Origin of the sequence: Pseudomonas sp. Irchel 3H3, from assembly GCF_900187635.1 — a bacterium.
In the GTDB taxonomy this organism is placed as follows: domain Bacteria; phylum Pseudomonadota; class Gammaproteobacteria; order Pseudomonadales; family Pseudomonadaceae; genus Aquipseudomonas.
Map to the genome: position 1 here is coordinate 14,639 of NZ_FYEC01000009.1, position 115,343 is coordinate 129,981.

A 115,343-nucleotide genomic window follows, 5' to 3' on the forward strand; every position below is an offset into this window, starting at 1 on the left:
GCCGCGCGACTACCGCCGCTTCGCGCACCCCCGGCTCGGCCAGCAGGCAGGCTTCGATTTCGCCCAGCTCGATGCGGAACCCACGGATCTTCACCTGCTGGTCGATCCGGCCCAGGTATTCCAGCGCACCATCGGCGCGGCGGCGCACCAGGTCGCCAGTGCGGTACAGCCGCGCGCCGTCGCCAAATGGGTCGGCGACAAAACGCTCGGCCGTGAGTGCCGGCCGGGCGTGGTAACCCCGTGCCAGGCCTTCGCCGCCGATGTACAGCTCACCGGCCACGCCTGGCGGCAACGGCTCAAGGTCATCATCGAGGACGTGCAGCGCGGTGTTGGCCAGGGCTTCGCCGAGCAACACTTGCGGGTGTTCGGCGTCCAGCCGGTAACGCGCCGACCACACCGTGGTCTCGGTCGGGCCATACAGGTTCCACAAACCACCGGCGACCGCGCTCAGGCTGCGCGCCAGATCGGCCGGCAAGGCTTCGCCACCGCACAGCACCTGGCGGCCGGCCAGGGCGGGCAGGCTCGGATGCTCGGCGAGCATGCGCCAGGTCGAAGGCGTGGCCTGGATCGCGGTCACTTGCTGTTGTTCGATCTGCGCCCACAGGCGCTCCGGATCACGGGCGGTGTCGCGGTCCACCAGCACCACGCCGGCGCCACTGACCAGCGGCAAATACAGCTCCAGGACCGCGATGTCGAACGACAACGAGGTCAGGGCCAGCAATCGACCGCTCTGCTCCAAGCCCGGCGCCTGGGCCATGCTCGCCAGGAAGTTGCCCAGCCCGGCACGGCGCACGGCCACGCCCTTGGGTTTGCCGGTAGAGCCGGAGGTGTAGATCACGTAGGCCAAATGCTCGCCGCCGGCCAACGGTGTTGGGTTGCTGTCGCGGCCTGGCTCCTCCAGTTGATCCAGCCACCAGCACTCGGCGACCGTGCCCAGCGCCTGCAGCGCGGGCTGCAACGAGGTCTCGCTGAGCAGCAACGCAGCGCCGCTGTCATCGAGCATGTGCCGCAGCCGTTCGGCCGGGAACTCAGGGTCCAGCGGCACATAGGCGCCGCCGGCCTTGAGCACGGCCAGCAAGGCCACCAGGAGCTGTGGCCCGCGCTCCAGGCACACGCCCACCAACACATCCAGACCCACGCCCGCGGCTTGCAGGCGATGGGCTAAGCGGTTGGCCTGGCGATTCAGTTCGGCGTAGCTCAGGCACAGATCTGCCTGGCGCAGCGCAATCGCCTGCGGCACACGGGCGGCCTGGCGCTGGAATTGTTGCACCAGGTCAAAATCGGTTACCCCGTGGTCGTGGGCAGCACCGGCGGCGAGTACCGCCGACCGTTCGCTGGCAGCCAGCAGTGGCGCCCGCCCCAGTGCCCGGGCAGGCTCGGCCAGCAGGGCTTCAAGCAGTTGCAGGAAATGCCCGGCCAGGCGCTCGATGCTGGCGCGCTCGAACAGATCGCTGGCGTAATTGAAGGTGCAATCAAACTGCTGTTCGCCACGCTGATCGACAAACAGCCCCAGATCAACCTGCGCAGTGCGTCGTTCGCCCGGCAGGCTCGACAACTGCAGCCCGGGCAACTGATCGCGCAGCGCCACGTCGTGCCGCTGCAGGCTGAACAGCACCTGGAACAGCGGGTTGTGGCTGAGGCTGCGTTGCGGTTGCAGCGCTTCCACCAGTTGCTCGAATGGCAAGTCCTGATGCGCCTGGGCCGCCAGCACGCTGTCGCGTACCTGCAGCACCAGGGCGCTGAACGGCTGCGCGCTATCGATGCGGGTGCGCAGCACCTGGATGTTGACGAACAGGCCGATCAGGCCTTCGCACTCGCCGCGCAAGCGGTTGGCCACCGGCACCCCGACACACAGGTCATCCTGGCGGCTCAAGCGTTGCAGCAACACATTGAAGGCTGCCAGCAACAGCATGAATGGCGTCACGTGATGGGCCTGCGCCTGACGCAGCAGATTGGCCGCCAGCGTCTCCGGCAGGCTGACGCTGACACTCGCGCCACGATTGCTCTGCTGCGCCGGACGCGGGTGATCGGCCGGCAATTCGAGGATGCGCGGCGCGTCCTGCAACTGCGCCTGCCAGTAGTCGAGCTGACGCTTGCCCTCCCCGCCGGCCAGCCAGTCGCGCTGCCACAGGGCATAGTCGATGTACTGGATCGGCAAGACTGCCAATGCCGCGTCAGTCCCCGCACACTCGGCGGCATACAGCTGGCCCAGCTCGCGGACCAGGATCTCCATCGACCAGCCATCACCCACCATATGGTGCAAGGTCAACAGCACGTGGTGCTGCTGCTCGCCCAAACGCAGCAACTGGCCGCGCAGCAAGGGGCCTTTGACCAGGTCGAACCCGGCGTGGGCCTGCTGCGCGCGCAAGGCTGCCGCCTCAGCCTGGGGATCGGCGGCGGCACGCAGGTCGCTGAACGACAGACTGAAGCCGCTTGCCGGCAGCACCTGCTGGTAGACCTCGCCGCCCTCGCTCGGGAAGCAGGTGCGCAGCGCTTCGTGGCGCTCGAGCAAGCCACTGAAGGCGCGTTCCAGGGCCAACCGGTCCAGCGCGCCCACCAGTTCCAGGGCCACCGGCATGTTGTAGGCGTCGCTGGCGGGGTCCAGTTGCCAGAGGAACCACATGCGTTGCTGGGCAAACGACAACGGCGCACGGGCCGGGCGTTGCCGACGCTGCGGGCCATCGGCCGAGGTGCTGCGGCTCCGCTCAAGGGCCAAGGCCAGCCCTGCGACGTTCGGCGTATCGAACAGCGAACGCAGCGGCAACTCGATGGCGAACACTTCACGGATTTTCGAAATGATCCGCACCGCCAGCAGCGAATGACCGCCGATCTCGAAGAAATCGTCGTCGCGGCCAACCTGCTGCACCCCCAGCACCGCTTGCCAGATCGCCGCCAGCAGCGTTTCGCGCTCACCTTGCGGGGCCTGGTAGCTGCGCGCTTGCCATTGCGGCGCAGGCAGCGCCTTGCGGTCAAGCTTGCCATTGGGGCTCAGCGGCATGGCCTCCAGGTACAGCAACTGGGCCGGCACCATGTAGTCCGGCAGGTGCTCACGCAGATGCTCGCGCAACGCGTCCAGCAACCCTTGGGGGTCGGCTTGCGGGCTGTCAGGCGTGACATAACCGACCAACTGCGCCCCCGCGTCGCCCGGCCAGGCCACCACGACCGCCTCGCGCACCACGCCATGCTCGAGCAGCCGCGCCTCGATCTCGCCCAGCTCGATACGCAGGCCGCGCAGCTTGACCTGATGGTCGATCCGGCCGACATAGTCGATCACCCCGTCCGGGCGCCAACGCGCCAGGTCGCCGGTGCGGTACATGCGCTCGCCCCCAGAGCCAAACGGATCGGCGACAAACCGCTCAGCCGTCAGCCCCGCTCGGCCCAGATAACCCCGCGCCAGGTTGGCGCCGGCGATGTACAGCTCGCCCGCGACACCCACCGGCACCGGCTGCAACTGGCTGTCGAGAATCATCAAGCGGGTGTTGGCGATCGGCCGGCCGATGGGCACGCTGTGCCGGCCCGGCTCGTCGACGCAATGCCAGTAACTGACATCGATGGCCGCTTCGGTCGGCCCATAAAGGTTGTGCAGCGCCGCCTGATGCTGCGCCTGGAATTGCTGCTGCAACTCATGGGGCAGTGCCTCGCCACTGCACATCACCTGGCGTAACCCGCGACAGGCCGCCAGCTCGCCGGCGGCAACGAACGCCTGGAGCATCGACGGCACGAAGTGCAGCGTGCTGATGCGCTGTTCGACAATCACCTCGCGCAGGCGCGCCGGATCGCGGTGTGCGCCAGGCTCGGCGAGCACCAGTGTGGCGCCGGCCAGCCACGGCCAGAAGAACTCCCACACCGACACGTCGAAACTGAAAGGGGTTTTTTGCAGGACCCGATCATCGCCATCCAGGCGATACTCGTCCTGCATCCATTGCAGGCGATTGAGCAGGCCCGCGTGATGGTTGCCCACGCCTTTGGGCCGGCCCGTGGAGCCGGAGGTGTAGATGCAGTAGGCCAGGCTCTGCGGCGGATACTCGATGGCGGGCGCGTGCTCGGGCTGGTCGTCGGTCTGCGCCCAGTCGCGGTCCAGGCACCACACCGGCGCGTTGCACGCCGGCAAGCGCTCGAGCAGCGCCTGCTGGGTGAGCAACAACGGCACGTGGCTGTCCTCGAGCATGAAGGCCAGGCGATCGGCCGGGTAGTCCGGATCGAGCGGCAGATAGGCGCCGCCCGCCTTGACGATCGCCAGCAAAGCGATGGCCAGTTCTGCCGAGCGCTCGGCGAACACCCCGACCCGCACATCACAACCCACCCCTTGGCTGCGCAGCCAGTGGGCCAGGCGGTTGGCCCGTGCCTCAAGCTCGGCATAAGTGAACTGGCGCTCGCCGTAGACCAGCGCACAGGCGTGGGGAGTTTTTTCGGCCTGGTGACTAATCAGTTGCGGCAGCATCGGCACCTGGCGGTAGTCGCGCTCGGTGGCGTTCCAGCCTTGCAGCAGTTGCTCGCGCTCCTCGAAGGCGAGCAACGGCAGGCGCTCCACCGCCTCTTCTGGCGCCTGGGCGATCGCCTGCAGCAAGCGCAGGAAGTGCCCGCCAAGGCGTGTCACCGTGGCACGCTCGAACAAGTCGCTGGCATAGCCGAAGCTACCGAGCAATTGACCGTCGGCGCACTCGCGGGTGTCCAGCACCAGGTCGAACTGGGTGCTGCGTCGGGCGCCGGCCAGCGCCTCGACCGTCAGCCCCGGCAGTGCCAGGCTGGCCAGGCTGTCGACCCGATCGTGATTGAACAGCACTTGGAACAACGGGTTGTGACTGAGGCTGCGTTGCGGCTGCAAGGCCTCGACCAGTTGTTCGAACGGCAGGTCCTGGTGGGCCTGGGCGTCCAGCACGTCGTCGCGGGTCTGGCTCAGCAGCCGGCTGAACGAGGCTTGGCCGTCGATCTGCAGGCGCAATACCTGGGTGTTGACGAAGAAGCCCACCAGGCCCTCGGTTTCCTCTTGCTGACGGCCGCCAATCGGCACGCCGATCCGCAGGTCGCGCTGACCGCTGTAGCGCATCAGCAACACACCGAAAGCTGCCAGCAACAGCATGAACAGCGAACTGCCCTGCTCCAGCGCCAGGCGCTGCAGTTGCTGCGCCAGTGCCGCCGGCACGGCGAATTCGCAGCTGTCGCCGCGAAAGCTCTGCTGCGCCGGACGTGGGTGGTCCAGGGGCAGTTCAAGCAGCGGATGCTCGCGGCCCAGGTGCCGCGACCAGTGCGCCAACTGTCGCGCGCACTCGCCGCTGTCCAGCCATTGCCGCTGCCACACGGCGAAGTCGGCGTACTGGATGGTCAACCCTGGCAACTGTGGGACCGCGCCGGCGCACTGGGCGCGGTAACAGCTGGCAAATTCTTCCAGCAGCAGTTTCACCGAGGCACCGTCGGCAATGATGTGGTGCAGGGTCAGCAGCAACACGTGTTCCTCTGCCGCCAGGCGCACCAGGCACACCCGCATCAACGGGCCAGCGGCCAGGTCGAAGGCGTAGCTCGCCTCCTCGGCCATGCGCTGGGCCAACTGGCTTTCGCGCTCATCGGCCGCCAGGTGTTGCAGGCTGACTTCGCTGAACGCCAATGGCAGGTCATCAATGACCCGCTGGCACACCCGCTCGCCATCGTCCTCGAACACCGTGCGCAGCGCCGAATGGCGCGCCTGCAGTTGCTCGAATGCCACCTGCAGCGCGGTCACCCGCAGCGTGCCGCGTAAACGCAGGCCACCCGCAATGTTGTAGGCCGCACTCTCGGGGGCCAGTTTCCACAGGAACCACAGGCGCTGCTGATTGAACGACAGCGGTGCGCCGTCGGTATGCGTCAACGCGTGCAACGACGGCGCGGCGCTGGCGTTGGCGGGCTGGGCCAAGGTCACCGCCAGGTCGCGCAAGCGCGGCGTATCGAATAGCTGGCGCACCGGCACTTCCAGGCCCAGGCGTTTCTTCAGGCGCGCCACCACTTGCACCGCCAGCAGCGAATGGCCGCCTAGCTCGAAGAAATGATCGAGCGCGCCGACTTGCGGCAGGCCGAGCACTTCGCTCCAGATCTGCGCCAGCAGTTGCTCGTGTTCGCCCTCCGGGGCCTGGTAGCCTTCGCTGTCTGCCTGCCACACCGGCTCGGGCAGTTGATTGCGGTCCAGCTTGCCGTTGGCGTTGCGCGGCAACTGCGGCATCACCATGATCCGCGCCGGCACCATGTAGTCCGGCAGTTGTTCACGCAGCGACGCTCGCAGTTCAGCGCCCAACTGCTCATCGTCAGCCGCTACATAAGCCACCAGTTGCTTGCCGGTGAGGGTTTCGCGCGCCACCACCAGCGCCTCGCGCACCCGGGCGTCGGCACGCAGGCGCGCTTCAATCTCCCCCGGCTCAATGCGAAAGCCACGGACCTTGATCTGATGGTCGACCCGGCCCAGGTAATCGAGGATCCCGTCGGCACGCTGGCGCACCAGGTCGCCGGTGCGATACAGGCGTGCGCCCGGCGCGCCGAACGGGTCGGCGACGAAGCGTTCGGCAGTCAGCCCCGGACGCTGGAAATAGCCCCGGGCCAGGCCTTCGCCACCCAGGTAAAGCTCGCCACACACGCCTGTCGACACTGGGTTCAGGTCAGCGTCCAGGACCCAGGCACTGCGTGCGCCGACGCGGTCGCCGATCGGCGCGTAACCGGCCTGGCAGTGATCGGCCGGGCCGGCCTTCCAGATCAGAGGCGTGACCACGGTCTCGGTCGGCCCGTAGCCGTTGATGATCCACGCCGGGCGCAAGGCCTGGCGCACTTGCTCGAAACTGGCGTGGGGGACCGCGTCCCCGCCAAAGCAGTAGACCCGTACCGCAGGCACGTCATCGCGGCCCTCGGCGTGTTCGGCAATCTGCTGCAGGTAGGCTGGCGGGAAGGCCGCGATGGTCACCCCGTAACGGCCCATGGCCTGGTAGGTCTGCTCCGGCGTCCACAGGCTATCGTCGCGCAGCACCAGGCTGGCACCGTGGGTCAGGGCCGTCAGCCAGCGCTCGTGGGCACCGTCGAAGGCGAACGACATGAAGTGCAATTCACGGTCGGCCGGGGTCATTTCGTAGCGCGCGCCGATGGTCCGGCAATGCATGGCCAGCGGACCATGGGCCACCGCTACCCCCTTGGGCAAACCGGTGGAACCGGAGGTGTAGATCAGATACGCCAGGTTGTGCGCATGGGGGGTGACCGGCGGCGCCAGGTCAGGCTCGCGCGTCAGGTCCAGCAGGTCCAGGTCCAGGCGCTCGACCCCTTCGGGCAGCGGCGCCCGGCGTGGGTCACGGCTGTCGCCCAGCAACCAGGCCAGGCCGGCGTCGCGGATCTGGTACACCAGGCGCTCCTGCGGGTAGTCCAGGTCGAGCGGCACATAGGCCGCACCGGTCTTGAGCACCGCCAGCAGCGCCACCAGCAACCGTGGCGAACGTGGCAGGCCGACACCGACCCGGCACTCGGGACCGACACCACGGGCGTGCAGGTAGCAGGCCAGTTGATTGGCCTCGCGCTCAAGCTCGGCAAAGCTCAGGACCTGCTCGCCGCAACGCACGGCCGGGGCGTCTGGGGTACGCACCGCCCATTCGGCGATCCGCAGGTCTACCCGTTGCTCGTCCTGGATGCTGGCAGGCAGCGCGTTCCAGGCTAACAACTGCTGCCAGGCCGCCGGCTCGTGCAAATCGAAATCGCACAGGCGCGCTTGCGGGTGGTCGGCAATCTGCTCCAGCAGCGCCTCGAAGTGCCGGCGCCAGCGCTCGATACGCGGCGCGCTGAACAGATCGGTGGCGTAACTCAGTTCACACAACAGGCGGCCGGTGGAATCCTCGGCAGTGTCCAGCGCCAGATCGCAATCCACCGCGCGCATGACCGGCGGCAACGATTGCATGACCACCCCGTCCAGGGTCTGCAGGGCCGCACTGTCGTACCACTGGTGGTTATAGATCACCTGGAACAGCGGGTTGTGACTGAGGCTGCGCTGCGGCGCCAGCGCCTCGACCAATTGCTCGAATGGCAGGTCCTGATTGGCCTGATCGGCCAGCGCGCCCTGGCGCACACGCGCCAACAGGGTTTCAAAGGACTCACGCCCATCCAGCGCGGTGCGCATCACCAGGGTGTTGACGAAGAAGCCGATCAGGCGCTCGCTTTCACTGTTGCCCCGGCCCGCAATCGGCACGCCGACGCGCAGGTCGCCCTGCCCGCTGTAGCGATACAACTGCACCTTGAACGCCGCCAGCAGCAACATGAACAGCGTCGCCCCACGGGCCTGGGCCACCTTGCGCAGGCGCCCGGCCAGTGCCGGCTCGATCTCGAAGCACAGCACTGCGCCCTGGCCGCTGGGCCGCGCCGGACGCTGGTGGTCGAACGGCAGCTCCAGGGACGGCGCCTCACCGGCCAGGCGTTGCAGCCAATATTCCAGCTGGCGCTCGCCCTCGCCCGCTGCCAGCAACTTGCGTTGCCATGCGGCGCAGTCGGCGTACTGTGCCGTCAGCACCGGCAACTCAGCGGCCACGCCCCGGCAATGGGCGTTGTAGCCACGGGTGAACTCGTCCACCAGCAGGTTCATCGACCAGCCATCGGCGACGATGTGGTGCACCCCCAGCAACAGCAGATGCTCATCGGCCGCCAGGTGCAGCAAGGTCACGCGCAGCAACGGTCCGTTGGCCAGGTCATAAGGGGTAATGGCGCACGCCATGTGCAGCTCGTCGACCCGCGCCTGACGCGCTGGCGCTGCAAGCTCGGCGAGGTCCTGGTAAACCACGTCCAGTTCGACCTTGGGTTCGATCAACAGGTGCGGCTGGCCGTCCACCTCATGGAAACGGCTGCGCAGGTTTTCATGCCGCGCGAGGATCTCGCGCAATGCATTGCCGATAGCTTCCTGGTTGACCTTGCCGGTCAGGCGCACGGCGCGGTGCAGGTTGTAGGTCGGCGCCTGGGGATCGAGTTTCCAGATGAACCATTGCCGGCTCTGCGCGGCAGACAGGGCCAGGGCCCCGTCACGCGCCAGGCCCGGTACCGGCAGACGCCGCAGGTTGACGCCCGCGGCGGCCAGTTTGGCGAGAAACAGTTGCTGCTTGTCCTGCGGCAGTTGTGCCAGGCGCGCACTGATGGCCTGAAACTCACGGTCCTGCGCCGCTACCTTGGGGTCTAGGACACTACTCATTCGGCCTGCTCCAGTTCTTCCAGCAAATCATTCATGAAATCCAGCTGCAACCCGTCGTCAGCGACGGCAGGTGCATGTTCCAGCTGTGCGGCAAGGGCGCCGACGCTGGGGTAGTCGAACAGCGTATGAATCGGCAGATCGAGGCCAAAGGTCTCGCGGATCCGCGACACCAGGCGGGTCAAGAGCAACGAATGTCCGCCGAGTTCGAAGAAATCGTCGTCGATGCCCACGCGCTCCAGGCCCAGCAGCTCACACCAGATCGCCGCCAACTGACGCTCCTGCGCCGTGCGCGGCTCGACATGCTGGCGTGCCTGCCAGTCAGGCGCCGGCAACGCTTTGCGATCGAGCTTGCCATTGGGCGTATGCGGCATCCGCGCCAGCACCACGATCTGCGCCGGCACCATGTAATCCGGCAGTGCCGCTTGCAGTTGCTGCTTGAGCAGTGCCGCCAGCTCAGGCGCCGCATCCGCTTCGACGTAGCCCACCAGCACGCTCCCGGCAGGTCCGGGACGCGCCACCACAGCGGCTTCGCGCACGCCCTGGAAGCGGCGCAGGCAGGCTTCGATCTCACCGAGTTCGATGCGGTAGCCGCGGATCTTCACCTGCTGGTCGATCCGCCCCAGGTACTCCAGCGCCGCGCCGCGCCAGCGCACCAGGTCGCCCGTGCGGTACAAACGCTCGCCAGCAGCGCCGAAGGGCGCCGCGATGAAACGCTCGGCCGTCAGGCCCGGACGGCGGTGATACCCGCGGGCCAGGCCGACGCCACCGATGTACAGCTCACCGGCCACGCCTTCGGCCGCTGGCTCCAGGCTTTCGTCGAGAACATGCAAGGCGGTGCCGGCGATGGCTTCACCGAGCAGCACCTGGGGTGCATCACGGTCCAGGCGCATGCGCGCCGACCAGATGGTGGTCTCGGTCGGGCCATAGAGGTTCCACAACTCACCGACCACAGTCTGCAGGCGTGCCGCCAGATCGCTGGCCAAGGCCTCGCCGCCGCACAACGCGCGCACCCCATTGAGGGCGCTGAACTGCGGATGCTCACTGAGCATCCGCCAAGTCGACGGCGTGGCTTGCACGCAGCCGACGCCCTGGTCGGCGATGTACTGCAGCAAGCGGCCGGCGTCGCGGGCCAGCAGCCGATCGGCCATCACCACGCTAGCGCCCGACACCAGTGGCAGGTAAAGCTCCAGCGCCGCGATATCAAAGGACAGCGAAGTCAGCGCCAGGACCTTTTCGCCGATTGCCAGGCCAGGAGCCTGGGCCATGCTCGACAGGAAGTTGGCCAGTGCCCCGTGGTGCACGGCGACACCCTTGGGCAGCCCGGTGGAGCCCGAGGTATAGATGATGTAGGCCAGTTGCTGCGGGTCGATGCTCGGCAGACCTTGTGAGGTCGGCTCGGCAGCCGGCAAGTCCAGTTGGTCGAGGCACCAGCGCTGCTGGCCGGGGGTGGCTGGCGGCAGTTGCTCGAGCAACGCACTGTCGGTCAACACCCAGCGCGCCTGACTGTCATCGAGCATGTGGCGCAGGCGCTCAGCCGGGAATTCCGGGTCCAGCGGCACGTAGGCAGCACCGGCCTTGAGCACGGCGAGCAAGGTCACCAGCAACTGGGCCCGACGCTCCAGGCACACCCCGACCAACGTCGCCGGCCCCACACCATGGGCCAGCAGGTGCTGGGCCAGGCGCGTGGAGGCCTGATCGAGGCTGGCATAGTCGAGCGTTTCCGCGGCGTCGCTGACCGCCGGCAAAGACGGCGTGCGCCGCGCTTGCTCGGCGAACAGCGTCGGCAGGCTCAGCCCCTCCGCCAGCGCCGGGGTTTGCCGAGCGCGGTCGATGGCTCGCTCACGGGCTTGTGCCGTAAGCATCGCCAGCTCGCCGAGGCAGCGCTGTGGATCCCCCGGCAGCGCGCGCAGTAACTGACCCAGGTGCCCCGCCAGTTGTGCCAGGAATTCCTCGCTGAATGCCTCGCTACGGGCCGCGAAGGCCACTTGCAGTTGCTCACCCGGGTTGACCGTGAGGGTCAGCGGATAGTGGCTGGACTCGCGCTGGTGCACCCCAGCGATGCCCAGCCGCTGGATCGCACGGCTGCGCAGGGCTGCGTCCACCGGGTAGTTCTCGAACACCAGCAAGCTGTCGAACAGTGACTGGCCGGCACTGCCCGCCCAGCGCTGCACCTCGTACAACGGCGCCTGCGCCTGCTCTTGCAACTGCAAGGTCTCGCCCTGCAACTGCAAGAGCCAGTCAGCCAACGGCTGCTGGACCAGCGGCTCGGCGATCAGCGGCAAGGTATTGATGAACAGCCCAAGCATCTCGGCACTGCCGGCCAGATCGGCCGGACGCCCCGACAGCGTGACGCCGCAGCACACCACGCGCTGGCCGCTGTGGCGTTGCAGGAGCAGCAGCCAGGCCGCTTGCACCAGGGTATTGAGGGTGACCCGTTGGCGGCGGGCAAAATCCTTCAGGCGGTCGGTCGCCTGGACCTCCAGATTGAACTCCAGCAGGTGCTGCGACGCCGGCGCGGTCCCGGTCGCGGTCCCGGCGAGCAAGGTCGGCGCATCGAGTGTCGCGGTGCGGGCCTTCCAGAATGCTTCGCCACGCAGCGGATCCTGGCGCTGCAGCCAGTCGATGTAGTCGCCATAACGGCCGGCCTGGGCGCCAGTGTCTTCACCGACATACAGACCCAGCCATTGCTCGATCATCCGCGCACTGCTCCAGCCATCGAGCAGCAGATGGTGGTACGTCCACACCAAGCGGGAGCGATTGGCGTCCAGGCGCAATACCTGGACCCGCTGCAACACGGGCACGTCAAAGCTGAATGCCACGCCACGCTGTTGCTCGGCGAACTCCGCCAGGGCCTCTGGGCTAACATCGCGGCCACGCCAGTCGTGCTCTTCCCAGGCCTCTGGGACCTGCTGGTAAACCAGTTGCAGGGGCTGATCCAGGCCATCCCAGGCAAAGGCGGTGCGCAGGATCGGATGGCGCGCGATCAGTTGTTGCCAGGCCTGGCGCAAGCGCTGGGGATCGAGGTCATCGACGTCGAATGCCAGTTGGTTGACGTAGACGCCGGCGGTGGTGTCGCTCAGGCCATGGAACAGCAAGCCTTGCTGCATCGGCGACAGGGAGTAGGCATCTGCCAGTGCCGCGCGGCTGACCGGCAACCGCGCCCAGGCGGCGTCATCCAGCCAACCCAGACCAGTGCCACCGGCGAACGGTGGTGCCGCCTGCGGTAGCAGATGCCCGGCGACCAAGGCCAGGCGGCGTACCGTCTGTTGCTCGAACAGGTCACGCGGGGTCAGAGCCAACCCGGCTTCACGGGCCCGCGCCACCACTTGCACCGAGACGATCGAGTCGCCGCCCAGCTCGAAGAAGTTGTCCTCGGCACTGACCTGAGGCACGTTCAGCACGCTTTGCCAGATCGCGGCCAGCAGGTTTTCTACCGCGCCTTGCGGCGGCACATGCACGCGGGTTTCCAGCTCCGGCTCCGGCAAGGCCTTGCGATCGAGCTTGCGGTTTGGCGTCTGCGGCATGCGCTCCAGGCGCATCAACCGCGCTGGCACCATGTAGTCCGGCAGTTGCGCTTGCAGGCGCTCACGCAACCGGCCCAACAGGGCGTCGTCGGGCTCGGCCACCACGTAACCAATCAACTGGTTGTACCGCGCGACTACCGCCGCTTCGCGCACCCCCGGCTCGGCCAGCAGGCAGGCTTCGATTTCGCCCAGCTCGATGCGGAACCCACGGATCTTCACCTGCTGGTCGATCCGGCCCAGGTATTCCAGCGCACCATCGGCGCGGCGGCGCACCAGGTCGCCAGTGCGATACAGCCGCGCGCCGTCGCCAAATGGGTCGGCGACAAAACGCTCGGCCGTGAGTGCCGGCCGGGCGTGGTAACCCCGCGCCAGGCCTTCACCGCCGATGTACAGCTCGCCGGCCACTCCCAGCGGCAACGGCTCAAGGTCATCATCGAGGACGTGCAGCGCGGTGTTGGCCAGGGCTTCGCCGAGCAACACTTGCGGGTGTTCGGCGTCCAGCCGGTAACGCGCGGACCACACCGTGGTCTCGGTCGGGCCATACAGGTTCCACAAACCACCGGCGACCGCGCTCAGGCTGCGCGCCAGATCGGCCGGCAAGGCTTCGCCACCGCACAGCACCTGGCGGCCGGCCAGGGCGGGCAGGCTCGGATGCTCGGCGAGCATGCGCCAGGTCGAAGGCGTGGCCTGGATCGCGGTCACTTGCTGTTGTTCGATCTGCGCCCACAGGCGCTCCGGATCACGGGCGGTGTCGCGGTCCACCAGCACCACGCCGGCGCCACTGACCAGCGGCAAATACAGCTCCAGTACCGCGATGTCGAACGACAGCGAGGTCAGGGCCAGCAATCGACCGTTCTGCTCCAGCCCCGGCGCCTGGGCCATGCTCGCCAGGAAGTTGCCCAGCCCGGCACGGCGCACGGCCACGCCCTTGGGTTTGCCGGTGGAACCGGAGGTGTAGATCACATAGGCCAAGTGCTCGCCGCCGGCCAATGGTGCTGGGTTGCTGTCGCGGCCTTGCTCGTCCAGTTGGTCCAGCCACCAACACTCGGCGACCGTGCCCAGCGCCTGCAGCGCGGATTGCAACGCGGTCTCGCTGAGCAACAACGCAGCGCCGCTGTCATCGAGCATGTGCCGCAAGCGTTCGGCCGGGAACTCAGGGTCCAGCGGCACGTAGGCGCCGCCGGCCTTGAGCACGGCCAGCAACGCCACCAGGAGCTGCGGCCCGCGCTCCAGGCACACGCCCACCAACACATCCGGACCCACGCCCGCGGCTTGCAGGCGATGGGCCAAGCGGTTGGCCTGGCGATTCAGTTCGGCGTAGCTCAGGCACAGTTGCGCCTGGCGCAGCGCAATCGCCTGCGGCACACGGGCGGCCTGGCGCTGGAATTGTTGCACCAGATCGAAATCGGCCACCCCGTGCTTGTGAGCAGCGCCTGCAGCCAATACTGCTGCCCGTTCGCTGACGCCCAACAACGGCAGTTGCCCCAAACGCAGGCTGGCGTCCTCGCTGATCGCCAGCAACAGCTGCTGCAGGTGGCCGTCGAGGCGCTCGATCGCCGCGCTATCGAAGCGGGCACGGTCATAGCTGTAGCAGAACGCCAACGAGTCGCCCTGGTTGACCAGCAGCATCAGTGGGTAATTGCCCTGCTCGCGGCTGAGCAGATTGGAGAACCGTGGGCCGTCGCCCTGGCCACTCAACAACGCGCTGTCGAGCGGGTAGTTCTCGAACACCAGGATCTGCTCGAACAGGCTCTGCCCGCCCTGCCCGGCCCAGCGTTGAATGTCATACAGCGCCGAGTGTTCATGCTCGCGCACCGCCAGGCCCAAAGCCTGGACGTGGTCCAGCCATTGGCCGACGGTGAGCTGTGGGTGCGGGCTGGCAACCACCGGCAAGGTATTGATGAACAGCCCCAGTTGCTGCTCGATCCCCGGCAACTCGGCCGGACGCCCGGCGACAGTGGCGCCGAAGGCCACGCACGCCTGGCCGGTGTAGCGCTGCAGCAGCAACAGCCAGGCAGCCTGCAGCAGACTGCTGAGGGTGACCTTGCGCTGGCGGGCGAATTGGCGCAGCCGCTCGCTGGTCGCGCTGGACAGCTGCGAGCGATGCTCGGCGGTGCCTTGCCCGGGATTTTCCAGGGCAATAGCCGCCGCCAGCGAGGTGGGCGACTGCAGCGGCGCCAACTGCTCGCGCCAGAAGCGCTCGCTGGCGGCCGCAGGGTTGCCGGCCAACCAGGCGATATAGTCACGATAGCGCCCCACGGGGGTCGGCAGCGCTTGCCCGGCATAGCACTGCATCACCTCGGCGAACAACTGGGCCTGGCTCCAGCCGTCGAGCAGCAAGTGATGGCAGGTCCAGATCAAGTGATGCCGGTCGGTGCCGGTCTGCACCAGCAGCAGCCGCATCAAGGGTGGACGCAGCAGGTCGAAGGGACGGCGCTCGGCCTCGGCGAGGGCTTCGATATCGCCCGCCTCGGCCTCACTCCAGTCCAGCGCGACAGCACCCATGATGACCTGCAACGGCACCCCGCCCGCCGGACTGACAAATCCACTGCGCAGCACGCCATGGCTGTCCAGGGACGCTTGCCAGGCGGCACGCAGACGCTGCGGATCGAGGCCTTCGGCATCCATGCGCACCTGGTTGATGTAGCTGCCATCGCCCGGTTGATACAGGCTGTGGAACAGCATGCCGTGCTGCATCGGCGACAGCGGGTAGAGGTCTTCAACCTGGCTCAGCGGCAGCTCCAGGGCATCCAGTTGCGCTTGGTCAAGGGTCGCCAAGGGGAAGTCCGACGGCGTCGCACCGCCGACGCCTGGCGTCAGGCAATGGGCGACCAGCGCCAACAGTTCGGCCTCATACAGTGCCACCAGTTCGGCCAACCGCTGGGCGTCGAGTTGCTGTGGGCTGAAGGTCCAGGCCAACTGCAGGCGACCGTCGTTCACCCCGCCGTCGATCGACAGCCAATTGGACAACGGCGCCGCCGGGTCCAGGCTGTCTGCGCAAGGCTCCGTCGCACGGCGCAGCAGGCCAGCGTCAAAGCTGGTATCGAACTGGCCCAGATAGTTGAAGGTGATACGCGGCACCGGCCGCGCCGCCAACTGCGCCCGCACCTGCGCGGGTGCCAACTGTTGCAGCAGGCCGAAGCCCAGGCCGCCGTCCGGCACCCGACGCAGTTGTTCCTTGGTGGCCTTGAGCGATTGGCCCAGGTCAGCGCCGGCCTGGAGCCGCACAGGATAGGTAGAAGTGAACCAGCCGACGGTCCGACTCAGGTCCAGGTTAGCCAGATGTTCCTCGCGGCCATGGCTTTCCAGCTCCACCAACAGTTCGCCCTGTTCGCTCCAGCGCCACCAGGCCCGGGCCAGGGCACACAGCAGCAGGTCGTTGACCTGGGTGCGATAGGCCGCCGGGGCATCGCGCAGCAGTTGGCGGGTCTGGGTCTGGTCCAACTCCAAGGCCAGCGTCACGGCCTCACTGACCGCGGCCGGGCCAGCGTGGCGCGCCCCCGGGAAGCTGGCCGCAGCTTCGCCCAGCTGTGCCAGCCACCAGGGCAACTGCGCCAGCACCTCGCTGTGCTGCGCGCGCTGCGCCAGAAAACCCGTCCACTCACCGAAGGCATGGCTGCGCCGCGGCAACGCCGCAGTGCTATCGGCCAGCAATTGCTGCAGGTCTTCGAGCAGGATGCGCCAGGAAACGCCGTCCACGACCAGGTGATGAATCGCCAGGAACAGGCGTTGGCCAGCGCCTTGCAGGTCGATCAACACGGCCCGCAACAGTGGGCCGTGCGCCAGGTCCAGGCTGCGTTGCGCCTGGTTGACGAGCAGCGCCAGGGCGTCGGCATCCGCCGCCTCGCGGCTCCAGACCTCGACCCCGGTGGGCGCCGCGTAGGCGCCATGCCAGGTGCCCGCGGGCTCCTGATGCCAACGCAGGTTCAAGGCATCGTGATGAGCAACCAGGGTAGTGAGCGCCTTTTCCAGTTGCGCCACCGCCAGCGGCGTTGCCACGGTCAGCAACAACGACTGGTTCCAATGCTGACGCTGGACCATGGGCGTGGCGAAGAACCTTTGCTGTACTGGCGTCAGGGCGATAACGCCCGGCTCCGGGCGTGCAGCCCCTTCGCGTTGCTGGCCCAGGGCCGTGGCCACCTGTGCCAGTTGGCGCAGGGTCTGGTGGCGAAACAGATCCCGCGGACCGACCTGCCAGCCGGCCAACCGGGCGCGGCTGGCGACCTGGATGGCGATGATGGAGTCGCCACCGAGTTCGAAAAAATTATCCTGGGCGTCGATCTCATCGACACCCAGCAACTGGCTCCAGATCGTCGCCAGCGCCTGCTCCACCGGCCCTTGTGGCGCGTCCAGGGTGCGGACCTTGCGCACCGGCTCCGGCAAGGCCTTGCGGTCGAGCTTGCCGTTGGCGCTCAAGGGCATCTGCGCCAACACGATGATCTGCGCCGGCACCATGTACTCCGGCAGTGCTTCACCCAAGCGCAGACGCAGGGCGTCTGCCAGGCCGTCGTCGGCAGCCGCGACCACATAGCCGAGCAATTGCTTGCTGCCGGCTGTCGCTTGCGCCACTACCACCACCGCTTCGCTGACCGCTGGGTGTTCCAGCAGACGCGCCTGGATCTCCCCCAGCTCGATGCGCAAGCCACGGATTTTTACCTGGTGGTCGATACGTCCCAGGTATTCGATCGCACCATCGTCACGCCAGCGCGCCAGGTCACCGGTACGGTACAGCCGGCTGCCCTGGCCGAACGGATCGGCGATAAAGCGCTCGGCAGTCAGCCCGGGACGTCCCAGGTAACCCCGAGCCAGGCCAACACCGCCGATGTACAGCTCGCCCGGCACGCCTTGGGCGACCGGCAACAATTGCCCATCGAGCACGTACAGGCGCAGGTTGGCGATCGGCCGGCCAATCGGCACGCTGTGCAGGTCCGGGGTGTCATGGCAAGCCCAGTGGCTGACGTCGATGGCCGCCTCGGTGGGGCCATAAAGGTTGTGCAGGCCGGCGCTGCTTTGAGCCAGGAAGCGCTGTTGCAGGTCCACGGGCAAGGCTTCGCCGCTGCACATCACCAGGCGCAAGCGCGGACAGTCAGCCAGGGACTCGGTGGCCAGGTAGGCTTGCAGCATGGACGGCACGAAGTGCAGGACGCTGATGCCGTGCCCGGCGATGATCGCCTTGAGCTCGGCCGGATCGCGATGGGCGCCGGGAGCGGCCATGACCAGGGTCGCGCCGGTCATCAGCGGCCAGAAGAACTCCCACACCGATACGTCGAAACCAAACGGCGTCTTTTGCAGCACCCGGTCGTGCTGATCGAGGGCAAAAGTGGCCTGCATCCATTGCAGGCGGTTGCACAGCGCGGCGTGACTGTTGCCCGCCCCTTTTGGCCGGCCGGTGGTGCCGGAGGTGTAGATGCTATAGGCGAGCTGGTCGGGGTGATTGAGCAGGTCCGGGTCATCCACCGGGTACTCGGAAAATAGCGCAGCATCGCGGTCCAGACACAGCACCTGGCGATCGCTGGCTGGCAGGCGCGCCAGCAGATGCTCCTGGGTCAGCAGCAGTGTGGCGCCGCTGTCCTCAAGCATGTAGGCGAGGCGCTGGTCAGGCTGGTCCGGCTCCAGCGGCAAGTAGGCAGCGCCGGCCTTGAGCACGGCGAGCAGGCCGACCACCATCTCCAGCGAACGCTCGGCGAACACCCCGACCAGTTGCTCCGGACCGACGCCGCGCGAGCGCAGGTAATGCGCCAGGCGGTTGGCGGCAGCGTTGAGTTCGCCGTAGCTAAGTTGCCGATCGCCGACGATCAGCGCCGTAGCCTCGGGTGTAGCGAGCGCCTGCGCCTGCAGCAACACCTGCAGGCATTGCGGCTGAGCGTAATCGACCGCGGTGGCGTTCCAGCCATCCAGCACCTGCTGGCGCTCATCGGCGTCAAGCAGCGTCAGGTCGCCGATCGCCGCGTCAGGACGCTCGGCGCAGTCGTGCAACAGACGCAGGAAATGCCCGCGCATGCGCTCGATCCGCGCGGCATCGAACAAGTCGGTGGCATAGGTGAAGGCGCCGCTGAGCACGCCATTGGCGTCTTCCTCGGTATCGAGGCTGAGGTCGAACTTGGCCATCTGCGGCGTAGCCACCTGCAGCCGGGCCTGCACGCCGGGCATGCCGGAGAGTTCGGCAGTGCTGCGCTGCTCGTGATTGAACATCACCTGGAACAGCGGGTTGCGGCTCAGGCTGCGCTCCACACCGAGGGCGTCCACCAGTTCCTCGAACGGCAGGTCCTGGCAGTCCTGGGCGGCGATGACCGTCTGCCGGACCGCGTCGAGCACGGAGCGGAACGCCAGGCGCGGCTGCAGCTCGCTGCGCAACACCTGGGTATTGACGAAAAAGCCGATCAGCCCCTGGACTTCCTGGCGCTGACGGTTGGCCACCGGTACCCCCACCAGCAGTTCCTGTTGCGCCGTATAACGGTGCAGCAGGACCTTGAAGGCGGCCAGCAACAGCATGAACACGCTGCAACCACTGGCAGCGGCCAGCGCCTTGAGGCGCGCGCTCAGTGCCGGTTCCAGTTCAAAGCCAAGGCTCGCGCCGCGAAAACTCATTTGCGCCGGTCGCGCATGATCGGCCGGCAGTTCGAGGATCGGCGGACGCTCGCCCAGGGTCTGGCGCCAATAGGCCAGTTGGCGCTCGCCCTCGCCGGCTTCCAGCCAATTGCGTTGCCACAGCGCGTAGTCGGCATATTGCACTGGCAAATCCGCCAACTGCGGGGCCTGCCCCTGCAGGTAGGCGGCATAGCCCTGCGCGAGTTCGCCGAGCAGGATCTGCATCGACCAGCCATCGGAAATGATGTGGTGCAACGCCAGCAACAAGGCGTGACGCTGCTCGCCCAAACGTACCAGGGTGAACTGCAGCAACGGCCCTTGATAGAGGTCAAACGCTTGCCCGGCAGCGTCTTGCAAGGCCGTGGCCAGGGCCGCATCAGGATCGGCCATGGCGCGCAGATCGAGGACTGGCCAGGCCTGCGCTACGGGGGCCTGGATCACTTGCGACAGCTCGCCGTCGACCTCGGCAAAGCGGGTACGCAGGATTTCATGGCGGGCGACCAGGCTGTGGAGCGCCGCCTGCAATGCCACCTCGTCCAGCTCACCTTGCAGGTGCAGCACGCCTGCCTGGTTATAGGCGGCAGACTCCCGGTCCAGTTGCCAAAGAGTCCACAAGCGACGCTGCGCATAGGACGCCGCCAGTGCTGAAGCATTGTCCGGGCGCGGTGGAATCGGCAGGCTTTCAATGCTCATGCCCTGGGACTTGAGCTTCTCACCCAGCTGGCGACGCGCGGCCGGGTCGAGTTCGGCGAAGCGCCGGGCCAGGGCGAGCAAACGATCGGCGACAGTCATGGTGCCTCCACTTCGGCAAACAGATTTTCCAGCGCATCCAGGTCATTGCCGGGGGCTTGTTGCAATTGGGCGACCTTGGCGCTGAAACGCTCGAGGGTTTCGCCCTCGAAGAACAGCCGTAACGGCAGTTCGATGCCCAGTTGTTCCGCCAGGCGCGCGCGCAAGCGGGTGGCCAGCAGCGAGTGACCGCCGAGGGCGAAGAAGTTGTCTTGCAGGCCGACCCGCTCAACCCCCAGCGCGTCCTGCCAGACACCGGCGAGGATGCGTTGCAGTTCAGTCTGCGGTGCCTGGTAGGCCTGCTCGACGACCGCTTCGGCCGACAGCGCGCGGCGGTCTACCTTGCCGTTGGGCATCAACGGCAGGCGTTCCAGTTGGTGCACAGCGCTTGGAATCAGGTGCGCCGGCAGCCGCTGTGCCAGTTGGGCCAACAGGCGCTCGGCAAGCGGTTCCTCGGCGCCCTGTACGCGGGCCACCACAAACGCCAGCAATTGCGCGCCACTGGCCGTTTCACGAACCACCACCGCCGCCTCGCTGACCCCTGCACAACCCGCCAACACGGCTTCCACTTCGCCGGGCTCGATGCGGAACCCGCGAATCTTCACCTGGGCGTCGATTCGCCCGAGGAACTCCAACTGGCCGTCGGTGCGCCAGCGCGCCAGGTCGCCGGTGCAGTAGCCGCGACTGCCATCGGCGAGCGTCGGGTAGCGTTCAGCGGTCAGTGCCGGGCGATCCAGGTAGCCACGGGTGACCCCCGGCCCTGCGACATACAGCTGGCCAATCTGGCCGATCGGCACCGGCTCCAGCTGGGCGTCCAGCAGCAGCATGCGCATTCCCGGTGCCGGGCGGCCGATGGTCACCGGCCCCAGGTCGGCGTTCCAGGCGCTGCACCAGACGCTGCCTTCGGTCGGCCCGTACTCGTTGCTCAACAAGGTGTCGGGCAGTCGCTGGGAATGCCGCGCGACCAAGGCCGGCGTGCACGCCTCGCCGGCGACCACCACCACGCGCAGGCGCTGCTCGCCCAAGTGTTCCAGCACTTCGCCGTGCAGGCCGGGCAATGCCAGGTAGTGGGAAATCCGCTGTTCACCCAGCAGTTGCGCTATGGCGCGCGGGTCCTTGGCTTGCCCAGGTGTCGGCAGGTGCAGGCAGCCACCCTGGCCCAGGGTCCAGAAAAGCCCGGCGACAGAGCTGTCGAACGACAACGACGAGAGCAAGAGGAACGACTCCACCGCAGCCTGGTAGTGGACGAACCGTGCCAGGGTCGAGGCCAGTGCGTTGGCATGGCTGACGGCAACGCCCTTGGGCGTGCCGGTGGAGCCAGAGGTATAGATGACATAAGCCAGGTCATCGCCGCTCACCGTCACTGGCACAGGTGCGTTCGGCCCCTGCCAGATGACCGAGTCCGATGCCAGGGACAGCACCGCCAGCCCGGCTGGCAGGCGCAGTTCGCTGTCGAGGGGGTCCAGGCTCAGCAGGCACGACGCGCCGGCATCGGCGAGCATGAAACCCAGGCGCTCGGCCGGGTAGTCCGGGTCCAGCGGCAGATAGGTGCCACCGGCCTTGAGGATCCCCAGCATCGCCACCAGGGCGGACAGTGAACGCCGTGCATACACCCCGACGATCCGCTCACGCCCCACGCCCACGGCCTGCAAGGCATGGGCGAGTTGGTTGGCACGCTGCTCCAGCGTGGCGTAATCGAGGGTCTCGTCGCCTTGGCGCGCCGCCAGTTGGTTGTGCTTGCGCGCAACTTGCGCCTCGAACAGACGGTGCAACAGCCCCGGCGATGCCAGGGGCATGTCCGGGCCCAGTTCGAAGGCGGCGATGCGCGTCCGCTCCGCGGCGCCCAGCAGGTCGACCTGGGCCAGGCGCTGCTCGAGATCGGTCAGCGCATAACCAGCAAAGACTCCAAACTGCTCCAGCCACAGCGCCGCCACTGCGGGTTCGAAGCGCTCGGCGGCATGTTCCAGGCGCAGCATCCGGCCTTCCCGGCCCAGGCTCAGCAATGGCAATTCATAGGCATCGAGCTCCACCTCGACGCCCGCCACCTGCCGGCACTCAGCGCTGAAGCCAAAGCCGCCGTCGCTGTCGAGCCCGGCCACGGCACCTTCATCCAGGCATTCCAGCCACGAGCGGGCCTCGTCCAGGCGCCCACGCAGATCCTCCAGCGTACGCGCCAGGCTGGCATCGGCGGCATACACCAGGTTGATTGGCAGACGACGCTCGAAGCGGCCGAGGATTCCTTGCACCTGCTCGTTGCGCCCCTCCAGGGTCACCGTCAGGTTTACCTGTGGCTGCTCGGTCAAGCGACACAGGAAACCACCCCAGAGGCACAGCAGCAGGTCGTCGGCCGGCATCCCCAGCGCTGCGGCGCGCTGGTCCAAGTCCTGCAGCAATTCGTCTGCAGGCACCCGCAACTGCTCGACCCGGCTGGCCTGCACGTCTCGTTCGAACGGCAACGGCCCGCGTGGCAACGCTGTCTGTTGCACCCCGCGCCAATAGCTCGCGCCTTGCGCACCGAGGTCGGCAGCCACCAGTTCACCTTGCCAGGTGGCGTAGTCAATGTACTGCAGGGCCTCCTCATCGGCGGCCGGCAAGTGGCTGCTGTAGCCTTGTCGCAGCTCCTCGGCCAATTGCTGCAAGGCCTGGGCATCGACGCTGGCCAGGGACGCGCCAAGCACCACCACGAAGCCATTGGCATCACTGGCCTCTTGCACCACGGCGGCGGCGAACGCCACCTGCTCCAGCGCTCGGCGCACCACCTCGCCGGCTTCCCCCGCCAGCGCCGGATACAACGGCGACCGAACCTCCTGCGCCACCGCCTGCACCGGGCGGCGCAAGCCGTCGATCCGCAGGTAGCGAGTACGCAGGACTTCATGGCGCTGTTGCAGCTCATCGAGCACGGCCTGCAGCCGTGACGGCTGGCAAACGCCAGCGATAGACACACGGACCAAGGCGTTCAACGGCCGACCGAGACGGTCCTGGCGGCTGAGCACGGCGCCTTGCTGTGCGCAAAGAGGGAAAGCTTCTGGGTGAGCAGGCAGTTGCATGTAGGGGAACCTCAATCGAGTGCCAGGTCGGCGCTTTTCTGCGCAATTGCCATCGCGGTGAGAATCTTGCGCGGGCCAGTGAATGCATTACGGGCGTGCAGCGACAGCATGTTGTCCAGCAGGACCACGTCGCCTTGGTGCCAGGGGAATTCGACCATCACGTCGCGGTAAGCCTGTTGCAGGTGGCGGATGGTTGCGTCGGGGATCACTGCGCCGTCGCCAAAGAAGGTGTTCTGCGGCAGATCGTCGGGGGCGAACTCGGTGATCAATGCCGCGCGCAGGGTTTCAGGCAGGGTCAGGGCGTTGAAGAACGTGCCATGGTTGAACCACAGCTCTTCGCCGCTACGCGGGTGACGGACGATGGCCGGCCCCACCTGGCGGGTGCGCAGGCGGTTGCCGCTCTTCCACTGCGGTTCGATACCGATGCGCGCGCAATACGCCTCGACTTCCGCCCGGTCCTCGCTCTGGAACACGGTCTGCCAGGGCAGGCCCATACCGTCGCCGTAGTTGCGCACGTACATGATCCGGCGCTGGCGGAATTCCTCGCGCACGGCCGGGTCGATGCGTTGTAACAATGCGCGGGTATCGCCCAAGGGGGTTTCGCCACCGGTCAGCGACGGCAGGTCGCAATAGAAGTACAGGTGCAGCGGAAACACCGGCGAATAGGAATGCTCGTTGTGGGGGAAAATCCGTTCATTGCTCGGATAATCGGTGGAGCTGTAGATGTTGAACTGGCGGGTCACCTGGGTCCGTGGCGAGGCCCGGAACAGGTACTCGAGCGCCCCGCCGGAGATCGCCTGGACGCAGCGGTCGAAGCCATCGATGCCATCCACATCAAATCCGCGCAGGAGGATCGCGCCGTGTTCCAGCAGTCGCGCCTCGATCAGCTCGCGGTGCTGCCCCAGCCATTCCACCAGGTCGGTGCCGGCGAACCGTGGCCGACACAGCAGTGGCAGCGTGTGCCCTTCGAGCAGGGGCGTGAACACCACCCGCTCCTCCTGGCTGGCGGTGATGCTTCTGCGTGCCCGACCCATGGTCGGCAGTGCGGTGACTTTAACCTCGCTCATCATTGCTCCTGGACACTGTGCGGTTGAGTGGACGGCTGCGCTGCGCGCCGGCGCATCGGGCGCTGGCTGGCGAGCAGGGTCTGGCGCTGCTGGCTATCCACCGCCCGTGCTTCGCGCCGCACCTGGGCGGCCGCTTCCAGCAGGTCGGCCTGGGTCAACGCAGCCTTGCCCAGCCAGCAGTGCAGTACGGCTTGGATCTGCGCGAACAGCTGGGAAATTTCACCAGGCTGGAACAGCCCTTCGGGCATTTCGAAACGCGCTTCGAGGCGGCTGGCACTGCTGTAAAAACCGAGGATCAGGTCCAGCTCGGCAGCCTGTTGGCCGGCGTCGAACCCTTGCACGCGCACATCGCGCAGACGCGGCAGCGGTGGCTCGCCTTCCTGGTAATTGAGCTTGATGCTGAAGAACGGCGAGCGACCGGCCCGACGCGGCGGGCGCAGCGCTTCCACCAGTTGCTCGAAGGGCAAATCCTGGTGCCCTGCGGCGCCCAGCACTACGCCCCGGCACTGCTCCAGCAGGGCATCGGTGCTGGCGGCCAGGTCCAGATCAACCTGCAGCACCAACTGATTGATGAAAAACCCTACCAACGGCTCTGTGGCCGGATGACTGCGGTTGGCGATGTCGCTACCCAGGCGGATACGCGACTGACCGCTCTGCTCGCGCAGGCTGACCGCGAACGCTCCCAGCAGCAGCATGAACGGCGTGACTGCGCGTGCCCTGGCAAAGTCACGCAAGGCGCTGGTCTGCACGGCACTGAAGGTGAAGTGTTCGCCGACGGCCATCGCCTGCTTGTTGCGGGGCCGCTGCCCGTGCAGCTCCAGCCAGCTATGCTCGCCGGCCAGCGCTTGATGCCAGTAAGCCAACTGCCGGGCATGCTCGGGACCGGCCAACAGCTGGCGCTGCCAGCGGGCAAAGTCGCCATAGCCCACGGTCAACGCTGGCAGTTGCGCGTCGATGCCGGCCAACCGGGCGGTGTAGAGCACTTCCAGTTCATCCACCAGGTTGCGCATTGACCAGCCATCCACCGCGATGTGATGGGTGGTCAGCAACAGCACGTGCTCGCGCTGATCCAGACGCAGCACGCACACCCGCTGCAGGGGCCCGGTACTCAGGTCGAACGGTTGCCGGGCGTGCGCGGCGGCGCGCTGGCGAGCTTGGGCCAGACGCTGCTCGGGCGACAGCTCGGACAGATCCTCAATGGCAAATTCCAGCGCCAGGGTCTCCTGCAGCAGCAGGCGCACACCCTCGCCCTGCGCAGCAAAGGTGGTGCGCAACACCCCATGGCGCTGCTGCAGCGCGCCGAACGCAGCACGTAGCGCATCGACGTCCAGCGGGCCACGCAGGTGCAGCGCCAGCGGCACGTTGTACACCGAGCTGCGGGGGTCCAACTGCCAGGCGAACCACAAGCGCTCCTGGGCAAAGGACGGCAGCAGTTCGTCAGTCACGCTGGGGCTCAGGACAGGCTGGGTGTGGCCGGCAACGGCCTCGGCCAGAGATGCTGCAAAGCCAGCCAGCTCGGGGTGGTCGAACACGTTCGCCAGCGCCAGGTTCACCCCCAGGCGCTCACGCAGGCGTCCGACAATCTGCGCGGCAGCAATGGAGTTGCCGCCCAGGGCGAAGAAGTTGTCGTCGCAAAAAATCTCATCTTGTCCCAGCACCTCGGCCCAGACCGCCGCGACCAGTCGCTGCTGATCGTCAACCAAGGCCTGGCCCTCGCGCACCAGCGGCTGGTCGTTGCGCCGCAGGTGGAAGCAGTCCAGCTCCGCGCGTTCGAGCATCTGCCGGCAGGCGGAGCGTTGCAGTTTGCCGCTTGAGGTCTTGGGCAGTTCGCCGGGGTTGAGCAAGGCAATCCATACCGGCGTCTGCTGACAAACATCCGCCACGACTCGGTCGATCTGCGCACACAGTTGTGCAGCGCTGATCTTGCGTTGGGTGGTGCGACCGATCTCGACCGCGATCCCGATACCCTCGCCGTCAGCCTGCTCGACCACGAATGCCGTGACCCGGCCCTTGCGCGCGCCTTCGACGTTGTATTCGACGGCGCGCTCAAGGTCCTGCGGGTAAATATTCTGGCCACGGACAATGATCATGTCCTTGAGGCGCCCGGTGATGAACAAGCGGTTGCCGCGCAGGAAACCCAGGTCGCCGGTCCGCAGCCACGTGCGCCCTTCGCGGCTGACAAATGTCCGCGCGCTCGCCTGCGGGTTGCGCCAGTAGCCACGAGCGACGCTGTCGCCACTGGTCCAGATCTCGCCGATATGGCTGTCCGGCTGGATGTCGCCGGTGTGCGGATCCACCAGCATCACCTGCAGCCCTTCGTGCAGGATGCCGCTGCTGACCAGCAAGCTGCCCTGCCCCGGCTCGGCGCGGTGTTCGCCCAGCGCATGGCTGTCGAAACTGGCACTGACGAAGTGCTCCGCAGCGGTGGTACCGGCGACGAACAGGGTGGCCTCGGCCAGCCCATAGCACGGCAAGAACGCCGCCGGCTTGAACCCGCAAGGCGCGAAGTGCTGGGCGAAGGCTTGCAGGCTGTCCTGGCGCACCGGCTCGGAACCGGAAAACAGCACGCGCAGGCAGCTCAGGTCGAGCTTGGCCAGCACGCTTTGATTGACCCGCTCGGCGGCCAGGCGGAAGGCAAAGTCCGGGGCACCGCTGTGGCTCGCGCGATAGTGACTGATCGCTTCGAGCCAACGCGCAGGCCGCTCGACGAAGTGCCGCGGCGACATCAGGACCAGGCTCGCGCCCCGATAGACCGAGAGCAACAGACAGCCGATCAGCCCCATGTCGTGGTACAGCGGCAGCCAGCTGACGAAGGTGTCGTCTTCACGCAGGTCGAAGCAACCGAGCATCATCTGTTCATTGGCGACCAGGTTGCCGTGGCTGACTTCCACGCCCTTGGGGGTCGCGGTGGAGCCGGAGGTGTATTGCAGGAAGGCAATGTCCTCGTTGGCCGGTTGCCGCACCGGCCAGTTGGTGCTGCCCTGCAGTGTCGATGCATCCAGCGCGTCGACCGACAGGGTGGTCGGCAACGCCTGGGCGAAGGCCTGTACCAGCGACTCGCGCAAATGCTCCTCGGTCAGTACCAGGCTTGGCTGGGCATCGTCGAGGATCGAGCGCACCCGGCTCAGTTCGTACTGGCGCAACGACTCGGGCGGCAGTGCCGGCACGGCGATGATGCCTGCGTACAGGCAGGCGTAGAACGACACCACATAGCTCGGACCGCTCTGCATCAGCAACAACGCCCGCTCACCGACGCCGGCATGGCGTGCCAGCACTGCCGCCAGCTCACGGGCCCGGCGGTCGAGCTCGGCATAGGTCAGCGTCAGGCGCTGCGCTTCGCCGTCGAGGAGAAAATGCACCGCCGGCTTGTCACCGCGCCGCACCGCGTGCGCGCTCAACGCATCAACCAGAGACGTATGGAGGACTGTCATGTCGCACCTTTGCAAAGAAAGTGAGAGTCAGGGCGCACAGCGGCAGCGCCAGGCAACGTGGCCGCCAGGCAGGCAATCAGGTGGTCGAGCACCGCCCGCTCCTGCTCCTGGATGAAGAAGTGACCACCGGCGAACAGTTCGAGACTGAAACCTGCGCCGGCATGCTCGCGCCAGGCCAGCAGTTGCGCCTGGCTGGCACGATCCTCAGTGCCGGCCAGCACATGCACCGGACACTGCAGGGGCGCCGTCGGCTGATAGCGATAGCGGCCGCACAGCAGGAAGTCGGCGCGCAGCACAGGCAGCGCCAGACGCATCAGTTCGGGGTCTTGCAGAGCCTCAATAGGCGTGCCTTGCAGGGAGGCCAACTCGGCCATCAGTTGCTCATCGCCCAGGGGTTGGCGAAAGCGCAGGTAGTCGCGGTGCGCGGGGGCCGAGCCGCCAGACACCAGCAATGCACGAGGCGCCGGCAAGCCCTGCGCACGCAGGGCACAGGCCAGTTCGAACGCCAGCAGCGAGCCCATGCTGTGGCCGAACAGCGCGTAATGCCGATAGGTTTCACCGCGCAGTTCGCGGGCCAGTTGCGCGGCCAGGTCGACCAGGTCGCTTGCCAGCGGCTCGCCGGCACGGCTGCCCCGCCCCGGCAGCTCGAGCGGACGAATGTCCAGCCAGGCCGGTGCGCTACGACGCCAGCGTGCATAGCTCAGGGCACTGGCGCCCGCATAGGGCAGGCAGAACAGGGTCAGCAAAACGCTCACCGGCCGGCCTGCCCGTCCATGTGCTGACGCAGGCTGAGGGGGCGCATGTCGGTCCAGACCGACTCGATGTAGTCCAGGCAGTCTTGCTTCAGACCGCTTTTCCCCGCCTCACGCCAGCCCGCAGGCACTGCCTTGTAGTCGGGCCACAGCGAATACTGCTCCTCTGCGTTGACCAGTACTTTGAACGTTGCATCTTCGCGGTCGAAAGCCATTTGCAATTCCTCGATCTGTGGAGTCAATGCGAGGGGCATGACGCCCTGTCTCGCGGTTTCCTAGATCGACGAATGACAGAGAAATAACTTCAGACGGTGCTTTTGCGGCCTTGGATCATGACCAGGTGGAGATTGATTTAGGGAGTTGTTGCAAATAGTTCTTAATAGTATTAGATTTTTCACCCTCGCTGGCGTACTACCAAGAATTCATCAGGTGCCTCATGCAAAAAATCGATGCAGCCAGAAATGGTTCCCCCTTGCTTGAGGTGTTTTATGACCAGCGTTCACGCCTGATCGGTCTCGCAGCCCGGATCACCGGGTGCCGCAGTCACGCCGAAGACATCGTTCATGAAGCCTTCATGAAGGTCGACGATGCGGGTGACAACGAGCAGATCCGGTCCCAGGCGTCCTACCTCACCCGCGTCGTGCGCAACCTGTCGATCGACCATTACCGTCGACGCCAGTTCGAGGAACGTCTGATATGCCAGGACAGCGATAGCAACGAGGCGCCTGCGCACCACGCCGAAACCCCGGAAGCCCTGGTTTCCGACCAGCAACTGCTGGAACGGGTATGCGGCGCACTGGCCGACCTTCCCGAGCGCACCCGCTACGTATTCGAGATGTGCCGCATCCATGGCATGAAGCAGAAGGACATCGCCAGGGACCTCGGCGTGTCCGCGCCCCTGGTCAGCGCAATGATCCGCGAAGCCCTGCTGCATTGCCGGGAAAAAGCCCTCTAGCAGTATTGCCATCCTGCTGCCGCCGACGCAGCCTCGCGCTGCTCGACAGCGGCTACTGATGTGTCTCGCGCAAAAACAACAACGCCCCGACAGGTCGGGTAATGCTGTTCAGTTAAGCGACGCCGACCATTGTAGGAGCGAGCCTGCTCGCGAAAAACTCAAAGACGCCGCGTTTATACTGAATACACGCGTTATCGTTGACGTTTTTCGCGAGCAAGCTCGCTCCTACAAGGTACTGCACTCACTTAACTGAACAGCATTGCCCGACCTATCGGGGCGTTTTTTATCTCAACTGGCGTAGCCGCAAAACCCTACCAGCTGGCAGGCAACCAACCCAGTGCCGCGCAGATGGCGTAGGCCATGCTGATCAGGTACAGCACCACCACCGTGACCTGGATCAGCGGATGGGCAATCCAGCCGCATTGCCAGGCCGGGACGATGTCGCCGTTCTTGCGTGCCGAGCGTAGCATCAGGATCGGCATGATCGACAGGATCACCCCGCTGAAAACCCCGGCAAAGTACAAGGCGCTGACGAAGCCGACCATGCCGCTGTAGGCCAGGATAAACGGCGGCACGCAGACAATGGCCAAGACCATCAGGCGGGTCTTGGGGTTGCTCTCCGAACCCAGGCTCTGGAACTTGTCGAAGATGTTGGTCAGGAAGCTGCCACCCAGGCCCCAGTAGGACGTCATCATCGCGCACAGGGCAAAGGTGTTGGCGGTGTAGAACGCCCACTGCCCCAGCGCCTGGCCCCAGGCCAGGGTCGCGACTTCACTCTGGTTTTCCAGACCGGTCAGGGCGATCACCGACATCGGCACCATCGCCAGCAAAATAAAGGTAATCAGCATCCCGGTGATCACCGCCAGCGGCAGGCGCTTGGGTGCGTGGCTGAAACCACGCGCCATTTCCGGGACCACGTACTGGGCCGAGAAACAGAACACGGCAATGTTGAACACAGGGATCATGTAGACCCAATCGCCTTCCAGCAGATTGGCAAACCGGGTGTTGTCGTGGACCAGCGTGGCAATGACCAGCACCAGGGTCATGCTGAGCATGCCGATGCTGATGAACTTCTCACCCTTGCCGATGGCCTTCAGGCCCAGGTACAGCACCAGCGCTGCAGGCAGGAAGAACAGCAGGCTGCCGAGTGCCGGGCTGATCCCGAAAAACTCGCTGAGCACCTTGCCGCTGCCGCTCATGTAGGCCACGAGCGCGCCGATGCTGTTGACCGCTACCGAGAGGAAAATCGCCCAGGCCCCGAAGGAGCCGACGTAGCGCTGGGCCAGGCCACTCAATTGGTGGTGACGGCGGGTGCGCAAGGCGGTTTCCGAGACATACAGCATGGAGATGGTGGTGAAGATGCCGGCGACCGCCAGCCAGAACAGCAGCGGCATGTAGCCGGCCTTGCGGCTGGCGTAGGCCATCGACAGCACGCCGGCGCCGATGTTGGTGCCGACAATCATTGCCACCGCCTCGACGAAGGTCAGGCGTTTGACTTCCAGCCCGGAAGACTCGGCATGGCTCGCCTCGTGTGGCTCGTCGGCCACGGCGTAAGGGGTCTTGCTCATGAACAATTCTCGCTATTTATAGTTATTGCAGAATCCACGCAGCGTTCGTCATCAAAGCACTGCATGCAGTAAAACCTTGAACGGCGGGCAAAATATCACACATGGTGTTCGGAATAACACTCATGAGCGCTTATTCATTGGTCTAAGATGCCCGGATTAGAGCGTTTACTGCTTTCTGGGGACTGGCCAGGGGCGGGATTTGAGGGCTGCGGCGCCATCAATGATATTGATAGCAACCTAACAAAAGCCTTAGGCTAGAGGGCTGCCCCAGGGCTTATATCATTCCGAATGATAGTTACCTTTGCTTCATTCGATTCGTGAGATAGAGACTCGCCGAGCATCATCCGCCCATCTCAATACATTGGCGGATCTATCCATGGAACAGTCTCTTAAACATTTGCGCTTGCCCCTGGCCGCCCTCGCCGTGCTGGTGATGAGCGCCTGCGGCAAGACCCCGGACTCGGCCGCCACCATGCCCGCCGCCAAAGTCAGCGTGGCCAAGGTGCTGGAACAACCGGTCAACGAGTGGGACGAATTCACCGGGCGCCTGGAAGCGCCGGAAACCGTGGAAATCCGCCCGCGCGTATCTGGCCAGATCGATGAAGTGGCTTTCACCGAAGGCGCCCTGGTGAAAAAAGGCGACCTGCTGTTCCAGATCGATCCGCGTCCGTTCCAGGCTGAGGTCCGCCGCCTCGAAGCCCTGGTTGCCCAAGGCCGTGCCAATGCCACCCGCAGCGAAAACGAAGCCCAGCGCGGCGAGCGCCTGCGCACCAGCAACGCGATCTCGGCGGAACTCGCCGACTCGCGCACCAGCGCTGCCCAGGAAGCCCGCGCGGCAGTGGGCGCGATCCAGGCGCAACTGGACCTGGCCCGACTGAACCTGAGCTTCACCCGTGTTACCGCGCCCATCAGTGGCCGCGTCAGCCGTGCCGAAATCACCGCCGGCAACCTGGTGACCGCCGATGTCACGCCGCTGACCAGCGTGGTTTCCACCGACAAGGTCTACGCCTACTTCGACGCCGACGAGCGAGTGTTCCTCAAGTACAGCCAGCTGGCTCGCCAGGGTCAGCGTGGCCAGACCACTCCGGTGTACCTGGGCCTGTCCAACGAAGACGGCAACCCGCACCAGGGCCAGATGAACTTCATGGACAACCAGGTCAACCCCAAGACCGGCACCATTCGTGGTCGTGCGGTGTTCGACAACAGCAAGGGCGAATACACCCCCGGCCTCTACGCACGCCTGAAGCTGGTGGGCAGTGGCACCTACTCGGCGGTGCTGATCACCGACGAAGCGGTGGGAACCGACCTGGGCAAGAAGTTCGTACTGGTGATGGACGGCGACAAGTCGGTGTACCGCGCCGTCGAACTGGGGCCGAAGATCGAAGGCCTGCGCATCGTGCGCAGTGGCCTGAACAAGGACGACACGATCATCGTCAAGGGTTTGCAACGGGTGCGCCCAGGCTCGCCGGTCACCCCTGAAGTGGTGCAGATGGCCAGCCAGGCAACCCTCGCCGCCCTCGCCCAACAACGCCAGGCGCTTGAAGCCAGCAACCTGCCCCAAGTCGCGCCTGCCAAGGGTGCGCCGGGTACGGCTGTGAAGCTCGCCGCTGCGACTCCACGCGGTTAAGGGATACAGACTCCAATGAATTTTTCCCAGTTCTTCATTTCACGGCCGATCTTCGCCGCCGTGCTGTCGCTGCTGATCCTGATCGCCGGCAGCATCTCGCTGTTCCAGTTGCCGATCAGCGAATACCCGGAAGTGGTACCGCCGACCGTGGTGGTGCGCGCCAACTTCCCCGGCGCCAACCCCAAGGTCATCGGCGAAACCGTCGCAGCCCCGCTGGAACAAGCCATCACTGGCGTCGAGAACATGCTGTACATGTCCTCGCAGTCCACCGCCGACGGCAAGATCACCCTGACCATCACCTTTGCCCTGGGCACCGACCTGGACAACGCCCAGGTGCAGGTGCAGAACCGCGTCACCCGTACCGAGCCCAAGCTGCCGGAAGAAGTGACCCGGATCGGCATCACGGTGGACAAGGCCTCGCCCGACCTGACCATGGTCGTGCACCTGACCTCGCCGGACAAACGCTACGACATGCTCTACCTGTCCAACTACGCCCTGCTCAACATCAAGGATGAGCTGGCGCGCCTGGGCGGTGTCGGTGACGTGCAGCTGTTCGGCATGGGCGACTACTCGCTGCGGGTCTGGCTTGATCCGAACAAGACCGCTTCGCGCAACCTGACCGCGACCGACGTGGTCACCGCGATTCGCGAACAGAACCGCCAGGTCGCCGCCGGTGCCCTGGGTGCGCCGCCCGCACCGAATGCCACCGCGTTCCAGCTCTCGGTCAATACCCAAGGCCGCCTGGTCAGCGAGGAAGAGTTCGAGAACATCATCATTCGCGCTGGCGACGACGGTGAAATCACCCGTCTGAAGGACATCGCCCGAATCGAGCTGGGGTCCAGCCAATACGCCTTGCGCTCGCTGCTGAACAACGACCCGGCGGTGGCGATCCCGATCTTCCAGCGTCCGGGCTCCAACGCCATCGAAATCTCCAACCAGGTTCGCGAGAAAATGGCGGAGCTGAAGAAGAACTTCCCTGAAGGCATGGACTTCAGCATCGTCTATGACCCGACGATCTTCGTCCGTGGCTCCATCGAAGCGGTGGTGCACACCCTGTTCGAAGCACTGATCCTGGTAGTGCTGGTGGTGATCCTGTTCCTGCAGACCTGGCGCGCCTCGATCATTCCGCTGGTGGCAGTACCGGTCTCGCTGATCGGCACATTTGCCGTGATGCACCTGTTCGGCTTCTCCCTCAACGCGCTGTCGCTGTTCGGCCTGGTGCTGGCCATCGGTATCGTGGTCGACGACGCCATCGTGGTGGTGGAAAACGTCGAACGTAACATTGGCCTGGGGCTGACACCGGTGGAAGCCACCAAGCGCGCCATGCGCGAAGTGACCGGACCGATCATTGCCACGGCGCTGGTGCTGTGTGCGGTGTTTATCCCGGCCGCGTTCATTTCCGGCTTGACTGGGCAGTTCTATAAACAGTTCGCCTTGACCATCGCCATCTCGACCGTGATCTCGGCGTTCAACTCGCTGACCCTGTCGCCAGCGCTGGCTGCCGTGCTGCTCAAGAGTCATGACGCGCCGAAGGACCGCTTCTCACGGGTCCTGGACAGGTTGTTTGGCGGCTGGTTGTTCCGTCCGTTCAACCGCTTCTTCGACCGCGCCAGTCATGGTTATGTCGGCACCGTGACCCGGGTTATCCGCAGCAGCGGGATTGCCCTGGTCCTGTACGCCGGGCTGATGGTGCTGACCTTCTTCGGCTTCTCCAACACCCCTACCGGTTTTGTCCCGGCCCAGGACAAGCAGTACCTGGTGGCCTTCGCCCAGTTGCCGGATGCGGCGAGCCTGGACCGCACCGAAGAAGTGATCAAGCGCATGTCCGACATGGCGCTCAAGCAGCCGGGCGTGGAAGCCGCGGTGGCCTTCCCGGGCCTGTCGATCAACGGTTTCACCAACAGCCCCAACGCCGGGATCGTGTTCGTCACCCTCAAGCCCTTCGATGAACGCAAGGACCCGAGCCAGTCGGCCGGGGCGATTGCTGGCGCGTTGAATGGCCAATACGCCGACATCCAGGAAGCCTACATGGCGATCTTCCCACCGCCGCCGGTACAGGGCCTGGGCACCATCGGCGGGTTCCGCCTGCAGATCGAGGACCGCGGCAACCTGGGTTACGACGAGCTGTACAAAGAAACCATGAACATCATCAACAAGAGCCATAACGTGCCGGAACTGGCTGGCCTGTTCACCAGCTACACAGTGAACGTGCCCCAGGTCGATGCCGCCATCGACCGGGAAAAAGCCAAGACCCATGGCGTGGCCGTCAGTGACATCTTCGACACCCTGCAGATCTACCTGGGTTCGCTGTATGCCAACGACTTCAACCGCTTCGGTCGCACCTATCAAGTCAACGTCCAGGCCGAGCAACAGTTCCGCCTCGAACCGGACCAGATCGGCCAGCTGAAAGTGCGCAACAACAAAGGCGAGATGATCCCGCTGGCGACCTTCATCAAGGTCAGCGACACCTCGGGGCCGGACCGTGTGATGCACTACAACGGCTTCATCACCGCTGAAATCAACGGTGCCGCAGCCCCCGGCTACAGCTCCGGCCAGGCCGAACAAGCGATCGAAAAACTGCTCAAGGAAGAACTGCCCAACGGCATGACCTACGAGTGGACCGACCTGACCTACCAGCAGATTCTTTCTGGCAACACCGCGTTGTTCGTGTTCCCGCTGTGTGTGCTGCTGGCGTTCCTGGTGCTGGCGGCGCAATACGAGAGCTGGAGCCTGCCCCTGGCGGTGATCCTGATCGTGCCAATGACCCTGCTGTCGGCCATTACCGGGGTGATCCTGTCCGGTGGCGACAACAACATCTTCACCCAGATCGGTTTGATCGTACTGGTGGGCCTGGCATGTAAGAACGCGATCCTGATCGTCGAGTTCGCCAAGGACAAGCAAGAGGAAGGCATGGACGCACTCAGCGCGGTGCTCGAAGCCTGCCGCCTGCGTCTGCGGCCGATCCTCATGACTTCCTTCGCCTTCATCATGGGCGTGGTGCCCCTGGTCTTCTCCAGCGGTGCCGGTGCCGAAATGCGTCACGCCATGGGCGTCGCGGTGTTCTCCGGGATGCTCGGGGTGACCTTCTTCGGCCTGTTGCTGACGCCGGTGTTCTACGTATTGATCCGCCGCTATGTCGAGCGCGGCGAAGCTCGCAAAGCGGCCAAGGCCCTGCCACTGGAGGCACAACCATGAGCCTGAAAGTCTTCCTGCCGAGCTTGTTGGTGCTGGCCCTGAGTGCCTGCGCCGTCGGCCCGGACTATAAGACCCCGGCGACGGAGGCGGCCAACATCACGGCCGCCACCGATGGCGCAAAGGGTCAGAAGAACTTCGACCGGGCCCGCTTCGAAGGCATCTGGTGGCAGCAGTTCGAGGACCCGATCCTCAACCAGTTGGTCAACACCTCGCTGCAGGGCAACCGCGATCTGCGGGTGGCGTTCGACCGCCTGCGGGCCGCCCGGGCGTTTCGCGATGACGTCAGCAATGACGCCATGCCAGTCGTGACCAGCCGCGTCAGCAGTGACCTGGCCAAGGGGCAGATCCCCGGCCAGACCACCGACCGGGTCAGCAGCGAGCGTTATGACCTGGGCCTGGACATGGCCTGGGAAATCGACCTGTTCGGACGTATCCAGCGCAATCTGGAAGCGGCCGACGCCGACACCCAGGTAGCCGCGGCCGACCTGTACCAACTGCAAGTCACCCTGATTGCCGAGTTGGTGGATGCCTACGGCCAGCTACGGGGTGCGCAACTGCGCGAGAAAATTGCCCTGGCCAACCTGGCGAACCAGCAGGAGTCGAGCAAGATCACCGTGACCCTGCGTGATGCCGGTGTCGGTGATCAATTGGACGTGGTGCGCGCCGATGCCCGCCTCGCGTCCGTGGAAGCCAGCGTGCCGCAATTGCAGGAAGTGCAGATCCGTCAGCGCAACCGCATCGCGACCTTGCTCGGCGAGCGCCCGGATAAACTCAGCGTCGACCTCAGCCCGGCCAGCCTGCCGGCCATTGCCAAGGCCTTGCCGATTGGCGATCCGGGCGAACTGTTGCAACGCCGGCCGGACATCCAGAGCGCCGAACGCAAGCTGGCGGCCGCCACCGCGCGCATCGGCGTGGCCAAGGCCGACCTGTTCCCGCGGGTCAGCCTCAGTGGCTTCCTGGGCTTTACCGCCGGACGCGGCTCGCAGATCGGCTCATCGGCCGCCAATGCCTGGGCGTTGGGCCCCAGCATCACCTGGGCGGCCTTTGACCTGGGCAGCGTGCGCGCGCGTTTGCGTGCCGCCGATGCCAATGCCGACGGCGCCCTGGCCAGCTACGAGCAGCAAGTGTTGCTGGCCCTGGAAGAGTCGGAAAACGCCTTCTCTGACTATGGCAAACGCCAGCAGCGGCTGATTTCGCTGATTCGCCAGAGCGAATCGAGCCGGGCCGCCGCTGACCTTGCAGAGATTCGCTACCGCGAAGGCACCGTCGATTTCCTGGTGCTGCTGGACGCCCAACGCGAACGCCTGGCTGCCGAAGACACCCAGGCCCAGGCCGAAGTCGACCTGTACCGTGGCATCGTGGCGATTTACAAAGCCCTGGGCGGCGGTTGGCAACCACAAACCGTCGCCAGCAACTAAGCTTAAACGTGCTCCTTTGGTTGGCCGCAACCAACCAATTTTTAGCCTCGCGTCTCATTCGGTCGCGGGGCTTTTTTTGGCCTGGGGATTGGTTGAATCAAACACTGCGCGAGGCTTTGGGCCGTTTTCGTGAGCGGGCTATCTCCCACAGTGAATCTGGCTGCCGGCAAATTTTGCGTATGGCCACCACACCTGTGGGACTGGGCCGGCCTCATCGCGGCATAGGTATCTACACAACGTTGTAGCGGCCTCTGGCGTGTTGGATTAGGCGGAGTACATATCCATTTCTTCGGTAACGGCCTCCTATGGTTCCGCCTGACGGCGGCTCACTTTTGAACAGCGCAAAAGTAAGCAAAACGCTCTTACCCCACCACTCGGTGCCTCGCTTAGGCTCGGCATGCCCGTACTCCGACATTGATTTGGGGGGCCGCCGCAATGGGCCCTCCCTGGCCCAGTGCGGCTAAACCGGCGTCCTGCCGGTTTACCCCCCAAATCAATATCGAAGTACGGCCAGCGTGGTTAACGGGGCGCCCAGGATCAAAAGCCAGAGCCAGAGCCAGAGCCAGAGCCAGAGCCAGAGCCAGATCAAAAGATGGCTGACTTCGTCAGCCTCTTGGGAAGTAGAAGCTACACCGCGCATGCCCTAGCGATCAGGTCGGCTTTTAGGCCGCCTCGCTTTGCTTTTGATCCTGGGCGCCCCGTTAACCACGCTGGCCGAACGCAGGCTTGAAGCCGTGGGTAACCCGGCAGGACGCCGGGTTAGCCGCCCCGCGCCATGGATGGCGCGTGGCGGCGACCCACGGATTCAAGCCGGAGTGAGGGAACACCGAGCCTAAGCGAGGTGCCAAGTGGTGGGGCAAGAGCCTTTTGCTTACTTTTGGGCTCCTCCAAAAGTGAGCCGCTGTAAAAGCGGAACCATAGGAGGCCGTTACCGAAGAAATGGATATGTACTCGGTCTAATCCAAAACCCTGGTGCAACGTCGCACCACAGCTGTGTAGAAACCTATGCCCATCGCGGACAAGCCGCAAGCGGGCGCCCGCTCCCACAGGCCGAACGCCGTCCTGTGGAAGCGAGCCTACGCGCGAAAAACCTGAGAGCGCCGCGTTTATTCAGGAGCCGCGCGTCATCGTTGGCGTCCATCGCGGGCAAGCCCGCTCCCACAAAAGGTCTGGACGTGCCACATGGCGTAGATCGATCAGCCAAGTCAAAGCCATAGACAGCATCGATCACCCCGTCAGCCAGAGCAATTGGACAGGCTGCCTCCAGGCCTCTAGCCTTCAACCGCTGCCACAGCACGAAAACGGCTGAAGACCCCACTGATGATTGTCCGTCCCAAACCCAACCTGATCGGCATCCTGTTCTCCCTCAAGGGTTCGATTGCCAAGCGCATCGCCTTGCGCAGCCTGCTGGTGACGCTGCTGGCATCGGTCATTGTGCTGGTGGAAACCTGGCACCCCGCGTACTTCTCCAAGGTCAATGCCACGCCTTTCACCCTGCTAGGGCTGTCGCTGTCGATTTTCATGAGCTTTCGCAACAACGCCTGTTATGACCGCTGGTGGGAAGGCCGCAAGCAATTGGGCCAGTTGATCATCGAGCTGCGTTCGCTGATCCGCGAAACCCAGGTGCTCAAGGACCCAGGTGAACGTGAACCGCTGCTGCGCGAACTCTGCGGTTTCGCCCATGGCCTGATTGCCCGGCTGCGGGTCGAAGACGAGGCTGCGGCAATCAGACCATGGGCCGATGTCGAGGCCGACCTGCGCCATCCGAATCTAAGCGATCGCCTGCTGCAACACGTCGGCGCCCGTTGCTCACGCCTGGCCGAGCTGGGCCGGATCAGCGAATGGCGCTATACCCAACTGGAAACCCGGCTGGTCAGCCTGAGCCAGGTACAGGCCGCTTGCGAGCGGATCAAAAGCACGCCCCTGCCCTTCCCCTATACCCTGCTGCTGCATCGGACCATCTACCTGTTCTGCATCCTCCTGCCCTTCGCCATGGCCGAACCGCTGGGCTGGCTGACGCCGGTGTTCACGGCCATCGTCAGCTACACCTTTTTTGGCCTGGACGAAATCGGCGACGACCTCGAAGATCCGTTCGGCTTCGATGAGAACGATCTGCCGTGCAATGCCCTGCTGCGCCTGATCGAGCGCGAAGTCCTGGCTGCCCTCGGCCACGACGAACTGCCCCCGGCCCTGTTGCCGGTCGACTACGTTTTAAACTAGGCGCGGGTTTGACTCAGGGCCTGCGCTGACCGAAGCTGGCACCCCTGCACTCGTTGTCAGCTTCCGGATCCGCGCATGTCCAAGCCTCGTCGCTACCTGATCATCAGCCTACTGGTTGTCGTTGCCATCACCATCACCTGGCTGTCCCTGCGCAGTGTCACGCCGCAGGTGCCGGAGGCGATCAAGCGCGGCTACAGCGAAGCCCTGGACCAGGCGCGCAATGGCAAGCCCGGTGCGGCGCGTGTGCTGTACCAGCAATTGGCCCGCCCGGATATCTCCGACAAGCGCCGCCTGTGGCTGCATGCCGAACTGCCCAACTACCCCAGCCCCCAGGCCCTGAAGCTGGCCGATGCCGACCTGCACCACCCTTCGGTGGCGGTGCGCGAGGCGGCGATCGACAGCATCGTCGGGCTGGTGCCCAGCGGCCAGCGCAGCTTGTTGCTCGGGCCACTGCTGGAGGACAGCGAGCAAGCGGTGCGATTTGCCGCCGCCGAGGCGTTGCTCGGTTTGTCGCCCGATGACCTGGGGCTGTACTTCGGTCCGCTGCAGCAAGTCATCGATGAGTACGAGCAGGCACTGCAAAGCCAGCCAGTTACCGCCCACACCCAGTACCAACTGGCGCGCCTGCACCTGCACAACGCCGAACTCAAGCAGGCGCAGCAAGCCTTGGAGCAGACCCTGGCCCTGGACCCGGGCAACCTGCCTGCGCTGGTGATGCAGATCGAGGTCCTGGACAAACAAGGCCAGAGCGAAGCGGCCCAGCAACTGCTGGCCCGCCAGCTCAAGGCGCAACCTGACTCGGCGTACCTGCAACACGCCCTGGGTTTGTGGCTGTTGCACCACGGGCAAAGCGAGTTCGCCCTGCTGGGGTTGTCCAGGGCGGTGGAGCTGGAGCCGAACAACAAGCACTACCGCTATGACCTGGCGACCACCCTGCACAGCGAGCACGAGCTGGAAGCGGCGCAGAAGCAGTTGCAGGAAATCGTCCAGCGCCACCCGGCCGATCGCAAGGCGCGGGTACTGCTGATCAACTACTGGAAGGAAAGCGGCCAGTTGCAGAATGTCCAGGTGCTGCTGGCGCAGTTGGAGCAGATGAATCCGGACGATCCGGCGCTGCAGCAGGGTCTATGATCAGATTGCGTTGAACCGTTTGGCTCGTCCCGGGGTCCAGTGAACAGGCAGCCATTTCGCCAGTATCGGCCGCTGCCTCGCTTCCCCTAGTCATGAGAGGGCATTTTTTGTCTACATCCAACGAGTTGAACAGTGAAAAAGCCGCCACCGGCATTGAAGGCCTGGATGACATCCTCGCCGGTGGACTGTCCCGCGGCCATGTGTTTCTGCTGGAAGGAGAACCCGGCACGGGCAAGACCACGGTGGCCCTGCATTTTTTGATGGCCGGCGCCCGCGCCGGTGAACGCTCGCTGTACATCACCCTGTCGGAAACCGAACGCGAATTGCGCCAAGGCGCCAAGTCCCACGGCTGGGAACTGGATGAGAACATCCACATCTTCGAGCTGACGCCGCCAGAGAGCCTGCTCAATGGCGAGCACCAGCAGAGCCTGCTGTATTCCTCGGACCTGGAGTTGGGCGAAGCCACCAAGCAGATTTTCGAGGTGGTAGAACGGGTCAAGCCGACCCGGGTGGTGCTCGACAGTCTTTCGGAAATCCGCCTGCTGGCCCAGAGCTCGCTGCGCTATCGGCGGCAGATCCTGGCGATCAAGCACTACTTCGTACGCTACGACGCCACCGTGCTGCTGCTCGACGACCTGACCACCGAATCCCTCGACAAAACCGTGCACAGCGTGGCCCACGGGGTGATTCGCCTGGAAGAACTGACCCCCAACTATGGCGCCGAACGCCGGCGCATCCGGGTGGTCAAGTACCGGGGCCAGAAGTATCGCGGCGGCTTTCATGACTTCACCATCATGGCCGATGGCGTGCACGTGTTCCCCCGGCTGGTGGCTGCCGAACATCGCGGGCGGTATATCCGCCAGCAGTTGACCAGCGGCATCAAGGAAATGGACGCCCTGCTCGGCGGTGGCATCGAGACCGGGTCCAGCACCCTGATCCTCGGTCCGGCCGGTACCGGCAAATCGCTGATCTCGATGATCTTCGCCGCCGCAGCCGTGGCACGGGGCGAAAAGGCCGCGCTGTTCATCTTCGATGAAGAGCTGGGCCTGCTGTTCGAACGCATGAAGAACATGGGCATCGACCTGCAAGCCCTGCAAGACTCCGGCAACCTGCTGATCGAACAGGTGGACGCGGCCGAACTGTCCCCAGGCGAGTTCTCGCACCGGGTGCGCCGTTGCGTCGACGAACGCGGGATCAAGACCGTGGTGATCGACAGCATCAACGGCTACCAGGCCGCCATGCCCGAGGAAAACGCCCTGGTGCTGCACATGCACGAGTTGCTGCTGTACCTCAATCGCCAGGGCGCCGCGACCTTCATGACCGTGGCCCAACACGGGCTGGTGGGTGACATGCAGGCGCCGGTGGATATTACTTACCTGGCCGACACGGTGATTCTGCTGCGTTACTTCGAGGCCCTGGGCAAAGTGCGCCGGGCCATTTCGATCATCAAGAAACGCACGGGCAGCCATGAATCGACCATTCGCGAATACCGTATCGGCAGCACCGGCATGACTATTGGTGAGCCCCTGGACGCCTTTCAAGGCGTGTTGCGTGGTGTGCCCACCTACCTGGGCGCCAACACACCGCTACTTGTGGACGAGAACCATTGATCGCGCTCAAGGCAGTGTCCGAGCGCGCGTTGATTCTTGCGCCGTTGGGACGCGATAGCCAGATCGCCCTGACCCTGCTTAACGAGGCCGGTTACGCTGGCGTAATCACCCAGGGGCTGGGCGTGCTGTGCGAGCAGTTGGAACACGGTGCGGGCCTGCTGCTGATTTCCTCCGAGGCCCTGCTGGGCGCGGACCTGGAGCCGTTGCTGCGGTTTATCGAGCAACAACCGGCCTGGTCGGACTTGCCCATCGTGCTCCTCACCCACCATGGCGGCGCCGAGCAGAACCCAGCGTCGCGTTTTGGCGCCCAGTTGGGCAACGTGACCTTCCTCGAGCGCCCGTTTCACCCGGTGACCCTGATCAGCCTGGTGTCCACGGCGCTGCGCGGGCGCCGCCGGCAGTATGAAGCCCGCGACCGCCTGGTGGATTTGTACCAGAGCGAACTGCGGCTGAAGAACACCCTGGAAACCCTCGAGCAACAGGTCGAGGAACGCACCACCCAACTGCGGCACAATGAAGAGGCCCTGCGTCAATCGCAGAAAATGGAAGCGGTCGGCCAGCTCACGGGCGGTATCGCCCATGACTTCAACAACATGCTGACCGGCATCATTGGCAGCCTGGAATTGCTGCGCCGGCGCCTGGCGCGCGGTTGCACCGATGACCTGGACGGGCTGATCGACCTGGGCGTGACCTCCGCCAACCGCGCCGCTGGCCTGACCCATCGCCTGCTGGCGTTTTCCCGACGCCAGTCGCTGGATTCCAAGCCGGTGGAAATGAACACCCTGGTGCGCTCGATGGGAGAACTGCTGCAGCGCAGCATCAATGAAAGCATTCAGTTGAACATGCAACTGCAGGATCCGCTGTGGGTGGCCGAGGCCGACCCCAATCAGCTGGAAAGCGCCCTGCTCAACCTGGTCCTGAATGCGCGCGACGCCATGCCCGACGGCGGCACCCTGGCGGTCAAGACCTTCAATCAGCACCTGGACACCGAGTTCACCCAAGCCCATGGCAACCTGCAAGCCGGCGATTATGTGGTGTTGAGTGTGATCGACAGTGGCTGTGGCATGCCCCAGGCCACCATCAGCCGGGCTTTCGACCCGTTCTTCACCACCAAGCCGATCGGCCAGGGCACTGGCCTGGGGCTGTCGATGATCTATGGCTTCAGCAAGCAGTCCCGTGGCCACGTGACCATCCAGAGTGCAGTGGGCAGCGGGACCACGGTGAACCTCTACCTGCCGCGCTTTCGTGGCGACCTCACGCAAAGTCAACCGCCCCAGGTGCCCCACGCACCGGGAGCAAAGGCCGGGGAAACCGTGCTGATTGTCGAGGACGATCCGGCGGTGCGGGTGCTGGTCAGTGCGGTATTGAGCGAGCTGGGGTATGCCTTCGTCGAAGCCGGGGACGCCGACAGCGCGGTGCCGATCCTCGATTCCGAACAGCGCATCGACCTGCTGATCAGCGACGTCGGGCTACCTGGCATGAACGGCCGGCAACTGGCGGAAATCGGCCGGCAATACCGGCCCGACCTCAAGGTGCTGTTCATTACCGGCTACGCCGAGCATGCCGCGGTGCGCGGCGGCTTTCTCGACCCGGGCATGCAAATGATCACCAAGCCATTCACCTTCGACCTGCTGACCGCCAAAGTCCGCGAAATGATCCGCACCTGAGGCAACTGCCAGCACGGCCCCGGGACGCTCATCAGATTGGGTAATGCGGGGGTTGCGGCTGGATCAGGAAAGCATTTCCTGCATCAGTTCCTGCAGCACGTCGAGGTCGAACGGCTTGGCCAGGATCGGTGCCTTTTGCGCGATGGGGCTGCCGGACTCGCGGATTTCCTGCGGGTAGCCGCTGATGAAAATCACCTTGAGCTCAGGGCGCAACTTGACTGCCGGCTCGGCAATCTGCACTCCGGAGATGCCTCCGGGCAGGCGAAAGTCGGTGATCATCATGTCCAGGTGGGGTTTGCTGGCCAGGATCGCGAACGCTTCCTCGCCGTCCACCGCCTGCAACACCCGATAGCCCTCGCCTGACAGGTAGGCGGCAAGCACCATCAGGATCGAAGGATCATCTTCGACGATCAATACGACGTCTTGTGCATCTTCACTCATGGGAAGCCTTTGTTCGGTCAATAGCTGCTATTACGACCCTGCATCGCTGCAGAGGTTGCGTTTATTTTGCCTGTTTTACTAGAGCGGCAGGCAAACCCGGAACATTGCGCCCTCGTTGATCCGGCTCTCGACGCTGATCGAACCTCCATGGGCGGCGATTATCTGCTCGGAAATGAACAGCCCAAGGCCCAGGCCCGCCACTACGGTCTTGGCCGAAACCCGTTCGAACTGCTGGAATATCCGCTGCTGGTTCTCTTCACTGATGCCGATTCCTCGGTCGCGTACTTCAACCCGGGCCTGGCCATCCTGGCTGTACACACGGACTTCGATCAGGCCTTTGCCGCCATACCGCAAGGCGTTGGTCAGCAGGTTGGAAATCACCTGCTCAATGCGGAATTCGTCCCAGTGCCCCTCTACCGGATGCTCGGCAATGAAGCTGATGGAACACTCGGCGGCCTCCACCTGCGGCGCAAAGTTCTGCAGCAGGTTAGCCACCCGTTGTGACAGGTCGAAGTGGCTGGGCCGGATGGAGAGCTTGCCCGTGCGAATCCGCGACACATCGAGCATGTCTTCGATCAGCCGAATCAGGCTTTTGATCTGCCGCTCATCGCGGTCGACCATCGCGTGCATCTTGTCCAGGGTAAAGGCTGCGGCGTTGTCGCGGGCCAGGTGCATCTTGCGCAACTGGGTTTCCAGGATCAGCCCGTTCAACGGCGTGCGCACCTCATGCGCGACGATCGACATGAAGTCGTCGCGCATGCGTACTGCCTGCTCCAGTTCGCCCTGGGTGGTCTGCAACTGCTTGAGCAAGGCTTCCTGCTCGCGACGGCTTTGCTCCAGGGCTTCGACCTGCAGTTTCATTGCCTTGCGTTGCCGGAACAGGTCGACGAACACGTTGACCTTGCTCTTCACCGCGTGGATATCCAGGGGTTTATGCAGGAAGTCCACCGCGCCGCTTTCGTAGCCCTTGAAGGCATAGTTCATTTCGCGTCCGGCGGCGCTGACAAACACGATCGGAATGTTCTTGGTCTTTTCCGTACCGCGCATCAGTTCTGCCAGCTCGAAGCCATTCATGCCCGGCATCTGCACGTCGAGAATGGCCAGGGCGAACTCGTGCTGCAGCAGCAGCGACAGCGCTTCATCGGCCGACAGCGCCTTGTACACCGCGCGATCTTCGCGCTTGATCAGCGCTTCAAGGGCCAGCAGGTTCTCCGGCAGATCGTCGACGATCAGCAATTTGGCCTGGATAGTACTTAGCATGAGGTTCCTTCCAGCTCGACAAGCAGACGGCCGATGCCGTGCAAGGTGAGAATGTGATCGGGTTGCTGCAGGGCCAGCGCCGCGTCGGGCATGGTCGCCACCTGGGCTTCGGCCGGGTCCTGGACCACGGTCAACCCGCCCAGGCGCTTGACGTGCGCCAGGCCCCGCGCGCCATCCTGGTTGGCGCCGGTCAACAGCACCGCCAGCAAGGCCGGGCCATAGGCGTCGGCAGCGGATTCGAACAGGTAGTCGATCGCTGGCCGCGAATAGTGCAGGCGCTCCTCCAGGCTCAGGGACAAGCTGCGATCCTGCTCCACCGACAGGTGATAACCGGGTGCAGCCAGGTACAGGGTGCCGGCCTCGATCACGGCCTTGTCGAGCGCCTCGACCACCGGCATCGCCACCCGCCGCGCAATGACCTCAACCAACTGGCTGCGCCGTTGCTCCGGCAGGTGCAGGACGACAATGATCGGCAAGGCAAAACCCGACCCCAGCTTGCCGAAAATACTCAACAACGCCTCCACGCCACCGGCGGAAGCGCCAATGACGATGGCCTCGACCCGCGAGGCTGGAGCGTTGCTCAACAAGCCGGTTTTCATGTTTTACGGTAGATCCGTTCTTGTTTGACCAGGGGTTCGAACTGTTTGCTGTAGCTCGAAAAGTCGAGGGTTTCCTTACTGCCCAGCACCAGGAAACCGCGGTGACAGAGCGACTCATGAAACAATCCGAAGGCGCGATCCTGCAGCTTTTTATTAAAGTAAATCAATACGTTACGACACGAAATTAATTGAGTTTCTGAGAACACGCTATCGGTTGCCAGGCTGTGATCGGCAAAGGTCACGTTGTCACGCAGGCTCTTGTCGAAAATCGCGTAATCGTAGGCAGCAGTGTAGTAGTCAGCGAATGAACTCTGCCCGCCGGCCTGCTGGTAGTTGCGGGTATAGGCGCGGATGTTCTCCAGGGAAAAGATCCCCTGCTTGGCCTTTTCCAGGGAGCGCGGATTGATGTCGGTGGCGTAGATGATCGTGCGCTCCAGCAGGCCTTCTTCGCGCAGCAGGATCGCCATCGAGTAGACCTCCTCGCCCGTGCTGCAGCCGGCAATCCAGATCTTGATCGAGGGATAGGTGCGCAGCAGGGGCACCACTTCCTGACGAATCGCCAGGAAGTGCGCCGGGTCGCGAAACATCTCGCTGACCGGAATGGTCAGCAACTGCAGCAATTGCATGAACGCCGCCGGATCGTGCAGGACTCGCTCCTGCAACGCCGAAATGGTCTTGCATTCGAACTGGTGCAGGGCGTGATTGACCCGGCGCTTGATCGAGGCGCCCGAGTAGTCACGAAAATCGTAGCTGTACTTGAGGTAGATCGCTTCGATCAGCAGCCGCAGTTCGATTTCAGTATTGCGCTCCACTAAATTCTTTCCATCTTCGGTAACCACACGCGAATCAACGAGAACAGGCGATCCAGGTCGATGGGCTTGGCCAGGTAATCGTTGGCGCCCGCCTGCAGGCAGCGCTCCTGATCGTCCTTCATGGCCTTGGCCGTGACGGCGATGATCGGCAGCTTGCGCCAGCGCGGATCCTTGCGAATTTCCACGGTGGCCTGGAAGCCGTCCATTTCCGGCATCATCACGTCCATCAGTACCAGGTCGATGTCCTCGACTTCATTGAGTTTGTCGATCGCTTCACGACCATTACGGCCAATGACCACGATTGCGCCTTTGTGCTCCAGGGCGCTGGTGAGGGCGAAGATGTTGCGCACGTCGTCGTCCACCAACAGCACCTTGCGCCCTTCGAAGACCTTGTCGCGACTGCGCGCGGTCTTGAGCATCGTTTGCCGCTCATGGGACAACCGCGATTCGACTTTGTGCAGAAATAATGTCACTTCATCCAGCAGCCGCTCCGGCGAGCGCGCGCCCTTGATGATGATCGACCGCGAATACTTGCGCAGGTCTGCCTCTTCATCGCGGGTCAGGTTGCGCCCGGTATAAACGATCACCGGCGGGAACGAGCAGATGTCTTCGGTGGACATGCGCTTGAGCAGGTCATTGCCGAGCATGTCGGGCAGCTTGAGGTCGATGATCATGCAGTCATAGATGTTGTTGCGCAGCAGGTCCAGCGCTTCCTGGGCCAGGCCCACGGCGGTAATTTCGATGTCATCGTCGCCGATCAGCCGGGCGATACTGTCGCGCTGCAGGTCATCGTCCTCCACCAGCAGCACGCGCTTGACCTTCTGCGTCAGCTTGGCCTCCAGGCGGGCGAACACGTCCTTGAGTTCCTCGCGCGTGGTCGGCTTGACCGCATAGCCCACGGCGCCCATGTGCATCGCAGCCTCGACCCGGTCTTCGACCGAAATCACATGCACCGGTATGTGGCGGGTTTCGGCGTGTTCCTTGAGGCGCTGCAGCACGGTCAGCCCGGAATGGTCCGGCAGGCGCATGTCCAGCAGGATCGCGTCGGGCAGGAACTCGCTGGCCAGGTCGTAACCTTCATCGGCACCATGGGCCACCAGGCACTGATAACCCAGTTCATGCGCCAGGTCGTAGAGGATATGCGCAAAGTTGACCTCATCCTCCACCACCAGGATGCAGCGGGTGCTGAACGGCGCATTGGCGCGGTCATCGGCAAAGCGCGGGATCTGCGCCTCGATGATCGCGGCCGGACGTGCCACCGGCACCGCCGGGACAAAGGCGACCGACGCCGGTGGCGGCAGTTCGACGCTGTTCTCGTCACGCTCCACGTACTGCTCGGGCAACAGCAAGGTAAACAGGCTGCCCTGCCCCGGTTCGCTGCTGACGGTGATCGAGCCGCCGAGCAACGCTGCCAGGTCGCGGGAGATCGACAGCCCCAGCCCGGTGCCACCGTAGCGCCGGTTGGTGGTGCCATCGGCCTGGCGGAACGCTTCGAAAATACTGCTGTGCTGATCGCTGGCGATGCCGATCCCCGAGTCGCGCACGGCAAAGGCTATTGCGCCCCCTGGCTGCAGACTGACATTGAGGCTGACTTCGCCCTGCTCGGTGAATTTGATCGCGTTCGACAACAGGTTCTTCAGCACCTGCTCCACACGCTGGCGGTCGGTGAACAGCAGCGTCGGAGCGTCCGAGTCCAGGTGGACGTTGAACGCCAGGTGTTTGTCCACCGCCAGCGGCTCGAACATGCCGCGCAGGCCGTCCACCAGGCGCGCGACACTGGTGTTCTCCGGGCGTATCTCGAGCTTGCCGGCCTCGACCTTGGAGATGTCGAGGATGTCGTTGATCAGGTTCAACAGGTCATTGCCGGCGGAGTAGATCGACTCGGCGAACTTGACCTGTTCGGCGCTGAGGTTGTCCTGGGGGTTTTCCGCCAGCAACTTGGCGAGGATCAACGAACTGTTGAGCGGCGTGCGCAATTCGTGGGACATGTTGGCGAGGAATTCGGACTTGTACTTGCTGGAGCGCTGCAGCTCCTGGGCACGGTCCTCGAGCTGGACCTGCGCCTGGTTCAGTTCGGTGTTTTTCAGGTCCATGGCGTCGCGCTGTTCGGCCAGGGTTTGGGCCTGCTCGGCGAGCTGCTCGTTGGTCTGCTCCAGTTCCACCTGCTGGGTTTCCAGGTGGGCCTGGGACTCCTTGAGAATCCGCGACTGTTCTTCCAGCTCTTCGTTGGCGGTCTTGAGTTCTTCCTGCTGGACCTGCAGCTCTTCGTTGAGTTGCTGGGTCTCGGCCAGCACTTCCTGCAAGCGCTGGCGATAACGGGCCGCTTCGATCGAGGTGCCGATGTTGCCGGCAATCAACTCGAGCAACTCGATGTCACGCTCGTCCAGGGCCCGCAGGAAACCCAGCTCGATCACCCCGTTGACCCGGCCGTCGTCGCTGGTAGGCACCACCAGCACACTGCGCGGCACCCCGTCGCCAAGCCCGGAGCTGACTTTGAAATAGTCGGCCGGCACCTCGTCCAGGCGAATCAGGCGGCCCTGCAGTACGGCCTGGCCGGCGATGCCCTCGCCGTTATAGATCTGCTGGTCAACGGCTTCCTGCTCGCGGGAAAAACCATAGGTTGCCACGCGATTGAGGCCGCCATGATCCTCCTTGACGTAGACCGCCGCGACTGCGCTGCCCAGGTATTGCGCACAAAACTGCAGGATATTGCGCCCCAGCAGGTTCAATGACAGCTGGCCCAGCACTTGTTCGGCCAGTTCAGTCTGGCCGTTGCGCAACCAGGCCTGTTGTTCCAGGCGCCGGGCGCTGCTTTGTTGGGCCGCCAGGTTGGTGCTGTAGCTACGCGAGAGGCTGAGCAAGTCGCGGCGCCCAATGTAGGCCAGCAAAGCGCTGATGCCGACCACGAACAGGACGTACAGCGTAATGCTCCAGAGCGTGGTGCGACGCACCTCTTCATTGCGCGTGGTGCGCAACTGCTGCTCCATCTCGATGACGTCTTCGTACTGTTTGCGGATCTCGTCGGTCAGGCGCTTGCCGCGACCGGCGCGCACGGCAGAACGGTAGTCGCCGCTGCTGCGCTGTAGCTCGATCATGGTCTGGGCGTAGGTGTTCCACTCCTCCTGCATGGCTTGCAGGCGGTGCAACCGGTCGACCTGGACCGGGTTGTCCGCGGTCAGTTCCTGCAGGGTTTGCAGGGCCACTACAATTCGTGGCCGAGCGGTCTCGTAAGGGTCGAGAAAATGCTCGTCACCGGTCAGCAGGTAGCCGCGCATGCCGGTTTCCAGGTCGACCGTGAGCTTGACCGCTTCGTTGGCGTTGTTGATCACCCGATCGGTATGCTCCACCCACTGGATGGTCGACATCAGGTAGGTGATCAGGGAGACGAAAAACACCACGCTGAGCACGCCCACCCCCAACGGCAAGCCGATGTTGCGGCTCAGGAGTTTGCGGAAACTTTGCTCATCAACGGACGACGAAGTGATCATTTGCGGGCCTTGGTGGACGGGCATAAATGAAGGAGTTTGCCCCAAAATCGCGTCTGGGATCCATTTTTCTGACAGCTTAGCCAGCATTTTCCTGCATTGCGCTGCAATCTCCCCAGCACCGGGGTTATCCTGTCGAGGCCCGTACCCTGAGGGTTTTTTCAGCCCGCCGGGAACTTGTCGGGGCCGGCTGATTACTGATGAAAAAGCCGGTCGATTTGCGACACCGGTCACCCCACGCCCTTTTCGAGAACAGTCACTATGTCCAGCACCACTGCCACCATCCTCGTAGTCGAAGACGACGCCATCGTGCGCATGCTGATCGTTGATGTGCTCGAAGAACTGCAATTCAAGGTGCTGGAGGCGGACAGCGGCACCGCGGCCCTGGTCCTGCTGGAAAACCGCGATACGCTCATTGACCTGCTGATGACCGATGTGGGCCTGCCGCAAATGGATGGCCGGGAGCTGGCTGCACGCGCGCGCGCGCTGCGCCCGAGCCTGCCGATCTTGTTTGCCAGCGGTTATGCCGAAAGCCTGGAAGTGCCTGTCGGGATGCACGTGATCGGCAAGCCCTTCTCCATCGATCAGTTGCGCGACAAGGTCAAGGGCCTGCTGGCTGACCGCCCTGTGGTTTAATAACGCCGCTCGCGCCCTCCCCCCTGCCGCTTCAAGGAAATACCGCTCATGAGTCAGTCCCGCGCAACCAAAGTCCTGGTTATTGGTTACGTCTGGCCCGAACCCCGCTCATCCGCCGCCAGTGGGCACGTGATGCAGATTCTCGAGACATTCCTGGAACAGGGCTGGGACATTACCTTCAGCAGCCCGGCAGGCCCCGGCGAGCACAAGGCCGACCTGACGGCCATGGGTATCGCAGAGTGCAGCATCGAGCTCAACAGCAGCAGCTTTGATGCTTTCGTCAGTGAGCTGGCCCCGGATATCGTGCTGTTCGACCAGTTCATGATGGAAGAACAGTTTGGCTGGCGCGTGGAAAAACACTGCCCTAACGCTTTGCGGGTCCTGGAGACTTCAGATTTGCAAAGCCTGCGCCATGCTCGCCACCAGCGGCTCAAGGACCATCTCAAGGCCAGCGACGACCACGATGACGGCACCGCGCTGTTCGGCCAGACGCTGGCCCAGGAGTTCACCGCGATGGCCGACACCGATCTGGCTCGGCGGGAAATTGCCGCACTGTTTCGCTGCGACCTCAACCTGATGATCTCCGAGGTGGAGATCCGCTTGCTGGTCGAGCACTTCAGCCTGCCACCCAGTGCCCTGCATTGGTGTCCACTGATGCTCGAACCCACGGCACAGGCGCTGGCTCCGTACGCCGACCGTGCGCATTTTCTTAGCATCGGCAATTTCCGCCACGCGCCGAACTGGGACGCCGTGCTCTGGATGAAAAATGCCGTCTGGCCGCTGATCCGCCAACAACTGCCTGGCGCGCAACTGCACATCTATGGTGCCTACACGCCGCCCAAGGCGAGCGCCTTGCACAACCCGGCGCAGGGGTTTCACATCATGAACTGGGCAGAGGATGCGTTGCAGGTGATGACGGCCGCGCGTATTTGCCTGGCACCCCTGCGTTTCGGAGCCGGGATCAAGGGCAAGATTGTCGACGCGATGCTCTGCGGCACGCCCAACGTCACCACTCCCATCGGCGCCGAAGGCATGGCCGGGGACATGCCCTGGGCCGGGGCGATTGGCCAAAGTGCCACGGCCATTGCCGCAGCCGCGGTGCGCCTGTACCAGGATGAACACCTCTGGAACCAGGCCCAGGATGCCGGTGTGAAGCTGCTGCAGGCCCGTTACCGGCAAAGCGTGCATGGCCCGGCGCTGATCGCACGCCTGGAACATTGCCGCGAACATCTGCTTGAGTTACGCCAGGCCAACTTTATTGGCGGCATGTTGCGTCATCACCAACACAAGAGCACCCAGTACATGTCGCAGTGGATTGAAGAAAAGAACCGCAACAACGCGTAAGCGGTAATCTGGCCAGGGGCAGTGCCGGGCTGCAGGTTGTTTCGGCACGCTGCCTTGTTCCTGCACGACCTCCTCCAATTCCCACGGCCCTTAGCGAAATCTGCAACTACCGAGCACTGCAACTTGAGCCTAGTTTAGGAACTTCCCTCTTCTCATTTCGCTCATTGGCAAGTTACACATGACAGACTGCACCCACCAAGCGGCCCGGCGTGCATATATGAAGAGTGGAAACGTTGTTGACCCACAGTGCAACTTCATCAGCCGTCCTTAAATAGCCTGGTGCGACAGGACGGAATCATGACTACTCAAGGAAGTGTAGATATGAATATCACCCACACAGCAAAAATCTCATTCCGGCATGAATGGATGAGCAAGACCCCGAGCATGGACGGCTTGACCCTTAACCAACTGGTTTGGCCAGGAGCTCACAACTCGGGAATGGATTTGTATAGCGCCGACAACAACATAATCAATAGCGTGCTAGCCTCCCACACCATGTGCCAGAACGGCCCTTATATCCAACAGCTCAATAGCGGTGCACGGGCACTGGACCTGAGGGTTTTCTCCAACTCCAGAAGAACAGATATTTATCAGTTCGAGGCCTTTCACGGCCCCGCAACCGGCAGCCCGCTCAGCGATCTGGTGAAGGCCCTGGATTTTTTCCTCGATAAAAACCCCGACGAATTCATCCTGCTCGACGTGCATCAAACCGAGGGCAGCCAAGGTAACGGTTTTGCTTTCAAGGAGTTCAACGATGCGATCAACAGTCGCCTGGGCGAGCGCCTGATCCCTTATGCGAACCGCAACCTGACATTGGCTGAACTGAAAGCCATTAGCCGCACACAGCGGGTGGTGATTGCCGCTTCGGGGCACCCCGAATTCGACGCACGGGTATTCTGGCCGAAGATCCAGCACCGCTGGAGCGGCCAGGACCTGACTTCTCCCAGTGAGCTGAAACAACACATCGCCCGCACACTCGACAATCCGCCAGACGGTTCGCTGCCGTGGTCGCTGTCAGCAACCAGTTATATCTGGTTCGATGCGTCGGGCATTTCCCTTATTGACCCGTTATTCGGGGCTAACAACGCTTTCGTAAGGGTCAATAAGATCACCGATGAACTGAATGAATGGTTCAGCCCCACCCCCAACGGTGAATGGCTGCTCAAGTGCAGCATTATCAATGTCGACTTTATCGACGAAACCTTGCTGGTCGAGTACTGCCGGGAAGCCAACATGTACAAGGCACGTAAAAAGTAGTCGTTGACCTTGGTCGGATCTTGCGGCTTGCCCGCGATGGTCTCAAGAACGCTGCGTTCATCCTGGATCTGCGCGTTATCGTTGACGTCCATCGCGAGCAAGCCGCAAGCGGGTACCCGCTCCAACAGGGGCGGTGTTGCCCATGGTCCTATAACACTGAAAAGTTGTAGCTGAGGATCAACCGCGTTTCATCTACATCCCTGGCGACCGCCTCGTAGTTGGTACGGTAGGTCGCGCTGCGCAGGCGCAGGCTCAGGTCCTTGAACGTGCCGCCCTGGATCACGTACTTGAGCTCGCTGTCGCGCTCCCATTCCTTGCCCTCTTGCTCGCTGCCCGCCACCTTGATCTGGTCACCGCTGACGTAACGGGTCAGAAAGCTCAAGCCATTGATGCCCAACGCCTTGAAGTCATAGTCGTAGCGTACCTGCCAGGAGCGCTCCTGGGCCGCGGCGAAGTCGTTGACCTGGACGTAGTTGACCAGATAAGGATTGCTGCCATCCAGGTAGGGCATCGAGGTGTCGCCGATCATCCGCTGCCAGCCGGCACTGAAGGTGTGGCCGCTGATGGCATAGCCGAGCATCCCGCTCAAGGCGCGGTTATCGATGTTGCCGGCGCGCGCGGCGCCGGTGTCGGCGCTGCTGAGCAAACGCAGGTCAGCCTTGAGCAGCCCTGGGCCCATGGGTTGGTTACCGAGCAAGCCAACGAAGTGCTGACGGTAGATCTCATCGAGCTCCGCGTACTGGTACTGCGCACTCAAGCGCTCGTTGAATTTATAGTCCAGGCCATACAGGTCGAAGTGATCGGCGCTGATATTGCACGCGTAGCGCTTGTTCTTGCAGTGCACGCGGATGTCTTGCTGGTCGGTGGAATCCCGGGCGGTGTACTGGTCCAGGCGGGCGGCGGTGAAGGTCAGGTCCTTGAGTTCCCTGGACGTCAGCAAGGCGCCATTGAACTGGGTCGGCAGCAGGCGCCCGTCGTTGTATTTGAGTAGCGGTAGATCCGGCAACAAGGAGCCGTACTTCAACACACTGCGCGAGATACGCATCTTGGCCGTCAGGCCGAGCTTGGCGTATTGGTCTTCCGAGCCACGCGGGTTGCTGCCGGAGGACGGCAGTAGGCCGCTGTTGCTGCTGTCGGCACTGGAGTCGAGCTTGAGCCCGAGCATGCCCAGCGCATCCAGGCCAAAACCCACGGTGCCTTCGGTGTAACCCGACTGCAGGTTGAGGATAAAACCCTGGGCGGACTCTTCGCGCTTGGAAGCACCTTGCGGGTTGCTGCTGTGGCCATCGCGAAAATCGCGGTTGAAATACACCGTACGCGACTCGACGCTGGCGCGACTGTCGTCGATGAAACCACTGGCCTGAGCGCCAGTGCTAAAACCTGCGCACAGGGCCAGGACGCCGAGGCCCAGAGCCGGGCGCGGTGTGATGAGGGAATACGGGGGACGCATGAAAAAAGCTCCAGCAGTGCATCTGTGCGACGGGTCAATCAAGCAACACAAATAACGCGCACCCCATGCCGGACAAGGCTCGGGAATGCAGGGGGAAGTAATAACGGGTGATCGCCAATGATGGCATAAGGCTTGTTTGCTCGGCAGGCGACTTTAGTCGGAAATCCGCCGGCGAAAAATCAGCGCAAATCGACTTAACCTCCGGTTAATCCTGTGGTCCAACAGTGACTGGACCGCGTTCGCGCAGAGCTCTCTGACGCCCCACGCGGCAGGGCCGGCATCCGAAATGCCGCGCCGACTTCAAGCCCGCTGTGGAGACTATCCATGAACCTGCGAATCCTCCTGCTTGCCACTTCCCTCGCCTGCACCGGGGCCTCCGGCCTGGCGCTGGCCGACAACACCAACACCGCGCTACCCGTGCCCTATCACTACGGCATGGAGCTGCACGTCAAACACGTGATCTCGATGACCGAACCCAGCACCGAGGAATGCAAAGTGGTCACTGCGCAGATGACGTTCATCGACAACCAGGACAAACAGGAGAACATCAGCTATCAGAAGCTCTCGGACGCCTGTAGCTATCAGAACTGAACCAAGGGCTGAAATGCCCCGGGCCTGGCTGCAAGACCAGGCCCGGGGCATCTGGGGTCGAACTTTTCGAGCGTGGGCTTAGAATGCCCGCAGTTTCGGCTCGATCGCATGAGTGCCAGGTTTGTATGCCAGGTCATGGCGCAACTCGGCAATCAGCTCGTTGATTTCGCGGCAACCATTGAGGGTGCTGGCGTCGATCCCGGTGACCACGAGGTCGACCTGATCAGTTTGGTGATCACCGAAGATCTTGATGGTCATCGACAAGTCCGGTGACAGCGTGCATTGGCAGCGTTTTGGCAAAAAACTGCTTTCAATGATATTGCGCAGTTCCAGGGCAGACAGAAACATAAGCAGGCTCTCCTTTTTATCGACCGAGTGATGTTTGTTTGGTCAACCACTGCCGGCCGGGCCGGTTCTTTCCTTTGCGATGGTTCCCGGTTTCTGCCAGGACGCAGCCCGAGATTTATTTTTACATGATGCTCTTCATATTCCTTCACAAGAATGGAGCATTAAACATGCCTAAAACCGCTCGCAGCAGTTCGTAGGCCAATCAGCAGCTTAGGTCAAGCATCAACATTTGGGCTCATGCAAAACGCAAGATTGGCGGTAAATCGTCCTGCAATTTGCCAGCTCCACCATTGCGGTTTGCATTAGGCGAGCGGCACGGTAAGAATGCTCCCGTTCACCGAATCCACCCTATGCAAGGAGGCATCATGCGCTCTTCTCACTTAAGCGTCATGGCCGTGCTGCTGGCCGGTCTGTCGACCCAGGCCTTGGCCACAAAACTCGAAGACGTCGCGCCCTTTCCGAAGGCGGACAAGGGTTTTACCCGGCAGGTCATTAACCTCGCCCCGCTGACCGCTGAAAACAATTATCAGGTCGAGATCCTCGCCGGCAAGACCCTGACCGTGGATTGCAACAACCCACGCCTGGGTGGCATTCTCGAAGAAAAGAACCTCGAAGGCTGGGGCTATCCGTTCTACCGGATGGACAAAGTCATCGGCCCCATGAGCACCCTGATGGCGTGCCCTGATGGCAAGCGCACGGAAGCCTTCGTGCCCGTGGTCGGAGATGGCTTCATGCTGCGTTACAACAGCAAGCTGCCCATCGTGCTCTACGTACCCAAGGACATCGAAGTGCGCTACCGCATCTGGTCGGCGTCCGACAAGGTCGAGAAAGCCGTCCAGCAATAACCCTGCCGACCCAAGCTCAAGCCGACGCGCTCCACAAGGCGGCGCGCTCGGCGACATGGCGCAAGCTGTCGAAGTTGATGTTGGCGCCTGAGTCGATGGCCACCAAGGTTTGTCCCTGGATCGCGTTGCGTGCCACATACTGCTTGATTCCCGCCACGGCCAAGGCTCCAGAAGGCTCGGTGATCGAGCGGCTATCGTCGTAGATATCCTTGATCGCGGCGCACAACTCATCGTTACTGACGGTGAGCACCTGATCCACGTAGTCGCGGCATATGGCAAAACCGTGGGCGCCGATCTGTGCCACGGCGACCCCATCGGCGAAACTCCCCACGCTCGGCAACATCACCGGTTCCCCCGCCGCCATCGCCGCCTGCAGACAGGCCGAATGCTCGGACTCGACGCCGATGATACGGATAGTCGGCCGCAGGTATTTGACGTAGGCGGCGATGCCCGCGATCAGCCCGCCGCCACCGACCGGAACGAAGATCGCATCCAGGCGCCCCGGATGCTGGCGCAGGATTTCCATGGCCACGGTGCCCTGCCCGGCAATCACATCCGGGTCGTCGAACGGCGAGACGAAGGTGCGAGCGCTGTCGCGCGCCAGTTGCAAGGCATGCTCCAGGGCAAACGGGAAACTGGCACCGTGCAGCAGGGCCTGCGCGCCACGGCTACGCACGCCGACCACCTTCAACTCCGGCGTCGACTCGGGCATGACGATACAGGCGTCGATCCCCAACTCCCGTGCGGCCAACGCCACACCCTGGGCGTGGTTGCCGGCGGACGCGGTGATCACGCCGCGGGCTTTCTGTGCCTCACTCAGGTGGGCCAGCTTGTTGTAGGCGCCGCGAATCTTGAAGGAGAAGGTTGGCTGCAGGTCTTCGCGCTTGAGCAGGATCTGGTTGTCCAGCCGCTGGGACAACGCGGGCGCTGCCTGCAGCGGCGTACGCACCGCCAGTTGATAGACCGGTGCGGCGAGGATCTTCTTCACATAGTGCGCCAGTAGCGGCTGGCCGGCGGTGGGAGTGTCCATTGATGTCTCCTGGAGTACGTCAGGCCCTGGAGACAGAAAAACAAAACCCGCCTCAAGGGCGGGTTGGGTGCAGCCGTCAGCTAGCCCGCCAAATTCGCAATGGCGGTAATAATAATGCTTGGCTGGCGGCGCGATACGGTGAAAGTCATGCCCGGAAATTAGCCTCGGGGCGCCAGCAAGTCAATCCCCGGTTTGCAGGCCGATCTTGTAGAGCGCACCGTTCCGGTCGTCCGTCAGCACATAGAGGTAGCCATCCGGCCCCTGGCGTACATCGCGGATCCGCGCCTTGAGCTCACCCAATAAACGCTCCTCATGCACCACCTTGTCACCATCGAGCTGCAGGCGAATCAGTTCCTGGGTCGCCAGCGCGCCGATGAATACACTGTGCTGCCAAGCCTTGAACCGGTCGCTGTCGTAGAACGCCATGCCGCTGATGCCCGGTGACTGCTGCCAGACGTGATGCGGACCGACTGTCCCTTCGGCGGTCTGGCCGCGAGCTTCGGGGATTGGCAGACCGGAGTAGTTGATACCGTGGGTCGCATAGGGCCAACCGTAGTTTTTACCGCGCGAGATGATGTTCAGCTCATCGCCGCCCTTGGGTCCGTGCTCGTTCTCCCATAGCTCACCGCTCCAGGGGTTGAGGGCTGCACCTTGCGGATTGCGCTGGCCGTAGGACCAGATTTGCGGGCGTACCCCGGCTTGGCCGACAAAGGGATTGTCCTTGGGGACCTGGCCGTCCGGATAGATCCTCACCACTTTGCCTTGCAGCTTATCGAGGTCCTGCGCCGTTTCGCGCACGTTGTTCTCGCCCAGGGTGATGAATAGATAGCCGTCACGGTCAAACACCAGGCGCGAGCCGAAATGGTTGCTGGTGGACAGCTTGGGCTCCTGGCGGAAGATCACCTGGAAATCCTCCAGTGCCCTGAGGTCCCTGGACAAGCGGCCACGACCGACCGCCGTGCCGGCCTTATCCCCGGCACCACCGCCTTCAGCGTAGGACAGGTACACCAGGCGGTCACTCTTGAACTGCGGTGACAGCGCCACGTCAAGCAGGCCGCCCTGGCCCTTGGACCAGACACTGGGCACCCCGCTCAATGGCGCCGAGCGCTTGCCCTCGAGGTCGACGATACGCAGGTTGCCCGGCCGTTCGGTCACCAGCATACCTTGCTGGTCGGGAAGAAACGCCAGGGCCCAGGGGTGTTCCAGGCCTTCGGTGAGCTGGGTCACCGTCAGGCTGCCCAGCTCGCTCGGCAACTGTTGGCTGGACGCCGCCGACACCGGCAGCGCGATCATCAGGGCGCTGCCCAACAGGGTCGCCAAAAGAGTTTTACCTGACATGCACACTTCCTTTATTGCTGATCGTTACCCCCTGGGCCCTCAGCGGTTGCTGGTGTCCGGGTCTCTGGGAGGGGGGGCGGGTGAGACATAGGGCCTGACTGTTCCGGGGGTGGCATTAGGGCGCGGATAACCGTTGCCAATGCCGCCGTTATCCAGGGTCGGTGGGCGTGGCACTGGCACGGTGTTGGGCGCGCGAATTACCGGCGCTGCCGGTCGGGTGCCCTGCATGCTGTTGGGGTTGGCCCGGCGAATCGGGTTGTTGTAGGGATTGTTGTTGCTGGCGCCCGGCAGATTCTGCGCAACCACCAGGCCTGGCCCTGCGAGTGCGGCAATCCGGTCCGGATCGTCCTGCGCCTGCGCCATCGATCCCAGCAAGGTCGACGCCAGCAGCGTTACAGCCAACACGTACCTGCTCATGATGGAGCTCCTCCACTGTCATGCCGATAAGGTCTTCGATACCACGCTACGCCCAGGGTTCGCCGCTGTGAAGGAAATACTCCCAGACAAGATGTTGCAAGGCTGCCTGCTACCGCGCTCCACCGGGCGCCCGCCGGAAACTTTCGCCAACCAGCGCAGGTCACCTGATCATCACAGCGCGAGGCAACGGCGATGGCACGGGCAATCTGGAAAGGCGCAATCAGTTTCGGGCTGGTCCACATCCCGGTGTCCCTGGTCTCGGCCACGGCCTCCCATGGGGTGGATTTCGACTGGCTGGACAACCGCAGCATGGACCCGGTCGGCTACAAGCGGGTCAACAAGGTCACTGGCAAGGAGGTGACCAAGGAGCACATCGTCAAAGGCGTGCTCTACGAAAAAGGTCGTTATGTGGTGCTCAGCGAGGAAGAAATCCGTTCCGCTCACCCCACCTCGACCCAGACCATCGACATCTTTTCCTTCGTCGATGCCGAGCAGATTCCTCTGCAGAACATTGACACGCCGTACTTCCTGGCCCCCGACAAACGCGGAGGCAAGGTCTACGCCCTGCTGCGCGAGACCCTGGCCAACACCCGCAAGGTCGCCCTGACCCACGTGGTGCTGCATACCCGCCAGCACTTGGCCGCCTTGATGCCGCTGGATTCGGCTCTGGTGCTGGTGATGCTGCGCTGGCCTGCCGAGGTCCGCAGCCTGGACGAACTGGCCCTGGGCAGCGACGTCACCGCCCCGACCCTGGCCAAGGGCGAACGGGACATGGCCAAGCGCCTGGTCGAAGACATGAGCGGCGATTGGCAACCGGCCGACTACCGCGACAGCTTTGAGGACAAGATCATGGCCCTGGTGGAGAAAAAGGCCCGGGCCGGCAAGATCGAGGACGTCGAAAGCGTGCCTGGTGCCGAACCGCGCAAATCCGCCGACGTCATCGACTTGACCGAGCTGCTCAAACGCAGCCTGGGTGGCAAGTCTGCCGCCACGCCCGCAAAAAAAACCGCGCGCAAAGCCACGCCAGCAAAAAAACCGCGTAAGGCTGCCGGCGATTGATCAACAGGGATCGTGCTAATGACCAAGGCCGTCAGTGAATACACGCGTAAACGCAACTTCGCGATGACTTCCGAGCCGCCAGAAGCGTCCGCGCGCAAGCCCGGTAAAAAAGCCGTTGCGGCCTTGCGCTTCGTGATCCAGAAACATGCCGCGCGCAACCTTCACTACGACTTTCGCCTGGAACTGGCCGGCACCCTGAAAAGCTGGGCAGTGCCCAAGGGCCCAAGCCTGGACCCGAGCCAGAAACGCCTGGCGGTGCATGTCGAGGACCATCCTCTGGATTACGCCAGCTTCGAGGGCACCATTCCCCCCGGGCAGTACGGTGCTGGCCAGGTGATCGTCTGGGACCACGGCGTGTGGCAGCCCCACGATGATCCGGAAGCGGCGTACCAAGCCGGCAAACTCAAGTTCACCCTGATCGGCGAGAAGCTCGCGGGCGACTGGACCCTGGTGAAAACCCGCCTGCGCGGCAGCAGTGACAAGGAACAATGGTTGCTGATCAAGGAGCGCGATGCCCAGGCCCGCGCCAGTGCCGACTATGACGTGCTCACGCAACAGCCCGACAGCGTGCTGAGCGAGGCACGCATCGCGGGTAAAAAGCCGTCGAGAAAAAACCCGATAAAAGCCGGCAAATCCGCCCCAGCCATCCAGGCGCTGCCCGCCCACCTCACCCCGCAACTGGCGACCCTGGTGGACCAGGCCCCAAGCGGCGATTGGCAGTATGAAATCAAATTCGACGGCTACCGCATCCTGGCGCGGATCGCCGACGGCGAGGTGCGCCTGATCACCCGCAACGGCCACGACTGGACCGCTCGCCTGCCCCGCCAGGCCAAGGCACTGGCCGCACTCAAGCTCGACGGCAGTTGGCTGGATGGCGAGATGGTGGTGCTCGACGACCAGGGTCTACCGGACTTTCAGGCGCTGCAAAACGCTTTTGAACTCGGGCGGACCCTGGAGATGGTCTATTTCCTGTTCGATGCACCGTTTCTACAGGGTATCGATCAACGCCAGTTGCCGCTCGAACAGCGTCGCGCCGCCTTGAAAAAGGCCCTGGCGCGCCACCGCGGCCAGCTGCTGCGTTTTTCCGAGGCGTTTGTCGCCAAGCAACAGGACATCCTCGCCAGCGCCTGTGCCCTGTCCCTCGAAGGACTGATCGGCAAGCGGCTCGGCAGCCCTTATCAAAGCCGCCGCAGCGCTGACTGGATCAAGCTCAAATGCCGGCGACGCCAGGAATTCGTCATCGTCGGCTACACCCAACCGCAAGGCTCGCGCAGTGGTTTTGGTGCCTTGTTGCTCGCGGTGCATGACGCTGGCGACCTGGTCTACGCCGGCCGCGTGGGGAGCGGTTTCGACCAGCAGACCCTGGACCACCTGCACCAACGGATGTCGGGCCTGGCCCGCGACACCTCACCCTTGGCCAATGCGCTGAGCAGCGCCCAGGCTCGTGGCGTGCACTGGATCAAACCGCAGCTGGTGTGCGAAGTCCAGTTCGCCGAGTGGACCCGCGCCGGCCTGATCCGCCAGGGCGCTTTTATCGCCTTGCGCAGCGACAAACCGGCCAGCCAGATCAGCCGCGAACAAGCCCAGCCCGTCAGCGCCCCGGTGCCAGAAAAGAGCAAGAAAAACGAGATGTTGGCGGGGGTTCGGGTCAGCCATCCCGAACGGGTGATCGATAAGGCCAGCGGCACGCAAAAGCTGCAATTGGCGCAGTTCTACGCAGGTATCGGCGACTGGATCCTGCCTCATCTACGGCAGCGCCCGGTGTCGTTACTGAGGGCGCCGGAAGGTGTGGGCGGCGAGCAGTTCTTCCAGAAACACGCAGAGCGAATGGCGATCCCCAACATCCGCCACCTGGCTCCCGGACTGGACCCTGGACATGCACGGCTGATGGCCATCGACAGTGTCGAGGCCCTGGTGGGCGCAGTGCAGATGGGCGCGATCGAGCTGCATACCTGGGGGGCCACCGCCGATCACATCGAGACGCCGGACCAGTTCGTGCTCGACCTGGACCCCGACCCGGCGCTGCCCTGGAAAAGCATGCTGGAGGCCACCCAACTGACCCTGTCGGTGCTCGATGAACTGGGCCTGGAGGCGTACCTGAAAACCAGTGGCGGCAAGGGCATGCACCTGATCGTGCCGCTGGCCCGCACGGAAAGCTGGGACCGGGTCAAGGCCTTCGCCAAAGCCATCGCCCAGTTCATGGCGAGCGAGCTGCCGGAGCGCTTCAGCGCCAAAATGGGACCGCAGAATCGCATCGGCAAAATCTTCATCGACTACCTGCGCAATGCGCGCGGGGCCAGCACAGTCGCGCCCTACTCGGTGCGGGCCCGGGAGGGCCTGCCGGTGTCGGTGCCGGTGCGCCGCGATGAACTGCCGGGGTTACGCAGCGCCCAGCAATGGACGGTGGCCAACCTTGGCGAGCGCTTACGCGCACTCAAGGCCGACCCTTGGGCCGACCTCACTCATCGCCAGCGCCTGAGCGCAAGGATGTGGCAACGCCTGGGGGCGAAAAAACCCTAGATCCAGAGGATCACGGCCAGCAGGCCGCCGAAGATCGCCCACTTTTCCAGGTAGTAGAGCTTGCGATTGCGCTTCTTCAGTTCCTTGCCGCGCAGACGGATCTTGTACAGCCTGGCGAACGCGCGGTTGATCCCGCCGGTTTTATCGCCGGCATCGTTGGGCGCGCCGGCGGCGGACATCACGGTGCGACTGAACCAGGCATTGAACGCAGCTGCCCAGCGGTACTTCAACGGCCGCTCGACGTCGCAGAACAGGATGATGCGATTCTCCTGGGTGGTGTTTTCGGCGTAGTGGATATAGGTCTCGTCAAACATCACCGCCTCGCCATCGCGCCAGTGATAACGCTCGCCGTCGACCTCGATGTAGCAACCGGGGTCATTGGGAGTGTCCAAGCCCAGGTGATAACGATAGGAGCCGGCGTAGGGGTCACGGTGGCGCACCAGTTTTGAACCCGGTGGCAACTCGGCAAACATGGCTGCCTTGATCGAGCCGATACTCTGGACCAGCTCGGTGGTGCGCGGGCACAGCTTGGTCGCCGAAGGATGGCTTTCGCCGTACCACTTCAGGTAGAAACGCTTCCAGCCGGTCTTGAAGAACGAGTTGAAACCCACGTCGTTGTACTGGTCCGAGCGCTTGATCTCCCCCGCCCGCAGCAGGTTCTGGCCTTCTGCGCGAATTTCCTGCCAGTGAGCCTGCAACGGGCTCAGGTCGGGGAAGTCACGGGGGTCCAGGTACGGTCGGTTCGGCAGTTTGGAAAACAGGTAGAGGAAGCAGTTGATCGGCGCCAGGAAGCTCGAATGATCGCTTAACTGGCGACCCAGCTTGTGCCGGACACGACCGCGCAGGTGTACGTACGCGATGGAGAGCAGGTAGAGGGAAACAATGATCAGCTTCACGAAAAATAATCACAGGTCAGAAAAAATACACGCTGCGCGCCACGGGACCTGGCTTAACGCAACATCGGGCATCTATGGTAGGGGCTGAGCACAACGCCAGCACCTGACCATTGGCGCGCATTTTAGTCACAGTTTGTAACCTAGGGAAAACCAACAAATGTGAAAAACTTTAGGCTGGATGTACTGTCGACAACCCGGCACCCTGGCCACTCAGGCAAAATCTCCAGCTACCTGCCCCCTGTTCATGGAAGATCCACCTAATGAAGCCAGCTGCGCGCTTGACCGCTCTTTCGCTGTTCGCCGGCGTGTTCAGCGCCCTGACCAGCGCGTCCGCCTGCGCCATTGATTACCCCGATGCCGCTGCCAGCGACCCGATAAAGCTCGGCTGGATGGTCGGTTCGCCACCGCCACCTGCGCGCATCATTCGGTTCGCCGATGGCAGCTACTACCAATTTCCGGCGCTGCGCTGGAGCTTCTCCAACTTCCGCCAGTTGATGCCGACACTGAACGTCTCGCGCGGCCTGGCAGCGCCATCGGTGCTGGCTCAGGCACCCGACAACGCCATCGACGCCCTGTCATTCAACACCACGGACAACCAGTCTCTTACCTGGTCGCAATCGCTGGCCGCCACCTACACCGACGGGATTGTCGTGCTGCATCGCGGCAAGGTGGTGTATGAACGCTACTTTGGCGTACTGACGCCCCAAGGCCAGCACGCGGCCATGTCGGTGAGCAAATCCCTGGTCGGCATCCTGGGGGCAACCCTGGTCGCCGAAGGCAAGCTCGACCCGGCACAGCGCGTCGACCACTACGTGCCGGAACTGGCGAGCTCGGCCTTTGGCGATGCGACGCTGCGCCAGGTGCTGGACATGACCACTGGCCTTGAGTACAGCGAAGACTATGCCAACCCCGACGCACAAATCTGGGCCCATGCCAATGCCGGCAACCCCCTGCCCAAGCCCAAGGATTACCGTGGACCACGCAGCTACTATGAGTTTTTGCAAAGCGTGCAAGCCCAGGGCCGTCACGGCGAGGCCTTTGCCTACAAAACTGTCAACACCGACGTACTGGGCTGGGTGATCGCCCGGGCCACCGGGCAAAACGTCGCCCAACTCCTGTCGCAACGCATCTGGAGTCGCCTGGGCATGGAACAGGACGCCTATTTCAGCGTGGACAGCATCGGCACGCCCTTTGCCGGTGGCGGTTTCAACGCCGGGTTGCGGGACATGGCCCGGGTCGCGGAAATGTTGCGCAATGACGGGCAAGCCAACGGCGAGCAGATCGTGCCCAAGGCGGTCGTCGACGAGATCCGTGGCGGTGGCGACAAGGCCGCCTTCGCCAAGGCCGGTTATGGCCTGCTGCAGGGCTGGAGCTACCGCAACATGTGGTGGGTCAGCCACAACCCGAACGGCGCCTTCATGGCCCGCGGCGTTCACGGGCAAAGCCTGTACATCGATCCGCAGGCGCAGATGGTCATCGCCCGTTTCGCCTCGCACCCGGTGGCGGGCAATGCCGCCAATGACCCGGTGACCCTGCCGGCCTACGCCGCCCTCGCGCAGCATCTGCTCCAGCAGCCTTGAGGCACGGCGACCCGTCCTGGCGGTGCCCACACCGACACCGTCAGGCTGCCCAAGCAGATTAATGAGCATTATTGATTGGTATTAGCTGCGCGCCAGGGCTCCACTGCCGCCCCCCCGGCTGCTCCGGCGGTGTGCTGGTGGATGAAAATCATCGATTCGACATCCCTATCATTTCCAATTGAGCGTCTATGCTGGATTTACCCTTCTCATGCCGTTGCTGTCCGCCCCCGGAGGCTCTCCATGCTACCCACCCCTGTGACCGAGAAATCCTTCTCCCGGGATATGCTTGATGTGCTGATCCGTGCGGGACTGCTCGCGGTCCTCCTGATGTTCTGCTTCCGCATTTTCAGCCCGTTCCTGGACTTGATGCTGTGGTCGGTGATTCTGGCGATCACCCTGTACCCGTTGCACGGCAAACTCAGCCGCAAGCTGGGCACCAGTGGCGGGCACACCGCGACCGTGATGGTGCTGATCGCCGTGGCGATCCTGTTGGTGCCGGTCTATCTGTTGGGCACCTCGATCGTCAGCTCGGTGGAAAGCGCCATGACCATTGTCCGGGCCGACACCGTGCATATCCCGGTTCCGCCTGATTCGGTAGCCACCTGGCCACTGGTGGGCGAAAAACTCCATAGCCTGTGGATGCAAGCCGTCACCGACCTGCCGGTGCTGGTGCAAAAGTACATCCCCGAGATCAAGCACTTCAGCCTCGCCCTGCTGAGCAAGTTGGCCGGCGCCGGTGCGGGTTTCCTGATCTTCATCTTTGCCCTGATCATCGCGGGAATCTTCATGGCCTACGGTGAAAGCGGCAGCCGCAGCGCGGTGCATATTGTTTCGCGGGTCTGCGGCCCGGACCGTGGCCCGTCCATCACCGAGCTGTGCACCGCGACCATTCGCGCGGTAGCCCTGGGCGTGATCGGCATTGCCTTCATTCAAATGCTGCTGGTGGGTGCCGGGTTCGTCCTGATGGGCGTACCTGCTGCCGGCCTGCTGGCCCTGGCGGTGCTACTGCTGGGCATCATGCAACTACCGGCCACGCTGATCACGTTGCCGGTGATCATCTTCGTGCTGGCCAGCCAAGGGGCGACGACCGCCACCATCATCTTCTCCATCTATGTATTCATCGCCGGCCTGGTGGATAACGTGCTCAAGCCCCTGCTACTGGGGCGCGGCGTCGACGTGCCGATGCCAGTGGTGCTGATCGGCGCCCTGGGCGGCATGGTCACCAACGGCATCATCGGCCTGTTCATTGGCCCGGTGGTCCTGGCCGTGGCCTACCAGTTGTTCTGGCAATGGGTACAGGACCAGCCAGCCGCTTCCCGACCCGACAAACTGGGGCAGTCCTGACACGGGCGGGTGCACTGCATGCTTAAATCCTGCCATCCAGGGCACCTGTTGCTGGTTGCGCTGCTCGGTCTCGGCGGCTGCGTGCGCCTGGGCCCCGACTTCCAGAGTCCGGCGCAGCCCTGGACACGGCAGTGGAACAGCGCCGCCCTCGAACAGGCCAGCCAACGCGGCGACAATCCGGACCTGCGCCAGTGGTGGCGGGTGTTCAACGACCCGCTGCTCGACCGCTTGATTGCCGCTGCCGATGCCCACAACTCAAGCCTGCAGATCGCCGGCTTGCGGGTCATGGAGGCCCGCGCGCAACTGGGCATCGCGCAAGCCGGGCTCTATCCGCAAGTGCAGCAGGCCAGCGCCGACAGCCTCTACGTGAACCGTAGCCAGGCCGGCGGCAAAAACCCGCAGAGCAGTAACTTCTGGCAGTACAGTGCTGGCTTCGATGTCGGCTGGGAGTTGGACTTCTGGGGCCGTTTCAGTCGCGCCATCGAGTCCTCGGATGCCAGCTACTTCGCCGCCCAGGCCAACTATGAGGATGTCCTGGTGCTGCTGCGCGCCCAGGTCGCCGATACCTACTTCGCCCTGCGCACCACCGAAGCACGGCTACGCGTGGCACGGGAAAACAGCACCCAGCAGAAGCGCAGTTTCGAGATCACCGAAAAGCTCTTCAACAGCGGCCAGACCGCCGAGCTTGACGTGCAACAAGCCAAGACCCAGTACCTGGGAACCCTGAGCAACATCCCCAGCCTGGAAGATCAGGCGGCACGCACCCGCAACGCCCTGGCCGTATTGATCGGGCAACCGCCGGGGGCGCTGCCGCAACTGAGCCTGAATACTGGCCTGATACCGCTGGTGGACCGCGCCGTGCTGCAGGACGTGCCCGCCGAACTGCTGCTGCGCCGCCCCGACGTGCGGGCCGCGGAGCTGAATGTCGCGGCGCAGTCGGCACTGATCGGTGTGGCCGAATCCGACCTGTATCCGTCCCTGAGCCTGCTGGGCAGCATCGTCTGGTCAGCCAATTCTCTGGGCGGCACCTCCAATAACCTGGACCTGGTCGGTGGCCCCAGCTTGCGCTGGAACATCTTCGATTACGGGCAGATCCACAACAACGTGCGGGTGCAGGATGCTCGCTTGCAGCAACTGATCGAAGCCTACCGCGACAAGGTCCGCCAGGCGGCGCGCGAAGCCGACGATGCCGCCACCGGATTGACCAAGGCCCTGGAGCGCGAGCGCATCCTGCGCGAGGCGGCATTTGCCGCCGAACGTTCGCTGGTGCTGGCCAACGCCCAATACCGCGAGGGCTACTCGGACTTCCAGCGGGTCCTCGATGCGCAGAGCGCGCTGCTGGCGCAACAGGACAATTACCTGCTCAGCCGCAGCACCGCCGTCAGCAACCTGATTGCCCTGTACCGGGCCCTGGGAGGTGGCTGGTACAGCGCCCAGGCGAAAATCGATGCAGCTACGCGCCAGCAAATGGAACAACGCACCGACTGGGGCGACCTGCTGCAGGAACCCGCCAGCCCGCCACCCGCCCCAGTCCCGGCTCCCGCTCCCCAAGGTGATCAACGATGAGTGACGTCCCGCCGCCCGCCGCCAAGGCTCCCGAACCTGCCGCCGAACCGGTGAACAAAAGCCTCAAGTGGGTTGTGCTGCTCATCGTCCTGAGCCTGGCCTGGTACCTGCTGGCGGACCGCTTCACGCCCTACACCCAGCAGGCGCGCGTGGGCGCCTTTGTCATCCCGGTGGCGTCCGAGGTAGCGGGTCGGGTGATCAAGGTCAATGTGCGCAACAACCAGGACGTCAAGGCCGGGGACGTGCTGTTCGAAGTCGATCCGCAGCCCTACCAGATTGCCGTCGACCGGGCCCGTGCCGACCTTGAGTCGACCCGCCGGCAGATCGGCGCCAGCACCGCCGGGATTGCCGCAGCGCAAGCCAACCTGCGCGCGGCCCAGGCCAACGAGCTCAAGACCCGTCAGGACAACCAGCGCCTGGAAGGTTTGTACCGGGAAGACCGCGGGACCATTTCCGTGCGCTTGCTGGAAGTCTCCCGCGCCAACCACGCCCAGGCGGTCAGCCAGGTAGCGGCCGCCCGCGCCGAAGTCCAGCGCGCTCGTGAGCAGGAAGGCGGCAGCGAACAGGACAACGCCTTGTTGCGCAGCGCCGCCACCGCGCTGTCGAAAGCCGAACTGGACCTGGCCAATACCCAGGTGCATGCACGCTCGGCGGGCCTGATCACCGACTTGCGTACCGATACCGGGCAGTTTGCGGCTACCGGTACCCCGGTCATGACCCTGATCGCCATCCACGATGTGTGGATCAGTGCCGACATGACCGAGAACAACCTCGGCCTGGTCAAGACCGACACCGAGGTATCCATCGTCCTCGACGCCCTGCCCGGCGAGGTTTTCAGCGGCCACGTGCGCAGCGTCGGCTACGGCGTCAGCGTCGGCCAACCGACCTCCCCCGGCGCCCTGCCTACTGTGCAGAACAGCCGCGATTGGCTACGCCCGGCGCAACGTTTCCCGGTGATCATCGAGTTTTCCGCCGAGTCCCTGGCCAGCCTGCGCGACGGCCGTGGAATACGCGCCGGTGGCCAGGCAGAAGTCATGGCGTTCCCCACCGCTGGCAACCCGCTCAATCCCCTTGGCCGCTTGTTCCTTGGGTTGATGAGCTGGCTGTCGTATGCCTACTGAGCGCTCGCCACAGGCCCAGCGCGCGCTGCGCCTGGCCTGCGGTACGGCGCTGTGCCTGACGGTCAGCTTCGGCCTGGCGCTGCCGATTCCCTTCATGGCACCGGTGCTGGCCCTGATGCTGCTGGTGTCTCTCAACCAACCGCTGTCGTTCAAGGCCGGCCTGGGCCTGATCCTGGTCGCCCTGTTCACCACCGGTATCGGCCTGCTGCTGATCCCCATGCTGCGCTACTACCCGGCCAGCGGCGTACTGCTGATCGCGTTGGCGCTGTTTGTGGTGTTTCGCATGGGTTTGCGTGGCGCCAATGGCCTGGTGGTGACCTTTCTGATTATCGGCCTGACCCTGATCTCCGCTGCCGGCGTCGCCGACTTCGGCCTGGCGGTAACGGTGATCGAGGCGCTGGGCAAGGGCCTGTTCCTCGCGATGCTGTCGGTAGGCGTGAGCCACTGGCTGTTTCCCGACCCTGGTAACGCGCCCTCCCCCCCGCCAGCCCCGGCCCTCAGCCCAGCAGAGATTACCCGGGTTGCCCTGCGCGCCACGTTGATCGTGCTGCCGACTTTTGTCCTGGTGCTGCTTGACCCGGCCAGCTACTTGCCGATCGTCCTCAAGGCCGTCAGCCTGGGGCAACAGAGCTCCACCACCGGAACCCGCCACGCCGGGCGTGAACTGATCGGCTCGACCCTGCTCGGTGGCCTGCTGGCGATATTGTTCTGGTGTGGACTGAGCCTGTTTGTGCACCTTTGGATGTTTTTCCTGTGGACCCTGCTGTTCACCTTGCTGGTGGCGCGCAAGCTCTACCGCCTGCGCCCGACCGCACAAAGCCCGGGCTTCTGGCTAAACACCCTGGTGACCATGATCATCCTGCTCGGTCAATCGGTACAAGACAGCGCCGCCGGCAAGGACGTCTACACCGCATTCGCGATCCGCATGGGGCTGTTTATCCTGGTGACCCTCTATGCCTGCCTGATGGTCCACCTGCTGGATCAACGCCGACGCAACGCCCCGCTCAACCCTCCTGCTCTTGCAAAATAGAGGCGTTGTCGCTGATCGCACTGCAACTGCCCGCCTCCAGGCAATGGGTGATGTAGATGACTTGTTTGCCGCAACCGCGCACACCGATGGTGTACTCCGTGCGTTGACTGGAATAGGGAATAAAGCTGATCTTGCTGGTGATCACCGCCGAAGTGACGTTTTCACAATTGATTTCGTACTGCGCGCGTTTAGTCGCGGTCAGGAGGGCCGACTCTTTACTGGTAGCCAGCGCCTCTTTATCACTCATGCACCCGCCCAGGCTGACCATTAGGAACGAGGCAAGCAAACACGCAGCGGGGGCGACTCGACGCTTCATGGAAATACCTTCCAGCTCAGTTGACGGTACTCAAGGGGCGCAAGTTTCTGACAACTTGCACAGATAAGTAGGTGTATTGCACAAGGGGATTTCAATCAGGGTGCAGCACAGGAATTCGCCCGTTCCCTGGCTCCAACCTTGAGCCTGTAAACCCTTACCGGGCGAATGAACACAGCTTAGGGCTGCGTACTGAACAGTTCTTTAGGAGGATTCTTAATTTGCCGGTTGTTTACAAAGCTGTGCGCAATCCCAGGCGCTTATCGATCAACCCGGCCACTGCAGATCGATAGCCTGGTTAGAGTGGCGGGTTGTCGATGAAGTGGACTGCACGGTATAGGAGATACATGAATGAGAATACCTCGCATTTTGGCAATGTCAGACCGTGCTCGTACAAGCAAAGGGTTCAGGTCCTACGGTAAAGCGCCCATAGAGATCAACCAGAATGGCTGACACCTGCTCTGGAGGTATTTCTGGCGCAATGATCAGTACGCCTGTCTTGGCGCAGGTAGCAAGCAGCCCATCAAGGTCCGAGCGGACACGGACGAGATCAAGAACCCACTCAACTCTGGCCTAGCAATCCATGCTTGGTAAAGAGCCAGAGTTGGGTAGGTGATCGAACTTTATCAGGTTGGATCCAATCCTGCATTTGTACTTGTTGCCTGACGCGGTACTAGAAAATTGCCTTGGGGGGAAGTGACGGAGCGCACAAAAACTGGCGAGGATCGTTTTGTTCTGCTCAACGAGCGAGCATTACACGCGAGAAACGGATGCATTACGACGAGAAGGAGTTACGGCACCGGTGCAGGATCGACACCTGACAGAAGCTTGAAGAACTGATGTCCTGGAACGGCTTCACAGAAATGAACGAGGCGCTGCAGAACTTGATTCTGAATGCGCATGCGCTTGGGCCGAACCCCTCATTCCAAGCGATGGAAAGGCCGCACCACGAAGCACCGATAAGTGAAAACCTGGCGCGAATGTTTCGGACCCAGAGCTTGACCGAACTGACGCGTGATCTCGGCGATGAGATCGCCCCCCCAAACTTGACGTTTGGAACTATTGAGTTTTCTGGATAGCTTGTGAAGGAAGCTTGTACACATATCTCGGATAGTAAAGGCATTCAGCCTTGGCGGTAATAGCCGCCTTGTACCTGGCGCTAGGGCCATTCGACTCCATCATCGCGATGACCATCTGCTCTTTAACTTTGATGCTGATACCGTTCATTATTTCAGCGTCCGACGCCCCACTAAACCCTGCGTCATCGATTGTTCTTGTGGCCATATTTGCCGCACCCCCTATCCCACTAAAGGCGGCAATCCATGGCGCATTCGCAGCCGCATTAGCGCTGACTAGTGCTGGCGCTACAACCGAACCAGCGACAAGTCCACCAAGTGATATCCAAAGGTTTTTTTTCGATCTCTTCTCTACCAATAGGCTCTTTGAACCTATTACTTCGCTGCATACTGAGTTTGCATCCTCAATAGCAGCCTGAATAACCGACTCGGCAATGACTGCATCCGCCTTACCAGGCTGGGTTTGCGAGACTGCGGCCCGTTGGCTGTCACTAAGAGTTGTCGTACCACAACCAGTGATAATTATGGACATCATCGCAACAGCTGTTGTTTTTATCACGTATCGAGTCCTATCGCTGAAATCGGATTCACCGGCCGGGCCGAGGAGATGTCGCTCAGCTTCGAAGCACATCTACTGGGCGACAAAATCAAGTTTGACGAGGAAGGCGGGACGCTGACACTACGCGGGCTAACCACTCAGCTCACACATCAGCTGAAGCGCGCGGCAGCCTGACCCTGTCTATACCCACTAAGGTCGTAGGCGAGTCATCATTTTCATGATGGCAACTCTTTGACTTGGCAAACACCATTCGCCTTGCCCTTGCCGGTGTACGAAACACTCGCAGAACCATCGGGATTCACCATCAATGAGATGGTGACGTTACTGCCCTTGGCCTCGAAATAAGTCTCACTGAATTTTTTCAGACTGGCCTCTTTACCGTTGATATAGATTGGCCCCCCCTCATCGGCGTGTACCTCAATGTTTCCTGGGCAGGTTGCGTTAACTAGCGGAATTCCCGCATTCGCAGTCCCCGCAGTCAATACAACCAAGGCGCCAAGCAGTAATCGCTTCATTGAAATACTCCGTCAGTAGCAAAAGTGTCGAGATAGTAGAAATAACCCACCTCAACGAATCACGCCAGCCGGCGAAGCAATCGGCTGCCTGGAGCAATTATGAATCCCTACCTGATCACCGGCCCGGCCCAGATCGGCATCAGTAGTGGCCGCGCTAGCGGGCACATGGTCTACAAGATCCTCGAAGCCCACGGCGGATCCTTGCAGAAGAGTGGCGCGACATCAACAGGACGGACCAGATGCGGCTGATCGGCCTGATCAAAGCTCCCAGAAAACGAAAGCACCCGAAATAACTGGAACCAGATTTGGAAAAGCTACATGTCTGCGCTCCAACCACCATCGCGTTTGCTCAACATCAAAGTGCCTGCCCTGTTGAATCGCGATGAGGCTTCCAGATACTCCGTAATGACCGCAATCAGGGCATCTGACTTCTGTCCCATCCAGGCCAGATTCGACTTTTGTTGCGTCAATACCGCAAACCAAACAATCCATAGCTCCCTCCTTTGTGATAGCTCACCCAACTCCGGCCAAGCAATCCGTGCTTGGTAAAGAGCCAGAGTTGGGCGAGCAGTTGAATTTTATGTGTGTGAATCCCTCCTCGTATTTAGGCCTATTCCTAAATTAGTCCAGGATTTCTACCTAACTCCCTGACCCACTTCAAAGTCAGTTGCTCTAGCGGCAAGGACGAGGTCATGCCTGAAGAAATTGCCGCAACCTTGCGCGAGCGGATCATCAAGTACATGGGAAAAACCAAACGGCGTTCTCGGCTGGATTCCCACTTGGTGGTTCAAGGTTCACACCTGCGTCACCTCACCGCCCTACTTCGGGCTCCGCGATTACGACGTCGATGCATCAGCATGACAACAGCGATGCGCTGAGCATTGAGAAAAGGACTGCCCACGTCTGCCACGGGATTGACTTGGGGGAAGTGGTGGAGCGCACAAAAACTGGCGGGGATCGCTTGGTTCTGCTCGACGAACGAGCATTGCACGCTCTGGCATTCGCCAAAAATAGGCAAACCGTCGGAAAAAACCGCCAGGAAGGGTCCTTGAAGCGCCTTGTTTTTTCCCGCCATCAAACAACAGCGGGCACCTGGGACAGACGCCTGCACCACGCGCACCGGGCAGATCGGCCACGAAACACTGCGATCACGATACAGACCGCCATACAACTGTCGTCACGTCTATGCGACAATATGCGTTATGTCTGGCATGAACCCCGCATTCATTTCCCAGCAACTCGGCCAACACCTGCCGATGTTGCTGTCTACTTATGCGCGATGGATCAACTCACGCTCAGGCTGGAGTGCAGCGAAACATACTCCAGATGGGTCAGAAATTGCTCCCGGCTGCAAAATGCGCAACCTAAGCTATTGAAAGGTAAAGTAATTGATCTCCACAGCAAATATCACGATGCAGTTCGGCGCCAAGCCGTTGTTCGAGAACGTCTCGGTCAAATTTGGTGCAGGTAACCGCTACGGCCTGATCGGCGCCAACGGTTGCGGCAAGTCGACCTTCATGAAAATCCTCGGCGGCGACCTCGACCCGTCCGGCGGTCAGGTCATGCTCGAGCCGAACGTGCGTCTGGGTAAATTGCGCCAGGACCAGTTCGCCTACGAAGAATTCAGCGTGATCGACACCGTGATCATGGGTCACGAAGAGCTGTGGAAGGTCAAGGCCGAGCGCGATCGCATCTACTCGCTGCCGGAAATGACCGAAGAAGACGGCATGGCCGTTGCCGAGCTGGAAACCGAGTTCGCCGAGATGGACGGTTACACCGCCGAATCCCGTGCGGGTGAACTGCTGCTGGGCCTGGGTATTGGCATCGAACAACACTTCGGCCCGATGAGCGAAGTCTCGCCAGGCTGGAAACTGCGTGTGCTGCTGGCCCAGGCGCTGTTCTCCGATCCGGAAGTGCTGCTGCTCGACGAACCAACCAACCACCTGGACATCAACACCATTCGCTGGCTGGAAAACATCCTGACCCAGCGTTCGAGCCTGATGATCATCATCTCTCACGACCGTCACTTCCTGAACAGCGTCTGCACCCACATGGCTGACCTGGACTACGGCGAGTTGCGCCTGTTCCCGGGCAACTATGACGAGTACATGACCGTGGCGACCCAGTCCCGCGAGCAACTGCTCTCGGACAACGCCAAGAAAAAGGCGCAGATCTCGGAACTGCAATCGTTCGTCAGCCGCTTCTCGGCCAACGCCTCGAAAGCCAAGCAGGCCACCTCCCGTGCCAAGGCGATCGACAAGATCCAACTGGCCGAGGTCAAGCCTTCGAGCCGCGTCAGCCCGTTCATCCGCTTCGAGCAGACCAAAAAGCTGCACCGCCAGGCGGTCATCGTCGAGCGTATGGCCAAAGGCTTCGACGGCAAACCGCTGTTCAAGGACTTCAGCTTCCAGGTTGAAGCCGGCGAGCGCGTCGCGATCATCGGCCCTAACGGTATCGGCAAAACCACCCTGCTGCGCACCCTGGTCAACGAGTTGAGCCCGGATGCCGGTAGCGTGAAATGGACCGACGCCGCGGAAATCGGCTATTACGCCCAGGACCATGCGTCGGACTTCGAAGACGAATCCAACCTGTTCGACTGGATGGGTCGCTGGACCACCGGTGGCGAGCAACTGGTACGCGGCACCCTGGGCCGCATGCTGTTCTCCAACGATGAGATCCTCAAGTCGGTCAAGGTCATCTCCGGTGGTGAGCAAGGTCGCATGCTGTTCGGCAAGCTGATCCTGCAAAAGCCAAACGTGCTGGTCATGGACGAACCGACCAACCACTTGGACATGGAATCCATCGAAGCGCTGAACCTGGCGCTGGAGAACTACCCGGGCACGCTGATCTTCGTCAGCCACGACCGTGAATTCGTATCGTCCCTGGCCACTCGCATCATCGAGCTGAGCCCAAGCGGCGTGACCGACTTCAGCGGCACCTACGACGACTACCTGCGCAGCCAAGGCGTGGTGTTCTAAGGTCAGCTGTCAGTTTCAAGTGAAACGCTACAAGTAAAAGCCCTGTCCTGGTGACGGGGCTTTTTTATTTCTTTTGTCCCGAAGTGCGAGGGCCTGCGAGGCCGCTACGGGGGATTGGGGTACTCCCGAGATCCAGGATGAGTCAGAGGCCGCCATCGCGGGCGAGCCCGCTCCCACATCTAATCAGCCATCACCACAGCAACGGATTTTCACTCCGACCTATGTCGATCGTGAGCATTTGGCTACCATCACCCACGCTCTCGACTTTCACGGATGATGTTGCCCATGACCACGCCCACCGCCAGTGCCGATACCGCACTGACGCACAGTACTTTTGACTTGCGCCCGCTACTGGTCGCCAACATGGCCTGCACCATGGCGATGATGGCTTTTGTTTCGCTGATCGGCCCGATCTCCCGGGTGCTGGGCATGGCCACCTGGCAAGCCGGGGCTGCGGTGACGGTGTCCGGAGTGCTGTGGATGATCCTTGCCCGACCCTGGGGCGAGTACAGCGACCGCCGTGGACGCCGGCATATCCTGTTGCTCGGCGTCGGCGGTTTCACCCTCGCCTACTGGGCGCTCTGCGTGTTCATCGACCTCTCCCTGCAATGGCTGCCGTCGGCCCTGGTGGGGTTTATCGGGATCATGCTCGGACGCGGGATCATTGGCGTGTTCTACGCGGCGATTCCGGTGGGTTGCAACGCCTTGATCGCCGACAACCTCGAACCCCGTCTTCGCGCTCCCGCCATGGCCTCACTGGGCGCCGCCAACGCCTGTGGCCTGGTCATCGGCCCGGCGATTGCTGCCCTGCTGTCGCGCTATAGCCTGAGCCTGCCGTTCTACGCCATGGCCCTGCTGCCGTTGCTGGCGTTCCTGGTGCTGCGGTTCAAGCTCAAGGGCCAGGAGCTGCACCTCAAGCAAGCCCCGCGCAGCGTACGCCTCAACGATCCACGCCTGCGCCGGCCAATGGCCGTGGCCTTCGTGGCCATGCTCTGTGTGTCGATCGCCCAGATCACTGTCGGCTTCTACGCCATCGACCGCCTGGGCATGGGCCCGGCCGAAGCGGCGCAAACCGCCGGCATCGCCCTGACCATGGTCGGCCTGGCGCTGATTTGTGCGCAGTTGATCGTGCGCAAACTGGATTGGTCGCCGCAGCGCCTGATTCGCATCGGCGCGCTGATTGCAGCGTGCGGCTATGCCGGCAGCATGTTGGCCGACACGGCCTGGGGCCTGTGGTTGTGCTTTTTTGTCTCTGCGGCGGGCATGGGCTGGATCTTCCCGTCCTTCGCCGCCCTGGCCGCCAATGCCGTGGAGGCCGGCGAACAAGGCGCCACGGCCGGCAGCATCGGTGCCGCCCAGGGTTTTGGCGTGGTCATCGGGCCCTTGGCCGGGACCCTGATCTATGCCCTGGAACCGCGCCTGCCCTACCTCTGCGCTGCAGCCCTGTTGGTGCTGGTGGCGGTGTGGCCGTCGCGCAAGCCGCGCTGAGCCTCAGAGGATGCGATAAAGCAGACGCTCGATCCGTACCCGGCTGACCCGACGCAGAAACTTGCTGACGTCCGGCGGGTACTCCAGCAGCGTCTCCAGTTGCTGATAACGCTCGATACGGCTGGTATTGCGGAAAATCTGCGCCAGCTCGCGACGACGGGGCTCCTGCAGCTCGGCCTTGGGATCATCGATCAACAAGGCGTTTTCCAGGTCCAGGCGAAATGCCCGCGGGTTGAGGTTGTTGCCGGTCAACAGGGTGTAGCGCTCGTCGACCCACATGCCCTTGAGGTGATAGGTGTTGTCACCGTCACGCCACAGGTGCAGGTTCAACAGCCCACTGTCGATCACCCGCTGGTGTCGCTTGGCGAAGCGCCGCAGGCTGATCTCGTAGAGATATGGCAGCGCCGCGATGACCCGGAATGGCTCGCTTGGCGGGATATAGAAGTCGTTGGCGGTCTTGTCGCCGACCACGATATCGACTTTCACCCCACGGGCCAGGGCCCGGTTGATCTCGCGGGTGACCGGCAAGGGCAGGTTGAAGTACGGCGTGCAAATGGTCAGTTGTTGTTGGGCACTGGCAATCAGTTCGCAAATCACCCGGTTCAGCGGGTTGTTCTTGCCCACTCCCAGCAGCGGACTCACCGACAGGCCACCCTTGACCACCTCACCCGCGGCGGTGTCGTAGGCCGCATGCTTGAGGCGGCTGCGCAGATCGCCAATGTCGTGGCGCAGGCTACGGGTGCTCGGCAGGTTCGGCAGGTCCAGGCGGTGCACCGCCTTGGAGGTGATCAGCCCGTGCTGCACCAGGTGTTGCATGGAGTCGGCCAGCGCGCGGTTGCGCAGCAGGTGATAACGATCAAAGCGGTACTTGTCGAACTTGTGCAAGTAAACGTTGTTCAGGCTGGCGCCGCTGTAGATCACACAGTCATCGATCACGAAGCCCTTGAGGTGCAACACCCCGAACAACTCGCGGGTCTGGACCGGGACGCCATACACCGGCACTTCGCTGGCGTGGTCGCGGGTCATCTGCTGGTACCAGGCCGAGTTGCCCGGCTGTTTACCTGCACCGATCAGGCCGCGCTGGGCCCGCAGCCAGTCCACCACAACCACCACATCGAGTTCCGGACGTGCGGCTTTGGCGGCGTGCAGGGCATCGAGGATTTCCTGGCCGGCTTCATCCTGTTGCAGGTACAGCGCGACAATGTAGATGCGCCGGGTCGCCTGGGCGATCTGCTCCAGCAGGCAACGACGGAACTCGGCAGCGCCATCAAGGATGGTGACCGCATCGGCGGTCAGCGGGAAACTGCGCAGTTTTGGCAGCAGGGAACGTTTGAAAAGCGACGGCATAGGGCTCGCAAATGGGTCGAATCCGAAGAACCCACGAGCTTACACCATGTCCGAAAAAATAGACATTTCGAATCTAGCATTGACCAAGGAGAATGATCGTTCTACTCTTTGCTACATGAACTCAATCACTAGTAACGACACCCGCGATATTATCCTCGACGTCACCGAAAAGTTAATCTACCGAAGTGGCATTGCCGCCACGGGCATGGACTTGCTGGTGAAAACCGCCGGGGTCTCGCGCAAGAGCATCTATCGCTACTTCGCCAACAAGGACGAGTTGATCGTTGCCGCCCTGCAGCGTCGCGATCAGCGCTGGATGCACTGGTTCACCAGCCAGGTGGACCAGGCCCCGACTGCTGGCGAGCGCCTGCTCAAGCTGTTCGACGTGCTCAAGGCCTGGTTCGCCAGCGAAGGCTTTCGCGGCTGCGCATTCATCAACACCAGTGGCGAGACCGGCGATCCCCAGGACCCGGTGCGCCAGGTCGCCAAAGCGCATAAAGACAAGCTGCTCGACTACCTGCACACCCTGTGTCTCGACCATGCCGTACAGGACCCGCACGCACTGGCCAGGCAGTTGCTGATCCTGATCGATGGCGCCATTACCGTCGCCCTGGTGACGGGTGATCAGAGTGCCGCTGATACTGCGCAAGACATGGTGCGCAAGCTGTTACAGCTCGAATGCGTCAATCCGTAGACACCTGCTGTTTTTACCCCAACCTGCCCGGAGCCACTTTATGTCCTCTGCTGCCGAAGTTCGTCCGCCCTTGCCTCCCTTCACCCGCGAGTCGGCCATGCACAAGGTGCGCCTGGCCGAAGACGGCTGGAACTCCCGCGACCCACAGCGGGTGTCGCTGGCCTATACCCTGGACACCCAATGGCGCAACCGCGCCGAGTTCATCAACGACCGCGAGCAAGCCAGGGTTTTCCTCACCCGCAAATGGGCCCGGGAGCTGGATTACCGGTTGATCAAGGAGCTCTGGGCGTTCAGCGATAACCGCATCGCCGTGCGGTATGCCTACGAATGGCACGACGACTCGGGCAACTGGTACCGCTCCTACGGCAATGAAAACTGGGAGTTCGATGAACAGGGCCTGATGGCCAAGCGGTATGCCTGCATCAACGACCTGCCGATCGAGGAGCACCAGCGTCTGTTCCATTGGCCCCTGGGCCGGCGGCCGGACGACCATCCCGGGCTGTCTGAGCTGGGCCTGTAGAGCTTGAGCTTAAGCCGCCTGGGGTAGCGCTTTCGGGCCTCGCAGTTTTCGGATAGCGCCACCCCCGGGCGCCCTGCACCATGCGCGGCTCATTCGCCACAGCCCATGGGTAATCCAGTGATACGCCTCTTTCGCCTGCTTCCAGTGGTCCTGCTCCTCGCCGTGACCGGTTGTACGACAATGCCCGACGCTGACACACGCCATTCCGGATTCCTCAACGACTACGCAAGGCTGAGCAAGGATCCGCAATGGCCCAAGAGCGAAATGTGGGTCAAGCCTGGCCTTGAAATAAACCAGGCCTACCAGAAACGGGTCTACCTGGAGCCGCCGCGCTTTTACTTCACCGGCAAGGACCTCTCGCGCAGCCCGGCGGACACCACCGCCATGCTCAAATACCTGAACCAGGCGCTGCAGCATCAGTTCCTGACGGCAGGCTACGAAGTAACCCGTCGCCCGGAACCCCATGCGCTGATGCTGCGCACCGCCATCACCGGCACCGAACGCACCCCGCGTGACCTGTCGATTCCCGAATACCTGCCAATCGGGTTTGTCATCGGCGGCGCCATGTACCTGACTGGCACCCGGGATGAAAGCCTGCGCATCTTCTTTGAAAGCGAAATGCGCGACGCCCAGACTGGCGAACTTCTGGCTCAATCCGTCAGCGCCACCACTGGCAAGCAAATCTCGCCATCGGACGCCACCAAGGTCGAGGACACCTACCCCGCCCTCGATGCCTGGGCCAAACAATTGCGCGAGCGCGCTGACCTGGCCTTCGCCAAACAAACCACCACCGACTGATCCGACACCTGGCAACAGTCCCCTGGTTGGCCAGACCGTGGCTGACCAGCAGAACTTCGCGAACACGAGCACCCAAGAGGACGAACCATGAGCCATTCTTTCACCTTGAAAAACGGCTCGAAGGCCCTGTTCAATCCTGAGGACTCCAGGTTATCGATCACCACGCCCCTGGGCGAAGTTCAGCACAGCACCCTGGGTCGAGCCGAATCACGCCTGCTGGATCTGATGCTCGCTGAACCTGGGGTGATCAAGTCCCGCGAGCAGATTATCGAGCACACCTGGAATGATCGGGTGGTCGCCTCGGGCAGCTTGAACCAGGTGGTGTTCTCCCTGCGCAACTTGCTCAACGACAGCCGTGATCACGAAATCCTGATGACCATTCCGCGCCGTGGCTATCGCTTCAACCCGGCGTATGTCAGCGCCGGGACCACCTTGCAGGCTCAGCCGGCGCCGGTCGAGCTGGAACCCATCAGTGTAACCACCCCAACCGCTGATACAGCGCCTACTGTCGAACCGAAACAGCCCATCGGATGGCTATCGATTGCCTGTGCCGTGACCCTGCTCACGTGCCTGGCAACCCTGGCCCACTACACGTTCTCGACCAAGGCGCCGAGCATCGAAGTGGCCAGCTCCCAGCGTGAGCAGTTGACCATCAATACCCTGGGTAGCAGCCTCGATTCGGCCCGGGCACTCAACACCGCGGTCGAGCAACAACTGCAAGACCTGCCGAAGAACCTGGTCGGCCAGGTCTGGATCAACCAGTCCCGCTCCAACTACTCGATCTCCTGCGTTCGCGCCGATCAAAGTACCCGCAATATGCTGTTCAACCCCCAACAAAAACCACTCGCCAGCATGCTTGCGCAATGCCTGGAGGTGACCCTGTGAACCGCCAGACAAAGACCCTTGTGCAGTGGCTGTTGCTGGGGCTGATCAACCTGGGCTGTATCGGAGCTTGGCTCTATTCGCCGGTGCCGTTCGAGAACAACAGCAACTTTCACACCCAGAGCCAGCAGTGGCTGGATGACCAGAGCCAATTGAACACCGAGGAATACCTCACGGTGAACGCGCATCGAATGACCCACTCGACCATCGAAAGTCTCAATGGCAAGTTCCGTCATGCCACCTTGACTGCCGACATCACCCAATCGGGCAATGACGCCCTCCAGGTACAAGTGGTGCGCGCCAAACTGAGCCATGATCGCGAACTGTTTGCCATCGAAAAAACCCCGGAGCTGTTTTTTCGTCGCCAGTACGTCGTCCAGGAAGGCTCCACGCTCAACTACAGCCTGCTGGCGACGTCCAGTGAAAACACCCTGTGTTTCTTCCTCCATGAAATGGACCGCCTGCGCTGCATGAACCACTGAAATCCCGGCAAATGACAATCAATCATTTCCATTGCGCGCCTGGCATTCCCACCCTGCTCCATTTCCCTGTCCCTAGGAGGTCAGCATGCTCAGCCGTCGCTTGAATCGCTTGCCACTCAAACAAAAGATCCTGCTGTGCACCTTCGCCTACCTGTGCGGAATCACCCTGGCCTGGCTAGTGGACGTGTGAACAGCCGCCACGGGTTGCAACAGCCGATTTGAATACACCAGGGTCAAACCATGATGGCGCACTATTTGGCGTGGGCGAGACAACAGGACTTGTCGAGCTGTGTAAGTAACCGATGGCTTGAAATCAACTACCTGCCCATCACTGATCGGCGCACGGGCCGTCTGGTCGGCGCCAGGGCCCTGTCACGCTGGGCCCGGGGCGGCGTCAGTATCGCACCCCAGGTAGCGCAGCAACTGACAGGCGCCGTGGTCCGCCAGGTTGCCGAGGACTACAGCACCTACCTGTGGGCCTGCAAAGACTTCTCCATCTGCCTTCCCCTGTCCCCATTGGACATCCTCGACCCTGATTTCCCGGACTTTGTAGCCGACGTACTGGAGCGGTACGCCATCCCCGCCTCGGCGATCATGCTCGATGCCTGCGCCAGTTCCCTTGGCAATCAGCCAGCCGCGCTGCCCATTGCCGCGCTGGCCCGCAAGTACTTCGCGATTGCCAACGAAGCGCAGACCCTGGGGCGCTGAACCGCGGCGACGGCAATAAGCATTAATGACTTTTATCCATGATTGGGGCCGGGCAATTTCCCGCCCAACACTTCACACCTGACAAACCCGTACAAGGACTACCCTGCACATGCCATTTCGAAAATTCGCCTTCGTTTCCCTACTGTCGTTGCTGGCGCTGCCAGCGTTCGCCGATGACAAGGGCTTTTACCTGGGCGCCGGTGTGACTAGCATCGAAACCGACGACAGCGCCTTGAGTGATGAAGACAACAGCTACAAGGTCTATGCCGGTTACCGCGCCAATGGTTACCTGGCATTCGAGGGCGCCATTGTCGACCTCGGCAAGTTCAAGGACGACAACCTCGACTTCGAAGGCCACTCGGCCCAGGTCGCCGCCCACGTCGGCTTCCCGCTGGGCGAGCGCATTCGCCTGTTCGGCATCGTCGGCGCCCACGCCTGGGACGCCGATGGCAACGCTGCCGACGATGACACCGGGGTCGACCTGACCTACGGCGCCGGGGTCGAGATGGATGTGCTGCGCAACATTGGCATCCGCGCCGAGTATGAAGTGTTACAGGTTGGTAACCTAGATCTGAACCAGACCACGGCGTCGGCCTATATACTGTTCTGAGTTCCGCCGGTCGGGCGCGCGCAATGCTCGCCCGACCTGGCCACTCAGACGCCGCGAGGCCCACTCAACCCGAGTCTTTTTCAGGTGCCCTTCCTGTACAGCATGTCCGCCCTTCCAACCCCTGCTTTATTGACCCTCGAATCCGTTGCCCTGGACGAACTGTCCACCGGCAATGACCAGTGGCACATCGATTTTTCTTCCGTCGAGAAACACGCGCGCATCCATCGCCTCAAGCACATGCGCGGCCCTCGCTTGCGCCATAGCCGGTTCGATTTCAAGTGCTCCATCAGCGCCGTCAGTTGTGTTCCCGACGGGCACATCACCTTCGCCCTGTCCCAGTCCACCACGGGCCGCCCGACCTGGAACCACCAGCGGCTGTACCCCAATGAAATGGTGGTGCTGTACAGCGGCGAACCGGTGCATTACCTGTGCGAGCCCAACGAAGCGCTGTTCACCGTCACCACCACCCTGGACCACTACGAGCAGTGCCGCGAACTGTACGGCACCACTGATGTGCTCAAGCAGCGCCAGGGCCAGCGCTATCAGGCGCACGATCATTACTCGGTGCTGAACGCGGTCAACGCCATCAGCGTCTCGTTGAACCAGCGCCATCCACCTGACGTCGTGTCCGGCGCGCAATGGGAAGCGACCTTGCTCAGCTCCTTGCTGCAAGCCTTGAGCCCACGCCATGACTCGGCGCGCGAGGCGCCATTGCGTAGACAAATCGCCAGCCAGGCCATCGAATACCTGCACGCCCATGCGCACACCGCCCTGTGCATGGAGCAGCTCACGCAAACCCTGGGAACCCACGGCCGCACCTTGCACCAGGGTTTCGTCGAGACCTTCGGCACCACGCCCATGGCGTACTTGCGCACCCTGCGTTTGTCTAACGCCAGACACGACCTGCTGACCCAGCGCTGGGCGACCGTGACCGAAACGGCCATGCACTGGAACTTCTTCCATCTGGGGCGTTTCTCCCAGGACTATCAGCGCACTTACGGTGAATCGCCGTCCCAGACGTTGCGCCGCAACAGCGCCTGAACCTGGCGGCAGGTGGTGTGGCGGTCGCGGCCGCCACAGGTTATGGGTAAGATGGCGCCGGCCTTATCCCACTGCCCCACCGAATAAGTCGACCCCATGCCTTTCGAACTCAGCGTAGACCTCACCACCCTGGCCATTCTGGCCGTTGTCGCGTTCATTGCCGGTTTCATCGATGCCATTGCCGGCGGCGGCGGCCTGTTGACCACCCCGGCCCTGCTCACTGCTGGCCTGCCCCCGCACCTGGTGCTGGGCACCAACAAGCTCAGCGCGACTTTCGGCTCGGCCATCGCCAGCGTCACCTTCTACCGGCGCAAGCTGTTCCATCCAAGGCAGTGGGTGCATGCGATTGTCGGCACCCTGGTGGGAGCGCTGGCCGGTGCGGTCGTGGCGCACTACCTGCCGGCCGAATGGCTGAACAAAATGCTCCCGGTGATCGTGTTTGCCTGTGGCCTGTACCTGCTGTTTGGCGGGACGCCCAAGGCGCCGGTGGACAGCGACGCGCCGATCAAGAAGAAGTGGCAGTCGACCCAGGGCTTCAGCCTCGGCTTCTACGACGGCGTGGCCGGTCCCGGCACGGGCGCGTTCTGGACTGTCAGCAGCCTGCTGCTGTACCCCATCGACCTGGTCAAGGCCAGCGGCGTGGCGCGCAGCATGAACTTCGTCAGCAACGCGGCCGCGCTGTCGGTGTTCATTTTTTCCGGGCAGGTGGACTGGATCATCGGCCTGAGCATGGGCGTGTCGGTGATGGTCGGGGCATTTTTTGGGGCGCGCACCGCCATCAGCGGTGGGGCGAAGTTCATTCGCCCGGTATTCATCGCGGTAGTGCTGGGCCTGACCGTACGCCTAGCCTGGCAGCACTGGTTCAGCGTGGCCTAAGCGCCGCGCAACGTAGACGTCGATCAGGTAGCGGGCAATCGAGCGCGACGCCGGCAACGGCGGCAGCGCGTGAATGTTGAACCACTGGGCGTCTTCAATCTCGTCGGCTTGCGGGACGATCTCGCCAGCGGCGTACTCGGCATGGAAGCCGAGCATCATCGAATGAGGGAACGGCCAGCACTGGCTGCCCAGGTACTGGATGTTCCTGACCTCGATCTGCACCTCCTCGCGCACCTCGCGAATCAGGCAGTCCTCGGCCGACTCCCCCGGCTCGGCAAAACCGGCCAGGGTGCTGTAGACCCCGCTGACAAACCGCGGCGAACGCGCCAGGAGGATGTCGTCGCCGCGGGTGATCAGCACAATCATGCTCGGTGAAATCCGCGGGTAACTGCGCAAGTCACACGGCTGGCAATACATCGCCCGCTCACGTGGCACCTGGACCATGGCCTGGCCGCAGTTGCCACAAAAACGGTGCTCGCGGGCCCAGGTGCCGATCTGCGCGGCGTAGCCCAGTACCTTGTACAACGTGTGATCGCCTTCAAGCATGAACCCGCGCAAGCCTTTCCAGCCACACCCCGGCACCTCGCCTGCGGCCTGCAACTCCAGCAGATACACCGGCTCGCCGTCGAGATGGCCAATGCCATGCTCGGCGAGCAGCGACAAGTCCTGGCGCTTGAGCCATTCCCGGGGGAACAGCGCGCCATTGTCATCGAACAAAAAGCCTTCGGGGCTGCGGGCTACTGCCCAGCCGCCGGTTACGTCGGTGTCGAGTACTGCCGTGGTCCAGCGTGAAGTCATGTGGGCTCAATCCAGAAATTCGGGCTTCTGTTTGCTCATATGGGCGGCCATGGCCACGCGCAGATCGTTGGACTGCAGCATGGCGGCGTTCCAGGTGGCGATGTATTCCAGGCCATCGTTGATGCTGTGATCACGCATGTAGCTGATCATTGCCTTGGTACCGGCGATAGCGATTGGCGACTTGGCGGCGATCTCGCGGGCTATGCCCATGACCCCGTCCAGCAGGCTCTCGGTGTCCGGGTAGAGCCGGTTGACCAGGCCAATCTCACGCGCTTGCTCGGCACCAAAGGTGCGTCCAGTGTAAGCCAGTTCACGCAGCATGCCGTCACCGATGATCCGCGGCAAGCGTTGCAGGGTACCGACGTCGGCAGCCATGCCGATGTCGATTTCCTTGATCGAGAATTGCGCATCGGCGGCCGCGTAGCGCATGTCGCAGGCGCTGATCAGGTCAATCGCCCCACCCAGGCAATACCCCTGGATTGCCGCCAACACCGGCTTGCGGCAGTTGTCGACCGCATTGAACGAGGCCTGCAAGGCGAGGATCTTGCGGCGCAGCAGGCGCGCGTTGCGACCCACGTCCTTGCCCATTTCGTTAGCCACCCCGGCCAACATCATCAGGTCGATCCCCGAGGAGAAATGCTTGCCGGCACCACTGATCACCACCGCGCGCACCTCGTCGGTGTCTTCGATCCACTGGAAAATCTCGATGATCTCGGTCCAGAACACCGCGTTCATCGCGTTGATCTTTTCCGGACGGTTGATCTGCACATGGGCGATGTTGTCCGCCAGTTCGACGCGGAAGGCTTGATATTCGGGCATGGCAGTAGTCCTTGCTGGCACAGAAATGAAGGCCCGAACTATACCAAGCCGATGCCTCCTGCCGTAGGCGCCGCATCGGCCAAAAACAGGACTGCCCTTGCCAAATACCGGGCGCACAAAAAACCGCGCCTGCCAGGGGCAGACGCGGTTGGTTCAGCCTTGTAGCAGGATCAATGCATGAACAAGGCAATCAGGATAATGATCGGGATTGGCACGCCGAGGAAAAACAGCAGGAGTGAGCGCATGGTAGTTCTCCTCAATCAACGAATGGCAGTGGGCGCAGAGACCGGGATATAGCCGGCCGGTTCTAGGTACACCACCGCGTCCCGGCGACGACCGCCAAAGGTAGCGGCGAGGCTCGCAAAAAAAGCACCACACAACAGTGCGACAAACATCCACAGTGCGGTCCAGGCCGCCACTTTGCTGGCAATATCGGCTGCTTGCTTGGCCGCCAACTTGGCATCCTCGACCGCCTTGTGCGCCTTGGCGAACACTTCATCGACCCGCCGCTCGGCATCCGCCTGGGTCAGGTTGGTCCGTTGGGCCACCAGTTGGGCCAGGTAGGTACGATCCTCCGCCGCCAGTTGACCGTCATGGCTGAGGGTCTGCACGAAAATCCGGGTCACGGTGGCATGGGCGGCATCGTCGCTCACCGCCGCCGGACGATCATCACGAAACAGGCTGTCGACGAAATAGCCGTAATCATCCGCGCTGCCCTGGCTGGCAGCGGTCCCCGCAGCCATGGTCATGGCACTGGCCGCCCCGCCTGCCACACTGGCACCGGCCTGCACCCCACCACTGACGATGCTGCTGACCGAACCGACCACCAGGGTCGCGGTCACCAGGGTCGCCACCGCCCAAGCCAGAAAGCCATGGGCCGTGTCGCGAAAATACACCTCATCGCCATGCATGTTCGACCACTTCACCCGCAACCGCCCAGCGATATAGCCACCGAGCCCGGAGGCAACAATCTGGGTGAAAGCCAGCCAGACGATAGTCGAAATCCCCAGGCCCTTGGCACTGATCCCGCTCCCGGCCCACGGCGACACCGCCGAAAATCCGAGGCCAAAACCCAGCACCACGAGAATCAGCGACAGCGCTGCCGCAGCCGCCGCCCCGGCAAAAATCGCCGCCCAGGACACCCCCGACAGCGCACTCGACGCTGGCAGATCGGCCGGATACATATCAGAGGTTCTATTCATTGTTGTAGTGCTCCAGGCATGAGGAAGACTGTTGCAACGCTTCAGACCTGATATTGCAGTCAACATGCCAGCTACGAACTTTGAATAAATTCTTCTATTTCAATCGGTTGAAAACTTCAGCGATTTTCCACCCATGCAATTTGCAACAACCGCCCCAGTGGAGCGGGCTTAATGCACTACTTACGCTTGTAGCTCTTGCTGCCAGTGGGCGTTAGGCAATAACCCCCCCGCCCCTCAACCCTACATAAACTTTAATTTAGCAACCCAACCCCCATTTCTTGGCACACTACGCCAGGCAACTCACCCACCCTCAGGCAACCCCATGACCCGAATCCTGACCATTGAAGACGACGCAGTCACCGCCCGGGAGATCGTCGCCGAACTGAGCAGCCACGGCCTCGACGTAGACTGGGTAGCCAATGGTCGCGAAGGCCTGGCTCGCGCGGTCAGCGGCGACTACGACCTGATCACCCTGGACCGCATGCTGCCCGAACTCGACGGCCTGGCCATCGTCACCACCCTGCGCACCATGGGTGTGTCCACCCCGATCCTGATGATCAGCGCCCTGTCCGATGTCGACGAACGTGTACGCGGCCTGCGCGCCGGAGGCGACGACTACCTGACCAAACCCTTCGCCACCGATGAAATGGCCGCCCGGGTCGAAGTCCTGCTGCGCCGCCAAAACACCGTCAAGAGCGTGGAAACCACCCTGCAGGTGGCCGACCTGGAACTCAACCTGATCAGCCGCGAAGCCACCCGCGCCGGGCAACTGCTGATCCTCTTGCCCACCGAATACAAACTGCTGGAATTCCTGCTGCGCAACAGCGGGCAGATCCTCTCGCGGATGATGATCTTCGAAGAAGTCTGGGGTTACCACTTCGACCCCGGTACCAACCTGATCGACGTCCACATCGGCCGCCTGCGCAAAAAAGTCGACCCACCAGGGCTGCTGCCACTGATCCGCACCGTGCGAGGCTCGGGTTATGTCATTGCTGAACCCGTCTAAAGGCTGGCGCTCCTCCAGCAGCCGCCTGCTGGCGCTCTACAGCGCACTGTTCGTGGTCTGGAGCTGCCTGCTGATGGGCGTGATGTACTACGAGGTGTCGAGCTACCTGGATAACCTGTCCCGGCATTCGATCATGCAACGCCAGCACCTGTTCTCGCGCTTTCACGGCGAGCAACTGGATGAAGCGCTGATCGCCAGCACCACCTTCGACCAACGCGGCGTTGATGCCTACGGCCTGTTCGACGCCTTTCACCGCCCCCTGCACGGGCTGATCCAGCAGATCCCCGAGGGTCTGCCGCTGGACGGCAAAGTGCATGAACTCGCCAACTGCGCCGACCCCCATGACCCACGCCTCCCCCCGGACAGCTGCGACGCCGTGGCGACGCCGACCCTGGATGGTCGCTGGCTGGTGCTGGCGCGCGACAACGGTTCACTGTTTGCCGTGAACCGGATCATCCTGCATGCGCTGCTCTGGGGCGTATCGCTGACCATCATTCCCGGCATTGCCGGCTGGTACCTGTTGCGCCGCCGCCCCCTGCGCCGCATCCACGCCCTGCAGGCCAGCGCCGAAGCCATAGTCGCCGGCAACCTCAACCACCGGCTACCGCTGTCCAGCCGCCGCGACGAACTGGACATGCTGGCCGCCATCGTCAACGCCATGCTCGAACGCATCGAACGCCTGGTCAACGAGGTCAAGGGGGTGTGCGACAACATCGCCCACGACCTGCGCACCCCGCTCACCCGGCTGCGCGCCCAGTTGTACCGGATCCAGCAGCAAGCAGCCGAAGGCTCGACCGAGGCGGCGCAACTGGACCAGGTGATTGCCGAGACCGACACCTTGATGGCGCGTTTTCGCGGATTGCTGCGGATCTCCGAGCTGGAGGATCAACAGCGGCGTTCCGGCTTCCTGCTGTTCGACCCGCTACCACTGCTGCAGGAACTGCACGACTTCTACCTGCCCCTCGCCGAAGAAGGCCAGTTGACCTTGAGCCTGCAGGCACCGCCCAGCCTGCCGTCACTGACCGGCGACCGGGCGCTGCTGTTCGAGGCCTTGTCCAACCTGCTGAGCAACTCGATCAAGTTCACCCCGGCCGGCGGTCAGGTCCAGGTACGGGCCAGCGACAATGCCGGCAGTTGCCGGATCGAAGTACACGATTGCGGCCCCGGCATTCCCGCCGACAAACGCACGGCCGTATTCCAGCGCTTCTACCGGGTCGACGACAGCGCCCAGAACGGTGGGTTCGGCCTGGGCCTGTCGATTGTCGCCGCCATCGTCCACCTGCACGGCTTCAGCCTGGACGTCGGTGTCAGCGAATGGGGCGGTGCGCGCCTGACACTCGATTGCCGCCAGCGCTTGTTGCCGGCTACTGAGTGATGCAACGGGTGGTGGTAGTGACCCGGGTCACTTCCCCCTCCGCCCGGGCCTGGCCCAGCACCTGGGTATCTTGCGCGGTGTTGCAGGTCTTGACCGGCGGGGCTTGCACCACCACTGGCGGTGGTGGGCTGGCGCAGCCACTGAGGATGGCAACCGCGCAGAGTGGCAACAGCAATGGCGCAAAAGCAGATCTCAAAAAAGTGTGCATGAGGTGGCCTGCGAGTCGGGTTAAGAGGAGTTCAGCCCAATGTAAGCCACAGAGGGCCTGATCTGTAGAGCCGCAAGGACTTCAGATAGTTCAGCGATCGATAGCTCCTCAACCGCCAACGCGGGTTCAAGCGCTGTCGGCCTGCCCCAGGCGGGTAGCGCTTAGCTCATAGCGCAGCTCTTCGAGCATTTGCGCCAGGTCGCTGGCGCTGGTCAGCCGGCCGGGCTTGATCCCGGTCACCACCAGGTGCACCCGACCGTCTTGCGCTTCGAACACTCGCAGCGTCAGGCAACCATCGGCATCCACGCTGAAGTCACAGGCCAGCGGGGCCAGGGCTTGTTCGATGTAACTGCGCAGTTGCGCTTGGGTCATCACGGCAGGCGTCCATTGGGCTGGGCTGAAAGGAAGCGGCAAACGTCCGATGGACGATGCGCACCCTGACAGCCTATGAACTGGCGAGCCGTTGCAGAAGCTCAATTTGCACTGTCGCAACTAGTGCATTTGCACCTTTATTTCGGGCTTTTCAACCGCCGCTCACCAGCAAACAACCCCCGTTCACGGGCCCAGACAATAGCCTCGCTACGGCTGTGCACGGCCAGTTTGGAGTACAGCGTAGCCACGTGATTACGCACGGTATTGGGCGCCAGTTGCAACCGCGCGGCGATCTCTTTGTCAGCCAGGCCTTCGCAGATCAAACCCAGCACGTCGCGCTCACGGGCGGTAAGTTCGGTAAACGCCACGCTCGGCCGGTGGCTGCGATGGGCACTCTTGGCGTTGGCCAGCTTTTCGATCAGGGTCTGGCTGAACCAGGAGGCGTCCTGCATCACCTCCTCGATCGCCGCCACCAGTTCCAGCTCGGTGCGTTTGCGTTCCGTGATGTCCATCAGCACCAGCAGATAACAAGAATGGTCCTGGATGCTCACCGTGTCGGCCCAGACCGCGCAGTCGATCAGCATCGCGTCCTGCTTGCGCACTTGCAGGTCGACGCTTTCCACGCTGCCGAGCCTCTTCAACGTAGCAAACAATTGGCTGGCGGCATCCCGGGTGGCGAAGAAGCCAAGCTCATCGATGGTCTTGCCCAACAGCGTCTCACTGGCGTACCCGATGCTGTTGAGGAAGGCATCATTGACGTCTACCACCTGCAGACTCTCGGCGCTGCAGATCAGGGTCGGCACCGGACTCATGCGAAATGACTTGGCGAACCGCTCCTCGCTCTGGCGCAGCGCGGTTTCGGCCCTGCGGCGCAATTCCAGGTCGACGAAGGAAAACAGCATGCACGGTTCTTCGTTGAGGTCCAGCGGCTGCCCGGCCACCACTACCAATTTGCGGCTGCCATCGGGCAGGCGCAGGTCGGCCTGCATTTGCGGAACGGTAATGCCCTGGCTCAGGCGCTCGATGGCCAGGTCGCGGCGCTCGGCGTCCTCCAGCACGTCCAGTTCGTACAACGAACGGCCAATGATCTGCTCGCGTGAGTAGCCGGTCATTTCCACGAAACCCTGATTGACCTTGAGGTAACGCAGGTCGCTGAGGCGGCAGATCACCGCCGGGGCCGGGTTGGCGTTGAAGGTTTTTTCAAAGCGCTGCTCGGCGCTGGCCCATTCAGTGGCATCGCTGAGGATCAACACCAGGGATTCCGGCGCACCCTGCTGATCGGTGAGGATCATGCTGCGGATGCGGTGCACCCAGGTCCGCTCCGGGTCGCCGGTCGGCGTGACTTCGACCACCACATCGCTGAAGGTCTCACCATTGGCAACGCGGCTGATGGGGTAGTTTTTCACCAACACCGGATGGTTGTTGCGATAGCGCAGGGTGAATCGCCGGGCATACTCGCGGGCGTTGGCCCCCAGGTCGCTGATCCGCTCGACCCCGTGCATGGCCAGCGCCGCGTCATTGGCCCACAGCAGGGTCTTGTCGGCATCCAGCAGAATCACCCCGTCGGACAGCCCGGCGATGATTTGCTGCAACTGCCGGCGATTGGTTTCAGTGGCAAGTACATCCTGGCTCATTACGTCTCCCCGTTGCGCTGGGCCTGGGCCCTGTGAAGGGTACGACCGCGACGCACGGCGTTCGTGCGCAAAAGACTACGCGTGTATTCAGGCAATACGCATCATCGTTAGCGACCATCGCGAGCAGGCTCGCTCCTGCAAAGTGCTGTGCAACACCACGCAAAACTACATTAGCCAGCGATAACTATGTACCGCATCACCGGGTTCGGTTTTTTTGATAGTGAAGCTCACTCTTAACGGGAGCCCACTATGGAGCCCTTCACTCCGCTCACGATCCGCACCTACCTCACCCACCTCGGTGATCCGTCCATCAGTAGCCTGGAAAGCATGCAAGCCCGGCAGATGCTGGGCTACCTGACGAGCGTCGATGTTCACCGCGCCCTGAGTGCCACGGCGCCCGACAGCATTGGCCAATGGACCGACGGCAGCGTGCTGCCACTGCTGCTCAACCTCAAGGCAACCCGGTTGATCGCGGCCCGGGCCACGGGCCGCGCCCTGGATACCATCGGTCCCGAGTGGATGCTGGAGTTCATGTACCAGTTGGCCTCGACCATCTGGCGGGACTTTGCCGACCGTGCGGCTTATCCCGATTCGCTCCCGGATAGCGAAGCGCGAAGCCAGTTCCGAGCCAGCTTTTTTGCCCGGGCCCTGGAGCACAACCACAACGCCTATGTACTGCATAACGATCAGATCAGCCTGCTCGCCAGCATCGTCGATGCTCGCCACGTACGCGGACTGCAACGCCAGCAGATTGGGCGAATGCTGGGTAACCGCTTCGAGCAGATCGGCTTGTTTGCCCAGCAGCCGAGCGCGCAGGCAACGCTGATCAAAGGGCTCACCGAGCTGATCGGCGAAGTTGCTCCGACCCTCGATCCGGCAACGATTTACTCGATGCGGGTACACGCTGCAGAAGAAGATGACCCGGCCCTGATCATGCTCGACCCGGTCACGCAACGTCCGGCTGTCGCGCTGTCGTACAACCAACCGGTTGCACAGTTGATCACCGAGATGCTGCGCGCCAACACGACCCCGCCTGAGGGCCGGGAATGCAAAACCCTCTGGATATCCCTGTATCAGGACCTTCACGTCCAGCAGCAGGACGGCCCGTCGAGCCCAGTCAGCAGCGCGGACTTGCTCAGGGAAGCACCGGTCAACTACAGCAATTTCAAACTCCACGCCTTCCTGCCCGTCAGCCGCACCCTGTTCGATGGTCTCCTCGAGTTCCTGCGCAACTGGACGGCAAGGTGGCTAGACGACCTCAAGCACTACTGGGATACCCCCAGCCCGGGTATACCGCGCAAACAGGCATGGGGTAGCCAACTGACGGCACGCTTGCAGGATGCTGCACGCCTGGGCGTACTGGATGGCACGCTGGAAACTGCGCACTATCAATTCCTGTTCAGAACGCTTCAAGACCCGACCACCGCGTGCATCCATACCCTGGCCTTGCAAGACCGCGCGAGCTTTCGTACCTGCGTACTCAATCGCTGCTTCCTCATCACGCCCGCTCTGGCGGATGCGCCAGACTTCGAGCAACTGCAAGGCCCGATCATCTGTGTGACGCCGACCAGAGGGCTGCAGGTATTTACCGGGTGGACAGCGCTGAACCGCGACGTCACTGAGCAATTGGCTCAGGCGCCAGGAGCAGGTCCATTACTGGGATGCCTGACCAGGCACGACGCCCTGCATCTGGCCAGCGCGCTGCGTGACAGCATCGAGCGAGTATCCCTTCACGCGTACCCGCTTGCGTCGGACCTGGTCGGCGAACTGATCGACGCCACACTGGCAATGCAAGATAAAAACCTCAACTTTGCCGTTGAAACCGGCAAGGGGTCGGTACTGGACCAAGGCCTGCTCGCATTCCTCGGACATTTGGATGCCGCCCTTGAGACATCCCGCGTCCAGGATCTGGCCCCATGGGTGGCCGAACGTAACCTGCGGCTCGTCGAAAAGATCGCCGACCAACAGTTGTTCAATGCCTGGACGGCCCACCGCAACGAAGCCGGTCGCGACGGCAATGCCCTGGCCTTGACGTTTTTCGACATGCCGCCCCTCAGGACTGGGGCACTGACAGACGCCGAACGTCGTCAGCTGATGCTTGAAGCACTGGCCAGCCCGCAAACGATCGAGCGTGTTGGCCAAGTGCTGAACCGAACGCCGTATTATTTTGCCCAGGGCGCCATCACCCCAGCGCTCGCCTTCCGCGTCATCGAAAAGATCTACCGCTATCAATTGCATCGGCTGAATGCGCAGTGGGAGGTTCCCGATAGCCGTGGCTACAAGTGTTTCGTCATGGAGCAACTACTAGCCCGCGACGCGACCCGCGAACAGGCACGACATACCGCCGACCTGGTGACTCCAGGCTTGCTCGGCCTGAATCCCGCCGCCTCCGAGCGCCTGGACCTCAGCTACAGCGCCACCGTGCTGGACGAAGCCCAGGCCCGCATACGGGCCGGCAGCTTCAGGATTGATTCAATCATCGGCGCCAGGAGCACGCCTGCCGACGTCGATGCCCTGTGCGATTACTTGCAGGTCAGCCTTGTGTACCCAGCAGCAACCGCCCCCTCCCACACGGATCCTTACCTGCTGACCCACGGGCTGTTCCTCGACTTACTGTGTGACTTTCCGGGCTTTCACCGGCTCGAACGGGCAATGGATCCCCGGCATCTTCAATCGCCCCCACTGCGCAGGGCCATGGCGCTCGAGGCGTTGACCAACTATCTCGAGCCGGTGGCCAGCCGCTCCCTGGGGCATGTCTGCGGGCTGAACCTGTTAACCGTGGCGTTGGGAGAGCGTACCCATGAGCAGGTACGTCTACACCTGCGCCAGCACCTGCAGGCCACGTTTAAGCAAAGCAGCGCCCGTGGGGCAGGTGCGTTGACCTTTACCTTGCTGTGTCGTGAGCATGCTCCGGAGTTGCTGGTCCGCAATGTGCCTGACTCTCTGCTGTTCGGCCAAAGCCTGAGCGCCATCCAGTTCCGTCATGCGGTCAACCTGGCAGAACAGCTTCGCCCCGGTTCTTCGCTGATTCACCGTTATCAGGAGCTGATGAGCTTCTACAGCCAATGCCCGTTCGAGCAATTGCCTGAGCCAGCACAACTGGCGATTGCCGTCAGTGGTCAAGTCGCCACCTTGCACTTTGCGATGTGCCGGGGCGTCATTGCGCAGACTAGCGCTGACCAGGTCGGGCCGGATCAGTCATTGGCAGCCTTGCTGCATTTGCAACAGCAACAAATGCTTGAGGCAAGAACCTTTACCCAGCTGGCACAAGTACCTCCCGTGCGCAAATCCATGGCCCTGGAACGTCTGAAGTCGCAACCGGAACTGAACCTGCAACGCCGGTCATCATTCACTGAAAGCCAGGTACTGCGATTTTTTGTGAAGGGTTATCACGAGCTTGGTCGCTCGATGCGCATGACCGCGCTCGAACGCTATATGACCTGTGGTGTAGAGCGTGCATTCGGTGTCAGCGAATTGGGTTTTATCCCTGATATCGACGGCGGCTGTGCGCTTCAAGCAGCGTTCGAGGAGCGCTACCAGGACTTCAAGCAAAACTACCTGCAAGGCCAGGTAGAGCGCATGGTCCTGGCCTTGCACGACTTGCCGGCGCTGGACCGAGACAGGATCCTTGGGGCCTACAAATTCATCAAGGTGTCCTTCAAGGATCCCCAGGGGCAACGCCAGACCGCCTGCCACGGGTTGATCGCACTCTACAAGAAGGATGACCAGGAGTACGCCTACGAAATCTTTTCTGCATCGGGCACGATTCGCCTGCTGGGACGCAACGGCACGCGAAGAATTCGCGTCAACTACAGGTTTTCACCCCCTACGGCCGACGCCATTTATCACGAGTCGCCCTACATGAGCGCAGTGCCGGATCTGGACCAGGACGCCTACCTTCAAGGGCGTCCCGGCAAGGTTCTCGCGGAACCCGAACTGGACGTTGGTTTCTACACAGTAGCTCGCCAGATCAGCGCACTGGATCGTGATGGAAAAATCCGCTTTCTCAGCCAGAAGATGGTCGACGAAGTCTTTGGCAAAGCCGTCGACCAGGCGTACGACGTCTTGCGTGAGCCGACCCCCTATGAACGCTACCGCGAGAGTCTGCTGGCGAGCAACGAGCGCCTGGCGAGTTTCTTTGTGCCCGGCTATTCGGTGTACCTGGACATCAGCCGCGGCACCGTAACCCCCGGTACCTTCCTGTTCGCCGGGTTGGAAGTGCTGAGCTACCTGGTGCCTTTTGGCAATGCCGTATTGCATGCCGTGAGGGCTTACGTCCAGGTGGGACGCCTGGTAGTGCGTTCGACCTCCTTCGGGATTTCCCGGTTGGCGCTCAAGGCGGCGCAAACCGCCCAGGGTGCCCGGGAGTTCAGTGCAGTGTTGGCCAAAGGTTTTGCTCAGGCGGCCAACCCGCTGGGGCCGGCGATATTCCTGTTTCAAGGGGGTATCAAAGGCGTGGCGCTGGTACGCGCCGGCTCGCGCTTCGTTCGCGGACAACTCCATGCATCGCAGCTTGCCAACGGCCTGAACCTGCCGCCCCTGGGGGCCGCCTCCGGTGACTTGTTGCGCTCACAGGACCTGACCACCCTGGCCGCATTCAGGCAGGCCGACGCGCTGGCTTTCTTCAAGCCAAACCTGTCTGTCACCCGCAACGCCCTGACTATCCCTCAACAGCGCCAATTGGTCGCCCACGGCATTGATCTTTCGGACGTCCCCCCCGTCATGAACCTTTACACGATAAACCGGCACACCTACATCCTCATGCAGGGCCATCCCTACGCTGTAAGCCCGCTGCCCGATACCACGCAATGGCGGGTCCACAGCGCTGAGGTGCAGGGGCCGGTAGTCACCTTCAACGCCTCGCGCCAGGTCTGGGAGGTCACATGCTGAGCGTCAGCGGCCTGTGCCGCCTGCCACGCACGCCGCAACAACAGCTGGCACCAGCGCATGAGGTCACCATCCCGGTCGATGGCATGTCCGTCACCGGTTGGGTTCACCTGGGGCCAGAGCAGGATTGCCAAGCGATTTTCATGGTGCAGCAAGGTTGCTGGTGGTTGATCGATTTTCGGGGGCAACCGACTACACCCGCCTGGCGCAATGCCCAGGGCCAATGGGTCACCGGTCCTGTCGCGCAATGGCGCGCGGTCAAGGACAGCCTGCCGGCGCCTGCAAGAATGCAGACGGTGCAACTGCCCAGGCTCCCGGTGTTTGCGAGCAACCTTACGCCTATCCCTGCGAACATTCACTACCTATGGCTGGGGCATGCCGTGCCGTCGCCTCGACTGATCGAGAACATCGCCCATAACTGCCGGCTCAGCAGCCGTTATGTGTCGACCCTGCATGTCGATATACAGGACGCCGAGGTACTGGCACAAATTCGGGAGCAACTGCAACGGGCCGCGCCCTCGCTGGTGATAGCGCCGTTACGGGACACCGCGTTTTTCGGCATGTTCTCGCAATCGGACAACTACCAGCAGTACACCACCGTCATGCACGGGCCCGGGCGTAATTACTCGGCAGCCTCCGATGTGTTGCGCTATCCCTTGACCGACCATCATGGTGGTATCTACATGGATGTCGATGACACCTTTCGGGTGGATATCAACGATATCGAATTGCTGGCCGCACCTAACGATTTGCTGCTTGGGCCCAAGGTCACTGAGCAGATGGCAGGGTTTTCAGGCTACAACAGCAGCATTTTCGCGTCCCATCCCAACAATCCGGTATTGCAGGAAATTTCCAAGGAGATGCAGCTGCGCTTTGTGCAAAGCCCAGGCTTTTTTACCCAGGTCCGGCCCTATGTCGATGCCCAAGGCATCCTCGGCAACCCCAGGGAGGCGGCCATGGACATGCCGACCTACGCACGTGAACTGTTCCGCCTGACAGGCCCCGGTGTGCTCAACGACGTGGTCGCCGTCGAGCGCGCCGACTACTATCGGCTTTGCTTCAATGCCGAGCCGGGCGCCAACATTTCAAACACTCATCACCTGTGGGATCAGGCTTATGTCGACCAGCAAATGGCCCTGATCGATCATTACTTTCCGTTCAATCGCCGAGCCGTGGTCGATATCGGACATGAACACTCCTGGTTCAATACGTGAGTGCGCGCACCTGGGGCGCGAGTTGGCCATTGGGCTAAGTAGCCGCTTCGCAATCAGGCTGGGGTGGGCAGCCACAGCCTGAATCGCGCCCCGCCCAGCGGCGACGCCTCGACGGTGAGGGTGCCGCCCTGGGCTTCCAGGGCCCGGCGGCTGATGGCCAGGCCCAGGCCGAAGCCGCCCGTGGCGCGGTCGCGGCTGCGGTCGAGGCGGTAGAACGGTTCGAAAATCCGCTCGCGCTCGTCGTCGGGGATACCGATGCCGTCATCGTCGACCCAGATCTCGCAGCCTTCGGGCCGCACTTGCACACCAATCTGGATGCGCTTCTCGCAATAGCGCATGGCGTTGCGCAGCAAATTCTGGATAGCCCGGGCGGTCAGGCGCGGGTCGAGGCTGAAGCGTTCGAGATGGCCGTGCAGCAGCACGTCGATCACGATTTCCGGCGACTCCAGCTCTTCATCGACGCTGCCCAGGATGCTGTCGATGAACTCGTCCAGTGCCACCTCGACCTGCTCCGGCAAACGTGCCGGGTTTTGCAGGCGGCTGTAGGACAGCAACTCGAGGACCAACTCGTCCAGCTCACGAATGTGCGCCACCAGGCCTTGCAGGCGCTCACGGCTGGCGGCCGGCAGGTCATCGGACAGCGCCAGGGCCAGGCCGAAATCCAGGCGAGTCAAGGGCGTGCGCAGCTCATGGGATACCGCGTTGAGTAGGTCGCGCTGCTGGTTCAGCAAGTTCTCGATGTCGCTGGCCATGGTGTCGAAGACGTGGGCCAGGCTGCCGATGTTGGAGCTGGCAGCGATCTGCGTGCGCTCGCTCAAGTGGCCTTTGCCGAAACGTTCGGCGGTGTTGCGCAGGCGCTCCAGATCGCGCCAGTGCGGACGCAACCAGATCAGCAGGCAGGCGAGCAGCGCCGCACCGATCAGCACATTGATGCCCCAGTACAGCAAACTGACGTCCAGCGGATCCGGCGGCACCACCAGCTTGACCGCCTGCGACTCATTCAATGGTGCCGCGGCCAACGTGCGCCAGCCCCAGTCACCGGTGCGCACGGCCATTTCACCGCGCTGCAAACGCTCGCGTTCATGGGCGGTGAAGCCCGCGTCGCTGATCGGAACCACGACGATTTGCAACGGACTGAACTGTTGATCCAACTCAGCGGCGAGCGCCGGCCACTGAGCGCTCGGCACTCCCTGGAACTGCTTGACCAGCAGGTTCTGCACGCCCCGGGAGTGGTCCAGGTTATAGCTGGAAAAGCGCTCGTGAAAGACCTTGACCACCAGGTCTGGCACCAGGTAGATCGCCGCACTGAAGGTGACGATGGTGATCAGGTACAGGCGGACCAGGATGCGCAGCATGGCGTCAGCATTCCCACTCGGAACGGCTGAACAGATAGCCCTTGCCCCACACCGTCTTGATCTTGCGCGCTTCGCCGGCGTGGTCGTCGAACTTGCGCCGCAGCTTGGAAATCGCCACGTCCACCGAGCGGTCGGTGCCATTGAACTCGATGCCGCGCAGGCGCTGCAGGATCTGGTCACGGCTCAGCACTTCCCCGGCATGCCGGGCCAGGACCACCAGCAGGTTGTACTCGCCGCTGGACAGCTCCACCGGCTGCTCGCGCCAGGTCACGGTGCGCTCCGACAGGTCGATGCACAGGTTGCCCATGAGGATCCGGTCGCTGGCGCTTTGCGGTTCGTTGAGGCTGCTGCGGCGCAGCAAGGTGCGCACCCGCGCTAGCAACACCCGGGGCTCGCAGGGTTTGGTGACGTAGTCGTCGGCGCCCATTTCCAGGCCCAGCACCTGGTCGTGGCTGTCATCACGGGCGGTCAGCATCAGGATCGGCAGGCTCGCCGAATCGGCGCGCAACAGCCGGCACACCTGCAGGCCATCGAGCCCGGGGAGCATCAGGTCGAGAATCACCAGGTCCGGCGGGTTGACCCGCGCCCGTTCACGCACCTGATCGCCACGGCTGATCACATTGACCTGATAGCCATTACGTTCGAGGTAGCTGGCAATCAGCTCGGAGAGCGCAGAGTCGTCTTCGACCAGGAGGATGTTGGGCATGGGTGTTTCCAGAAATAGCGATGGCGTCTGGACGGGTCCATCGCGGGCGAGCCCGTTCCCACAGGGGATTGCGCACCACAGATCATGTGGGAGCGGGCTTGCCCGCGAAAGCGGCTGAACAGACACAAAAGAAACCAAGGATATACGCCCTCATGCATGCAGGAGCAAAACCTTCACACAATTTCACACAGCCACTACAAAGCTTCACCGCTACCCTGGCCGGCTGCCCGTAGCATGCCTGGGTCATTATTGGGGTATTTACATGTCCAAGAACCTGCTTGCACCGCTCAGCCTGATAGCACTGGCATTGATGCTGAGCGCCTGTGACAAGTCTTCCAGCGTCGAGGAGGCCGCGCCGCTGGCCAGCGTGCGCATCGAAACCATCGAAGCCCGTCCCCTGTCGATCAGCAGCGAGCTGAGCGGGCGGATCACCGCGCCACGCATCGCCGAAGTGCGCGCCCGGGTCGCCGGGGTAGTGCTGCAGCGCGCCTTTCGCGAAGGCAGCGACGTGAAACAGGGCCAGGTGCTGTTTCACATCGACCCGGCGCCGTTCAAGGCCGACCTCGACAGCGCCGACGCGGCGTTGCGCAAGGCGCAGGCGAATGCGTTCCAGGCGCGCCTGCAGGAGAAACGCTACGCCCAGTTGATCAAGGACCAGGCCGTCAGCGCCCAGGATTACGACAATGCGCGTGCAGCCACGCTGCAGGCCAATGCCGACGTCGCCGCCAACCAGGCCGCCGTGGCCCGTGCCCGGCTGAACCTGGGTTACGCCACGGTCACCGCGCCGATTTCCGGGCGCATCGGCCGCGCGCTGGTCACCGAAGGCGCACTGGTCGGACAGAACGAAAGCACGCCCCTGGCGCTGATCCAGCAACTGGACCCGATCCACGCCGACCTGACCCAGTCGACCCGCGAGCTCAACGAGCTGCGCCGCGCCTTCCGTGCCGGGCAGATGCAGCAGGTTGGCCAGGACCAGGCCAAGGCCACGCTGATCCAGGACGACGGCAGCCACTATCCGTTGCCGGGCAAGCTGTTGTTCTCGGAAATCAGCGTCGACCCCGGCACCGGCCAGATCATTGTGCGCAGCGAGTTCCCCAACCCCGACCTCGACCTGCTCCCTGGCAGTTTCATTCGCGTGCGCCTGGAGCAAGCGGTCAACCAGCAAGGCATCAGCGTGCCGCAGCGGGCGATCCAGCGCGACAGCGCCGGCATTGCCCAGGTGTTGCTGCTCGACAGCGAGGACCGGGTCAGCCAGCAAGCCGTGCAACTGGGCCAGGTGCAACAGGATCGCTGGACCGTCAGCGCCGGCCTCAAGCCCGGCGACCGCATTGTCATCGAAGGCCTGCAGCACGCCCGTCCCGGCGACAAGGTAGCCATCGACGCCACCCCTCTTGAGCACGCCCTGGTCACCGGGCAGTAGGCAGGACGCAGATTTTATGCCGCATTTCTTTATTGACCGCCCGGTGTTCGCCTGGGTGGTTGCACTGTTCATCCTGTTGGCCGGCGCCCTGGCCATCCCGCAACTGCCGGTGGCCCAGTACCCGGATGTGGCGCCGCCACAGATCGAAATCTACGCGGCGTACCCGGGTGCCTCGGCGCAAACCGTCGATGAAAGTGTGGTCAGCCTGATCGAGGAAGAGCTCAACGGCGCCGACCATCTGCTGTATTTCGAATCCCAGAGCAGCCTCGCTTCGGCCACCATCACGGCCACCTTCAAGCCGGGCACCAACCCGGAGCTGGCCCAGGTCGATGTGCAGAACCGCCTCAAAGTGGTGGAGTCGCGCCTGCCGCAAGCAGTGATCCAGCAGGGCTTGTCGGTGGAGAAAGTGTCTTCCGGCTTCCTGCTGATGATCACCTTGACTTCCAGCGACGGCAAGCTCGATGAAGTGGCGCTCAGCGATTACCTGGCGCGCAACGTGATGAACGAGATCAAGCGCCTGGATGGGGTCGGCAAGGCTTCGTTGTACGGCGCTGAACGGGCGATGCGGATCTGGATCGACCCGCAGAAACTGATTGGCTTCAACCTGACCCCGGCCGACGTCAACGCCGCGATCGTCGCGCAGAACGCCCAGGTTTCCGCTGGCAGCATCGGTGATTTGCCGACCCACAACAGCCAGGAAATCACCGCCACCGTGCTGGTCAAGGGGCAACTGTCGACGCCCGAAGAGTTCGCCGACATCGTGCTCAAGGCCAACCCCGACGGCTCCATCGTGCGCATCGGCGATGTGGCGCGGGTCGAGATCGGCAGCCAGGAATACCAGTTCGGCACCCGCCTCAACGGCAAGCCGTCCACCGCGGTCGCCGTGCAGCTGGCACCTGGCGCCAACGCGCTGAACACCGCCACCCTGGTGCGCGAGAAGATGGACGAACTGGCCCGCTACTTCCCGGCTGGCGTCGAATACAAGATCCCCTACGACACCTCGCCCTTCGTCAAAGTCTCGATTACCAAGGTGGTCTACACCCTGGGCGAGGCAATGCTGCTGGTGTTCGCGGTGATGTACCTGTTCCTGCAGAACATCCGCTACACGCTGATCCCGACCCTGGTGGTGCCGGTGGCGCTGATGGGCACCTTCGCGACCATGCTGGCGCTGGGCTTTTCGATCAACGTGCTGACCATGTTCGGCATGGTGCTGGCCATCGGCATCCTGGTGGACGACGCCATCGTGGTGGTGGAGAACGTCGAGCGGATCATGGCCGAAGAAGGCCTGTCGCCCAAGGAAGCGACCCGCAAGGCCATGACCCAGATCACCGGGGCGATCATCGGCATCACCCTGGTGCTGGTGGCGGTGTTTATCCCGATGGCGTTCATGCAGGGTTCGGTGGGGGTGATCTACCAGCAGTTCTCGCTGTCGATGGCCACCTCGATCCTGTTCTCGGCGTTCCTCGCGCTGACCCTGACCCCGGCGCTCTGCGCGACCCTGCTCAAGCCGGTGGCCAAGGGCGAGCTGCATGCCAGCAGCGGATTCTTCGGCTGGTTCAACCGACGCTTCGAGCAGTTCACGGATCGCTACCAAGGGTGGGTGGCCTATGCGCTGAAACGCAGCGGCCGCTACCTGCTGATCTACGGCGTGTTGCTGGTGGCGCTCGGCGTGCTGTTCAGTCGCCTGCCCTCCTCGTTCCTGCCCACCGAAGACCAGGGCTACACCATCACCGACATTCAACTGCCGCCGGGCGCCAGCAAGAACCGCACGGTGCAGGTGGCGCAACAGATCGAGGCGCACAACGCCAGCGAAGCGGGAATTGGCGACAGTACGGTGATCCTCGGCTTCAGCTTCTCCGGCAGTGGGCAGAATGCGGCGCTGGCCTTCACTACCCTCAAGGATTGGTCGCAGCGCGGCAGCGATGACTCGGCGGCCTCGATTGCCGAGCGCGCCAATATCGCCTTCAGCCAGATCAAGGACGCGGTCGCCTACTCGGTGCTGCCGCCGCCAGTGGATGGTCTGGGCACTTCCAGCGGGTTTGAGTTCCGCCTGCAAGACCGTGGCGGCCTGGGGCACAGCGCGTTGATGCAAGCGCGTACAGCCTTGCTGGACGCCGCTGAAAAAAGTCCGATCCTGGCCAATGTGCGCGAAAGCGCCCTGGCTGAAGCGCCGCAAGTGCAATTGATCGTCGACCGCAAGCAGGCCAATGCCTTGGGCGTGTCGTTTGCCGACATCGGCAGCGTATTGTCCACCGCGGTCGGCTCCAGCTACATCAACGACTTCCCCAACCAGGGACGGATGCAGCGGGTGGTGGTGCAGGCCGAGGGTGATCAACGCAGCCAGGTCGAAGACCTGCTGAAGATCCATGTGCGCAACAGCAACGCGAATATGGTCCCGCTGTCGGCCTTCACCCGGGCCGAATGGACCCAGGGGCCGACCCAGTTGACCCGCTACAACGGCTACCCGGCCGTGAGCATTTCCGGTGAGCCGGCCCCTGGCTACAGCACCGGACAAGCCATGGCGGAAATCGAGCGCCTGGTGGCCCAGGGGCCAGCGGGGTTGGGCCAGGAATGGACGGGGCTGTCATTGCAAGAACGCTTGTCGGGCAGCCAGGCTCCTATCCTGCTCGGTTTGTCGTTGCTGATCGTGTTCCTGTGCCTGGCGGCGCTGTACGAAAGCTGGTCGATCCCGACCTCGGTATTGCTGGTGGTGCCGCTGGGAGTACTCGGTGCGGTACTGGCGGTGACCTTGCGCGGCATGCCCAACGACGTGTTCTTCAAGGTCGGCTTGATCACCATCATCGGCCTGTCGGCGAAGAACGCGATCCTGATCATCGAGTTCGCCAAGAGCCTGTACGACGACGGCCACGACCTGCTCGACGCCACCCTGCAAGCCGCGCGCCTGCGCCTGCGGCCGATCATCATGACCTCGCTGGCGTTCATCCTCGGCGTGGTGCCGTTGGCGATCGCCACCGGCGCCAGCTCGGCGAGCCAGCAAGCCATTGGCACCGGGGTCATCGGCGGGATGATCACCGCGACCCTGGCCGTGGTGTTTGTGCCGGTGTTTTTTGTGGTGGTGATGAAGCTGGTACGCAAGCGTCACAAGGACATCTGACCAACGTCACTGGTGGGAGCTGGTCGGCCAGCTCCCACACCGGACCTCATCAGGCTCACCGATGTGGCCACACTAGACTGCGCTGCGCTATGGTTCTTTGAAGTCCCATTGCAGTGAGCCCCCATGCCCCACCTCGTCCGCACTCACCCACGCCTCACCGCTGCCACCCTGATTGGCGTCGCGGCAGGTATTCTGGCGCCCGCCGACTCACTCGTCAGCAAAATCCTCATTGGCTGGAATGCCGGCGTCTGGACCTACCTGGCCCTGATGCTGTGGCTCACCGTCCGTTCGCGCGCCGATCAGGTCAAGCGTATCGCTGAGGTCGAGGATGAAAACGCCGGGCTGGTGCTGTTCATCGTCAGCATTGCCGCCATCGCCAGCCTGGTCGCGATCACTGTCGAGCTGGCAGGCACCGGCGATCTCGGCACCTCGCAAAAGCTTGTGCGCTACGGTTTTACCGGGGTGACGGTGATCGGTTCCTGGCTACTGATCGGGATGATTTTCAGCGTGCACTACGCGCGACTGTTCTACACCTGGGATGGCAAGGAACCGGCGCTGCGCTTCGCCGAGGGCCTGAAGCACCCCGACTACTGGGACTTCCTGTACTTCTCCTTCACCATCGGCGTCGCAGTACAAACCGCCGATGTCGGCGTGGCCACCCGGGACATTCGCAAGATCGTGCTGGCACAATCACTGATCGGCTTTGTGTTCAACACCGCAATACTGGGCTTTTCGATCAATATTGCGGCGGGGTTGGTCGGTAGCTAACGCACAGCAGTCGTCGTCGCCTGTATGGTGGTCGAGCCCGAACGCTTGCCCAGAGTGTTCACTGCACGCACCGAAAAACTGTAAGTCGTGCCGGGACTTAACCCTTCAATGTTTCGGTAGGTATTGGCGGTTGTAACCCGGTACACCGTATCTACAAAAATTTCATAACCCTCGATACGAACTTCGCCATAAGCGGGAAACCATGCGAGGCTGATGGTGTCATGAGTGACGTAGCCCCTGAAGTTAGCCGGAATCGTAGGCCCCCCCACATCCGGAATTGATACCATCAAGGGGTCGGAATCGGCATGGTTTCCATCGGGATCCTGCGCCCGCACCATGAAAATATAAGTCGTCGCATCATTCAGATCGGCGACCGAATAACGAATACTATCTGTATTGCCGACAAGTTTCCCGTCGCAGAAAATCTGATACCCAACCACCCCACCATTGTCGACCGACGCCACCCACGCCAGGTTGACTCTATTGCCAACCACACTGTCAGTGCGTAAGCCCGTTGGCTTGCTCGGTGGCATCCGATCCGGCACATACCGCCCTATGCGAGCCCGACTCGGGTTGGAGCGGATGTTGCCCGTCGCCTTGGCATAGAGATAAAAAAAGTACTCCTGATTAGGGTTCAATCCGTTGATGACACACGGTGGTCGGCTCACGGTAATGGTGGCAATCCCCTCGGCCATGACCTCATAACCCGAGGCGTTATACGGGCAATAGACGCACCGGGTGTAGGGCTCATCCCACGTCAGGAGCGCGGTTGTCGCGCTGGTTCTTTCTCCTCGAATTCCACCGGGACTGCAAATCATGATTGAAGCTCCTGCGCACGTTAACCTTGTGTCACACAGTGTCAGGCGAAACCAACCTGTCGCGCACCTGACAGATCTGCCAGTTGCCTTTGTGCCCACGTCGTGATCCGGACGATGGCGCACGCGCTTGATCAACTTTTTTCGATACGGGCATTTTCGAGCTTGACGGCCCAAGGGCTTTTGGTATCTTCTGAAACCGGTTTCAGCGATAGTTAACCTACGCTGCTGCCGATAATTCCAAAAATAAGGTCGTCGCCGTGAACAGTTTTTCCGCCGCCCAACGCAGCCGCGTGACCATGCTCGATGTCGCCGAACGTGCCGGGGTGTCCAAAGCCAGCGTGTCGCGTTTTATCGGCGAGGACCGCGCTCTGCTGTCAGATGCCATCGCCTTGCGCATCGCACAGGCGATCGACGAGCTGGGTTATCGCCCGAATCAGATGGCCCGTGGTCTGAAACGCGGGCGCACCCGCCTGATCGGCATGCTGGTGGCCGATATCCGCAACCCCTATTCGATTGCCGTGATGCATGGCGTGGAGACCGCCTGCCGCCAGCACGGCTACAGCCTGGTGGTGTGCAACACCGACCGCGATGACGAGCAGGAAAGCCAGCACCTGGCAGCGTTGCGCTCGTACAACATCGAAGGCCTGATCGTGAATACCCTCGGCCATCATCCCGAACAACTGCGTGAGCTGCACCGGGAAATGCCCATGGTACTGGTGGATCGCAAGGTCGAGCACCTGCACAGCGACCTGGTCGGCCTGGACAACCCCGCTGCCGTCCACACCGCCCTGAGCCATCTGCAGGAGCAGGGTTATCGCCAGGTGCTGCTGGTCAGCGAGCCCTATGACGGCACCAGTTCGCGGATCGAGCGGGTCAGCAGCTTCACCGCGCAAATCGCCCAACGCCCGGCCTTGTCGGGGGCGGTGGTGGAGACCGGCAGCGAGCTGACTGCACGTATCCAGGCCTTCCTCTCTGACGCCCCCGATGTGCCTAAAGCCCTGTTCTGTGCCAACGGCATTGCCGCCCTGGCGGCAACCCGTGCGCTGCGTGAACTTAGATGCGACTTGTTCGCCGACGTCGGCCTGATCGCCCTCGATGATCTGGACTGGTACCCGCTGGTGGGCAGCGGCATCACCGCCCTCGCCCAGCCGACCGAAGCCATTGGCGCCAGTGCGTTCGACTGCCTGCTCAAGCGCTTGCGCGGCGACGATGGGCCCGTGCGAACCCTGGATTACCCGGCGCAATTGATTGTGCGCGGGTCGACGCACCCACGATCCTCCAGCACTAACGGCTAATCCGCACAGGCACTTGCTAGGCAACCAAACGCAGCCTGCGCAGTTGCTACAGATGTGTGCAGATTTTTATGAACAAAAATGAAACCGGTTTCAGAGGTCAATAACAATGAGAAAATCACCTGTTTCCATCAGCTTGTCCAGCTACGGCGCCGACCTGGTTCGCCAGGTTGGCCAACTGGCATTCGTCGAGATCCTGGCCAAGGCCGGGGCCCAGCGAATCGAGTGGCGCGAAGAATTGCTGACCAGCGAGGACCCGCGGGAACTGGCCCACGCCATCGAACAACAGGGGCTTGAGGCGGTGTTTTCCTCGCTGCTGGAATTGTGGGTGGCCGGTCGCTCGCAGCCCAACCCATTGCTGGCGGCGACCCTCAAGCGCGCCGCGAGCTTCGGTGCCCGGTGGCTCAAGGTGTCGCTGGGTTACTTCACCGACAACAACGACCTGCACAGCCTGGCCGCGTGCCTGGCCGAGCATTCGGTGCAGTTGCTGGTGGAAAACGACCAGACCCTGCACGGCGGACGCATCGAGCCGTTCCAGCGCTTTTTCGCGCAGGTGGAGCAACATGCGTTGCCGGTGCGGATGACCTTCGATATCGGCAACTGGTCATGGCAGGACCAGAGCGCCACCACCGCTGCGCGCCTGCTGGGCCGGCATGTCGCCTACGTGCATTGCAAGGCGGTGACCCGCCGCGCCGACAGCAAGCTGGTGGCGATCCCGCCGGCCGCCGACGACCTGCAGCAGTGGGAACAGATGCTACGGCACATGGCACCGGGTATCTCGCGTGCCGCGGAGTACCCATTGCAGGCCGATGACCTGCAGCAACTGACCACCGAGCACGTGGCCGTCCTCGCCCGCCTGGGTCAACCACGCCTGGAGCACGCCCATGTCTGAAGTCGATATCCTGTCGTTTGGCGAAACCATGGCCATGCTGGTCGCCGAGCAAACCGGTGATCTGGCGCAGGTCGCGAACTTTCACAAACGCATTGCCGGGGCCGACAGCAATGTCGCCATCGGTCTGTCGCGATTGGGCTTCAAGGTGGCCTGGCTGAGCCGGGTCGGCGCTGACTCCCTGGGGCGCTTTGTCCTCGACGCTTTGCAACGTGAAGGCCTGGACTGCTCCCATGTCGACGTCGATCCGTTGCACCCAACCGGCTTTCAATTCAAGTCCCGCGAGGAAGCCGGCGCCGATCCCCAGGTGGAGTACTTCCGTCGGGGTTCGGCCGCCAGCCATCTGTCGACCCAGGCGATCCAGCCGCAGTTGCTGCAAGCCCGGCACCTGCATGCCACCGGCATTCCGCCTGCGCTGTCGGACACGGCTCGCGAGCTGTCTTTGCAACTGATGACGCAAATGCGCGCCGCCGGCCGCACCGTGTCGTTCGACCCCAACCTGCGCCCGGCGCTGTGGACCAGCGAGCAGCAGATGATCACCGAGATCAACCGCCTCGCCGCCCTCGCCCATTGGGTGTTGCCGGGCTTGGGCGAAGGCCGCCTGCTGACTGGTTTCGACGACCCGGCGGACATTGCCGCGTTCTACCTGGATCAAGGCGCCCAGGTCGTGGCGATCAAGCTCGGTGCCCACGGTGCCTACTACCGCACGGCGCTGGACCAGGGCTTTGTCGCCGCCGTGCCTGTGGCGCAGGTGGTCGATACCGTCGGCGCCGGCGATGGTTTTGCCGTCGGCCTGATCAGCGCATTGCTCGAATGCCACAGCGTCAACGACGCGGTACGACGCGCCAACTGGATTGGTAGCCGCGCGGTGCAGAGCCGTGGCGACATGGAGGGTTTACCGACCCGGCTTGAGATGTCTGCTGAATTTGAGGCCGCCATCGCGAGCAGGCTCGCTCCCACACTGGATCGTATTCCAATGTAATTCCCCTGTGGGAGCGAGCCGGGCGGCGCTCCGCTTGCTCGCGATGAGGCCAACCCGATCACTGAAGATTCCGATACCTGCTGCGACAAAAACAACAAGCTCAGGAGCACTGCCATGCAAACGCCCAAACTCGCCACCCGCCGCTGGTGGTACATCATGCCCATCGTGTTCATCACCTATAGCCTGGCGTATCTGGACCGCGCCAACTATGGCTTCGCCGCCGCCTCCGGAATGGCCGCCGATCTGATGATCACCCCGGGGTTGTCGTCGTTGCTCGGCGCACTGTTCTTCCTCGGTTACTTTTTCTTCCAGATCCCCGGCGCGATCTACGCGCAGAAAAACAGCGTGAAAAAGCTGATTTTCGTCAGCCTGATCCTCTGGGGCAGCCTGGCGACCTTGACCGGGGTCGTCTCCAACGCCTACTGGCTGATCGTCATCCGCTTCATACTCGGGGTGGTCGAGGCCGCCGTGATGCCGGCGATGCTGGTGTACCTGTGCCACTGGTTCACCCGCGCCGAACGCTCGCGCGCCAACACCTTCCTGATCCTCGGCAACCCGGTGACCATGCTCTGGATGTCGGTGGTCTCCGGTTACCTGGTGCAGCACTACAGCTGGCGCTGGATGTTCATCATCGAAGGCCTGCCGGCGGTGCTCTGGGCGTTTATCTGGTGGCGCCTGGCCGATGATCGTCCGTCCCAGGCCAAGTGGCTCAACGACCAGGAGAAACACGACCTGGAAAGCGCCCTGGCCGCCGAACAGGTGGGCATCAAGGCGGTGAAGAACTACGCCGAAGCCTTCCGTTCGCCAAAAGTCATCATCCTCGCCCTGCAGTTCTTTTGCTGGAGCATTGGGGTCTACGGCTTCGTATTGTGGTTGCCGTCGATCCTCAAGGCCGGCGCGCAGATGGACATGATCGAGGCCGGCTGGTTGTCTGCCCTGCCGTATCTGGCGGCCGTTATCGGCATGCTGCTGGTGTCCTGGGGCTCGGACAAACTGCAAAAGCGCAAACGTTTCGTCTGGCCACCGCTGCTGATTGCCTCGGTGGCGTTCTACGGCTCCTATGCCCTTGGCGCCGAACACTTCTGGTGGTCCTACACCTTGCTGGTGATTGCCGGCGCGTGCATGTACGCGCCCTACGGACCCTTTTTCGCCATCGTCCCGGAAATCCTCCCGGCCAACGTCGCTGGCGGCGCCATGGCGCTGATCAACAGCATGGGCGCGCTGGGTTCGTTCGGCGGCTCTTATCTGGTCGGCTACCTGAACAGCTCCACTGGCTCGCCCGGCGCTTCGTACCTGTTGATGAGCGGTGCGTTGCTGCTGTCGGTGCTGTTGACCCTCTGCCTCAAGCCCGGCGCCAGCGACCGCGCACCCTCCAAGCAGACCGCGAACCAACCACTGCTGGCGACCCACTCCTGAATTGAATGGAAGGTAAACCCATGAACAAGCACATCGTGCTCTACAAAAAACTGTCGCCCGCGCTGATGACCCGCTTGCAGGAACGGGCACAGGTGACCCTGATCGACACGCTCGACAGCGACGGCCTGCAGCGCCTGCGCGCAGCCCTGCCGAGTGCCCACGGCCTGCTGGGCGCCAGCCTGCGCCTGGACGCCGAACTGCTGGACCTGGCACCCCGACTGGAAGCCGTCTCCAGTGTCTCGGTGGGAGTCGACAACTACGACATCGACTACCTGAGCGGCCGCAATATCCTGCTCAGCAACACCCCGGACGTGTTGACCGAAACCACCGCCGATACCGGTTTCGCGCTGATCCTGGCCACGGCGCGGCGGGTGGTGGAGCTCGCCAATCTGGTCCGCGGCGGACAATGGAACCACAACATCGGGCCGCTGCATTTTGGCAGCGACGTGCACGGCAAGACCCTGGGCATCATCGGCATGGGGCGGATCGGCGAGGCGCTGGCGCAGCGTGGGCATTTCGGCTTTGGCATGCCGGTCATTTATCACAGCAACAACCCGAAACCGGCAGTGGAGAAACGCTTCAATGCCCAGTACCGCAGCCTGCCTCAGCTGTTGCAGCAAGCCGACTTCATCTGCCTGACCCTGCCCCTGACCGCCCAGACCCAAGGCCTGATCGGTGCCGAAGAGTTTGCCCTGATGCGCCCCGAGAGTATTTTCATCAATATTTCCCGGGGCAAGGTGGTCGACGAAAACGCCATGATCGCAGCCCTGCAGCAGCGGCAGATTCGCGCCGCCGGTCTGGATGTATTCGAGCGTGAACCGCTGCAGCACGATTCACCGTTGCTGCATTTGGACAATGTGGTGGCGACCCCACATATCGGCTCGGCCACCCATGAAACGCGTGAAGCGATGGCGCGATGCGCGGTGGACAACTTGCTGGCGGCGCTGGCGGGTGAGCGGCCAGCAAATCTGGTGAACGAGGTGGTATGGCGCCAGAGGCTGGAAAGGGTCTGAGATCGGGCGCGCTTCGACCGATCGCTCCAAGCGTTGAAAATGTGATGAACGGCAGATCCGCAAGGGTCTGCCCCGTACAAGGGCTCGCGAGGGCCTAGAATCGGACCAAACCAGAGAATCCACCTACACAATTTTGAGAAACAACAGACAGAAATTTCTCACTCCCCTGCATTAAGGTGCAGCACCTGTTAGTTCTTACAGGTTTCAAGGCGTTGGATCCGCGTTATAACTGAGCCGAACCTACAGCGCCCTGAGCGGCGTCTGTCAGCAGGACGCAGGAACCACGCCCAGATTCAGGAAGGATCCTTCGCCCACCTCATTGATTGATAAATGGGAGTGCCTGTCATGAACCATTCAGCCCCAATCGCCATTCGCGCTCGCAACCTCCAGCCCGGGCTTGAGCGGCAAGCAACCGGACAGCCGTTGGGTATCACGCTGACCAACCGAGAAAAAGAAGTGCTGCTATGGAGTGCCAGAGGCAAGTCGTCCTGGGAAATCGGCCAGATCGTCAATTGCAGCGAATCCGGGGTGAATTATCACTTTGGCAATATCCGCCGGAAATTCGGCGTGAGTTCACGCTGGACCGCCGTGTTCAAGGCACTGGAGCAAGGTTTGATTCAACTGTCTTGAACCTGGCTGACTGCGGTGTACGGCGCGCCGTTGGCCCCTGTCGAGACACCGCATGAACCCTGCGCAATCGTTGTCCCCAACTGCCCCGAAACACTGCGGCGAGATGCCTGAAACAGCTGTACACCGAACGCTGAACACAGCACGCATCATTCTCGCCGACGACCATCCCGTGGTGCTAATGGGCGCTGAAATGGCCCTGTGCCAGCCCCCCAGCCAGGGGTTCGCGGTTGTCGCCCAGGCCAACAGCGCCGATGAGCTGATTGACCGCCTGCAACGCATCCCCTGTGACATCCTGATCAGCGACTATGCGATGCCCTACGGGGACTTCCCCGATGGCCTGGCGTTGATGGGTTATGTGAGACGCCACTTCGGCCATGTGCGCTTGGTCGTCATGACCATGCTGCGCAATCCGTCCCTGTTGCAGGCGTTGCTCAACCAGGGCGCCTGCGCACTGTTCGATAAACGTAGCCCGTTGAGTGAACTCAGGCACGCGGTACAGAGCGTGGCCAGGGGGCGTCGCCATCTCTGCCCGACATTCGCCAGGATCCTCGAGGCCCAGGCCTTGCCAACCGACAGTACCGAAGCACCGCTGGTGAGCCTGTCCGAACGGGAACTGGAAGTGGTGCGCTTGTTTGTTCAAGGCCTGTCCGGCCGGCAGATCGCCGCACATCTGAACCGCAGCGAAAAAACCATCAGCCGACAAAAACGCACCGCCATGGACAAGTTGGGACTTGTGCATGACGGTGGGTTAGTGGAGTTTGCGCGGGTGAGTGGGCTGAAGGGCTAGTGGGCTACTCCCTGCCCACTCCACTTCGGACCCAAGGCAGCGCAATTGCGTTAGAACAAGACATCGCGTCGTAAAACCACCATTTTATTATGAAGATTCGGTTCCAAAAGACTTCTAGGATCAACATCTATTTTTCTTTGGTTCGGTACTGCATCGCCAGAGGGCTTAAAAGCTGTTTTATTTGCATCATATACAGCCTCGGTGTGTTTTTTCTTGACCCCCAAAGTGACTTCCCTCTCAATCTTTTTTCTCTCTTGCACCAATTTTTTTCGTTTATCTGCTGCTTGCTGGATTTTTTGCGGCTTCGGATTCTTTCTTGTCCTTTGATCCATAAAATCAATATTGGCCTGGTACCCTTTCTCCGTTAAATCATCCACCCTCTTGGATACATTCTTTTCTCCCGAACTCTGTGCCGGACCAGCAGACCCTCCTATTTTGGTGCTTTTATCCATAGTATTTTTTTGTGCGACACCACTAGTTGGGCTTCTCCGAAAAGGCGCTGAAATACGCTGCCATAGAGCTGAATACCATTTATGCCCATCCAGATCCACATTGCCCATTGGATTCCCCCCACAAAACACATAGGCATTAAGCCCCCCCGCCCCAAACGGACTCCAACTATCCGGGCAATGAAACCGCATCAAACCCGGGCTGTACGCGCGATAACCATTGCCCAACAGATACACGCCGTTTTGCGTTTCCCGTACCTTTTTGGGTCTGATGCATCTCAGGATCACGCTTGCCTTCCTCGTTCTTGGTTGAGCTGGGAGCATGAATGATCGTGGCATCGGCGATGGTGCCCTGGCGCAGGGACAAAGTCGGAAGCTCATCTGGCTCATGCATTGCTCGGGTCAGGCAGTGCGGTCGTATATCAGCACATTTGAGGACTTATTCGGAGCGTCCCTAGAACGGGTACAAACTTCTTTGTCAGCCCTCAATCGACTTCAGCCATGGGTCAACACCATTCGCAATCACTTACACAAGCAGCCCCAGACTGAGAGTTCTCTCATATCCACCCTCCTC

Annotated in this window: 79 protein-coding genes and 6 pseudogenes; 49 read left to right on the forward strand and 36 right to left on the reverse strand. The window is 62.7% G+C overall.

The genetic code is table 11. The features are described from left to right. The 8 genes and pseudogenes from CKW24_RS28640 to CKW24_RS12395 form a co-directional block, all read right to left on the reverse strand. Window positions 1-1,270: amino acid adenylation domain-containing protein (locus CKW24_RS28640; RefSeq protein ID WP_371917587.1), on the reverse strand; the 1,270-nt coding region annotated here is incomplete at its 3' end. Window positions 1,271-1,387: 117 nt separating this feature from the next. Beyond that, a pseudogene (locus CKW24_RS12365) lies at window positions 1,388-9,169 on the reverse strand (amino acid adenylation domain-containing protein); the annotation flags it as partial. Further along, window positions 9,166-20,073: a non-ribosomal peptide synthetase gene (locus CKW24_RS12370; RefSeq protein WP_095168283.1), complete on the reverse strand. Its 10,908-nt coding sequence runs from the start codon at window positions 20,071-20,073 to the stop codon at window positions 9,166-9,168. The pseudogene CKW24_RS12365 and the gene CKW24_RS12370, both read right to left, overlap by 4 nt. Further along, complete coding sequence (locus CKW24_RS12375; protein ID WP_095168285.1) at window positions 20,070-23,117, reverse strand: amino acid adenylation domain-containing protein; 3,048 nt, start codon at window positions 23,115-23,117, stop codon at window positions 20,070-20,072. The genes CKW24_RS12370 and CKW24_RS12375 overlap by 4 nt, the downstream gene beginning before the upstream one ends. Window positions 23,118-23,128: 11 nt before the next feature. Continuing rightward, window positions 23,129-24,184, reverse strand: a complete 1,056-nt coding sequence (locus CKW24_RS12380) for a TauD/TfdA family dioxygenase (RefSeq protein ID WP_095168286.1) — start codon at window positions 24,182-24,184, stop codon at window positions 23,129-23,131. Continuing rightward, entirely contained in the window at window positions 24,184-27,615 is a 3,432-nt protein-coding gene (locus tag CKW24_RS12385; RefSeq protein WP_095168288.1) for a condensation domain-containing protein, read from the reverse strand. The genes CKW24_RS12380 and CKW24_RS12385 overlap by 1 nt, the downstream gene beginning before the upstream one ends. Beyond that, on the reverse strand, window positions 27,612-28,370 hold the full coding sequence (locus CKW24_RS12390; RefSeq protein ID WP_256585457.1) for a thioesterase II family protein: 759 nt from the start codon (window positions 28,368-28,370) through the stop codon (window positions 27,612-27,614). The genes CKW24_RS12385 and CKW24_RS12390 overlap by 4 nt, the downstream gene beginning before the upstream one ends. Beyond that, complete coding sequence (locus CKW24_RS12395; protein ID WP_269467581.1) at window positions 28,367-28,588, reverse strand: MbtH family protein; 222 nt, start codon at window positions 28,586-28,588, stop codon at window positions 28,367-28,369. The genes CKW24_RS12390 and CKW24_RS12395 overlap by 4 nt, the downstream gene beginning before the upstream one ends. Before the next feature lie 215 nt (window positions 28,589-28,803). Between CKW24_RS12395 and CKW24_RS12400 the strand changes: the two genes are divergently transcribed. Then, window positions 28,804-29,322, forward strand: coding sequence for an RNA polymerase factor sigma-70 (locus tag CKW24_RS12400; RefSeq protein ID WP_095168290.1), 519 nt, complete (start codon window positions 28,804-28,806; stop codon window positions 29,320-29,322). Between the two features lie 311 nt (window positions 29,323-29,633). On the opposite strand, the gene CKW24_RS12405 is transcribed toward CKW24_RS12400, so the two are convergent. Beyond that, entirely contained in the window at window positions 29,634-30,890 is a 1,257-nt protein-coding gene (locus tag CKW24_RS12405) for an amino acid permease (RefSeq protein WP_095168291.1), read from the reverse strand. A gap of 376 nt (window positions 30,891-31,266) precedes the next feature. Between CKW24_RS12405 and mexE the strand changes: the two genes are divergently transcribed. From mexE to CKW24_RS12445, 7 genes are all read left to right on the forward strand, one after another. Next, window positions 31,267-32,517 (forward strand): multidrug efflux RND transporter periplasmic adaptor subunit MexE, encoded by a 1,251-nt coding sequence (gene mexE / locus CKW24_RS12410; RefSeq protein ID WP_095168293.1) that lies wholly within the window; start codon window positions 31,267-31,269, stop codon window positions 32,515-32,517. A gap of 15 nt (window positions 32,518-32,532) precedes the next feature. Beyond that, on the forward strand, window positions 32,533-35,712 hold the full coding sequence (locus CKW24_RS12415) for an efflux RND transporter permease subunit (RefSeq protein WP_095168295.1): 3,180 nt from the start codon (window positions 32,533-32,535) through the stop codon (window positions 35,710-35,712). After that, the gene (locus CKW24_RS12420; protein WP_095168296.1) at window positions 35,709-37,130 is read left to right on the forward strand and encodes an efflux transporter outer membrane subunit; all 1,422 of its coding nucleotides are present in this window, start codon (window positions 35,709-35,711) and stop codon (window positions 37,128-37,130) included. The genes CKW24_RS12415 and CKW24_RS12420 overlap by 4 nt, the downstream gene beginning before the upstream one ends. 1,320 nt (window positions 37,131-38,450) lie before the next feature. Continuing rightward, window positions 38,451-39,350, forward strand: coding sequence for a bestrophin family protein (locus CKW24_RS12430; RefSeq protein ID WP_095168300.1), 900 nt, complete (start codon window positions 38,451-38,453; stop codon window positions 39,348-39,350). A gap of 75 nt (window positions 39,351-39,425) precedes the next feature. Beyond that, complete coding sequence (locus CKW24_RS12435) at window positions 39,426-40,481, forward strand: tetratricopeptide repeat protein (RefSeq protein WP_095168302.1); 1,056 nt, start codon at window positions 39,426-39,428, stop codon at window positions 40,479-40,481. A 107-nt stretch (window positions 40,482-40,588) separates the two neighbouring features. Further along, window positions 40,589-42,091 carry an ATPase domain-containing protein gene (locus CKW24_RS12440; RefSeq protein WP_095168304.1) on the forward strand — a complete coding sequence of 501 codons (1,503 nt, stop codon included), beginning with the start codon at window positions 40,589-40,591 and terminating at the stop codon, window positions 42,089-42,091. Then, window positions 42,088-43,758 carry a response regulator gene (locus CKW24_RS12445; protein ID WP_095168305.1) on the forward strand — a complete coding sequence of 557 codons (1,671 nt, stop codon included), beginning with the start codon at window positions 42,088-42,090 and terminating at the stop codon, window positions 43,756-43,758. The genes CKW24_RS12440 and CKW24_RS12445 overlap by 4 nt, the downstream gene beginning before the upstream one ends. Window positions 43,759-43,821: 63 nt before the next feature. On the opposite strand, the gene CKW24_RS12450 is transcribed toward CKW24_RS12445, so the two are convergent. The 6 genes and pseudogenes from CKW24_RS12450 to CKW24_RS28650 form a co-directional block, all read right to left on the reverse strand. After that, window positions 43,822-44,199: a response regulator gene (locus tag CKW24_RS12450; RefSeq protein ID WP_095168307.1), complete on the reverse strand. Its 378-nt coding sequence runs from the start codon at window positions 44,197-44,199 to the stop codon at window positions 43,822-43,824. A gap of 78 nt (window positions 44,200-44,277) precedes the next feature. After that, complete coding sequence (locus tag CKW24_RS12455; RefSeq protein WP_095168308.1) at window positions 44,278-45,459, reverse strand: hybrid sensor histidine kinase/response regulator; 1,182 nt, start codon at window positions 45,457-45,459, stop codon at window positions 44,278-44,280. Continuing rightward, window positions 45,453-46,058, reverse strand: coding sequence for a chemotaxis protein CheB (locus tag CKW24_RS12460; protein WP_095168310.1), 606 nt, complete (start codon window positions 46,056-46,058; stop codon window positions 45,453-45,455). The genes CKW24_RS12455 and CKW24_RS12460 overlap by 7 nt, the downstream gene beginning before the upstream one ends. Continuing rightward, window positions 46,055-46,870 carry a protein-glutamate O-methyltransferase CheR gene (locus tag CKW24_RS12465; RefSeq protein WP_095168311.1) on the reverse strand — a complete coding sequence of 272 codons (816 nt, stop codon included), beginning with the start codon at window positions 46,868-46,870 and terminating at the stop codon, window positions 46,055-46,057. Before CKW24_RS12465 ends, CKW24_RS12460 begins: the two co-directional genes overlap by 4 nt. Next, a pseudogene (locus CKW24_RS28645) lies at window positions 46,870-48,099 on the reverse strand (response regulator); the annotation flags it as partial. The gene CKW24_RS12465 and the pseudogene CKW24_RS28645, both read right to left, overlap by 1 nt. An 89-nt stretch (window positions 48,100-48,188) precedes the next feature. Beyond that, window positions 48,189-50,358: pseudogene (locus CKW24_RS28650) on the reverse strand (CHASE3 domain-containing protein); the annotation flags it as partial. 258 nt (window positions 50,359-50,616) lie between these two features. On the opposite strand from CKW24_RS28650, the gene CKW24_RS12475 reads away from it, so the two are divergent. The 3 genes from CKW24_RS12475 to CKW24_RS12485 all read left to right on the forward strand — a co-directional run bounded on the left by CKW24_RS12475 (window position 50,617) and on the right by CKW24_RS12485 (window position 53,592). Beyond that, window positions 50,617-50,991 carry a response regulator gene (locus CKW24_RS12475; protein WP_095168313.1) on the forward strand — a complete coding sequence of 125 codons (375 nt, stop codon included), beginning with the start codon at window positions 50,617-50,619 and terminating at the stop codon, window positions 50,989-50,991. A gap of 48 nt (window positions 50,992-51,039) precedes the next feature. Beyond that, a complete protein-coding gene (locus tag CKW24_RS12480) occupies window positions 51,040-52,335 on the forward strand; it encodes a glycosyltransferase (protein ID WP_095168315.1) in 1,296 nt (431 codons plus the stop codon). A gap of 321 nt (window positions 52,336-52,656) precedes the next feature. Then, window positions 52,657-53,592, forward strand: coding sequence for a phospholipase (locus tag CKW24_RS12485; RefSeq protein ID WP_095168317.1), 936 nt, complete (start codon window positions 52,657-52,659; stop codon window positions 53,590-53,592). Window positions 53,593-53,740: 148 nt separating this feature from the next. Here the strand turns inward: CKW24_RS12485 and CKW24_RS12490 are convergent, their stop codons facing one another. Next, a complete protein-coding gene (locus tag CKW24_RS12490) occupies window positions 53,741-55,042 on the reverse strand; it encodes an OprD family porin (RefSeq protein ID WP_095168319.1) in 1,302 nt (433 codons plus the stop codon). A gap of 324 nt (window positions 55,043-55,366) precedes the next feature. On the opposite strand from CKW24_RS12490, the gene CKW24_RS12495 reads away from it, so the two are divergent. Beyond that, window positions 55,367-55,633, forward strand: coding sequence for a DUF2790 domain-containing protein (locus tag CKW24_RS12495; RefSeq protein ID WP_095168321.1), 267 nt, complete (start codon window positions 55,367-55,369; stop codon window positions 55,631-55,633). Window positions 55,634-55,711: 78 nt separating this feature from the next. Here the strand turns inward: CKW24_RS12495 and CKW24_RS12500 are convergent, their stop codons facing one another. Beyond that, window positions 55,712-55,981, reverse strand: coding sequence for a DUF1652 domain-containing protein (locus CKW24_RS12500; RefSeq protein ID WP_095168323.1), 270 nt, complete (start codon window positions 55,979-55,981; stop codon window positions 55,712-55,714). Window positions 55,982-56,346: 365 nt separating this feature from the next. Here CKW24_RS12500 and eco point away from each other — a divergent pair, with 365 nt between their 5' ends. Continuing rightward, window positions 56,347-56,826, forward strand: coding sequence for a serine protease inhibitor ecotin (gene eco, locus CKW24_RS12505; protein WP_095168325.1), 480 nt, complete (start codon window positions 56,347-56,349; stop codon window positions 56,824-56,826). A gap of 34 nt (window positions 56,827-56,860) precedes the next feature. Here eco and ilvA read toward each other — a convergent pair. The 3 genes and pseudogenes from ilvA to CKW24_RS12520 all read right to left on the reverse strand — a co-directional run. Then, window positions 56,861-57,856: pseudogene (ilvA, locus tag CKW24_RS12510) on the reverse strand (threonine ammonia-lyase, biosynthetic); the annotation flags it as partial. 180 nt (window positions 57,857-58,036) lie between these two features. Then, the gene (locus CKW24_RS12515; protein ID WP_095168329.1) at window positions 58,037-59,194 is read right to left on the reverse strand and encodes a PQQ-dependent sugar dehydrogenase; all 1,158 of its coding nucleotides are present in this window, start codon (window positions 59,192-59,194) and stop codon (window positions 58,037-58,039) included. A gap of 39 nt (window positions 59,195-59,233) precedes the next feature. Then, complete coding sequence (locus CKW24_RS12520) at window positions 59,234-59,611, reverse strand: hypothetical protein (protein WP_095168331.1); 378 nt, start codon at window positions 59,609-59,611, stop codon at window positions 59,234-59,236. 192 nt (window positions 59,612-59,803) lie between these two features. Here CKW24_RS12520 and CKW24_RS12525 point away from each other — a divergent pair, with 192 nt between their 5' ends. Further along, complete coding sequence (locus CKW24_RS12525) at window positions 59,804-60,670, forward strand: Ku protein (protein ID WP_095168333.1); 867 nt, start codon at window positions 59,804-59,806, stop codon at window positions 60,668-60,670. A gap of 18 nt (window positions 60,671-60,688) precedes the next feature. Then, window positions 60,689-63,190 carry a DNA ligase D gene (gene ligD / locus CKW24_RS12530; RefSeq protein ID WP_095168335.1) on the forward strand — a complete coding sequence of 834 codons (2,502 nt, stop codon included), beginning with the start codon at window positions 60,689-60,691 and terminating at the stop codon, window positions 63,188-63,190. Here the strand turns inward: ligD and lpxO are convergent. Further along, window positions 63,187-64,086, reverse strand: a complete 900-nt coding sequence (gene lpxO, locus CKW24_RS12535; protein ID WP_095168337.1) for a lipid A hydroxylase LpxO — start codon at window positions 64,084-64,086, stop codon at window positions 63,187-63,189. The two genes, ligD and lpxO, sit on opposite strands and share 4 nt — an antisense overlap. Before the next feature lie 260 nt (window positions 64,087-64,346). Between lpxO and CKW24_RS12540 the strand changes: the two genes are divergently transcribed. From CKW24_RS12540 to CKW24_RS12560, 5 genes are all read left to right on the forward strand, one after another. Beyond that, window positions 64,347-65,666, forward strand: a complete 1,320-nt coding sequence (locus tag CKW24_RS12540) for a serine hydrolase (protein ID WP_095168340.1) — start codon at window positions 64,347-64,349, stop codon at window positions 65,664-65,666. A 240-nt stretch (window positions 65,667-65,906) separates the two neighbouring features. After that, a complete protein-coding gene (locus tag CKW24_RS12545; RefSeq protein WP_095168342.1) occupies window positions 65,907-67,010 on the forward strand; it encodes an AI-2E family transporter in 1,104 nt (367 codons plus the stop codon). Window positions 67,011-67,028: 18 nt separating this feature from the next. After that, complete coding sequence (locus CKW24_RS12550) at window positions 67,029-68,576, forward strand: efflux transporter outer membrane subunit (protein WP_095168344.1); 1,548 nt, start codon at window positions 67,029-67,031, stop codon at window positions 68,574-68,576. Then, window positions 68,573-69,697 (forward strand): HlyD family secretion protein, encoded by a 1,125-nt coding sequence (locus CKW24_RS12555; RefSeq protein WP_095168346.1) that lies wholly within the window; start codon window positions 68,573-68,575, stop codon window positions 69,695-69,697. The genes CKW24_RS12550 and CKW24_RS12555 overlap by 4 nt, the downstream gene beginning before the upstream one ends. Then, window positions 69,687-70,727 carry a DUF2955 domain-containing protein gene (locus CKW24_RS12560; protein WP_095168347.1) on the forward strand — a complete coding sequence of 347 codons (1,041 nt, stop codon included), beginning with the start codon at window positions 69,687-69,689 and terminating at the stop codon, window positions 70,725-70,727. Before CKW24_RS12555 ends, CKW24_RS12560 begins: the two co-directional genes overlap by 11 nt. Here the strand turns inward: CKW24_RS12560 and CKW24_RS12565 are convergent. Then, entirely contained in the window at window positions 70,702-70,974 is a 273-nt protein-coding gene (locus CKW24_RS12565) for a hypothetical protein (protein ID WP_143501186.1), read from the reverse strand. The two genes, CKW24_RS12560 and CKW24_RS12565, sit on opposite strands and share 26 nt — an antisense overlap. Window positions 70,975-71,879: 905 nt before the next feature. Between CKW24_RS12565 and CKW24_RS28385 the strand changes: the two genes are divergently transcribed. Then, the gene (locus CKW24_RS28385) at window positions 71,880-72,119 is read left to right on the forward strand and encodes a hypothetical protein (protein WP_256585458.1); all 240 of its coding nucleotides are present in this window, start codon (window positions 71,880-71,882) and stop codon (window positions 72,117-72,119) included. On the opposite strand, the gene CKW24_RS28170 is transcribed toward CKW24_RS28385, so the two are convergent. Continuing rightward, a complete protein-coding gene (locus CKW24_RS28170) occupies window positions 72,100-72,675 on the reverse strand; it encodes a hypothetical protein (RefSeq protein ID WP_159987287.1) in 576 nt (191 codons plus the stop codon). The genes CKW24_RS28385 and CKW24_RS28170 overlap by 20 nt on opposite strands. Before the next feature lie 27 nt (window positions 72,676-72,702). Here CKW24_RS28170 and CKW24_RS28390 point away from each other — a divergent pair. Then, window positions 72,703-72,849, forward strand: a pseudogene (locus CKW24_RS28390) (nucleoid-associated protein); the annotation flags it as partial. 41 nt (window positions 72,850-72,890) lie between these two features. Here the strand turns inward: CKW24_RS28390 and CKW24_RS12585 are convergent. Then, entirely contained in the window at window positions 72,891-73,190 is a 300-nt protein-coding gene (locus CKW24_RS12585) for a hypothetical protein (RefSeq protein ID WP_095168353.1), read from the reverse strand. Window positions 73,191-73,289: 99 nt separating this feature from the next. On the opposite strand from CKW24_RS12585, the gene CKW24_RS28175 reads away from it, so the two are divergent. The 4 genes from CKW24_RS28175 (at window position 73,290) to CKW24_RS12600 (ending at window position 77,656) form a co-directional block, all read left to right on the forward strand. Next, window positions 73,290-73,439 carry a hypothetical protein gene (locus tag CKW24_RS28175; RefSeq protein WP_159987289.1) on the forward strand — a complete coding sequence of 50 codons (150 nt, stop codon included), beginning with the start codon at window positions 73,290-73,292 and terminating at the stop codon, window positions 73,437-73,439. Window positions 73,440-73,882: 443 nt separating this feature from the next. Continuing rightward, the gene (locus tag CKW24_RS28180; RefSeq protein ID WP_159987290.1) at window positions 73,883-74,068 is read left to right on the forward strand and encodes a hypothetical protein; all 186 of its coding nucleotides are present in this window, start codon (window positions 73,883-73,885) and stop codon (window positions 74,066-74,068) included. A gap of 510 nt (window positions 74,069-74,578) precedes the next feature. Continuing rightward, complete coding sequence (locus CKW24_RS12595; protein WP_095168355.1) at window positions 74,579-76,168, forward strand: ABC-F family ATPase; 1,590 nt, start codon at window positions 74,579-74,581, stop codon at window positions 76,166-76,168. A gap of 285 nt (window positions 76,169-76,453) precedes the next feature. Beyond that, the gene (locus tag CKW24_RS12600; RefSeq protein ID WP_095168357.1) at window positions 76,454-77,656 is read left to right on the forward strand and encodes an MFS transporter; all 1,203 of its coding nucleotides are present in this window, start codon (window positions 76,454-76,456) and stop codon (window positions 77,654-77,656) included. 3 nt (window positions 77,657-77,659) lie between these two features. Here the strand turns inward: CKW24_RS12600 and pssA are convergent, their stop codons facing one another. Next, a complete protein-coding gene (pssA, locus tag CKW24_RS12605) occupies window positions 77,660-79,003 on the reverse strand; it encodes a CDP-diacylglycerol--serine O-phosphatidyltransferase (protein ID WP_095168358.1) in 1,344 nt (447 codons plus the stop codon). Between the two features lie 115 nt (window positions 79,004-79,118). On the opposite strand from pssA, the gene CKW24_RS12610 reads away from it, so the two are divergent. The 9 genes from CKW24_RS12610 (at window position 79,119) to CKW24_RS12650 (ending at window position 85,614) form a co-directional block, all read left to right on the forward strand. Continuing rightward, window positions 79,119-79,697 (forward strand): TetR/AcrR family transcriptional regulator, encoded by a 579-nt coding sequence (locus tag CKW24_RS12610; RefSeq protein ID WP_095168360.1) that lies wholly within the window; start codon window positions 79,119-79,121, stop codon window positions 79,695-79,697. A gap of 40 nt (window positions 79,698-79,737) precedes the next feature. Then, a complete protein-coding gene (locus CKW24_RS12615; RefSeq protein ID WP_095168362.1) occupies window positions 79,738-80,217 on the forward strand; it encodes a nuclear transport factor 2 family protein in 480 nt (159 codons plus the stop codon). A 180-nt stretch (window positions 80,218-80,397) separates the two neighbouring features. After that, window positions 80,398-81,015 (forward strand): DUF3313 domain-containing protein, encoded by a 618-nt coding sequence (locus CKW24_RS12620; protein ID WP_159987292.1) that lies wholly within the window; start codon window positions 80,398-80,400, stop codon window positions 81,013-81,015. An 87-nt stretch (window positions 81,016-81,102) separates the two neighbouring features. Next, window positions 81,103-81,900, forward strand: a complete 798-nt coding sequence (locus tag CKW24_RS12625) for a transcriptional regulator (RefSeq protein ID WP_095168366.1) — start codon at window positions 81,103-81,105, stop codon at window positions 81,898-81,900. Beyond that, complete coding sequence (locus CKW24_RS12630) at window positions 81,897-82,379, forward strand: hypothetical protein (RefSeq protein WP_256585459.1); 483 nt, start codon at window positions 81,897-81,899, stop codon at window positions 82,377-82,379. Before CKW24_RS12625 ends, CKW24_RS12630 begins: the two co-directional genes overlap by 4 nt. Before the next feature lie 240 nt (window positions 82,380-82,619). Beyond that, window positions 82,620-83,087, forward strand: a complete 468-nt coding sequence (locus CKW24_RS12635; protein ID WP_095168370.1) for an EAL domain-containing protein — start codon at window positions 82,620-82,622, stop codon at window positions 83,085-83,087. 109 nt (window positions 83,088-83,196) lie between these two features. Continuing rightward, entirely contained in the window at window positions 83,197-83,697 is a 501-nt protein-coding gene (locus CKW24_RS12640; RefSeq protein WP_095168372.1) for an outer membrane beta-barrel protein, read from the forward strand. Window positions 83,698-83,799: 102 nt separating this feature from the next. Further along, window positions 83,800-84,738: a helix-turn-helix transcriptional regulator gene (locus CKW24_RS12645; protein WP_095168373.1), complete on the forward strand. Its 939-nt coding sequence runs from the start codon at window positions 83,800-83,802 to the stop codon at window positions 84,736-84,738. A 96-nt stretch (window positions 84,739-84,834) separates the two neighbouring features. Beyond that, window positions 84,835-85,614, forward strand: a complete 780-nt coding sequence (locus tag CKW24_RS12650; protein ID WP_095168375.1) for a TSUP family transporter — start codon at window positions 84,835-84,837, stop codon at window positions 85,612-85,614. On the opposite strand, the gene nudC is transcribed toward CKW24_RS12650, so the two are convergent. From nudC to CKW24_RS12665, 3 genes are all read right to left on the reverse strand, one after another. Beyond that, complete coding sequence (gene nudC / locus CKW24_RS12655; protein WP_095168377.1) at window positions 85,582-86,412, reverse strand: NAD(+) diphosphatase; 831 nt, start codon at window positions 86,410-86,412, stop codon at window positions 85,582-85,584. The two genes, CKW24_RS12650 and nudC, sit on opposite strands and share 33 nt — an antisense overlap. Before the next feature lie 6 nt (window positions 86,413-86,418). Then, complete coding sequence (locus tag CKW24_RS12660; RefSeq protein WP_095168379.1) at window positions 86,419-87,231, reverse strand: crotonase/enoyl-CoA hydratase family protein; 813 nt, start codon at window positions 87,229-87,231, stop codon at window positions 86,419-86,421. Window positions 87,232-87,491: 260 nt separating this feature from the next. Continuing rightward, the gene (locus CKW24_RS12665) at window positions 87,492-88,433 is read right to left on the reverse strand and encodes a hypothetical protein (protein WP_095168381.1); all 942 of its coding nucleotides are present in this window, start codon (window positions 88,431-88,433) and stop codon (window positions 87,492-87,494) included. Between the two features lie 322 nt (window positions 88,434-88,755). On the opposite strand from CKW24_RS12665, the gene CKW24_RS12670 reads away from it, so the two are divergent. Both CKW24_RS12670 and CKW24_RS12675 read left to right on the forward strand, forming a co-directional pair. Further along, the gene (locus tag CKW24_RS12670) at window positions 88,756-89,439 is read left to right on the forward strand and encodes a response regulator transcription factor (protein ID WP_095168383.1); all 684 of its coding nucleotides are present in this window, start codon (window positions 88,756-88,758) and stop codon (window positions 89,437-89,439) included. Then, on the forward strand, window positions 89,417-90,814 hold the full coding sequence (locus CKW24_RS12675; protein WP_095168385.1) for a HAMP domain-containing sensor histidine kinase: 1,398 nt from the start codon (window positions 89,417-89,419) through the stop codon (window positions 90,812-90,814). The genes CKW24_RS12670 and CKW24_RS12675 overlap by 23 nt, the downstream gene beginning before the upstream one ends. Here CKW24_RS12675 and CKW24_RS12680 read toward each other — a convergent pair. From CKW24_RS12680 to CKW24_RS12690, 3 genes are all read right to left on the reverse strand, one after another. After that, window positions 90,804-91,022, reverse strand: a complete 219-nt coding sequence (locus tag CKW24_RS12680; protein ID WP_143501188.1) for a hypothetical protein — start codon at window positions 91,020-91,022, stop codon at window positions 90,804-90,806. The genes CKW24_RS12675 and CKW24_RS12680 overlap by 11 nt on opposite strands. A 126-nt stretch (window positions 91,023-91,148) precedes the next feature. Continuing rightward, entirely contained in the window at window positions 91,149-91,394 is a 246-nt protein-coding gene (locus tag CKW24_RS12685) for a DUF1652 domain-containing protein (protein ID WP_095168388.1), read from the reverse strand. A gap of 137 nt (window positions 91,395-91,531) precedes the next feature. After that, window positions 91,532-93,028 carry a helix-turn-helix transcriptional regulator gene (locus tag CKW24_RS12690; RefSeq protein ID WP_095168390.1) on the reverse strand — a complete coding sequence of 499 codons (1,497 nt, stop codon included), beginning with the start codon at window positions 93,026-93,028 and terminating at the stop codon, window positions 91,532-91,534. A 249-nt stretch (window positions 93,029-93,277) separates the two neighbouring features. Between CKW24_RS12690 and CKW24_RS12695 the strand changes: the two genes are divergently transcribed. After that, window positions 93,278-97,918, forward strand: a complete 4,641-nt coding sequence (locus tag CKW24_RS12695; protein ID WP_095168392.1) for a hypothetical protein — start codon at window positions 93,278-93,280, stop codon at window positions 97,916-97,918. Continuing rightward, window positions 97,912-99,129: a glycosyltransferase gene (locus CKW24_RS12700; protein WP_095168394.1), complete on the forward strand. Its 1,218-nt coding sequence runs from the start codon at window positions 97,912-97,914 to the stop codon at window positions 99,127-99,129. The genes CKW24_RS12695 and CKW24_RS12700 overlap by 7 nt, the downstream gene beginning before the upstream one ends. A 53-nt stretch (window positions 99,130-99,182) precedes the next feature. Here the strand turns inward: CKW24_RS12700 and CKW24_RS12705 are convergent, their stop codons facing one another. Together CKW24_RS12705 and CKW24_RS12710 are read right to left on the reverse strand one after the other, a co-directional pair. Beyond that, the gene (locus CKW24_RS12705; RefSeq protein ID WP_095168395.1) at window positions 99,183-100,484 is read right to left on the reverse strand and encodes an ATP-binding protein; all 1,302 of its coding nucleotides are present in this window, start codon (window positions 100,482-100,484) and stop codon (window positions 99,183-99,185) included. Window positions 100,485-100,488: 4 nt separating this feature from the next. Beyond that, a complete protein-coding gene (locus CKW24_RS12710; RefSeq protein WP_095168397.1) occupies window positions 100,489-101,190 on the reverse strand; it encodes a response regulator transcription factor in 702 nt (233 codons plus the stop codon). 262 nt (window positions 101,191-101,452) lie between these two features. On the opposite strand from CKW24_RS12710, the gene CKW24_RS12715 reads away from it, so the two are divergent. The 3 genes from CKW24_RS12715 (at window position 101,453) to CKW24_RS12725 (ending at window position 106,493) form a co-directional block, all read left to right on the forward strand. Next, on the forward strand, window positions 101,453-102,610 hold the full coding sequence (locus tag CKW24_RS12715) for an efflux RND transporter periplasmic adaptor subunit (RefSeq protein WP_095168399.1): 1,158 nt from the start codon (window positions 101,453-101,455) through the stop codon (window positions 102,608-102,610). A gap of 16 nt (window positions 102,611-102,626) precedes the next feature. Then, window positions 102,627-105,725, forward strand: a complete 3,099-nt coding sequence (locus tag CKW24_RS12720) for an efflux RND transporter permease subunit (protein WP_095168401.1) — start codon at window positions 102,627-102,629, stop codon at window positions 105,723-105,725. Between the two features lie 123 nt (window positions 105,726-105,848). Beyond that, entirely contained in the window at window positions 105,849-106,493 is a 645-nt protein-coding gene (locus CKW24_RS12725) for a DUF1345 domain-containing protein (protein ID WP_095168403.1), read from the forward strand. Here the strand turns inward: CKW24_RS12725 and CKW24_RS12730 are convergent. Next, window positions 106,490-107,311, reverse strand: coding sequence for a fibronectin type III domain-containing protein (locus CKW24_RS12730; protein ID WP_095168405.1), 822 nt, complete (start codon window positions 107,309-107,311; stop codon window positions 106,490-106,492). The two genes, CKW24_RS12725 and CKW24_RS12730, sit on opposite strands and share 4 nt — an antisense overlap. Before the next feature lie 257 nt (window positions 107,312-107,568). On the opposite strand from CKW24_RS12730, the gene CKW24_RS12735 reads away from it, so the two are divergent. The 7 genes from CKW24_RS12735 (at window position 107,569) to CKW24_RS12765 (ending at window position 114,320) form a co-directional block, all read left to right on the forward strand. Further along, a complete protein-coding gene (locus CKW24_RS12735; RefSeq protein WP_095168406.1) occupies window positions 107,569-108,606 on the forward strand; it encodes a LacI family DNA-binding transcriptional regulator in 1,038 nt (345 codons plus the stop codon). 106 nt (window positions 108,607-108,712) lie between these two features. Next, window positions 108,713-109,495: a sugar phosphate isomerase/epimerase gene (locus CKW24_RS12740; protein WP_095168408.1), complete on the forward strand. Its 783-nt coding sequence runs from the start codon at window positions 108,713-108,715 to the stop codon at window positions 109,493-109,495. Next, complete coding sequence (locus CKW24_RS12745; protein ID WP_095168409.1) at window positions 109,488-110,474, forward strand: sugar kinase; 987 nt, start codon at window positions 109,488-109,490, stop codon at window positions 110,472-110,474. Before CKW24_RS12740 ends, CKW24_RS12745 begins: the two co-directional genes overlap by 8 nt. 114 nt (window positions 110,475-110,588) lie before the next feature. After that, entirely contained in the window at window positions 110,589-111,890 is a 1,302-nt protein-coding gene (locus tag CKW24_RS12750) for an MFS transporter (protein WP_095168411.1), read from the forward strand. 20 nt (window positions 111,891-111,910) lie between these two features. After that, window positions 111,911-112,903 carry a D-glycerate dehydrogenase gene (locus CKW24_RS12755; RefSeq protein WP_095168413.1) on the forward strand — a complete coding sequence of 331 codons (993 nt, stop codon included), beginning with the start codon at window positions 111,911-111,913 and terminating at the stop codon, window positions 112,901-112,903. Between the two features lie 345 nt (window positions 112,904-113,248). Next, complete coding sequence (locus tag CKW24_RS12760) at window positions 113,249-113,533, forward strand: response regulator transcription factor (RefSeq protein WP_095168415.1); 285 nt, start codon at window positions 113,249-113,251, stop codon at window positions 113,531-113,533. A 52-nt stretch (window positions 113,534-113,585) separates the two neighbouring features. Beyond that, window positions 113,586-114,320, forward strand: coding sequence for a response regulator transcription factor (locus CKW24_RS12765; protein WP_095168417.1), 735 nt, complete (start codon window positions 113,586-113,588; stop codon window positions 114,318-114,320). A 50-nt stretch (window positions 114,321-114,370) separates the two neighbouring features. Here CKW24_RS12765 and CKW24_RS12770 read toward each other — a convergent pair whose 3' ends face one another. Together CKW24_RS12770 and CKW24_RS27850 are read right to left on the reverse strand one after the other, a co-directional pair. Continuing rightward, entirely contained in the window at window positions 114,371-114,961 is a 591-nt protein-coding gene (locus tag CKW24_RS12770) for a hypothetical protein (RefSeq protein ID WP_371917588.1), read from the reverse strand. A 64-nt stretch (window positions 114,962-115,025) separates the two neighbouring features. Next, window positions 115,026-115,136, reverse strand: a pseudogene (locus CKW24_RS27850) (IS5/IS1182 family transposase); the annotation flags it as partial. Between the last annotated feature and the right edge of the window lie 207 nt (window positions 115,137-115,343).

Excerpts from the sequence above, each read along its gene's own strand:
- CKW24_RS12370 (WP_095168283.1), bottom strand. The coding sequence starts at position 20,073 with ATGACTGTCGCCGATCGTTTGCTCGCCCTGGCCCGGCGCTTCGCCGAA.
- CKW24_RS12375 (WP_095168285.1), bottom strand. The coding sequence starts at position 23,117 with ATGCAACTGCCTGCTCACCCAGAAGCTTTCCCTCTTTGCGCACAGCAA.
- CKW24_RS12380 (WP_095168286.1), bottom strand. The coding sequence starts at position 24,184 with ATGAGCGAGGTTAAAGTCACCGCACTGCCGACCATGGGTCGGGCACGC.
- CKW24_RS12385 (WP_095168288.1), bottom strand. The coding sequence starts at position 27,615 with ATGACAGTCCTCCATACGTCTCTGGTTGATGCGTTGAGCGCGCACGCG.
- CKW24_RS12400 (WP_095168290.1), top strand. The coding sequence starts at position 28,804 with ATGCAAAAAATCGATGCAGCCAGAAATGGTTCCCCCTTGCTTGAGGTG.
- CKW24_RS12405 (WP_095168291.1), bottom strand. The coding sequence starts at position 30,890 with ATGAGCAAGACCCCTTACGCCGTGGCCGACGAGCCACACGAGGCGAGC.
- mexE (WP_095168293.1), top strand. The coding sequence starts at position 31,267 with ATGGAACAGTCTCTTAAACATTTGCGCTTGCCCCTGGCCGCCCTCGCC.
- CKW24_RS12415 (WP_095168295.1), top strand. The coding sequence starts at position 32,533 with ATGAATTTTTCCCAGTTCTTCATTTCACGGCCGATCTTCGCCGCCGTG.
- CKW24_RS12420 (WP_095168296.1), top strand. The coding sequence starts at position 35,709 with ATGAGCCTGAAAGTCTTCCTGCCGAGCTTGTTGGTGCTGGCCCTGAGT.
- CKW24_RS12430 (WP_095168300.1), top strand. The coding sequence starts at position 38,451 with ATGATTGTCCGTCCCAAACCCAACCTGATCGGCATCCTGTTCTCCCTC.
- CKW24_RS12435 (WP_095168302.1), top strand. The coding sequence starts at position 39,426 with ATGTCCAAGCCTCGTCGCTACCTGATCATCAGCCTACTGGTTGTCGTT.
- CKW24_RS12450 (WP_095168307.1), bottom strand. The coding sequence starts at position 44,199 with ATGAGTGAAGATGCACAAGACGTCGTATTGATCGTCGAAGATGATCCT.
- CKW24_RS12455 (WP_095168308.1), bottom strand. The coding sequence starts at position 45,459 with ATGCTAAGTACTATCCAGGCCAAATTGCTGATCGTCGACGATCTGCCG.
- CKW24_RS12460 (WP_095168310.1), bottom strand. The coding sequence starts at position 46,058 with ATGAAAACCGGCTTGTTGAGCAACGCTCCAGCCTCGCGGGTCGAGGCC.
- CKW24_RS12475 (WP_095168313.1), top strand. The coding sequence starts at position 50,617 with ATGTCCAGCACCACTGCCACCATCCTCGTAGTCGAAGACGACGCCATC.
- CKW24_RS12480 (WP_095168315.1), top strand. The coding sequence starts at position 51,040 with ATGAGTCAGTCCCGCGCAACCAAAGTCCTGGTTATTGGTTACGTCTGG.
- CKW24_RS12485 (WP_095168317.1), top strand. The coding sequence starts at position 52,657 with ATGAATATCACCCACACAGCAAAAATCTCATTCCGGCATGAATGGATG.
- CKW24_RS12490 (WP_095168319.1), bottom strand. The coding sequence starts at position 55,042 with ATGCGTCCCCCGTATTCCCTCATCACACCGCGCCCGGCTCTGGGCCTC.
- CKW24_RS12495 (WP_095168321.1), top strand. The coding sequence starts at position 55,367 with ATGAACCTGCGAATCCTCCTGCTTGCCACTTCCCTCGCCTGCACCGGG.
- CKW24_RS12500 (WP_095168323.1), bottom strand. The coding sequence starts at position 55,981 with ATGTTTCTGTCTGCCCTGGAACTGCGCAATATCATTGAAAGCAGTTTT.
- eco (WP_095168325.1), top strand. The coding sequence starts at position 56,347 with ATGCGCTCTTCTCACTTAAGCGTCATGGCCGTGCTGCTGGCCGGTCTG.
- CKW24_RS12515 (WP_095168329.1), bottom strand. The coding sequence starts at position 59,194 with ATGTCAGGTAAAACTCTTTTGGCGACCCTGTTGGGCAGCGCCCTGATG.
- CKW24_RS12520 (WP_095168331.1), bottom strand. The coding sequence starts at position 59,611 with ATGAGCAGGTACGTGTTGGCTGTAACGCTGCTGGCGTCGACCTTGCTG.
- CKW24_RS12525 (WP_095168333.1), top strand. The coding sequence starts at position 59,804 with ATGGCACGGGCAATCTGGAAAGGCGCAATCAGTTTCGGGCTGGTCCAC.
- ligD (WP_095168335.1), top strand. The coding sequence starts at position 60,689 with ATGACCAAGGCCGTCAGTGAATACACGCGTAAACGCAACTTCGCGATG.
- CKW24_RS12540 (WP_095168340.1), top strand. The coding sequence starts at position 64,347 with ATGAAGCCAGCTGCGCGCTTGACCGCTCTTTCGCTGTTCGCCGGCGTG.
- CKW24_RS12545 (WP_095168342.1), top strand. The coding sequence starts at position 65,907 with ATGCTACCCACCCCTGTGACCGAGAAATCCTTCTCCCGGGATATGCTT.
- CKW24_RS12550 (WP_095168344.1), top strand. The coding sequence starts at position 67,029 with ATGCTTAAATCCTGCCATCCAGGGCACCTGTTGCTGGTTGCGCTGCTC.
- CKW24_RS12555 (WP_095168346.1), top strand. The coding sequence starts at position 68,573 with ATGAGTGACGTCCCGCCGCCCGCCGCCAAGGCTCCCGAACCTGCCGCC.
- CKW24_RS12560 (WP_095168347.1), top strand. The coding sequence starts at position 69,687 with ATGCCTACTGAGCGCTCGCCACAGGCCCAGCGCGCGCTGCGCCTGGCC.
- CKW24_RS12565 (WP_143501186.1), bottom strand. The coding sequence starts at position 70,974 with ATGAGTGATAAAGAGGCGCTGGCTACCAGTAAAGAGTCGGCCCTCCTG.
- CKW24_RS28385 (WP_256585458.1), top strand. The coding sequence starts at position 71,880 with ATGTCCTGGAACGGCTTCACAGAAATGAACGAGGCGCTGCAGAACTTG.
- CKW24_RS12585 (WP_095168353.1), bottom strand. The coding sequence starts at position 73,190 with ATGAAGCGATTACTGCTTGGCGCCTTGGTTGTATTGACTGCGGGGACT.
- CKW24_RS28175 (WP_159987289.1), top strand. The coding sequence starts at position 73,290 with ATGAATCCCTACCTGATCACCGGCCCGGCCCAGATCGGCATCAGTAGT.
- CKW24_RS28180 (WP_159987290.1), top strand. The coding sequence starts at position 73,883 with ATGCCTGAAGAAATTGCCGCAACCTTGCGCGAGCGGATCATCAAGTAC.
- CKW24_RS12600 (WP_095168357.1), top strand. The coding sequence starts at position 76,454 with ATGACCACGCCCACCGCCAGTGCCGATACCGCACTGACGCACAGTACT.
- pssA (WP_095168358.1), bottom strand. The coding sequence starts at position 79,003 with ATGCCGTCGCTTTTCAAACGTTCCCTGCTGCCAAAACTGCGCAGTTTC.
- CKW24_RS12610 (WP_095168360.1), top strand. The coding sequence starts at position 79,119 with ATGAACTCAATCACTAGTAACGACACCCGCGATATTATCCTCGACGTC.
- CKW24_RS12615 (WP_095168362.1), top strand. The coding sequence starts at position 79,738 with ATGTCCTCTGCTGCCGAAGTTCGTCCGCCCTTGCCTCCCTTCACCCGC.
- CKW24_RS12620 (WP_159987292.1), top strand. The coding sequence starts at position 80,398 with ATGCCCGACGCTGACACACGCCATTCCGGATTCCTCAACGACTACGCA.
- CKW24_RS12625 (WP_095168366.1), top strand. The coding sequence starts at position 81,103 with ATGAGCCATTCTTTCACCTTGAAAAACGGCTCGAAGGCCCTGTTCAAT.
- CKW24_RS12635 (WP_095168370.1), top strand. The coding sequence starts at position 82,620 with ATGATGGCGCACTATTTGGCGTGGGCGAGACAACAGGACTTGTCGAGC.
- CKW24_RS12640 (WP_095168372.1), top strand. The coding sequence starts at position 83,197 with ATGCCATTTCGAAAATTCGCCTTCGTTTCCCTACTGTCGTTGCTGGCG.
- CKW24_RS12645 (WP_095168373.1), top strand. The coding sequence starts at position 83,800 with ATGTCCGCCCTTCCAACCCCTGCTTTATTGACCCTCGAATCCGTTGCC.
- CKW24_RS12650 (WP_095168375.1), top strand. The coding sequence starts at position 84,835 with ATGCCTTTCGAACTCAGCGTAGACCTCACCACCCTGGCCATTCTGGCC.
- nudC (WP_095168377.1), bottom strand. The coding sequence starts at position 86,412 with ATGACTTCACGCTGGACCACGGCAGTACTCGACACCGACGTAACCGGC.
- CKW24_RS12660 (WP_095168379.1), bottom strand. The coding sequence starts at position 87,231 with ATGCCCGAATATCAAGCCTTCCGCGTCGAACTGGCGGACAACATCGCC.
- CKW24_RS12665 (WP_095168381.1), bottom strand. The coding sequence starts at position 88,433 with ATGAATAGAACCTCTGATATGTATCCGGCCGATCTGCCAGCGTCGAGT.
- CKW24_RS12670 (WP_095168383.1), top strand. The coding sequence starts at position 88,756 with ATGACCCGAATCCTGACCATTGAAGACGACGCAGTCACCGCCCGGGAG.
- CKW24_RS12675 (WP_095168385.1), top strand. The coding sequence starts at position 89,417 with ATGTCATTGCTGAACCCGTCTAAAGGCTGGCGCTCCTCCAGCAGCCGC.
- CKW24_RS12680 (WP_143501188.1), bottom strand. The coding sequence starts at position 91,022 with ATGCACACTTTTTTGAGATCTGCTTTTGCGCCATTGCTGTTGCCACTC.
- CKW24_RS12685 (WP_095168388.1), bottom strand. The coding sequence starts at position 91,394 with ATGACCCAAGCGCAACTGCGCAGTTACATCGAACAAGCCCTGGCCCCG.
- CKW24_RS12690 (WP_095168390.1), bottom strand. The coding sequence starts at position 93,028 with ATGAGCCAGGATGTACTTGCCACTGAAACCAATCGCCGGCAGTTGCAG.
- CKW24_RS12695 (WP_095168392.1), top strand. The coding sequence starts at position 93,278 with ATGGAGCCCTTCACTCCGCTCACGATCCGCACCTACCTCACCCACCTC.
- CKW24_RS12700 (WP_095168394.1), top strand. The coding sequence starts at position 97,912 with ATGCTGAGCGTCAGCGGCCTGTGCCGCCTGCCACGCACGCCGCAACAA.
- CKW24_RS12705 (WP_095168395.1), bottom strand. The coding sequence starts at position 100,484 with ATGCTGCGCATCCTGGTCCGCCTGTACCTGATCACCATCGTCACCTTC.
- CKW24_RS12710 (WP_095168397.1), bottom strand. The coding sequence starts at position 101,190 with ATGCCCAACATCCTCCTGGTCGAAGACGACTCTGCGCTCTCCGAGCTG.
- CKW24_RS12715 (WP_095168399.1), top strand. The coding sequence starts at position 101,453 with ATGTCCAAGAACCTGCTTGCACCGCTCAGCCTGATAGCACTGGCATTG.
- CKW24_RS12720 (WP_095168401.1), top strand. The coding sequence starts at position 102,627 with ATGCCGCATTTCTTTATTGACCGCCCGGTGTTCGCCTGGGTGGTTGCA.
- CKW24_RS12725 (WP_095168403.1), top strand. The coding sequence starts at position 105,849 with ATGCCCCACCTCGTCCGCACTCACCCACGCCTCACCGCTGCCACCCTG.
- CKW24_RS12730 (WP_095168405.1), bottom strand. The coding sequence starts at position 107,311 with ATGATTTGCAGTCCCGGTGGAATTCGAGGAGAAAGAACCAGCGCGACA.
- CKW24_RS12740 (WP_095168408.1), top strand. The coding sequence starts at position 108,713 with ATGAGAAAATCACCTGTTTCCATCAGCTTGTCCAGCTACGGCGCCGAC.
- CKW24_RS12745 (WP_095168409.1), top strand. The coding sequence starts at position 109,488 with ATGTCTGAAGTCGATATCCTGTCGTTTGGCGAAACCATGGCCATGCTG.
- CKW24_RS12750 (WP_095168411.1), top strand. The coding sequence starts at position 110,589 with ATGCAAACGCCCAAACTCGCCACCCGCCGCTGGTGGTACATCATGCCC.
- CKW24_RS12755 (WP_095168413.1), top strand. The coding sequence starts at position 111,911 with ATGAACAAGCACATCGTGCTCTACAAAAAACTGTCGCCCGCGCTGATG.
- CKW24_RS12760 (WP_095168415.1), top strand. The coding sequence starts at position 113,249 with ATGAACCATTCAGCCCCAATCGCCATTCGCGCTCGCAACCTCCAGCCC.
- CKW24_RS12765 (WP_095168417.1), top strand. The coding sequence starts at position 113,586 with ATGAACCCTGCGCAATCGTTGTCCCCAACTGCCCCGAAACACTGCGGC.
- CKW24_RS12770 (WP_371917588.1), bottom strand. The coding sequence starts at position 114,961 with ATGCGGTTTCATTGCCCGGATAGTTGGAGTCCGTTTGGGGCGGGGGGG.